Genomic DNA, 95,074 nt, shown 5'->3' with positions numbered 1-95,074 from the left:
GGCGCCTTGCAGCTGACCGCACCAGGTCACCTCGCTACCGGGCAAACACCGGCTGACGCGGCACTAGAGGACGCCAAAGGCAGTTCAAGACCACCCCAAGGCCGATGCAAACACTTCCATAACAGTCAAACCGCTGGCCGTCAGCTCATCGGTGCAGGTGGTAGCTCGTATGTGTGACGGGCAGCACATGAGGTAGGTAAAGACCTCATCAAATAGTTTGTGATACCGTTCACGAGTCCGGGTGAACGGCCGAAGGACCGTAGTGCGACGGTCGTTTGGTGCGTGAGGTCTTGCCTCGACCGGGCCCTACGCTCGTCCATGACGACACTCGTGCCCCCATCCCCGAGCGGAGTTGCCGCCATGCAGTCGAATGACGCCCGAATGCTCCTTCATACCGCCGTGCCCGCTGCTGCCGTCGGCGTGCTCGCCGCCGTTGTCAGTGCCGTGGCCGCGGGTGGCGAGGGGGCGCTCGGTGCGGTGGTCGGCACAGTGGTGGTGATCCTCTTCATGGGGACCGGCCTGGTCGTGCTGCAGCGCACGGCGCGGTCCTTTCCGCACTTGTTCCAGGCGATGGGCCTGATGCTCTACACCACGCAGCTGCTGCTGCTCGCGGTTTTCCTCGCTGTGTTCAAGCACACGACTCTGTTCGACGTGAAGGCCTTCGCCTTCACGCTTCCCGCGGTGACCCTCGTGTGGATCGCCGCGCAGGCGCGTGCGCACATGAAGTCCAAGATTCTGTACGTCGAGCCGGAATCCGGCGAGCAGTCGAAGGCCGCGTTCGCGGGGCCGAAGCCGTGAGGGGTAGGGCCGCGATAAAGGCCTCAGTGCTCACCTGCTATCGTCCGATGCCATCTGAGGCGCAGCGGGCTCAGGCAGCGGAGTCCCGGACTTTCACGGGACTGGAGCGGCGGCCCACACAGCTGATGCCCGTCAGGTCGCCCGGCTCGACTAGCCGCCCCCACATTCGTAAGACCAGTCCAGTGCCGACTCGCGGCTCTTTGCCGCGCCGACACATCGAGGTTGCCGTACCCATGCGCCACGCTGAAGGAGCTCTCGGTGAGTGCTGACCAGATGACGCTCGCCTTCGAGACCAACTGCCACATCTTCGACGGGTGCGGCTTCGATGAAGTGGCCCCTGGGCTGCACTCCTTCGTCTTCCAGCCGATCTTCGAGGTCGGCGGCTTCCACTTCAACAAGCCGATGCTGCTTGCCCTCCTGGGCTCGATCATCATCGTCGGCTTCTTCTGGGCGGCGTTCCACAAGCCGCAGATCGTGCCGGGGAAGCTCCAGATGGTTGCCGAGTCCGGGTACGACTTCGTCCGGCGCGGGATCGTCTATGAGACGCTCGGCAAGCGCGAGGGCGACAAGTACGTCCCGCTCATCGTCTCGCTGTTCTTCTTCGTCTGGATGATGAACCTCTGGTCGATCATCCCGATCGCCCAGTTCCCGGTGACCTCGATCATCGCCTTCCCCGTGGGCCTGGCCGCGATCGTGTACGTGCTCTGGGTCTCCCTGACCTTCAAGAAGCACGGGTTCGTCGGCGCCTTCAAGAACTTCACCGGCTACGACAAGACGCTCGGCCCGGTGCTGCCGCTTTCGATGACCATCGAGTTCTTCTCGAACCTTCTGGTGCGGCCGTTCACCCACGCGGTCCGGCTCTTCGCCAACATGTTCGCCGGTCACACGCTGCTGCTGCTGTTCACCATCGCCAGCTGGTACCTGCTGAACGGGATCGGCATCGCGTATGCCGGTGTCTCGTTCGTCATGGTCGTCGTGATGACCGCCTTCGAGCTCTTCATCCAGGCAGTCCAGGCGTACGTGTTCGTGCTGCTGTCCGCCAACTACATCCAGGGCGCTCTGGCCGAGCACCACTGAGCACCCGCCCACAGTCCACTAGTCGTCCGGTGGCCAACCCCCACCGGTCCGTGAAACAGAAGGAAGAACCGGCATGTCCGCTCTCCAGACCCTCGCCGCCGTTGACATCAGTGGCTCCCTCAGCTCCGTCGGTTACGGCCTCGCCGCGATCGGCCCGGGCGTCGGCGTCGGCATCATCTTCGGTAACGGCACCCAGGCCCTCGCCCGTCAGCCCGAGGCTGCCGGCCTGATCCGCGCCAACCAGATTCTGGGCTTCGCCTTCTGTGAGGCGCTCGCCCTGATCGGTCTGGTCATGCCGTTCGTCTACTAAGACGGACAGTGACGACCAGCCTCATTCGACGAAAGGCACTGATGTGAACGCCCTGGTACAGCTGGCGGCAGAGGCGGGCGAGAACCCCCTCATCCCGCCGATCCCAGAGCTCGTCATCGGCCTGGTGGCTTTCGCTATCGTCTTCTTCTTCCTCGCCAAGAAGCTCCTCCCGAACATCAACAAGGTTCTGGAGCAGCGCCGTGAGGCCATCGAGGGCGGGATCGAGAAGGCCGAGGCCGCCCAGGCCGAGGCCCAGGACGTGCTCGAGCAGTACAAGGCTCAGCTCGCCGAGGCCCGGCACGAGGCCGCCCGCCTGCGCCAGGAGGCGCAGGAGCAGGGCGCGGCGCTCATCGCCGAGATGCGCGCGGAAGGCCAGCGGCAGCGCGAGGAGATCCTCGCCGCCGCTCACGCCCAGATCGAGGCCGACCGCAAGCAGGCCGCGGCACAGCTGCGCCAGGACGTGGGCAAGCTCGCCACGGAACTGGCCAGCAAGATCGTCGGCGAATCTCTTGAGGACGTCGCCCGGCAGAGCCGCGTCATCGACCGCTTCCTCGACGAGCTCGAGGAGAAGGCCGAGGCTGCCCGATGAATGGAGCGAGCCGCGAGGCACTGGCCGCCGCGCGCGAGCGTTTCAACGCGCTGGCGGACAACCCGTCCGTCGACGCCGTGAAGCTCGCCGATGAGCTGGCCGCCGTCACGAGGCTGCTCGACCGCGAGGTGTCGCTGCGTCGGGTCCTCACCGACCCGGCGCAGCCCGGTGAGGCCAAGGCCGAGCTGGTCCGGCGCCTGCTGGGCGGCCAGGTCGGTGGCGAGACCGTCGATCTGGTCTCCGGCATGGTCCGCTCCCGCTGGTCGCGGTCCCGCGACTTGGTGGACGCCATCGAGGAGCTGGCCGACAGCGCCGACCTCGTCGCGGCGGAGCGAGCCGACGCGCTCGACGACGTGGAGGACGAGCTGTTCCGGTTCGGCCGGATCGTCGCCTCCGCGCCGGAGCTGCGCGCGGCGCTGACCGACCGGGTCGCCCCCGCCTCGGCCAAGGCCGACCTGGTGCACCGGCTGCTGGACGGCCGGGCCCACCCGGTCACCGAGCGGCTGGTGGTGCGTCTTGTGACTCAGCCGCGTGGCCGTAGCCTGGAGGCAGGGCTGGAGGCCCTCTCCAAGCTGGCCGCGGAGCGCCGCAACCGTTCGGTGGCGGTCGTCACCTCGGCAGTGCCGCTCAGTGACCAGCAGAAGCGGCGTCTCGGCGCGGCACTGGCCACGCTGTACGGCCGCCCGGTGCATCTGCACCTCGATGTGGACCCGGACGTCCTCGGCGGGGTCCAGGTGCGCATCGGCGACGAGGTGATCGACGGGACCATCGCCGGTCGCATCGAAGAGGTGTCGCGACGGATGGCCGGCTGACCAGCCAACCAACTCAAGAAGCATGACGACGGCCCGAGTTGGGCCGACCGCAATCACTGGGGGGATCACCCCCAGGCCCCCCAGAAGACTTCGGGCCCAACAAGGAGAGCAGGGAACCCAGATGGCGGAGCTCACGATCCGGCCGGAGGAGATCCGGGACGCACTGGAGAACTTTGTCCAGGCGTACAAGCCGGACGCGGCCTCGCGCGAGGAGGTCGGTACGGTCACGAGTGCCGGCGACGGCATCGCGAAGGTCGAGGGTCTTCCCTCGGTCATGGCGAACGAGCTGCTGAAGTTCGAGGACGGCACCCTCGGCCTCGCCCTCAACCTCGAAGAGCGCGAGATCGGTGCGATCGTCCTCGGCGAGTTCAGCGGCATCGAGGAGGGCCAGCCGGTGCAGCGCACCGGTGAGGTCCTGTCCGTCGCTGTCGGCGAGGGCTACCTGGGTCGCGTGGTCGACCCGCTCGGCAACCCGATCGACGGCCTCGGCGAGATCGAGACCGAGGGCCGGCGCGCGCTGGAGCTGCAGGCCCCCGGCGTCATGATGCGTAAGTCGGTGCACGAGCCGATGGAGACCGGCTACAAGGCCGTCGACGCCATGACGCCGATCGGCCGCGGCCAGCGCCAGCTGATCATCGGTGACCGTCAGACCGGTAAGACCGCCCTGGCCGTCGACACGATCATCAACCAGCGCGACAACTGGCGTTCCGGCGACCCGAAGAAGCAGGTCCGCTGCATCTACGTCGCTGTCGGCCAGAAGGGCTCCACCATCGCGTCCGTGCGCGGCGCGCTGGAGGAGGCCGGCGCCCTGGAGTACACGACGATCGTCGCCGCCCCGGCGTCCGACCCGGCCGGCTTCAAGTACCTCGCCCCGTACACCGGCTCGGCCATCGGCCAGCACTGGATGTACCAGGGCAAGCACGTGCTGATCGTCTTCGACGACCTGTCCAAGCAGGCCGACGCCTACCGCGCCGTGTCCCTGCTGCTGCGCCGCCCGCCGGGCCGTGAGGCCTACCCGGGTGACGTCTTCTACCTGCACTCCCGCCTCCTGGAGCGCTGCGCGAAGCTCAACGACGACCTGGGCGCGGGCTCGATGACCGGTCTGCCGATCGTCGAGACCAAGGCGAACGACGTCTCGGCGTTCATCCCGACCAACGTCATCTCCATCACCGACGGCCAGTGCTTCCTGGAGTCCGACCTGTTCAACGCGGGCCAGCGCCCGGCGCTGAACGTCGGTATCTCGGTCTCCCGTGTCGGTGGTGCCGCGCAGCACAAGGCCATGAAGCAGGTCTCCGGCCGGCTCCGTGTGGACCTCGCCCAGTACCGGGAGCTGGAGGCGTTCGCCGCCTTCGGTTCCGACCTGGACGCGGCGTCCAAGGCGGCGCTGGAGCGCGGTAAGCGCATGGTCGAGCTGCTGAAGCAGCCGCAGTACAGCCCGTACCCGGTCGAGGACCAGGTCATCTCCATCTGGGCCGGCACCAACGGCAAGATGGACGACGTGCCGGTCGAGGACATCCGCCGCTTCGAGCGGGAGCTCCTGGACTACCTGCACCGCGAGCACAAGGGTCTGATGACGTCCATCCGCGAGGGCGGCAAGATGTCCGACGACACGCTGCAGGCCATCGCCGACGCCATCGCCTCCTTCAAGCGGCAGTTCGAGACCTCGGACGGCAAGCTGCTGGGTGAGGGCTGAGCATGGGCGCGCAGCTTCGGGTCTACAAGCGGCGCATCAAGTCCGTAAAGGCCACCAAGAAGATCACCAAGGCGATGGAGATGATCGCCGCCTCGCGCATCGTCAAGGCGCAGCGCCAGGTGGCGGCCTCCACGCCGTACGCGACTGAGCTCACGCGTGCGGTGAAGGCTGTGGCGACCGGCTCCAACACCCAGCACCCGCTGACCACCGAGGTGGACAACCCCGTGCGCGCCGCGGTCCTGCTTCTCACGAGCGACCGTGGTCTCGCCGGCGGCTACTCCTCCAACGCCATCAAGGCCGCCGAGAAGCTCACCGAGCGTCTCAAGGCCGAGGGCAAGGAGGTCGTCCCGTACATCGTCGGTCGTAAGGGTCTGGCGTACTACAGCTTCCGTGGCCGTAAGGTCGCGAAGTCGTGGACCGGCTTCACCGACAAGCCGACGTACGCTGATGCCAAGGCGGTCGCCGGTCCGCTGATCGAGACCGTTCTCACCGACACGGCCGAGGGCGGGGTCGACGAGCTGCACATCGTCTTCACCGAGTTCGTGTCGATGCTGACGCAGGCACCGGTCGAGAACCGGCTGCTGCCGCTCAGTCTCGGCAAGGAGGAGGCGGAGGAGCCCGCCAAGGGCGAGCCGCTGCCGCTGTACGAGTTCGAGCCGTCTGCGGAGGACGTCCTCGACGCGCTGCTGCCGCGGTACGTCGAGAGCCGCATCTACAACGCGCTGCTGCAGGCCGCCGCCTCCGAGCACGCCGCCCGCCGGCGCGCGATGAAGTCGGCGACCGACAACGCGGAAGAGCTCATCAAGTCGCTCACGCGGCTTGCCAACCAGGCCCGCCAGGCCGATATCACCCAGGAAATCAGCGAGATCGTCGGTGGCGCCAGCGCGCTCGCCGAGGCGACCGCGGGGAGTGACTGAGAACTATGACCACCACTGTTGAGACGGCCACGGCGACGGGCCGCGTCGCGCGGGTCATCGGGCCGGTCGTCGACGTGGAGTTCCCCGTCGACGCGATGCCGGAGATCTACAACGCGCTGACCGTCGAGGTCGCCGACCCGGCACAGCCGGGCAAGACCACGACGCTGACCCTCGAGGTCGCGCAGCACCTCGGCGAGGGCCTGGTGCGCGCCATCTCGATGAAGCCGACCGACGGCCTGGTCCGCCAGGCCCCGGTGACCGACACCGGCAAGGGCATCACCGTGCCGGTCGGTGACTTCACCAAGGGCAAGGTGTTCAACACCCTCGGTGAGGTGCTGAACGAGCCCGAGGCCAACGGCCAGGAGACCGACCGCTGGGAGATCCACCGCAAGGCCCCGGCCTTCGAGGACCTCGAGTCCAAGACCGAGATGTTCGAGACCGGCCTGAAGGTCGTCGACCTGCTGACCCCGTACGTCAAGGGCGGCAAGATCGGTCTGTTCGGTGGCGCGGGTGTGGGCAAGACCGTCCTCATCCAGGAAATGATCATGCGTGTGGCGAAGCTGCACGAGGGTGTTTCCGTGTTCGCCGGTGTCGGTGAGCGCACCCGTGAGGGCAACGACCTCATCCACGAGATGGCGGAATCCGGCGTTCTGGACAAGACCGCGCTGGTCTTCGGTCAGATGGACGAGCCCCCGGGCACCCGTCTGCGTGTCGCGCTCGCCGGTCTGACCATGGCGGAGTACTTCCGCGATGTGCAGAAGCAGGACGTGCTGTTCTTCATCGACAACATCTTCCGCTTCACCCAGGCCGGTTCCGAGGTGTCCACCCTGCTCGGCCGTATGCCGTCCGCGGTGGGTTACCAGCCGAACCTCGCGGACGAGATGGGCCTCCTGCAGGAGCGCATCACCTCGACCCGCGGCCACTCGATCACCTCGATGCAGGCGATCTACGTGCCGGCGGACGACCTGACCGACCCGGCCCCGGCGACGACCTTCGCGCACCTCGACGCGACGACGGTTCTCTCCCGGCCGATCTCGGAGAAGGGCATCTACCCGGCGGTGGACCCCCTGGACTCCACCTCCCGGATCCTGGACCCGCGGTACATCTCGCAGGAGCACTACGACTGCGCCTCCGCCGTCAAGGGGATTCTGCAGAAGTACAAGGACCTGCAGGACATCATCGCGATCCTCGGTATCGACGAGCTGGGCGAGGAGGACAAGCTGGTTGTCCACCGCGCCCGTCGCGTCGAGCGCTTCCTGTCGCAGAACACCCACGCGGCGAAGCAGTTCACCGGTGTCGACGGCTCGGACGTCCCGCTGGACGAGTCCATCGCGGCGTTCAACGCGATCCTCGCCGGTGAGTTCGACCACTTCCCGGAGCAGGCCTTCTTCATGTGCGGTGGTCTGGAAGACCTGAAGAAGAACGCCAAGGAGCTGGGCGTCTCCTGAGCCACGTGCTCGACGGTGTCAGGGGCGGGCCCGTCCCGCCCCTGACATCTGCGCCCGTTATCCTTTAGACCCCCAGTACTTATCTGGACGCCTGCCACGGCAGGTGGAGACCCGAGGAGCCACGTTGGCTGCTGAGCTGCACGTCGAGCTGGTCGCCGCGGACCGCAGTGTCTGGTCCGGCGAGGCCACCCTGGTCGTCGCACGCACCACATCGGGTGACATCGGCGTCATGCCCGGCCACCAGCCGCTGCTCGGTGTGCTGGAGTCCGGCCCGGTGACCATCCGGACCAGCGACGGCGGGACCGTCGTAGCCGCGGTGCACGGTGGATTCATCTCGTTTTCCGAGAACAAGCTCTCGCTGCTCGCCGAGATCGCGGAGCTGGCGGACGAGATCGATGTGGCCCGTGCAGAGCGGGCCCTGGAGAGAGCGAAGGCCGAGGCCGACGCCGCCGCCGAGCGGCGCGCGGAGGTCCGGCTGGCCGCCACGGCCGTGGGCGCCCGCTGAGCCAGGCGACACACGTGATACTCAGCCGCGGAATGCACTGGAACTCGCCAGTGCAGTCCGCGGCTGAGCCCGTGCGAGAGGTCATACTGGTCCGGTACCTGAGGCGAGGAGGTCGGTGAAGATGTTCCTCGCACTGCTCGTGAGCGGCGCGGTCGTCGTACTGGTGCTGCTGGGACTGTTCGTCTTCGGGCTGCGCCGGCGGCTGATCCAGCGGTCGGGCGGCACCTTCGACTGCAGTCTGCGCTGGAACGTGCCCGCGGCCGCGGACCAGGATGACCCCACCGCCGAGCCCAGCGGCAAGGGCTGGGTGTACGGCGTCGCCCGCTACAACGGTGACCGCGTCGAGTGGTTCCGGGTGTTCTCGTACGCTCCACGTCCGCGCCGGGTCCTGGAGCGCTCATCGATCGAGGTGCTTTCGCGCCGCGCCCCTCGGGGCGAGGAGGAGCTGGCTCTCCTCTCCGATTCCATCGTCCTGTGCTGTGTACACGGCGACACCCGTCTTGAGCTCGCGATGAGCGAGGACGCGCTGACCGGCTTTCTCGCCTGGCTGGAGGCCGCCCCGCCCGGCCAACGAGTCAACGTGGCCTGACGCCGCGGCCCGATCCAGCCGGCGCGGCTCAGCGGTTTTCGCCCGGTACCCAGAGGATGTCGCCCTGCTCCTTGTTCGCCGTCCGGGCAAGGATGAACAGCAGGTCGGACAGCCGGTTGAGATACGTCGCGGTGAGCGGATTCATGATGTCCGCGTGCTTCTCCAGCGCCGCCCAGGTGGACCGCTCGGCCCGCCGGACGACCGTGCACGCCTGATGCAGCAGCGCCGCGCCGGGCGTGCCTCCCGGCAGGATGAAGCTGCGCAGCTTCTCCAGATCCGCAAGGAAGCGATCGCAGTCCGCCTCCAGCTTGTCGATATAGGACTGCTCGACGCGCAGCGGGGGGTACTCCGGCTCCTCGACCACCGGCGTTGCCAGGTCGGCGCCCACGTCGAACAGGTCGTTCTGCACCCGGACGAGGACCTTGACGACCTCCTCGGGGAGCTGTCCCAGGGCGATGGCCACACCGATCGCGGCGTTCGCCTCGTTCGCGTCGGCGTACGCCGCGATGCGCGAGTCCGTCTTGACGGTACGGCTCATGTCGCCGAGGGCGGTCGTGCCGTCGTCGCCGGTGCGTGTGTAGATGCGGGTGAGATTGACCATGTCCCGAGCCTAGCCACGCATTGGCCCCGGGGCGCCTCCATGTGACGTCCGTCATTTGAGACGTGACGCGCGTCTCTTCCCCGCCTGCGGAGCCCTCGCGGGCGCTAAGGTCCGCCGAGAGACATACGAGGTGCACAGGGTGTAAGGGGAGAGCAGTGGCAGGGAAGCTCGCCGTCATCGGCGCCGGACTCATGGGGTCCGGCATCGCTCAGGTCTCGGCGCAGGCGGGGTGGGACGTTGTGCTGCGTGACGTCACCGACGAGGCTCTGACCCGCGGGACGGACGGCATCAAGGTCTCGTACGACAAGTTCGTCGCCAAGGGCAAGCTGGACGCCGCCGATGCCGAGGCCGCCCTCGCCCGGATCACCGCCACGACCGACCTCGACGCCGTCGCCGACGCTGACATCGTCGTGGAGGCCGTGTTCGAGAAGATCGAGGTCAAGCAGGAGATCTTCCGCGCCCTCGACGGCCTGGTGAAGCAGGACGCGGTCCTCGCCTCCAACACCTCCGCCATTCCGATCACCAAGATCGCGGCGGTGACGAGCCGCCCGGAGAAGGTCGTCGGCACGCACTTCTTCTCGCCGGTCCCGATGATGCAGCTGTGTGAGCTCGTCCGGGGTTACAAGACCAGCGACGAAACCCTCGCCACCGCCCGCGCCTTCGCCGAGAGCGTCGGCAAGACCTGCATCGTCGTCAACCGCGACGTTGCGGGCTTCGTCACCACTCGCCTGATCTCCGCGCTCGTCGTCGAGGCGGCCAAGCTGCAGGAGTCCGGCGTGGCCACCGCCGAGGACATCGACATCGCCTGCAAGCTGGGCTTCGGTCACGCCATGGGCCCGCTGGCCACCGCCGACCTGACGGGCGTCGACATCCTGCTGCACGCCACCAGCAACATCTACACCGAGACGCAGGACGAGAAGTTCGCGCCGCCGGAGGGCATGCGCCGGATGGTCGACGCCGGTGACATCGGCCGCAAGAGTGGGCAGGGGTACTACACCTACTGACGCCGGGTCACTCCAAGTGTCACCCGCAGGGATGAATTCGGTATCGGTTCGCTCACAGGCGGCAACCTTGTCGCGTGAGAGGCAGTCAGTTCTGTAGAGGTTGACGAGACCACGAACCACGGGGAGCGAATATGCACATCAAGGGCGACCATGCCGAGCTGGTCGTCGGGGGCCGCCTCGACGTCCGCAGCGCGGCGGACGCCCGTACGGTCCTGCACACCGCTGTCGATGCGGGCCGGGGTGACCTTGTGCTCGACCTGACCGAGCTCGACTCCTGGGATGCCACCGGCCTCGGGGTCATCATGGGGGCGCACCGCCGGGCGGGCCGGGCCAACCGGCGGCTCGTGCTGCGCGGGGTGCCGCCCCAGATGCAGCGCCTGCTGGTCGCCACCCGACTGCACCGCATCCTCGCCATCGAGGGCGGTATCGAAGCCGAGTTGCTGCCCCGGGTCTGACACCCCCGGCCTCCTCGCGGAGCGATGGCTGGGGGTGCCCCCGAGGGGCCGGAGCCGGGCGGGGCGGCGAGGTCCGATTCCGGGGCAGCAGCAGCGATTCTCACGAAGCCGTCACAGTCGCGAACGAGCAGCGCCTCTCCCATGCGGGGACACCGCGCAAAGGTCTAAGGTTCGGATCGCCGCCGTACATCCGCAGCCCACGGCGGGCGACTGAACCGGCGGCGCCGACTGGGACATTCACTGGGCCGTAACCGGGGAAGTGCGGACAAGTCGGGAGGGCAGACGGCACGCGACGCAGCTTGGGGGGCTTGACGCATGGACCCGAAGAGCCGGGGATCCGAAGAGCACGGCCATGACAGCCACCAGTACCGCGTGCAGGAACAATCGGGCATACAACAGGTGCGGGGGTCACACGACTCCCGCGCAGCGGCCCTCGCCCATGGCAGCGGCATGGGCAAGGGTTTGGGGGCCAGGGGCGGGGAGGGCGGCCCAGGCGGCCAGCGAGTAGCCCGCACGGTCAAGCTCGTCTCGGGCGAATATCTGCTGACCGTCAATCCCGTCGATGGCAGCGAGGTCGAGCCCTGTCCGCCCGGAGAGGCTCCGGACCGCCCCCGGCGGCGCACCCGCGAGGAGCGCGACGACGCGCACCGTATATCCGCCCTCCCGCGGCCCGGGACAGCCGTGCCCGAACTCCCCCTGCTGGAGCGCCAGGAGGAGCGTGAGCGGCTGGTACGGCTGCTCTCGCGCGGGCGGTCGGTCCGGCTCACCGGACCTTCCGGTTCCGGCCGTACGGCGCTCCTGAACGCCGTCGCCGCGGACTGCGCCGACCTCGCCCCGGACGGCGTCATACGGCTGTCCGGCCATCAGCGCACGCCGACCGACCTGCTGTACGAGCTCTTCGCCGCCGTGCACCACGCACCGCTGCACCGGCCGGACCGGGCACAACTGCTGGACATGGTCAGCGAGATCGGTGCGGTGGTCGTCCTCGACGACATGGAGTTCGGCGGCAGCGTGCTTGACGAGCTGCTCGACGCCACCCCCGAGTGCGCCTTCCTGATCTCCGCCTTGCCCGATGTCGCAGCGCCGTCCCCCGACTCGCACCTGGAGGAGGTCTTCCTCCCCGGGCTCGGCCGCGAGGCGTGCGTAAAACTGCTGAAGGAGGTCGCCCAGCGGCCGCTCACCGAGGACGAGGCCGCTTGGGCGGCGGACCTGTGGTTCGAGTCCGAAGGTCTGCCGCGGCGCTTCGTCCAGGCCGGCGCTCTGCTTCGGCAGCGTGATGCCGCCCGGGAGCCGGACGCCGAGGAATCCGACGCGTACGACGGCCCCGAGCTGTACCGGAGCCCCGACGCCACCGGCGACGACGACCAACCCGGCGACGCTCACGACGAGTCCGTACTCCCGCTGCCGACCGTGGCAGAGGCGGCCGCACCGGCCGTCATGATGGCCGGCAGGCTGAGCGAGGCGGCCCAGGCCGCCCTGCGCTTCGCCGTCGCCCTGGACGGCGCCTGCCCGCACCAGTCGCATCTGCCGGCGCTCATCGGCGACACCCACGCTGACGCCGCCGTCGGCGAGCTGCTGGGCTGCGGGCTGCTGACGCCCGTTGGTTCCCAGTACCGGCTCACGGCGGGCGTCGCGACCCAGCTGGAAGCCGCCGGGTACACCGATGGTGCGGCGGCGCGCGCCCACACCGCCGCCCAGCACTACGCCTGGTGGGCCGGACACCCGTCGGTCGGCCCGGAGCGGGTCGCCACGGAAGCGGACGCGATTTTGGCCGCGCTGAACGCTCTGGTCGGCAGCCGTGAGGCCGGGCACGCGAGCGCGGCCGTCCTGCTGGCCCGGACGGCCGCGCCCGCGTTCGCCGCCGGGGGGCAGTGGAGTGCCTGGGAGCGGGCGCTGCGGCACGGCCAGGAGGCCGCCCGGCTGGCCGGCGAAGTCGCCGAAGAGGCGTACTTCCACCATGAGTTGGGTGTGCTCGCGCTCTGTACGGGCAACCTTGAGCGGGCCCGCGCGGAACTGGAGGCGTCCATCGGGCTGCGCGGTGCCCTCGCCGACCGGCGCGGCGCTGTCGCCGGACGCCGTGCGCTGGCGCTGGTCGCGGACAAGTCCGCGGGCTTCGACCACACCACCGGGCGTACGACCGCGGGCGAGGAGATAGCGGACACGCGTGTCGAGGGGCCCCTTTCGCCGCCCCGCGGAATACGCGCCGCGCTCGCCTCAGCGGATCTGGACGAGACCGCCACGATCCTCACTCCCCGGTTGTCCGGGGCCCGGGGCGGCGGCCTGGGCAAGCGGCCCGGTATACGGGCCACACTGCTCAGCGGCGCACGGCGGAACATGGCCGCGGTGGGCGCGGGGACGCTGCTGGTGGCCGTACTCGGCACCGTGGTGACCATAGGCGCCATCTCGGGCGGCGACGACGGAGCGCCGGACCGGGTGACCACCGAACAGACGGCGGACGACGACGGCGGCCTCGGTGACTACACCGGCGAAAACCCGCCGACGCAAGGTGGTACGAAACAACCGCAGCCGGAGGAGAGCGCCGGGCCCGGGGCGTCGGATGTGCCGGTCGTAGGGGACAGCGGCGAACCGTCCGTGCAGCCGTCTGGCAGCGGCGAGCCGAGCTCGACGCGGACTGGAGGCACCCAGGGCCCGAAGGATCCGGCGACGACCCCGACCCCGACCGAGTCGCCGACTCCGACCAGGTCGCCTACCCGCTCGCCGTCGCCCTCGCATTCGCAGACCTCGAAGCCGCCGACCTCGCCGGCTCCGTCGCCCAGCAATTCGGTCTCCACCACGGCCAGCGGGCCCGCCCCAACGCCCAGCAGCGGGGCGCCGATCGCCTGACCGCACGCCGTGTATACGCCTGGAGGGCCTGCCCGCGTCTACGGGCAGGCCCTCCAGACGTATGAGGGGCGTACGTACCTCAGAAGAGCCGGAGCTTGTCGTCCTCGATGCCGCGCAGGGCGTCGTAGTCCAGGACGACACAGTCGATGCCGCGGTCAGTGGCCAGCACCCGCGCCTGCGGCTTGATCTCCTGGGCGGCGAAGATGCCCTTGACCGGGGCGAGATGCGGGTCCCGGTTGAGGAGTTCGAGGTAGCGGGTCAGCTGCTCCACACCGTCGATCTCGCCGCGCCGCTTGATCTCCACCGCGACGGTTGTGCCGTCGGCGTCGCGGCACAGGATGTCCACCGGCCCGATGGCAGTGGGGTATTCACGCCGAATCAGTGAGTGGCCATCGCCCAGTGTCTCGATCCGGTCGGCGAGCAGCTCCTGGAGGTGCGCTTCCACGCCGTCCTTGATCAGACCGGGGTCCACGCCCAGCTCGTGCGAGGAGTCGTGCAGGACCTCCTCCATCGTGATCAAAAGCTTCTCGCCCGCTTTGTTCTCCACGGTCCACACATCGCCGTCGCCCTCCTTGAGGGTGCACGGCGGGGACATCCAGTTGAGGGGTTTGTAGGCCCGGTCGTCCGCATGAATGGAGACACTGCCGTCGGCCTTGATCAGGATCAGGCGGGGGGCCGAGGGGAGGTGGGCGGTGAGCCGGCCTGCGTAGTCCACGGAGCAGCGGGCAATGACGAGACGCATGGTCGGTCACGCTACTGGACAGAGTGCGGGTCACGCGATTCGCCCTGGATCGAACCTGTTCGGCAGTGGCCGGTTGTGTGCCCATTCTCCTGGTGCGTGCGCAGTGCCCGGCATAACGTTGAAGCGGGACGTTGCGGAACGAGCACGCTGAGTCGCGACAACCCGTCCCTGTCCGTAGGACCCCTTCGGGGTCGCGAGAGGAGAACCCATGTCGCTCGACGTCTCACCGGCCCTTCTCGAGAAGGCCGAGCGAGGCGAGGTCGACGAAGCCGAATTCGTCGACTGCGTCCGGACTTCCCTGCCTTACGCATGGGAGCTGATCAGCTCTCTGGTGGCCCAGCTCAAGGTGGACGGCGGCGAGTTCGCCGACAACCAGGTGCCGCCGCCGGACGAGCAGGCGCGCGGCCAGCTGCTTCGTGCGCTGGCGAGTGACGCGATACGTGGTGCGTTGCAACGGCACTTCGGGGTGCGGCTGGCATTCCAGAACTGCCACCGGGTGGCGGTGTTCCCGCTCGACCCGGCGGTGGACGAGCGACTGGCGCGGTTCACCTCCGTCAGGGGGCAGCTGCTCAACCAGTCTCCCGAGCTCCGGGACTGCTGAGGTCTCCGCTGCCGCTCCACACAGCACATGCCCACGGGCGGTGCGTGAGGTGTGGAGCGGCAGCACCCGGTCGCGGCCTTGCGGCCGGGCAGTTCACGCGTCGGTTCAGCCGAGCAGGGGCAGCACTTCGCTGCCCAGGCGCCGTACGTTCTCCTCCGTGGCCGCCAGGTCGCCGGAGCCCTCGACCAGCAGGGCGAACCGGCTGATGCCCGTGCGCTCCGCCGTGGCCGCGAGCCGGTCGGCGCACAGCTTCGGCGGCCCCACCGGATGCAGGTCGCACAACAGCTCCGTGTAGGCGTACGGATCGCGCATGCACCGGTCTCTGCCGTCGATCGTGACATGGGCGTCCAGGCCCTGCCGTAGCCAGCCGGGCATCGCCTTGGTCAGTGCCTCACGCGCGTCCGCCCGGGCGTCGGCGATCTGCACCACGCCGGCCGAGACGTGCCCGGCGCCCGCGACCTCTTCCGGTGAACGGCCCGCCGCCAGCGCGGTCTTGCGCCACAGGGCCACCATATCGGCCTTGACGTCGTCGCCGCAGTGCATGCCCAGCAGCATCGGCAGCCCGCGCTCGGCGGCGAGGCGCACGCTGCTGGGGGAGGTGCACGCCACGATCACCGGCGGGCCGTCCGGAGCTTCCAGCAGCTCGTCCGGCCGCGGCACGACCGGTACCTCCCGGAAGGAATACCGCTCGCCGTCCGCGCCCACCCGGGGCTCGCGCAGCCAGCGCAGCAGCAGATCCAGCGCCTCGGGGAAGCCGCGCTCGTACGCCGCCTTCCCGGAGCCGAAGACCTCGAGGTCCACCCAGGGCCCGCCGCGGCCGACCCCGAGGGTGAACCGCCCGCCCGAGGTGAGATGCAGCAGGGCCGCCTGCTCGCCGAGCGCCACCGGATGCGCCGTGGACAGTACGCTGACTGCCGTGCCGACGCCGATCCGGCGCGTACGGCCGAGCAGCAGCGCCGCCAGTGTCGCTGCCGACGGACAGACTCCGTACGGTACAAAATGGTGTTCGGCGAGCCAGACCGCATCGAGCCCGGCCTTCTCGGCGATTTCGGCGGACCGCACCGCCCGGTGTAGTGCCTCCCCCTGCCCCTGGCCTGGGAATTGAGCGGCCAGTACAAAACTTCCAACGCGCATCGCCTTCTGCCTCCTTGCGGCCGACGCGGCACTCCCCCCAATGGCAATAACGGATGACACGTGCCAAGGGCACGCCTGGCAAGAAGTTTTGCGGATAATCAGGGAGATCACGGGGTTTTTGTGGTATGCGCTGTGGGTGGCTCGACGCGCGTACGCTGGACACGGCAAGCATGACCCCGGACATGTCGAGGTGCCCCGTGTCTCCGCGTCGAAACCGCCCGCGAGGCGGTGCCAGGCCCGCATCCGCGAGCGACGCCGACGGCCGCTACGGGCTGGAGAGTACGGAGACCTGGCGAGGGGAGGAGTGGGTGGTGCGGCCGATCGGCGGCGCCGCTGCCGCGAAGCACTACCGCTGCCCCGGCTGCGACCAGGAGATCCCGCCGGGTGTCCCGCACGTCGTCGCGTGGGCGCAGTACGGCAGTGTCGACGACCGGCGGCACTGGCACCGGGCGTGCTGGAACGCGAGGGACCGCCGCACCGCGGGCGTGCAGCGGTCCCGTAACGCGCCGCGTTACTGAGCCCGGTCGGGGCGGGCTTACACGTCGCGCTTGTGTAGCAGGGCGTACGCGGCGCCGAGCGCCACGGCGGTGACGCCGGCCAGCACCCCGATCATGTCCCAGCCGGTGCCGTGGCCACCGTTGAACGGGATGCGGTAGAGCGAGGCCAGCCCGTTGAGCGGCGAGTACTCGACCAGCTTCTCCTGCACGGTCCGCAGGCTCTCCGTCTGCATGAACAGCGCGAGCAGCAGCGGCAGCAGGACGACGCCGAGCATGGTGGTGATGGCGCCGGCCGAGTGCCGCAGCATGGCACCCACGGCGAGCGACAGCAGACCGAGCAGTGCGACGTACAGCGCGGCACCGACGGTGGCGCCCAGCCACTCGCTGCTCGTCGCGATCAGGACACCGCCCTTGATCGACTCCTTGGGGAGGACGGCGTACGGAGCCGGGTGCTTGCCGCCGAGCATCGAGGACTGGATCAGCGCGGTGAGGGCGGTGGCGACTGCCGTCATGACGAAGGACAGCAGGAAGAAGACGATCGCCTTGGCGGTGAGCACCCGGCGGCGGGAGGGGCAGGCGGTCAGCGTCGTACGGATCATGCCGGTGCCGTACTCGGAGCTGATCACCAGCACGCCGAGCGTGATGATGCAGATCTGCCCGAGCATCAGCCCGAACAGGCCGCCGGAGAGCAGCGGCAGCTGGGCGTCATCGGCGCTGTCGAGGCCGAGGGCGGTGAGGAAGCCGATGCCGATGACAAGCACGAACATGACGCCGAGGGTCCACATCGTGGAGCGCACGGTCCGGATCTTGGTCCATTCCGAGGCCAGCGCGTCCCCGAGGTGTGTGCGGCGGACGGGGATCGGGGAGCTGTAGGCCGGGCCGGGCGGGGTCGTCTGCGGGTTCGCCTGCGGCGGGCTGGTGGGGAGTGGCTCGGCACCGGGCGCGGCGGCTGCCTGCGGGTGCGCCTGAGGCGGCATGGGGGCCGGGCCCTGCGGCTGGTACGGGGCGGTCATCGGGCGTCCTCGCTGTCACGCTGCGTCGGGTTGGCGGGGGCTGCGGGCTGTCCTGCCGCGGGGGCGCCACCGGGCGGCGAGGCGTACGCGTTCGGTGCGTTGTGTGGCGTGCGGTACGGGTTCGGTCCACCCGCCGGTGCGCCTTGGGTGCCGCGTACGGGTTGGGTCCACCCGCCGGTGCGCCTTGGGGTGCCGCGTACGGGTTGGGGACGGGCGCGGGGCCTGCCTGGCCGGGGGCCGGGTAACCACCTTGCTGCGGCGGCGGGAAGGCGCCCGGCGGTACCGGCCCGCCGACTCCGTACCCGTGCGGCGCGAACCCGCCGGCCGCCGGCGGAGCCTGCAAGCCGGTCCGCTGGTCGACGGTGGAGCGGTAGTCCACCGCCCCCTGCGTCATGCGCATGTACGCCTCTTCGAGCGACGCCTGATGCGGCGACAGCTCCCACAGCCGTACGTCCGCCGCGTGCGCCAGGTCGCTGATCCGTGGCAGTGGCAGGCCCGTCACCCGCAGCGCACCGTCCGGCTCCGGCTGGACGCGCCCGCCCGCCTCGGCGATCGCCGTCGTCAGCTTTTCCTGCTGCACCGGTTCGCCCTCGGGCGTACGTACCCGGGCGAAATCAGCTGAATTGCGCGATATGAAGTCCTTGACGCTCATATCGGCCAGCAACTGCCCGCGCCCGATCACGATCAAATGGTCGGCCGTGAGCGCCATTTCGCTCATGAGGTGGCTGGAGACGAAGACGGTGCGGCCCTCGGACGCCAGCCGCTTCATCAGGTTGCGGACCCACAGGATGCCTTCGGGGTCCAGGCCGTTGACCGGCTCGTCGAAGAGCAGCACCTGCGGATCCCCGAGCAGCGCCGCCGCGATGCCGAGCCGCTGCCCCATGCCGAGTGAGAAACCCTTGGAGCGCTTGTTCGCCACATCCCGCAGGCCGACGACGCCCAGCACCTCGTCCACCCGGCGGGCGGGGATGCCGGACAGCTGCGCCAGGCACAGCAGGTGCTGACGTGCGGTGCGGCCGCCGTGCACCGCCTTGGCGTCGAGCAGCGCGCCGACTTGGCGCGGCGCGTTGGGCAGCCGCCTGAACGGGTGCCCCCCGATGGTCACGCTCCCGCTCGACGGCTCGTCCAGCCCCAGGATCATGCGCATCGTGGTGGACTTGCCGGAGCCGTTGGGCCCCAGGAAGCCGGTCACGGCGCCTGGTCGCACCTGGAACGACAGGTTGTACACGGCCGTTTTGGCGCCGTAGCGCTTGGTCAGGCCGACTGCCTCGATCATTCTCCGCCCCTCGCCGCAATGGTTCGGGGCGCACGATCCCCCGTCGGCCCCCCGTAGGGGTTAGAGGCTATCGCCGCGCTGACGGTTCCCTGCAGCCGCGAAACCCGGCCGGGTCACCGCGCCGACGGCGGCAGCGAGCCACCGACCGGAACCCGCCCGCAGCCGCGAAAACGCGTCACACAGCGTGCTGAGCAACCCCGGACCAGTCCGGGCGCATCAGGCGTCGCGCCTGTTGATGAGCAGCCAGCTGCCGGTCAGGGCGGCGGCTACCCAGGCCGTCATGATGGCGAGGCCGCCCCATGGGCCGTACGGGACGTCGTCGTTCAGCGGGTTGATCACCTGCATGATGCGTCCGCCCGCCTGGTCCGGGAGGAAGCGTCCGAACTCCGCGGTGGCGGGGACGTTGCCGAGGATGTTGGAGATCAGGAAGAAGAACGGCATCAGGATGCCCAGCGACAGCGTGGGGCTGCGCAGCATCGAGGCCACTCCCATGGAGAACACCGTGATGAGCGCCAGGTAGAGCCCGCCGCCGATCACGGCGCGCAGGACGCCTGGCGAGCCGAGGCCGGTCCGGTGCGCGCCGAGCAGCGCCTGGCTGAGCAGGAACGTGGTGAAGCTGGTCACCAGGCCCACGGCGAGGGCGAGTGCAGTGGCTACGGAGACCTTGGCGAACAGGAAGGTGCTGCGCTGCGGCACGGCGGTGAGCGAGGTGCGGATCGTGCCGGTGCTGTACTCGCTCGAGACGACCAGCACCCCGAAGACGATCATCGACAGCTGGCCGAGCCCCATGCCGGAGAAGCTGATGACCGTCGGGTCGAAGAACTGCTGGTCCCGCCGTGACAGGTCGTTGAAGCCGCTCCGGGACAGCACGCTGACGAGCGCGCCGAGCGAGATCGTCACCACCGCGGCCACCCCCAGGGTCCACACTGTCGACCGCACCGACCGGATCTTGGTCCACTCCGACCACAGAACCTGCGACATGGCCATGAGTCAGGCCTCCTTCCGGATGCTGCCGCCCCGGTCGTCCTGCCAATCGACGTCCCACGGGAGCCGCGGGCCCCGGGAGTCCTGCGCGTGGTACTCCACCACCCCTGCCGTGAGCCGCATGAATGCCTCCTCCAGGGAGGCCTGCTGGAGGCTCAGCTCATGCAGGACCACCCGGTGCCGGGCAGCCAGCTCGCCGAGGTGTGCCGGGTCCGCGCCGTCGACCTCCAGTAAGCCGTTGGAGGCGGTCACCGCGGTGATGCCCGCGGCGTGCAGCACATCGCGCAGCCGCTCCGGCTCGGGCGAGCGGAGCCGTACGTACGACCGGGAGTTCCGCGCGACGAAGTCGGCCATCGAGGTGTCGGCCAGCAGCCGGCCCTGCCCGATGACCACCAGGTGTTCGGCGGTCAGCGCCATCTCGCTCATCAGATGGCTGGAGACGAAGACCGTGCGGCCCTGTGTCGCCAGGTTCTTCATCAGGTGCCGAGCCCAGTGGATGCCTTCGGGATCGAGCCCGTTGACCGGCTCGTCGAAGAGCAGCACATGCGGGTCCCCGAGCAGCGCCACCGCGATGCCGAGCCGTTGCCCTATGCCGTACGAGAAGCCCTTGGCGCGCTTGTGGGCGACCGTACTGAGGCCGACGGTCTCCAGCACTTCCTGGACCCGTCGGTGCGGGATGCCGTTGCTCTGCGCCAGGCACAGCAGATGGTGGTACGCGCTGCGGCCGCTGTGCACGGCGTTCGCGTCGAGGAGCGCGCCGACGGACCGCAGCGGGTCGCGCAGCTCGGCATAGCGCCGGCCCTCGATCCGGACGTCACCGGCGGTGGGGTGGTCCAGGCCCAGCACCATCCGCATGGTGGTGGACTTGCCGGCGCCGTTCGGCCCGAGGAACCCCGTCACGGTGCCCGGGCGCACGGTGAAGGTCAGGCCGTCGACGGCGAGTTTGTCTCCGTACCGCTTGGTCAGCCCCTCGAGCTCGATCATGAAAAACACGCTAAGGGGGCATACCGGGCTTCGCCACCGGGTGGCCTCCGGCCCGCGCACGCCGCCCTGCGGCGCTTGGCGCCAGAACACTTCCGCCCGTCCGCCCCAGGATTGGGGCCGACGGGCGGTAAGGCGCCTCAGGCCTGTGCAGGCGGGCCTGAGGCGGCAGGCGGACCGTCAGCGGGTCTGCTGAGCGGGGACGCTGCGCGAGACCGTCTCGTCCTCCGGCGCACCGGTAGCGGCCACCGCCGCACCGGTCAGCGTCGCCAGCATCTCGCGGACGTTGGTCAGCTGGGCGTTGATGCTGTCGCGGCGGTTGGTGAGCGCCGCCAGCTCGCGCTCGGATTCGCTGCGGATCCGGTCGGCCTTGGCGTTGGCGTCGGCCACGATGTCCTCCGCCTGGCGCTGCGCGGTCTCCACCGTCTGGCGGGCCCGGCGCTCCGCGTCCGTACGCAGCTTCTCGGCCTCCAGGCGCAGCTGCTCCGCGCGGTGCTCGATTTCGGCGAGGCGCTTCTCCGCCTTCGCCTGACGCGAGGCCAGGTCGCGCTCGGACTGCTCGCGGCGCTTGGCCAGGTTCGTCTCGAAGTCGGCGGCGGCCTGGGCGGCCTTGGCGCGGGTCTCCTCGAAGAGGGCGTCCGCCTCCTCACGCTTGGACTGCGCGTCCTTCTGCGCGTCGGCACGCAGCGCCTGCGCCTCGCCCTTCGCCTTCTCGACGATCCGGGCGCCCTCGTCCTCGGCCTTGGCCTTGCGGTCGGCGGCGAACGCCTCGGCGTCGTTGCGCACCTGCTGCGCGGCGGACTCGGCCAGATCGCGGTGCTGCTCGGCAGCCCGGCGGGCCTCCTCGCGCAGGTCCTTGGCCTCCTCCTCGGCCAGCCGCAGAATCTTCTCGACACGGGCGCCGAGGCCGGCGTAGGACGGCTCCGCGTCATTGACTTGCGCCTGGGCGTTCTGCGTTTCGAGATGCAGCTCCTCGATGCGCTTTTCCAGTGATGCGATACGGGCCAGGGCGCTGTCACGGTCGGCGACGAGCTTCGTGATGCGGTCGTCCACCTGCCCGCGGTCGTATCCGCGCCGCACGAGCTCGAAGCCGAAGGGGGAGGAAGTGTCGCTCATGGGGTTCCTGTCGAGTCAGACCGGTTGAGGTGATAGAGGGAATCCTAGGGGCGAGACCGGCGTGTCTTCGAGTCAATCCCCGTTTCGTGTGGAGAATGACCCCGCTTTTGGGTGGCTAGCCATCGGATTGCTTGCCACTCGAACGGGTGGATCCTGCCGCCGCGCCCGCCTTGACGCCGTTGTCCTTGCCCGCGGCGGGTGCCTGGAATGACTCCAACGCCTCCAGTACGTCCTGGACACGGGCGATTTCCGCATTGATGTCCTCCTGGCGGCGCGTCAGTTTCTCCAGCTCGCGCTTGCCCGCCTCGACGGTCCGCTTGGCCTCCTCGTCGGCCTCGGTCCGCATCCGCTCCGCCTCCCGGGCCGCCTCGGCCTTCTTCTGCTCGGCCTCCTTGAGCAGCCCCTCCGCCTTCTTCACCGCGGCGATACGGACCTTGCTCGCCTCGCTCGTCGCCTCCGACACCAGCGTCTTGGCCTTCTCCTCGGCCTGCTCGAGCTGCTCGTTCGCGGCCTTGACCAGCTTGTCCACGCGCTCGCCCGTGGCCTTCATCGTCTCCGCCGTCTCCCGGCGGGCCCGCTCGTGCAGCTCCTCGATCTCCTTCTCGGCGCGCGCACGCAGCTCCTCGGCGCGCTCCCGGATGGCCGTGGCATCCCGACGGGCCTCGCTCAGCAGCGTGTTGGCGTCCGTACGGGCCTGCTCCACCTGGGCATTGCCCTGGTTCGTCGCCTCCGTGACGATCCGTTCGGCCTCCTTGCGGGCGGCGCCGACCATCGTATCGGCCTGCTCCTCGGCCGCCGTCGCCGCGCGCAGCGCCTCTTCCTGGGCCTTGGCGACCAGCTGGTCCGCCTGCTCGGCGGCTGCGTTGAGGCGCTTCGACGCGGCTTCCCGGGCCTTGTCGAGCGTACGGTCGGACTCCTCCTGCGCCTCCTGCCGCATCCGCTCGGCCGCCGTCTCGGCATCGACCTTGATCTTGTCGGCCTCGGCACGCGTACGGGCGGCGTGCTCCTGCGCGGAGGAGAGGGCCACAGCGGCCTCGTTGCGCAGCCGGTCCGCCTCCGCGCTTGCCTCGGAGATGAGCCGGTCGGCCTCCTCGGTGGCGCCCGTAACCAGCCGGTCGGCCTGCTCGGCGGCCTCCGCACGGCGCCGGCTCGTCTCCTCGCGGGCCTCCTCACGCAGCCGCTCGGCCTCCGCCATCGCTTCCGCGACCGTGTACTCGGCCAGCGACTTGGCGGCGTCCGCAGCCTCCTGTGCGTCCCGGCGGATCCGGTTCGCGTCCTCAGAGGCCCGCTCCCGCTCGGCGTAGGCGTCCGCCCGGACCCGGTCGGCCTCCGCCTGCGCCTCGGTACGGGTGCGCTCCGCCGCGTGCTCGGCGGCCGAACGCAGCCCCGCGATCTCCTCCTCGGCCTGCTCGTGCAGGCCCACGACCGAGTCCCGTACCTGCTGCGCCGTCTGCTCGGCAGCCGCGACCATCTCTGTCGCGCGCCGCTCCGCCTCCTCGACCAGCCGGTGCGCCTCGGCCTGCGCCTCCTCGACCCGCTGGCGGGCCGAGGCCAGCAGCTCCTCGCTCTGCTCGCGCGCCGCCGCCCGCTCCCGGTGCGCCTCCTCGCGGGCGTCGCCGAGCAGCTCTTCGGCCTCGCGGCGACGGCGAGAGGCCTCCTCCTGCGCGGCGGCCAGCGCCTCCGCGGCCTCGGCGCCCGTGCGCTCGGCGGCCGCTGCCGCCTCCGCCCGTACCCGGTCGGCCATCTCCTGCGCCTGTGCGCGCAGCTCCTCGGCCTCCGCGGCCGCCTCGCTGCGCAGCCGTACGGCCACGGCCTCGCCCTCGGCGCGCGCGTTCGACGCGTCCGCCGCGGCCTCGTTGCGCAGCCGCTCCGCCTCGGCCTCCGCCTGCTGCTGCAGCGTACGCAGCCGCTCCGCGGATTCCGTACGCAGCCGCTCGGTCTCTTCCGCGGCCTCGCGGCGCAGCCGTTCGGCCTCCGTACGGGCCTCGCGCAGCGCCTCCTCCGACGCGGCCAGGCGCGTCTCCGCCTCCGAGTGCAGCCGGGTCAGCTCCTCGGCGGCCTCCTCGCGGCGGGCCTCGGCGGCCTGCTCGGCCTCCTCGCGCAGCTGCCGCGCCTCCTCGGTGGCCTCCGTACGGGTCTGCTCCGCCTGCGTCTCGGCCTCGGTGCGCAGCTCCTCCGCCTCGCGCCGGGCCCGTTCCAGCGCCTCCTCGGCCTGCCGGCGCAGCGTCGAGGCGCGCTCGATGGCCTCGGTGCGGATCCGCTCGCTCTCGGTGGTGGCCGTACCCCGCATCTCCTCGGCGTCGGCGCGCGACTTGGACAGCAGCTCCTCGGCGGTGTTCGCCGCCTCCTCGATCTGCGCCACGGCCTCGCGCCGCGCCTCGCTGCGGATCCGCTCGCCCTCCGCGACCGCCTCCGCGCGCAGCTGCTCGGCCTCGCCCCGCAGCCGGCGCGCCTCCTCCTGCAGCTCGACGGTCTTGGCGCGGTACTCCTTGGTGTCGTCCTTGGCCGCGCCCTTGAGCTGCTCGGCGTTTTCATGTGCCTCGGCGCGCAGCCGGGCGGCCTCCGCCTCAGCCTCGCGCCGGATCCGCTCGGCCTCCTCGGTGGCCGCCTTGGTGGTGGCCTTGGCCTCCTCCGACGCCTTGGACAGCACCTCCTCGGCGCTGCGGGCGGCCTTCGCCAGCTGGGCGGCCGAGTCCTCGGACGCCCTGGCGCGGGCGGATTCCTGGGCCTCGGAGACCAGCCGCTCCGCCTCGGCACGGGCGTCGGCCCGTGCCTGCTCGGCCTCCTCCTTGAGGGCCTCGGCCTCCTTGGTGGCCTCCGCGACCATCCGGGCGATTTCGGCCTTGGCGGTACGGGTGCGCTGCTCGTTCTCCGACTCGGCGGTCGACAGCCGCTTGGCCGCCTGGGTGGCCGCCTCCTCGCGCAGCCGCTCGGCCTCGGCGCGCGCCTCGCGCAGCGCGTCCTCGGCCTCCTTCATCCGCTGTTCGGCGGCGCGGGTGAGCTCCGCCGCGGTCTGCCGGGCCTGGTCGGACTCGGCGGTGCTGGAGCTGCGCAGCCGCTCGGCGTGGGTGGTGGCCTCCTGGGCCTGGGTGGAGGCGGCGTTGAGCAGCCGTTCGGCGTCCGTACGGGCCCGCCGCAGGATCGCTTCCGCTTCGTTGCGGGCGGACTCGGTCTCCGAGACCAGGCGCTGACGGGCCTGCTCGACCAGGCGCTGCGCCTCGGCGCGGGCGGCTGCCAGCGACTGCTCGGCCTCGGCCCGGGACTCGTCCAGCAGGCGGCGGGCCTGTGCCTCGGTGCGGGCGCGCAGCTGCTCGGCCCAGGCGACGTTCTCGTTGACGTGCGATTCGACGGTCTGCCGGCGCTCGGCGAGCTCCTGGTCCAGTCGCTGCCGGCGGGCCACCGCCTCGGCGTGCAGCTCGGCCTCCAGCCGGGCCTGCCGCTCGGCCTGCTCCTGCAGCACCCGCTGGGTCTGAGCACGGGCCTCGCGCAGCTCGCGCTCGGCGTCGGCGCGCAGCTGGTCGGCCTGGAGCTGGGCATTGCGCAGCAGCTGCTCGGCCTGGTGACTGAGGTTGTCGTAGGCGGGCCGGGACATGATGGTGCGGCGCGCCTCGTGCAGCTTGGCGCGCAGCACCTCGACCTGGTAGCCGAGGTCCTCTGCGTGCTGGACGGCCTTCTCCCGCTCGGTCTTCAGCCGCTCCATCTCGGCCTCGAACTTCGAGAGGTGGTCGTCAGCCTCGTAGCGGTCGTAGCCCCGCACTGCGCGGTCCCATCCGTCCCCTGGTTGCGTCGACACCGGCGCCCGCCCTGCCCGTCCAAGCGCCGGCCCGGTCTCCTACCAGCACTGCCCTCCTGTAGAACCGTGCCTTCCGGAGAATGGTGTCAGATCATCGGCAGGACATGGGTCACAGCACAGAACCGGTCCGTACCAAACCGCACGGCACCGCGCACCCGCACCCCGGCCGAGCAGCCACTCTACCGGCCGGGGGAGTTGAAGGTCAGTGTGCGTCTGTGGACTGGGACGACGTGACGAGTTCGGTGAGGACGCCATGGCAGTCCTTCGGATGGAGGAAGGTGATCCGGGAGCCCATCGAGCCGCGGCGGGGCTCCTCGTACAGGACCCGTACGCCCTTGTCGCGGATCTCCTGCGCATCAGCATCCACGTCGGGGGTACCAAACGCGATGTGGTGTACGCCCTCACCGTTCTTCGCCAGCCACTTGGCGACGGTCGAGTCCTCGCGCGTCGGCTCCAGCAGCTGCAGGTAGGAGGCGCCGCCGTCGGACGTCTCATTGATCTTGAGCATGGCTTCTCGGACGCCCTGCTCCTCGTTGACCTCGGTGTGGAACACCTCGAAGCCGTACGTGGCACGGTAGAACTCGACGGTCTTGTCGAGGTCGAAACAGGCGATCCCGATGTGGTCGATTCGCGTCAGCATGGAACCAGTGCACCGCTCACACAGGCCGTTACGCAACGTGCGCGCGATCACACCTGCAGGCCGGTGACCGCGCCCGTACCGCTCAGTACATTGACGTAAACCCTCGTTCACTCCTCCTTGAAGGGGTCGCACCATGACAGGTTCCACCGGCACCACGTCGTCGGTCATCGTCGCAGGCGCCCGCACGCCCATGGGTCGTCTGCTGGGCAGCCTCCGGAGCTTCTCCGGTGCCGACCTGGGCGGCGTGGCCATCAAGGCCGCGCTGGACCGGGCGGGCATCGGCGGCGACCAGGTCCAGTACGTGATCATGGGGCAGGTGCTGCAGGCGGGCACCGGGCAGATCCCCGCCCGTCAGGCGGCCGTGAAGGCCGGCATCCCGATGAACGTGCCCGCGCTGACGATCAACAAGGTCTGTCTGTCCGGGCTCGACGCGATCGCGCTTGCCGACCAGCTGATCCGTGCGGGTGAATTCGACGTGATCGTCGCGGGTGGCCAGGAGTCGATGACCAACGCTCCGCACCTGCTGCCGAAGTCCCGCGAGGGCTACAAGTACGGCTCCGTCGAGGTGCTGGACGCCATGGCGTACGACGGGCTGACCGACTCCTTCGAGGGCGTCGCCATGGGCGAGTCGACGGAGAAGCACAACACCCGGCTCGGTATCGGCCGTCCGGAGCAGGACGAGATCGCGGCGCTGTCGCACCAGCGGGCCGCCGCCGCCCAGAAGAACGGCATCTTCGAGGCCGAGATCACCCCGGTGGAGATTCCGCAGCGCAAGGGCGACCCGGTCCTGTTCAGCAAGGACGAGGGCATCCGCGCCGAGACGACCGCCGAGTCGCTCGGCAAGCTGCGGCCCGCCTTCGCCAAGGACGGGACCATCACGGCCGGTTCGTCTTCGCAGATCTCGGACGGCGCCGCCGCCGTGGTGGTGATGAGCAAGACCAAGGCCGAGGAGCTCGGTCTGGAGTGGATCGCGGAGATCGGGGCGCACGGCAATGTGGCCGGCCCGGACAACTCGCTTCAGTCGCAGCCCTCGAACGCCATCAGGCACGCGCTGAAGAAGGAGGGCCTGGAGGTCGAGGACCTCGATCTGATCGAGATCAACGAGGCCTTCGCCGCGGTCGCGGTGCAGTCCATGAAGGACCTCGGGGTGTCCCCTGAAAAGGTGAACGTCAACGGTGGAGCGATCGCCCTGGGTCACCCGATCGGGATGTCGGGCGCGCGGATCGCGCTGCACCTGGCGCTCGAGCTGAAGCGTCGGGGCGGCGGCGTCGGCGCGGCCGCGCTGTGCGGTGGCGGCGGTCAGGGCGATGCGCTGATCATCCGTGTCCCGCAGAACGGCCGGCAGAGCGCATAGTCGCAGTCCGCAACTGAACCGAGGAGCACAGCACTCATGGCGGTAGACGTCCCCGACCTGGTGGCACAAGCGCGGCAGGGCCGGCCGCGGGCCGTGGCCCGGCTGATCTCACTGGTGGAGGGGGCGTCTCCGCAGCTGCGCGAGGTGATGGCGGCGCTCGCACCCCTGACGGGCGGTGCGTATGTGGTGGGGCTGACCGGATCCCCCGGCGTCGGCAAGTCGACGTCCACCTCCGCGCTGGTCACCGCGTACCGGAAGATCGGGAAGCGGGTCGGCGTGCTGGCGGTCGACCCGTCCTCACCGTTCTCCGGAGGCGCGCTGCTCGGTGACCGGGTCCGGATGAGCGAGCACGCCTCGGATCCGGGCGTCTACATCCGGTCGATGGCCACGCGCGGGCACCTGGGCGGGCTCGCGTGGGCCGCGCCGCAGGCCATCCGGGTGCTGGATGCGGCCGGGTGCGATGTGATCCTCGTCGAGACGGTGGGCGTCGGGCAGTCGGAGATCGAAATCGCCTCCCAGGCCGACACCAGCGTGGTGCTGCTGGCCCCCGGGATGGGCGACGGCATCCAGGCCGCGAAGGCGGGGATCCTCGAGATCGGCGATGTGTACGTGGTGAACAAGGCCGACCGGGATGGCGCCGACGCCACGGCCCGGGAGCTCAACCACATGCTCGGCCTGGGCGAGGCGCGGGCTCCGGGGGCCTGGCGTCCGCCGATCGTGAAGACCGTCGCGGCGCGGAGCGAGGGCATCGACGAGGTCGTCGAGGCGCTGGAGAAGCACCGCGCGTGGATGGAGGAGCACGGTGTCCTCGCCGAGCGGCGGCTGGCGCGGGCGGCCGGTGAGGTCGAGACGATAGCCGTGACCGCGCTGCGCGAGCGGATCGGGGACCTGCACGGGGACCGGCGGCTGGAAGCGCTGGCGGAGCGGATCATGGCCGGCCGGCTGGATCCGTACGCGGCCGCGGACGAGCTGGTCGCGGGCCTGACGAACGGCCCTGCGGGCGGCTGAGGAATTCCGCCCACCCGCCCCGTCACGAGGCGGGTGGGCGGTTCGCGGCGATAGCCGCTGGGATCACCCCCCGGTTACTGCGTGGGAGTGTGGCCAGGCGCAAAGCGCCGGAACACTAGACCCGCCCACGCCGGTGGCGCAGATGGTCTGCGATCGGGGCGAGGGATTCGCGCAGCGCCTCGAGCTCCTCCGGCGGCAGCAGATCGATGAAGTGCTCCCGTACGGACGCGACATGGTGCGGTGCGACTTTCCGCATCGTCTCCATGCCCTGCTCGGTGAGGACCGCGTACAGGCCACGCCGGTCGGATTCACAGTTCTCGCGGCGGACCAGGCCGGCGTTCTCCATCCGGGTGATCTGGTGGGAGAGCCGGCTCTTTGACTGAAGGGTTGCGGTGGCGAGGTCGCTCATCCGCATCCGGTGGTCGGTGGACTCGGAGAGGTTGACGAGGATCTCGTAGTCGTTGTTGGTCAGTCCGAACGGCTGGAGGTCCTTTTCGAGCTGGTGCATCAGCAGCTTGTTGACGTCCAGATGGGTACGCCAGGCGCGCTGTTCATCGTCGCTGAGCCAGCGGGTGGCCGTCTCGGTCTCCATAAATTGATTCTACCCATAATGTTGAAATGCGGACCAATGGCGATGGAGTGAACGTCGCCCGTTTCCCCCAGACGCACCCGTGCTTCCCCCGCCGCACCAGTGCGCATGCGTTCGACGTTACCCTCCGCAGGGTACCGCTCACAGCCCGAAGCGACGCTGGAGGCCCCCCAGACCACCCGGGACCTGCGGAAATGTCGGTTGTGTGGCCGGTACGCCGGATTGGTGCGGAACCGCGCCGGTGTCTTGTTCCACCATCAGCCGCTCCGTGGACTGCAGCAGCACCTGACCCGCCCCCACAAACTCGAACTGATGCTCCTCGCCCGAAGCTCCGCCCACACCGGTAAGCGCCCGCAGGCCGCCCATGACCCCCCGCAGGTACTGGTGGTCGTAGTGGTGGCAGGGCGAGGGGCAGTCGGCCCACCCGACGAGCGCCTGCGGATCGACGCGGATCGGCGGCTCGGCGAAGACCACCGGGCCGTTGGAGGCCGCGACGAACGTGCCGGTGCCGATCAGGGTCAGAAAGCCCGGGATGATCGACTGCTTGAGCGACAGACCGGGCTGGAAGGCCAGCAGATTGCCCGAGCGGATGGTGAGGTTGCCGTCCTCGAGGTCGTAGGAGTTGACGTCGTACGCCCGGTCGGCGAGCAGCATCTTGCCCTGGCCCTCGGCCACCACCCAGTCCCCGGCATGCAGCGGTGAGTGGAAGCTGCCGGCGACGAGGCGGTCGAGCGGGCCGTGGCCGATGCCGTGGAAGTCGATGTGCCCGTAGTAGGCGATCATCTTGCCCTTCTGCAGGAACCACCGGCCGTGCAGTTCCACGCAGAAGGTGTACGCGTTGACGTTGTCGTCGACCGGCAGGGTGTGCGGGTCGAACACCACCGGACCAGTCACAGCTTCTCCTCCGAGGCCTGTACGAACACCGCGCCGTTTCCTGACAGTTCGAGCTGGAACGCCTCGCCCGAGCCCCGGCCGACCATGTCCCGCCAACCCAGCGCCGTGGACAGCTTGTTGCGTACGTCGCCGTGGTGCGCGACGTACGCCTGCGGGTCGACGTGCACGGGGCGGTCGGGGGTGATGGGGAGTTCGATCACACCGCCGTGGGCCATCACGGCGACGGACCCATGGCCGCGGAGGGTGGTGGTGAACAGACCCTGGCCGGTGACCTGGCCGCGCACCATGCCCATCACCCCGCCCTGCGCGCCCATGAACATCGTCCCCTGCTCGAGCGTTCCGTCGAAGGCGAGGAGGCGGTCGGCCTCAACGTAGAGGGTCTCGCCGGTGAGGGTGATCACCTGGATGTGGTGGCCGCCGTGGCCGAACCAGACGGTGCCACCCGGGGTCTCCCCAGGACCGCCAGGCCCGAGGGGCACCTCGACGGTCATCAGCGGGGCGGCCTCGCCCGCGACCCGTCGGCCGATCATGGACATCAAGCCGCCCTGCCCGCCCTGGATGTTGGGCGTGAAGGTGACGTTCCCGGTGTAGGCGAGCATCGCGCCGCGCTGGCTGAAGAGCCGTCCGCCAGGCTCGACGCGTGCCTCGATCATCTTGGAGTTGATCTCGCGGAAGGGCACTTAGATGTCACCGCCGATCGTGTTCCGCTCGCTGGGCTGGACGTAGACCAGGCCGTCGCCCTCGAAGCGGATCTGGAAGCCCTCGCCCGAGCCCTCGCCTATGAACGTCGAGAAGTTCACCCCGGACTGGAAGTGCTGGCGCAGATTGCCGGTGTGCGCGACATACGCGCCCGGGTCGACCTGGAGCGGATACTGCGGTGTGACGCGCAGCACAACCGCGGGGCCGTCCGACATCACGGCCGCCTGGCCGGTGCCTTCGACGGTCGTGGTGAACAGGCCGTTGCCCTGTGCCCCGCCGTGCAGGCCGGTGAAGGTGGTCCCGGTGCGCAGGGCGGCATCGGTGCAGAGCAGATTGCTCGCCTCGACGTAGAGCTTCTCGCCGTTCAGCGAGACGAGGTTGATCTCGCTCGCCCGGTCGGCGAAGTAGCAGGTGCCGTGCCCCTTCACCTCCATGACTTCCATCTGTTCGCCGGTGAGCCGGCGCGTCACCATGCCGCGGAGTCCCTCGCCGCCGCCGGACATCTTCTTGAATGACATCTGGCCGTCGTAGGCGACCATCGAGCCGTTCTTGGCCTTGACGGCGTCGCCGGTCATATCGACGGCGAGCACCTTGCTGCCGTGCAGTCGAAACTGAGCCACGGGCCGAACTTACCGTCCCCAAAGGCTGGGCGGGGGTGAGTCCTGCTGCCAGAACCTGTGCTCAGCCGAACGCCCGGAATGGTCTTGGGCGTTCCGGTTCCCCGTGTTCTCGCCGCATCAGGTCCCATCGGATCGTGTCCGTCCTGGAGGTGGACGGTTGAGCACCCTCCGGCGTTGATCCACACGGCGGCTGCCACAATGGAGCAGCTTGTGCGTGTTTTCGCAAAACCGGAGGAGAGCCCACCCGTGGATATCAAGACCGCCTCGGCCATCCGCCGCCTGCGCCTGGTCTCCGCCCCCGAGGCGGTGTCCTTCCTGCTGCTGCTCGTCTGCTCCGTGCTCAAGCGGACGACCGAGTTCAACGCGGTACCGGTGATGGGTGCGATTCACGGCATCCTGTTCATCCTCTACGTGCTCTTCCTGCTGGATGCCTGGAACAAGGCCAAGTGGTCGCCTGGGAAGGCAGCCGTCTACTTCGTGCTGGCCGTCCTCCCGACCGGTGGCTTCTTCGCCGAGCGCAAGCTGCAGCGCGAGGTCGAGAACAGTGTGATCGCAGCCCGCGCGCGTAAGGAGGGCGTGGTCAACGCATGATCGTCGCCTTCTCGGTCACACCGCTGGGCGTGGGGGAGGACGTCGGCGAGTACGTCGCCGACGCCGTGCGCGTGGTCCGCGAGTCGGGCCTGCCCAATCGTACGGACGCGATGTTCACCTCCATCGAGGGCGAGTGGGACGAGGTCATGGACGTCATCAAGCGGGCCGTCGCCGCCGTCGAGGAGCGCTCCCCGCGGGTCTCGCTCGTCCTCAAGGCCGACATCCGGCCCGGTGTCACGGACGGTCTCACCTCCAAGGTGGAGACGGTCGAGCGGCACCTCGCCGAGGGCTGACGCCGCAGCCTCCGCTTGAGCGACTGCTCACATCGCCGCGCTGGGGGGAGCCGGGGCCCCGCCCAGCGGACGGTACGGGCCCACCTGCGGCCCAGCACCGGTCGCCGGCCCGCCAGGGGCCGGTCATCAGCGGGCTCAGGCGGCGGTCGCCAGCGCGATGCCCAGCGGCGTGCGCTCGTAGATGACCTGGTGACCGTCGCGGTGCGAGACCAGCAGCCCGGCGTCGCGCAGCGCCGAGAGATGGGCGGAGACCGAGGACGGGGCGAAGCCGAGGCGCTGGGCGAGCGCCGAGGTCGTCGCGGGCTCGGCGAGCGCGGTCAGCACCGTGGCACGGCCCCGGCCCAGCAGCCGCGCCAGCGCCTCGGAGGCACGGCCCTCCGGCTGGTTCCACAGGCCGTTGATGCCGCGCGCCGGATAGACCACGGCCGGCGGCCCGGCGAAGCCGCTCAGCACCTCCGGCCACACGAACACGCTCGGCACCAGCGTCAGCTGTTGGCCGGGTGCCGCCTGTACGGTGACCAGTCCGGTGCCGGAGGCCACGGTCAGCGCGCCGCTCTGCCAGCGCAGCCGGGGGTGCAGCTCGGCGAACAGCCGCGGCGGACCGCCGTTTGCCAGCCGCCGGGAGTGGAAGGCGACGTCGGCCTCCAGCAGAGCCCGTAGCCACGGCCAGTGCCGGACCAGCAGTGCCCGCCAGGCCAGTTGCAGCAGATCTGCCAACTCCCGTACGGCGCGGGCGGGGTCCGCGAGCATCGCGCGCCCGCGCGGGGTCTCGGCGGCGCCCGGGGTGCCGGACAGCGAGCGGGCCAGGGCGTCCCGGGCCCGGTCGGGATCGGTGGCCCGCACCTGCGCCAGCTCCTCCTGGATCGAGCCGGCCAGACCCTCGGGCGGCGGCCGCAGGAAGTCCGGGCTGTGGCCGCGCTCGGGCATCAGCAGCCACAGCGGAGCAAGGTCGAGCCCAGCGGCGGCACTGCGCATACCGCGCAGCCACGGCAGATGCCGGCCGTGCCGCGCCGGGGTCCTGAGCGTGCGCACGGCCTCCTGGAGCTCCCACAACGGCGAGATCGCGAAGCGGCAGCGCAGCGGGTCGTGGGCCTGTGACCGCGGATCGAGGTGCACGCGACGGCCTCCCTCCCGAGGCCGACTTTCGGCCCCGCGCGAAAGACGTAGACCGGGCGTAACTACCCAACGTGTCGCGGAACATGCATGCGGTCAGTGTTCAATTCACTACAAAGCGGCGCTGAGCATCCGGGAAGTGAGACAAGGTGGCCCACCATATGACCGGCGGCCGGTAAGGTCGAAGGCGTGCCGAAGCCGCTCAGTCTGCCGTTCGATCCGATCGCCCGAGCCGATGAGCTCTGGAAGCAGCGATGGGGATCCGTGCCGTCCATGGCCGCGATCACCTCGATCATGCGGGCCCACCAGATCCTGCTCGGCCAGGTCGACGCGGTCGTCAAGCCGTACGGGCTCACCTTCGCCCGCTATGAGGCGCTGGTGCTGCTCACCTTCAGCAAGGCCGGTGAGCTGCCGATGTCGAAGATCGGCGAGCGCCTGATGGTGCACCCCACCTCGGTCACCAACACCGTCGACCGCCTGGTGAAGTCCGGCCTGGTCGACAAGCGGCCGAACCCCAACGACGGCCGCGGCACCCTGGCCTCGATCACCGACAAGGGCCGCGAGGTGGTGGAGGCCGCCACCCGGGACCTGATGGCGATGGACTTCGGCCTCGGTGTGTACGACGCCGAGGAGTGCGGCGAGATTTTCGCGATGCTGCGGCCGCTGCGGATCGCCGCGGAGGACTTCCAGGGGGAGTAGTGCTCCCCTCGCGCGCCCAAGGGCGCGCCGGTGCCGAAATCCCCCTGGGGGCACCTCCTGGGCCGTCAGGCCCAGGGGGACTGCCGCTGGGGCATTCTGGGGGTGCCCCCAGAGACCAAGCGTCGGAGCGAGGAACGAGCGGAGCGCAGCTGTCGTGGGGGCACTTCCCCAGCTAGCGCTGGGGCGCCCCCACCCGGCCGAAGGCCGGGGGAGAGTGCCGGCACCGGGTTCAAGCGCCCGGAGGCAAGCAAGCGAGGAGCAACCGCCCAGGGGGTGGAGAAGATCGCCCCGGAACGGGTGGTTACGCTCTTCGGCATGAAGAAGAGCGTGCTCACCCGCTACCGGGTGATGGCCTACGTGACGGGTGTGCTGCTGGTCCTGCTGACGATCGGCATGATCGCGGAGTATCTGCTGAAGATCGACGGTGCGGAGCTCTTCGTGAGCATCGTCGGCACCGCCCACGGCTGGCTGTACGTGCTGTACCTGATCTTCGCCTTCGATCTGGGCTCCAAGGCGAAGTGGCCGTTCGGCAAGCTGCTGTGGGTGCTGCTCGCCGGCACCATCCCGACCGCCGCCTTCTTTGTCGAGCGCCGGGTCGTCCGGGAGGTCGCGCCGCAGGTCAGCGACGCCGCGCCCGAGCCCGTCAAGGCCTAGTGCCGCTTCAGCCAGGGTTTGCCCCGCTCGCGGCCCTGGCACGGCCGTCTGCTGCGTTGCCCGATCGACCGAGTAGGCCCACTACGAGGCCGATCGGGCGCCTTGCAGCTGACCGCACCAGGTCACCTCGCTACCGGGCAAACCCTGGCTGACGCGGCACTAGCCAAGGCCGTCCCAGAGCGCCCGCACCCCCGTGTGGGCGCTCTCCCGTCGACAATTACTAGGACGTCCTAGTATTTTCGAAGGTATGGACGCCCACGCCATCGAAGAGGGCCGCCGTCGCTGGCAGGCCCGGTACGACGCAGCCCTCAAGCGCGATGCCGACTACTCCACGCTCTCCGGCGATCCCGTCGAGCCGGTGTACGGGCCGCGGCCCGGAGACTCGGTCGAGGGGTTCGACCGGATCGGCTGGCCCGGTGAGTATCCCTTCACCCGCGGGCTGTACCCCACCGGCTACCGCGGCCGGACCTGGACCATCCGCCAGTTCGCCGGCTTCGGCAACGCCGAGCAGACGAATGAGCGCTACAAGATGATCCTGGGCAACGGCGGCGGCGGGCTCTCGGTCGCGTTCGACATGCCGACCCTGATGGGGCGCGACTCCGACGATCCGCGCTCGCTCGGCGAAGTCGGCCACTGCGGTGTCGCCATCGACTCCGCCGCCGACATGGAGATCCTGTTCAAGGACATCCCGCTCGGCGATGTCACCACCTCGATGACGATCTCCGGCCCCGCCGTCCCCGTCTTCTGTATGTACCTGGTCGCCGCCGAGCGGCAGGGCATCGATCCGGGCGTTCTCAACGGCACGCTCCAGACCGACATCTTCAAGGAGTACATCGCGCAGAAGGAGTGGCTCTTCCAGCCCGAGCCGCATCTGCGCCTGATCGGCGACCTCATGGAGCACTGCGCGCGCTCCATCCCCGCGTACAAGCCGCTGTCCGTCTCCGGCTACCACATCCGCGAGGCCGGGGCGACGGCCGCGCAGGAGCTCGCCTACACCCTCGCCGACGGCTTCGGCTATGTGGAGCTGGGCCTCTCGCGCGGCCTGGACCTCAACGCCTTCGCGCCCGGACTGTCCTTCTTCTTCGACGCGCACGTCGACTTCTTCGAGGAGATCGCCAAGTTCCGTGCGGCCCGCCGGATCTGGGCCCGCTGGATGCGGGACGTCTACGGCGCCACGTCCGAGAAGGCGCAGTCGCTGCGCTTCCACACCCAGACCGCTGGTGTCTCGCTGACCGCCCAGCAGCCGTACAACAACGTCGTACGGACCGCCGTCGAGGCCCTGGCGGCCGTTCTGGGCGGCACCAACTCGCTGCACACCAACGCGCTGGACGAGACCCTGGCCCTGCCCAGCGAGCAGGCCGCCGAGATCGCGCTGCGCACCCAGCAGGTGCTGATGGAGGAGACCGGCGTGGCCAACGTCGCCGACCCGCTGGGCGGTTCGTGGTACGTCGAGGCGCTCACCGACCGGATCGAGGCCGACGCCGAGAAGATCTTCGACCGGATCAAGGAGCTCGGCCGCCGGGCGGTGCCGGACGGGCAGCACCCGATCGGGCCGATGACCTCCGGCATTCTGCGCGGCATCGAGGAGGGCTGGTTCACCGGCGAGATCGCCGAATCCGCCTTCCGCTACCAGCAGGCGCTGGAGAAGGGCGAGAAGAAGGTCGTCGGCGTCAACTGTCACACCGGCTCGGTCACCGGCGAGCTGGAGATCCTGCGGGTCAGCCATGAGGTCGAGCACGAGCAGGTGCGCGTGCTGGCCGACCGTAAGTCGCGCAGGGACGACGCGGCGGTCCGTACGGCCCTGGACGGGATGCTGGCGGCGGCCCGCGAGGGCTCGAACATGATCGAGCCGATGCTGGAGGCGGTGCGGGCGGAGGCGACGCTCGGCGAGATCTGCGGGGCGCTTCGCGAGGAGTGGGGCGTCTACACGGAGCCGGCGGGGTTCTGACCGAACCCGCCGGGAGCGGCCAAGTCCGCGCCTGCGGCGCGTTTTCGCCCGCCCAGCCGCCCCTTTTAACAGGGCTGACCTACTCGCTGTTCCGCGCCGCCGACCGCCGTGAGAGCGGCGGGCTGGCCCGCACCTCGGCGTACGCCCGGCTCGCCGACACGATCTCCGGGCGCTGAGGCGCGCATCTTCTCCCCGCACACCCGCCCCAGAGAATGGGGCGGGTGTGCGGCTCACGGCTCTACAGGGCCGCCCGCCGTCACATGGTCGATCAGGTGCTCCACCGCGCCCAGCAGCGCCGGCTGCAGGTCCTTGGGCTGGGCGGGCGAAACCCGCAGGGGGCTTCGCGGTCGTGTTGGTGGCTCGCCGCGCGCAGCGCGTCAGGTGGGCCGGCCGGCGGCCGTGGCCGCGGCGAGACCGCCGAGCAGCAGCGTCGTGAAGTTGTGGGCCCAGTCCGCGTCCACCGGCTCGGCGCTGACCAGCGCGCGGTGTACGACAGCGCCCGCGATCACGTCGAAGATCAGGTCGATGCTGCGGGCCGCCGCCGCGTCCCCGACCGCGCCCGGCGCGTCCGGCGGCAGCTCCCCGCGGGCCTGCGCCCGCTTCCGCCCGGCCACCACCAGCCGCTTCTGACGGTCGACGATCTCGTTCCGGATCCGCGCGCGCAGCGCGTCGTCCCGCGTGGACTCCGAGACCACCGCCATCAGCGCCGTCTTGGTCTCCGGCAGGTCCAGCAGGGTCGCGAACTGCAGCACCACGCCCTCGATGTCGGCCTGCAGACCGCCGCGGTCGGGCAGCTCCAGATGCTCGTCGAAGAGGGCCGCGACCGCGTCCACCACCAGCTCGCTCTTGTTCGCCCAGCGCCGGTAAAGGGTGGTCTTGGCGACTCCCGCGCGGGCCGCCACATCGGCCATCGACAGCTTGCTCCACCCCATCTCGACCAGCGCTGCTCGCGTCGCGTCGAGGATCGCGCGGTCGGCGTCGGCGTTGCGTGGCCGGCCGGTGCGGCCGGTACTGCTGCCCGTGCGTGGGGCGGTATTGCTGCCCGTGCTGGGGGCGGTCGTGCGGCTCCTCATGCGGGCGACCATACCCGCCGGTAGGACCTCCGGGGCGGTGCCCAGTGAGGGACATCACCGGCACTTTGCCGAGGCGGTCTTGCAGGGCCGGGGGCCGGACGAGTTACGCTACGAGCCGTAGCGAAAGCTCCCAGCGCAACAGCGGCGACCACTGGGGCCGTGGTGGGGACCACGGCACAAGAGCGACAACCACAGGCGCCATGGTGGGGACCATGGCGCCCATCAGATCGGCGCGCTTTTCCGATCGGCGACCGAAGGGGGGAGGATAGACGCATGCAGCCACGGAACATGTCCATGAGCGGAGTCGTCGACCTCGCCGCGGTGAAGGCCGCCGGGGAAGCGAAGCAGAAGGCGGAGCAGGCGCGGGCCGAAGCTGCCCGCGGCGGTGGGCCGGCCACCCCTAAGCGCCTGGTGTTCGACGTTGACGAGGCGGGGTTCGAGCGGGAGGTCCTGCAGCGCTCCACCGAGGTCCCGGTTGTCATCGACTTCTGGGCCGAGTGGTGCCAGCCGTGCAAGCAGCTCGGGCCGGTGCTCGAGCGGCTGGCGGCAGAGTACGCCGGGAAGTTCGTTCTGGCCAAGATCGATGTCGATGCCAATCAGATGCTGTTCCAGCAGTTCGGCGTGCAGGGCATCCCAGCGGTCTTCGCGGTGATCGCCGGGCAGGCGCTGCCCCTGTTCCAGGGCGCGGCTCCGGAAGCCCAGATCCGGCAGGTGCTGGACCAGTTGATCCAGGCGGCCGAGGAGCGCTTCGGCATCGTCGGCACTCCGGTGGAGCCGGGTGAGGCCGGCGCCGAGCCGGAGGAGTCGAAACCGGCCGGTCCGTACGACACCGCGCTGTCCGCGGCGCACGAGGCGCTCGACGCGGGTGACCTGGGCGGGGCGATCCAGGCGTACAAGAACGTGCTCTCCGATGACCCGGCCAACGCCGAGGCGAAGCTGGGGCTGGCACAGGCCGAACTCCTGCAGCGGGTCCAGGGGAAGGATCCGCAGGCGGTGCGCAAGGCCGCGGCGGACCGGCCCGACGATGTCGCGGCGCAGATCGTGGCCGCCGATCTCGACTTGGTCGGTGGGCATGTGGAGGACGCCTTCGGGCGGCTGGTGGACACGGTCAAACGGACGGCCGGCGAGGACCGGGAAGCGGCGCGGGTCCATCTGCTGGAACTCTTCGATGTGGTTGGCGCGGACGATCCGCGGGTAACCAGGGCGCGTACGGCCCTCGCACGCGTGCTCTTCTGATCCTCGGTCACCCGTCCCATCTGCTCGTCGCTCATGGTGAACGGATGGCCACAGCGGCCGCGCTTTACCAAAACTTGGTAATCGCGGCCGCTGTTACTGCGAGTAAGAGATCAGGGGCTTCTTGTCCGTCTATGTGCGGCTTCCTCGGCCTCTTCCGGGTGTGACTCCGGCGACCCTGCGTGCCTGGTCGAGATCCATCGGCCATGTATCGGTTATGCGTCCGTTACTCGCAAGTAATGAACCCCTTGCGCCCCCACCCGGGTATGCACCACGATCGGCCAAGCTCGGTCCATTCCCCACTGCCCGACGACAACTTGGGACCAGCGGGGGGCGGGTCCCCACCGAGTAGGCCGGCGATCAGGAGGGTCGGCCTTGGACAGGGGGGTCTCTGTCGTTTGGCAGGGCCTGTCCAGCAGGTTGCGCGCGAGCGTGGCCAGTGGTTGTCGCTCGGGGGTGATCGCCGGTGTTTGAGATGCATGATGCTCCTCCGACCACGGCGCTCTTCTTCCCGAGGACGTAGCACTTCTCCCATCCCAGGTCAGGGCTGTCCCCACCAGCTCCGCCCGGAGATGTACGTCCGAGAAGGAGGAAAGTCATGGAGTCCACGACTCGTGGCGGTACCAGATGGAAGCGGTTCGCCGTGGTCATGGTGCCGAGCGTCGCTGCGACTGCCGCGATCGGTGTCGCCCTCTCGCAGGGTGCCCTGGCAGCGTCGTTCAGCGTCTCCGGCCAGCAGTTCAAGGTCGCGGCTGAGCGCCTCGAGGGCAAGGGCTTTGTCCAGTACGGGGCCTACGACGCTCAGGTCGGCGGGAAGAACGTCCCGGTCGCTGTCTCCGCGTTCAAGAGCGCGAAGATCAACGGCATGTGCCAGTCCGTCGTCACGCCGGACATCCCGCTCGTCGGCACGGTGACGCTGCAGCTGAACGCCGGCCAGAAGGACCCGGTCGAGGCCGAGAACCTGTACATCGACGTTGCGCAGCTTGACGCCAACGCCACGTTCCACAACATCAACATCGGTGTCGCCGCCGGTGCCAGCACCAAGGGCCCGGGTATCAACAAGGGCGACCACGCAAGCCCTGCCGGCTTCGCTCAGGAGGCCGACAGCGCCACCCTGACCGACGTCAAGCAGACCGCGTGGGCGACCAGCGCCGGAACTTTCAAGCTGAGCGGGCTCAGCATGAGGCTCCACAAGGGCGTCCAGGAGTGCTACTAGGCACTCGTCGGGCGGGTGGGGAGCGCTGTGTTCCCGCCCGCCCTTCCCCCCCCACACTGTTGTACAACGCCGGTCCCAGGGAGCTGTTTTCCATGAGCGCCGAGTCACCAGGGCTGCGTTCCCACCGAATCGAATACTGGCGGCTTCGCTTCCGCGACTGGCGCGGCAGCAGGCCGTTCTGGGCGGGCCTGCTGACGATGCTCGGCGGAGTGCCGATCGCCTACCTGCCGTACGCCAACCTCAAGGTCGGCCAGCTCACTGTGCGCATGGCCACCACCGCCGGTGCAGGATCGCTGATCATCGGTGTACTGCTGGTGACACTCGGGTTGACGATGTGGTTCCACCACATCGTCCGGGTGTTCGCCGGTGTCGCCTCGATCCTGCTGGCCCTGGTCTCCATCCCGGTGTCCAACTTGGGTGGATTCCTCTTCGGTTTCCTGCTGTGCCTGATCGGTGGCGCCCTGTCCATCGCATGGGCGCCGGGCGAGCCCGCGGAAGGGTCGGCCGAGAAGCAGGACACCCCGCCGAGCCCCGCGCCGGCCGACGACTGGTACCCGGGTCAGCCGGAGCAGACCGCTGACACCCTCGGCGGGAGGCACCGTGCGCGATGACGAGGAGACCCTGCTCGGGGCTCCCCACGGCGGGGACTTCCGGGTGCGAACGGGGCCGCGCCACGCGGCCCCCCGAAAGTCACTGCTGACCAAGCTGCAGATACCCGCGAGCAAGGCGATAGCCCTGGCCGCGATGCCCACGGCGGTGTTCGTGGGCATGGGCCTCACCCCCAAGCTCGCTCAGGCCGACGAACTGCCGAGCAACCCCTTCGCTCCAGGACCATGCGTCACGCGGTCCGACGAGCCGGAGGATCCGCAGAAGTCGCCGTCGGCGTCGGAGTCGGCCAAGCCCGATCCCACGCCTACGGCGGAGCCGTCCGCGTCCGCGAGCCCGTCCCCCGGGGCGACGAAGGCTCCGCAGCCCTCGTCCGGCAGTGGCGGCACATCGGACACGGCCCCCGCGGACTCGGCCTCGCCGAGCCCGACGCCGACGCAGTCCAGGAACCCGCTCGATCCGCTGGGGGTCGGGGACGCGCTCGGGGGCCTCCTGGGCGGCGGGTCGGACAGCGCGTCCACGGAGAGTTCCGCCAGCCCGTCCCCGACGAGTTCGGCCACCGCCAGCCCGGAGCCGAAGCCGAGTTCCAGCACGGCTTCCGCGGGCTCGACCGTGGAGAAGACCGCGAGCGACGCCCAGGCCACGACCAAGGACGCCATCGAGAAGGCGGCGGACCAGGTCGGCGCCAAGGTCGAGGCTGTCAAGGACACCGCGACGTCTGCTGCGTCGAAGTCCGCCACGTCCTCCTCGACGACGGCCACTGCGGACGGCAAGCAGCCGTTCCCTTGCCCGACGTCCGACCCCGAGGCGCTGGCGAACGCCAAACTGGAACAGGGTATTCCGCTGTTGCCTGACAAGCCGTGGCAGCTGGAGAGCTCGCGGCTCACCCTGCGCGGCCTGGACTTCGAGGGCATCGTCGAGGTCCGGACGTACAGCGGCAAGGTCAAGAAGGTCCTGAAGTTCACCGCCAAGGAAACGGACATCAAGGACCTGCACCAGCTGGTGGACGGCCCGCAGGGCACCGTCTCCCATGTGAAGGCCCGCGAAGGCAGCACCTCCACGATCCGCGACGGCACAGTGACGATGTACACCGAGGAGCTGAAGGGCAATCTGTTCGGGCTCATCCCCGTCACCTTCAGCCCCGAGACGCCGCCCCCGCTGAATGTGCCGGTCGCGGTCTTCACCGATGTGCACGTGGTGCAGGCCGGCCAGTTCGGCGGCACGCTCACCGTGCCGGGCATGCACCTGTTCAACAGCGCCGGCTGATCGCTTCGGTACTGCGGAAAACGGCTGTGGGCCGTCCCGACCGGGACGGCCCACAGCCGTTTTCCGTGCTACGGCAGCCGGTCAGCCGGCGCCGCCGCCCAGGTGGTGGACCCGCACCATGTTGGTGGTGCCGGGGACGCCGGGCGGGGAGCCCGCCGTAATGACCAGGATGTCGTCCTCGTCGTAGCGGTTGAGCTTCAGCAGCTCGGCGTCGACCAGGTCGACCATCGCGTCGGTGCTCTCCACATACGGCACGACGAAGGACTCCACACCCCAGCTCAGTGTCAGCACGTTGCGTGTCGAGAGGTCGGTGGTGAAGGCCAGAATCGGCTGCTGGGCCCGGTAGCGGCACAGCCGGCGCGCGGTGTCCCCGGACTTGGTGAAGGCGATCAGCGCCTTGCCGCCCAGGAAGTCCGCGATCTCGCAGGCCGCACGCGCCACCGAACCGCCCTGGGTGCGCGGCTTCTTGCCCGGCACCAGCGGCTGCAGTCCGCGCGAGAGCAGCTCATGCTCCGCGGCCTCGACGATGCGCGACATCGTCTTCACCGTCTCGATCGGATACTTGCCGACCGAGGACTCGGCGGACAGCATCACCGCGTCCGTGCCGTCCAGGATCGCGTTCGCCACGTCGGAGGCCTCCGCGCGGGTCGGCCGCGAGGAGTTGATCATCGACTCCATCATCTGGGTCGCGACGATGACCGGCTTGGCGTTCCGGCGGCACAGCTCGATCAGCCGCTTCTGAACCATCGGCACCTTCTCGAGCGGGTACTCCACCGCCAGATCGCCGCGGGCGACCATCACGCCGTCGAAGGCCAGCACGACTTCCTGCATGTTCGCGACGGCCTGCGGTTTCTCCACCTTGGCGATGACCGGCACCCGGCGGCCGACCTCGTCCATGACCCGGTGTACATCGCGGACATCGGCCGCGTCCCGGACGAAGGACAGCGCCACCATGTCGATGCCCATCGCCAGCGCGAAGCGCAAGTCCTCGACGTCCTTCTCCGACAGTGCGGGGACATTCACCGGCACACCGGGCAGGTTGATGCCCTTGTGGTCGGAGATCACGCCGCCCTCGATGACGATGGTGCGCACCCGGGGCCCGTCGACCTCGATGACCTGCAGCGCGACCGCGCCGTCGTTGATCAGGATGGTGTCGCCCTTGGAGACATCGCCCGGCAGGCCCTTGTAGGTGGTGCTACAGATGCTCTTGTCGCCGGGGACATCCTCGGTGGTGAGGGTGAACTCATCCCCGCGCACCAGCTCGACGGGGCCCTCCGAGAAGGTACCCAGGCGGATCTTCGGCCCCTGGAGGTCGGCCAGCGTGCCGACAGCGCGGCCGGTCTCCTCCGCGGCTTTGCGGAGGCGGTGGTAACGCTCCTCGTGCTCCGGGTGGGTCCCGTGGCTCATGTTGAAACGGGCCACGTTCATGCCGGCCTCGATCAGCGACTTGAGCTGTTCGTAGGAGTCGACGGCGGGGCCCAGCGTGCAGACGATTTTGGAACGGCGCATGAGGACGATCCTATCGATGTTTGTTTACAAGCGGAATATTCCGGCTGTGCGAATGCCCTAGGACTGCCCGCTGACCAGGGCATATGCCTGAGTTGCGATTTCCAGTTCCTCGTTGGTGGGGACCACGGCCACCGCGACCCGGCTGCGCTTCGTCGAGATCAGCCGCGCCGCCGAGGCCCGTACGGCGTTGCGCACCGTGTCCACCTCGATGCCCAGGCCCTCAAGCCCGTGCATTGCCGCCCCTCGTACGGCCGGCGAGTTCTCGCCCACGCCCGCGGTGAACGCGATCGCGTCCACTCGTCCCAGTACCGCGGTATACGCACCCACATACTTGCGCAGCCGGTGAACATAGACATCGAAGGCGACCTGGGCCGCCTCGTCGCCCTCGCCCATCCGGCGGCCGATCTCCCGCATGTCGTTGTCGCCGCACAGGCCCAGCAGCCCGCTGCGCTTGTTCAGCAGGGTGTCGACCTCTTCCGGCGACATCCCGCCGACCCGGGTGAGGTGGAAGACGATCGCCGGGTCGATGTCACCGCTGCGGGTCCCCATGACCAGGCCCTCCAGCGGGGTCAGGCCCATGGAGGTCTCCACGCACTCCCCGCCCCGTACGGCGGAGGCGCTGCAGCCGTTGCCCAGGTGCAGCACGATCACATTGATCTCGGAGGGGTCCTTGCCGAGCAGCTTGGCCGTCGCCCGGGAGACATACGCGTGCGAGGTGCCGTGGAAGCCGTAGCGCCGTACCCCGTACGCGTCCGCGACCGCGGTGTCGATCGCGTAGCGCGCCGCGTCCTCCGGGATCGTGGCGTGGAACGCGGTGTCGAAGACCGCGATCTGCGGCAGGTCCGGGCGCAGCGCGCGGGCCACCTTGATGCCGGTGACGTTCGCCGGGTTGTGCAGCGGCGCCAGCGGGATCAGCTTCTCGATCTCCGCGATCACCTCGTCCGTGATGAGCGTCGGCTCGGTGAACCGGGTCCCGCCGTGCACCACCCGGTGGCCGACCGCCGCCAGCTGCGCGGAGTCCAGGCCCAGTCCCTGCGCGGCCAGCTCGTCCGAGACCTGCTTGAGGGCGGCGGAGTGGTCCGCGACCGGGCCCTCGCCGATCCGCTCGACGATGCCGGACGCCAGCCGGTGTCCGTCGGTCATGTCGAGCAGCTGGTACTTGACCGACGAGGAGCCGGAGTTGAGGACCAGGACGCGGGCGCCCGTGCTGTCCCTGTGCGGCTTGGAGTTCACGCGGTGTGTGCTTCCTGTGTCGGGCCTGCCGGCCCTGGGCCTGGATGGCGGTGATGTAAAGATCCGCGATGGACCCGCCCGCGTCTTGACAATACCTGTCACGCTGGATATAGCGCTCGCTCATGGGCGGGCCGTCGGCGGCGCGGAGGCCGTGAAAGAATCGACATTGCACATCCCCGGGCCTGCCGGCATGGGGAACCCCAGAGCAGGAGAGACAGCGCGATGCGTATCGGAGTTCTCACCGCAGGGGGCGACTGTCCCGGCCTGAACGCCGTGATCCGGTCGGTTGTGCACCGCGCCCTGACCGGCCATGGCGACGAGGTGATCGGCTTCGAGGACGGCTTCAAGGGTCTTATCGAGCGCCGGTATCGCAAGCTTGACCTCGACGCGGTCAGCGGCATCCTGGTCCGCGGCGGCACCATCCTCGGCTCGTCCCGGCTGGAGCGCGCCCGGCTCAGCGAGGCCACCGAGAACGCCGAGGAGCTGCGCCGGGAGCTGAGCCTCGACGCGCTCATCCCGATCGGCGGCGAGGGCACCCTCACGGCGGCCCGGATGCTCTCCGAGGCCGGCATACCGGTGGTCGGCGTGCCCAAGACGATCGACAACGACATCTCCGGCACGGACCGCACCTTCGGTTTCGACACCGCGGTCGGCGTCGCCACCGAGGCCATCGACCGGCTCAAGACCACCGCCGAATCGCACCAGCGCGTCATGGTCGTCGAGGTCATGGGGCGCCATGCGGGCTGGATCGCGCTCACCGCCGGCATGGCCGGCGGTGCCCACGGCATCTGCCTGCCGGAGCGGAAGTTCGAGGTCGACGACCTGTGCCGGATGGTGGAGGAGCGCTTCGCGCGGGGCAAGAAGTTCGCCGTGATCTGCGTCGCCGAGGGCGCCCACCCGGCCGAGGGCTCGATGCCGTACGAGGTCGGTGAGATCGATCAGTACGGGCACGAGCGCTTCGCCGGGATCGGCAACCGCCTGGCGGCCGAGCTGGAGAAGCGGCTGGGGAAGGAGGCCAGGCCGGTCATCCTGGGCCATGTCCAGCGCGGCGGCACCCCGACCGCGTACGACCGCGTCCTGGCCACCCGATTCGGCTGGCACGCCGTCGAGGCAGTGCACCGTGGCGAGTTCGGGATGATGACAGCGCTGCGCGGCACCGACATCATCATGGTCCCGCTGGCCGAGGCCGTCACCACACTGAAGACGGTGCCTGCGAACCGGATGGACGAGGCCGAGTCCGTCTTCTGACCGCTGCCCGGCTGATCGTACGAAGGCTGTGACCGGTCAGAGGGCGAGCTGCTCCCAGAACAGCGTCAGGATCCCGTCGAGGAAGGCGCGCCCCGCCTCGCCCGATGACGCCTCCTGGCCGGCGCCCACGCCACCCCAGTTGAGCGTGGAGATCGTGCGCGACTGATAGTCGCCGTGCAGCTGTTGCATGACCTTCTCGACCTGGCGCCGGGGGAGCGAGACCAGCTTGCTGACCGGCTTGACGTACCCCTGCCAGCGGGTTGTCACGGCACTGCGCAGCAGCTCCGCCAGCGCTTCGGCCCGGCCGGTGATCTCGATGAACTCCGGCACGGGCAGCTTCAGCACCTCGGCCAGGGCCGCGGCCTGCCGGTCGTTTCCCGTCCAGCGGCCGGTCCGCTCGATCCGCCCGTAATCGTGCGGATCCATCCCGATCCGCATCGCCAGGTCGGCCGCTGCCAGGCCCTGGGCCATCCGGTGTTCGCGCAGCGTGCCCGGCCTGCCCAGCAGCTCGCTGGGGGCACACCACAGGGCCCCGGCCAGGGCGGTCAGCTCGGCGTCGGTCGGCGACTCCTCGCCCAGCTCCCAGGCGGCGATGGTCGCGGGGGCGACGTGGATGCCGTACGCGGCCCAGATGCCGTAGGCGACATGGCTGTGCGCCATCCCCAGGGCCTCGCGCAGCCGCCGTGCGGCGGTGCCGTCGAAGGGCGGCCGACGGGACTGGAATGGCTGGATCTCGTGCACGATCACACGCTATGGACCTACTCGCGAGTATGACCACGGTGCCTTCACCCAAGGTCACAACTCGTAGAAACGCACGGAGATGTCAGCCCTTGACAGGTCCGGGGAGTGCAAATCCGCCTCCGGCGCGGCGGGCCGTCAGAACGCCGATGGCCAGGCCGCCCCCGCCCGTCGCAGGCCAGGTGGATCTTGCTGATCAGCCGTCGCGGGTCCGGCGGAGTGGCTGGACCGCGCCAATTCGAGGGGAATGCGTGCGGATTGTGAAGTCGTGGAGCGAACGTTGCCAGGGTGGAACTGAAGTGGCTGGAGGGGGCCGCTAGTGTGCTGTGTTCCATGGTCATGCGAGCTCCGGACAGGGCTGGAAGCATGACGAGTTGAGTGTCACGACCAAGTGCAACGGCCAAGGCGGCGCAGACTCTCGGCCGTATTCTCCAGATGGTCGCGAACACCTTCAAGGCAATCCGTACTTCCGCAGCGTTCACACGCCTGGGCCCCCTGGGGCGGATTGGCGTAAAGGTCGCCGGACAGTATGCGGGCGAAGTGGGCACCGGTATGGCGACCAGCGCGTTGAGCGGCAAGGGGCTTGAGGCCCGGGACAACGCAGTCAACGGCGCTTGGGGCATGGTCGGAGGCGCCGCCGCGGGCAAGCTGTTCTCGCGTGCCGGTGGTGGCGCCGGAGCGCAGATGCTCGAAGGCATGACCGGAGGTGCGCTCGGCAGCGTTGCCGGGGACACCACCAACAATCTCCTCGATGGTAAGAAATTCGATGGGTCCCAGATGGCCATTGGAGCGGTCGGGGGCGCCGCCGGCGGTGCTGCGGGTGGCGCTGCAACGAAGAATGTCACGGACGGCGTGGGTCTGGATGCGCAGGCTGGCGGTGCAACCGCAGGGGAAGTGGATGCTGCCGGCGACCTCCTGGTCAACAAGCCGATCAATCTTGTGGCGGGTACCGCAGGAAACCAGGTGAAAGACGCCGACGCCTGGCTCAACGGGGACCCCAACGCCGAGGAGCAAGAAAAGGAAAGAAGGCAGCCGGTGAATCAATTGCACCAGGAACAGGCTGAACGCATCCGCAGGGACGCCCAGAACACGTCACTCTCTGAGGTCTTCGGATGACACATACGAGAGGCGATACGACGTGTTCGACCGGCGACAACAACACCGGGGTTGAGCGATTCCATACGCCTGCCGTGATCATCGGGCGTACGGCGTCCGTCACGTTGCCGGTGACCGTCCTGGCGATTGTCACCAGCTGGACATTTCTTGGTGAAGGACCGCTGCGTGATGGGGTCATCTGGGGGGCGTTCGCCCTCCTCGTGGCATCTGTCGCTGCAGTGGGCCTGGTGAGTGCCCTGGCTGGGGCGCCAAGCCGGGTGCGTGCCTATCGCGCCACCCTGTCCCGGACACGGTCCAAGAGCCAGTACGGAAGTGCATCGGCTCCTGCCCGACTTCAAGGGATTGGATGGAGCGGGGTGTGGTCGGCGAGCTCTCTCATTGCGGGGATCTTCGCCGTGGTGCTCTGGGTGGCCGTGGGTATCGCCACCCCGGGCCAGTCGGAGCGGGCGCGCGAACTCAGCACCGCGGGGGCAGAGGTCACCGAGGCCAAGGTGGTGATGGCGGCCGATGTCGAGCATGGACAGAGCAACAAAGACGATGTAAAGGCTGACTACACAGTCCGACTGCCTGTAGTAGGGAATACCGCAGGAGCTACAGTCACCTTCCGTGCGCAGACGGGGCACCTGTTGGAGCCCGGTGAAGCCATATTCGTCGCCTATTCGCCCTCTGAGCCGGAACTGGGAGCAATTGGCGACGATTGGAGAAGTGAGGTGGAGCGTCAGCTCCACGGACGCACGCTGAGCATGCCATTCGCTGCTGTATTTACGTACGTGGCACTGGCGGTGGGGCTTCTGATAGGAGCCTCCGTAGTATGGGGTCTGCTTCGTGCATCGAAACCTGTCAGAGACCGGACCGTCGCCTCCGCTCTCAGCGCTGTACGCATTGCGGGAGTTCAGGAGGTGCCCGGGGCCCGGGTAACGGCGCAGGGCGCCGCTGCCGCGAGGAAGACCGCTTCCATGGGCTCCGGGGACGATGACACTGCCGCTTCGCGGCTGAGGCTCTTCCTCTGGCCGGCGGGCGGAAGTCGTGCCATCCCGTTTGATCAGTTCGCCTGCCCGGACGAAGCGGCCGAGGTACTCCGGGATGCCGGGGGCTGGCTGGTCTGGGAGCCCATTGACGGCTCGGACGCGAGCGGTGCCAGGAAGCAGCCGCTGCGTGCGGCCTTCATCAGCGACGAAGGATGGGAGATCCCCGGCGAACTGCGATCGGATGTGGTGAAGCGGCTTCCCAGGGGCGAGGTACGCAGCCTGCCGGTGGATCCGCAGCGCAGGATGCAGCTGCTCGACCTGGGCGCCTCCTGGCCCGTCTCGGTTCCGCCGCTGACCGTGGTGTGTCTCCTGGCTGCGTCAGCCTGCCTGGCCGCCTTGCTGATGCCGGTCAATGCCGTATGGAGGCCGTGGGTCGCCGTCGTGGGTGCACTTCTGTGCGCCATTCCCATGGCAGTTCAGCTCGGTAAGTTCCGTACGGGCGCGGCCTCTTGAAAACGATCCTGAGAGCACAACAGCCATGTCCTGCTCAGCAGCGTGCAGGTCCGGGTTGTTCACCGATGGGGCACGGGCCATTGCCGGGGCGCCGGAAGAAGGTGAGTTCAGTGCCGGGTGAGCCAGCGGTAACACAGCTCCGGGCGGCCGATCTGCCCGTACTGCGGGCGCCGTTCGGCCCGCCCCGCGTCCACCAGATGCTCCAGATAGCGGCGCGCTGTGATCCGCGAGATGCCGACCTGAGCACCGGCCGCGCTCGCCGTGATGCCGTCGTCGCCGGCCTCGCGCAGCGCCCGTGTCACCGCTTTGAGGGTCGGCCCGCTCAACCCCTTGGGCAGGGAGGCCGGTTGGGGCGCACGCAGGGCTGCGAGCGCCCGGTCCACCTCGTCCTGGCCGCTGGCCTCGCCTGCGGTCGCGCGGAACTCGGCGTACCGGACGAGCCGGTCCCGCAGGGTGGCGAAGGTGAACGGCTTCAGCACGTACTGCACGACGCCGAGCGAGACGCCCTCGCGTACGACGGCCAGATCGCGCGCGGAGGTCACGGCGATCACATCCGCCGTGTGCCCCGCGGCCCGCAGCGACCGTACGAGCTGCAGCCCGTGCCCGTCCGGAAGGTAGAGGTCGAGCAACAGCAGGTCGACGGGCTCCCGTTCCAGATGCCGGCGCGCCTCCCCACCGGAGTGCGCGGTCCCGGCGACGGTGAAGCCGGGCACCCGCTCGACATAGAGCCGGTGTGCGTCCGCGGCGACAGGGTCGTCCTCGACGACGAGCACCCGGATGGGTCCACGGTCCGCCTGCGGCGCGCTCATACCAGGGCCTCCCTCGGGCCGGTGGCCGAGACGGCCGACGAGGCTCTTCGGGCGGGGCAGACCGGTCTCCGGCTCATGCGGGCACCTCCACGGTCAGCGGAAGCCGTACGGTGAACCGGGCGCCGCCCTCCGGTGCCCGGTCCAGCGCGATCGTGCCGCCATTGCGACGTACGGCCTGCCGCACCAGAGTCAGCCCCAGGCCACGGCCGATGCCCGGTCCGGCCGGGCCCGCGGCCTTCGTGCTCCAGCCGCGCCGGAAGACTTCCTCCACCGAGTCCGCGTCCACTCCGGGGCCCGTATCCGCGACCCGGAGCTCCAGCACACCATCAGCGACCCGTGCCGTGACGGTGACCCGGGCCCGGCGCTGTGTCCGGGCGGTCGCGTGGCCGGCCGGGGTTCCGCCGGGCGCCGGCGCGTCCGGGGCCAATCCCTCGGCGGCGGCGTCGATCGCATTGTCGACGAGATTGCCGAGCACCGTCACCAAGTCGCGGGCGGGCAGCGAGTCCGGGAGCACACCGTCGTCGATCCGGCTGTCCGGGGCCAGAAGCAGCTCCACACCGCGCTCGTTGGCCTGCGCCGCCTTACCGAGCAGCAGAGCCGCCAGGACCGGCTCCGCGACCGCCGCCACCACCTGGTCGGTGAGCGCCTGCGCCAGCTCCAGCTCGGCCGTGGCGAACTCCACCGCGTCGTCCACGCGCCCCAGTTCGATCAGCGAGACGACGGTGTGCAGCCGGTTCGCGGCCTCATGCGCCTGGGAGCGCAGGGCCTCGGCGAAGCCGCGTACGGAGTCCAGCTCGCCGGAGAGCGCCTGCAGCTCGGTGTGATCGCGCAGCGTGACCACCGTGCCGCGCTGCTCGCCGCTGGAGACCGGCGAGGTGTTGACGACCAGGATCCGGTCGGCGGTCAGATGCACCTGGTCGACCCGCGGCTCCGCGGCCAGCAGCGCGCCGGTCAGCGGGGCGGGCAGTCCGAGTTCGGCGACATTGCGCCCCACGGCGTCCTCGCCGACCCCCAGCAGCTCCCGGCCGCCGTCATTGATCAAAGCGATCCGGCGCTGCCCGTCGAGCATCAGCAGCCCCTCGCGCACCGCGTGCAGCGCGGCCTGGTGGTAGTCGTGCATCCGGCTCAGCTCGGTGGCGTTCATGCCGTGCGTATGGCGGCGCAGCCGGGCGTTGATCACATACGTGCCGATGCCGCCCAGCGCCAGCGCGCCCAGCGCCACGCCGGCGAGCGGGATCATCTGGCGCCGCACCTGGGCGCTGATCCGCTCCACCGTGATGCCGGCGCTGACCAGCCCGACGATCCGCCCGCCGTCCCGGATGGGGGTCACCGCGCGTACGGACGGGCCGAGGGTGCCGGTGTAGGTCTCGGTGAACGTCCCGCCCCGCAACGCGATGCCGGTGTGCCCGAGGAACTGCCCGCCGATCTGCTCGGGGTCCGGGTGGGTCCAGCGGATGCCGTCCGGATTCATGATCGTGACGAAGGCCACCCCCGTGTCCCGCCGGACCCGCTCGGCATACGGCTGGAGCGCGGCCGACGGATCGGTAGAGCGGATGGCGCGCCGGACCGACGGGGAGTCGGCCACGGCCCGGGCGGCGGCCGTCGTATGGCGGCGTGCCGCGTCCTCGGCCTGGTGCCGCGCGGTGACATAGGCGAACACCGCGCATCCGGCCACCACGAGCGCGACCAGCACGACCTGCATGGCGAAGAGCTGGCCGGCCAGGCTGCGGGGACGGGGTATGCGCATGCCGCCCAGTCTGCCTGGCGGTTCCGTACGGCGGAAAAACCGTCCCGCGAAAGCCCGTGCGTGAACGAAATGAACGTAAGGGTGACGGGCGTCACAAGGCGGATGCATAGTCACCGGGACGTCGAGCCAAGGGGCGCGCCCCTGCCGGAAGCGACGAGGCCAAGCGTCGGAGCGAGGAACGAGCGACAGAGCGCAGCTGTCGTGGGGCACTCCCCCAGCTACCGCTGGGGGTACCCCCACCCGGCCGAAGGCTGGGGGAGAGCGTCGGCAGGGGGCCTGAGCCCCGGAGGCGAGCCGAGCGCTGGACCAGGACGTGAGCCGCACGTACTGCACGTAACCCAGGACAGGAACGAGGAGGCAGCCGTGGCTGCGAACACCATCCCGCCACAGGGCCGTACTGGGGGCACCTCCCAGGCGAAGCGCTGGGGGAGGGACCGGACCCACTACCTCTACCTCGCCGTGATCGGCGCGGTGCTCGTGGGCATCGCGGTGGGGTTCGCCGCGCCCGACGTGGCCGTGGAGCTCAAGCCGCTGGGCACCGGCTTTGTGAACCTGATCAAGATGATGATCTCGCCGATCATCTTCTGCACGATCGTGCTCGGTGTGGGGTCGGTCCGCAAGGCCGCGAAGGTCGGTGCGGTGGGCGGGCTCGCGCTCGGCTACTTCATGGTGATGTCCACCATCGCGCTCGGGATCGGCCTGGTGGTCGGCAACATCCTCGAGCCCGGGTCCGGGCTGCATCTGACGGAGGCCGCGCGCCACGCCGGTGAGGCCCAGGCCGAAGGGGCCGGCGGGTCCACCGCCGACTTCCTGCTCGGCATCATCCCGACCACGCTGTTCTCCGCGTTCACCGGCGGTGAGGTGCTGCAGACGCTGCTGGTCGCCCTGCTCGTCGGCTTCGCACTGCAGGCCATGGGGCCGGCCGGTGAGCCGGTACTGCGGGGCATCGGGCACCTGCAGCGGCTGGTCTTCCGAGTCCTGTCCATGATCATGTGGGTGGCGCCGGTCGGTGCGTTCGGCGCGATCGCGGCGGTCGTCGGGGAGACGGGCCTGGACGCCCTGAAGTCCCTCGCCGTCATCATGATCGGCTTCTACGTCACCTGCCTGCTCTTCGTGGTCGTCGTCCTCGGCGCGCTGCTGCGGCTGGTGGCCGGAATCAACCTCTTCGCGCTGCTGAAGTACCTCGCGCGGGAGTTCCTGCTGATCCTGTCCACCTCCTCTTCGGAGTCGGCACTGCCGCGGCTCATCGCGAAGATGGAGCACCTGGGCGTCAGCAGGCCCGTCGCCGGCATCACCGTTCCGACCGGCTACTCCTTCAACCTCGACGGCACCGCGATCTACCTGACCATGGCGTCGCTGTTCGTCGCCGAGGCGATGGGCAAGCCGCTGGCGCTCGGTGAGCAGATCTCGCTCCTGCTCTTCATGGTCATCGCCTCCAAGGGCGCGGCGGGTGTCACGGGCGCCGGCTTGGCCACCCTCGCCGGCGGCCTGCAGTCGCACCGGCCCGAACTGCTCGACGGTGTGGGTCTGATCGTGGGCATCGACCGCTTCATGAGCGAGGCGCGGGCGCTGACGAACTTCGCGGGCAACGCGGTGGCGACCGTCCTGATCGGGACCTGGACCAAGGAGATCGACAAGGACCGGGCGGCTGATGTGCTCGCCGGGAAGCTGCCGTTCGACGAGACGACGCTGGTCGACGACGGGCACGGCGAGCCGGCCGGAGTGCCGGACCAGCGCGAGGGCGGAGCCAAGGAGCCCGCGGCTGTCTGAGCGGACTGCCCGGAGGGGGCGGGAAGGCCCGGCCCCTTCGCCGTTCACAGGCACACGGTCACCCCGGCAGCCCGTGGGGCCCGGTCCGATCGCTGTGGTCGGACCGGGTCCCGTACGGATGTCAGGCAGGCCGCAGCCAGGTCGTCGCCAGGGGTGGCAGGACGAGACTGATGCTCGCCGGGCGGCCGTGCCAGGGCGTCGGCTCGGACTTCACCGGGCCCGGGTTGTGGACATCACTGCCGCCGAAGCGCCCGCTGTCCGTGTTGAGCACCTCCTGCCAGACGGGGATGTGCTCCGGCACCCCGAACCGGTAGTCGTGCCGGACCACCGGCGAGAAGTTGCTGACGGACAACAGCGGTGCGCCATCCGTGTCGTACCGCAGGAACGCGAAGACGTTGTCCTCCCACGCATCCCCCTCGACCCACTCGAAGCCACCCGGGTCGGTGTCCCGCTGCCACAGCGAGGGCGTAGGAGCGTAGATCCGGTTGAGCTCCCGGACCAGGTTCTGAACGCCGCGGTGGTCGCCCGCCGAGTGGTAGGAGTCGTCCAGCAGCCACCACTCCGGGCCGTGCGCCTCCGACCACTCGGCGCCCTGCGCGAACTCCTGCCCCATGAAGAGCAGTTGCTTGCCCGGGTGCGCCCACATGAAGCCCAGATACGCGCGGAGGTTGGCCCGCCGCTGCCACCAGTCGCCCGGCATCTTCGACACCAGCGCCTGTTTGCCGTGCACCACCTCGTCGTGGGAGATCGGCAGGACGTAGTTCTCGCTGTATGCGTACACCATCGAGAACGTCATCTCGTTGTGGTGGTACTTGCGGTGGACGGGGTCCTTTGACATGTAGACGAGGGAGTCGTGCATCCAGCCCATGTTCCACTTCAGACCGAAGCCGAGGCCGCCGTGGCCGTGCGGCCCGATGTGGTGGGTGGGGCGCGTGACCCCGTCCCAGGCCGTGGACTCCTCGGCGATGGTCACCACACCCGGGCAGCGCCGGTAGACGGTGGCGTTCATCTCCTGCAGGAAGGCGACGGCGTCCAGGTTCTCCCGCCCGCCGAACTCGTTCGGGCTCCACTGGCCGCTCTCGCGCGAGTAGTCGAGATAGAGCATCGAGGCGACGGCATCGACGCGCAGACCGTCGATATGGAACTCCTCGCACCAGTAGACGGCGTTCGCGACGAGGAAGTTACGGACCTCCGTCCGCCCGTAGTCGAACTCCAGCGTGCCCCAGTCCGGGTGCTCGGCGCGCTGCGGGTCCGGATGTTCGTACAGCGCGGTCCCGTCGAAGCCGGCCAGCGCCCAGTCGTCCTTGGGGAAGTGGGCCGGCACCCAGTCGACGATGACACCGATGCCGGCCTGGTGCAGCGCGTCGACCAGGTACTTGAAGTCGTCGGGGCTGCCGAGGCGGGCGGTGGGCGCGTAGTACGAGGTGACCTGGTAGCCCCAGGATGGGCTGTACGGGTGCTCGGCGACCGGCATCAGCTCCACATGCGTGAAGCCCAGGTCCTTGACGTACGCGGGAAGCTGCTCGGCCAGCTCCCGGTAGTTCAGGCCGGGCCGCCAGGACGGCAGGTGCACCTCGTAGACGGAGAACGGCGCCCGGTGGGTGGGCACATCGCCGCGGTGGGCCAGCCACTCCTGGTCCCGCCACTGGTGGTGGGAGACGGTGACGACCGAGGCGGTGTCGGGCGGGCATTCGGTGCGGCGCGCCATCGGGTCGGCCCGCAGGGAGTGGCTGCCGTCGGGCCGGATGATCTCGAACTTGTAGCGCAGGCCCTCGCCGAAGCCGGGGACGAACAGCTCCCACACCCCGCTGCCGCCGAGCGAACGCATGGGCAGGCCCGTACCGTCCCAGCAGTTGAAGTCACCGGCGAGCCGGACGCCGCGGGCGTTGGGGGCCCAGACGGTGAAGCGGGTGCCGGTCACGCCCTGGTGCGTCATCACCTGTGCGCCGAGGGCCTGCCACAGCTGCTCATGGCGGCCCTCGCCGATGAGGTGCAGATCCAACTCGCCGAGCGCGGGCAGAAAGCGGTACGGGTCGCCGAACTCCTGCTCGGCACCCTCGTAGGCGACGAGGAAGTGGTAGTCGGGGATCTCGGTCAGCGGCAGTACGGCGGCGAAGAAGCCGTCGCCTTCGGAGAACAGATCCGCCCGTACGCCGTCCTGCGTGACGAGGGTGACGGAGCGCGCGAACGGGCGCAGGACGCGGAAGCAGATCCCGCCGCTGTCGGGGAGCGGGTGTGCCCCGAGGAGCGAGTGCGGATCGTGGTGCGGGCCGCTGAGCAGCCGGTGCCGCTCACCGCCGTCCAGCTCGGGGGCGGGCCGAGCGCCCCGGTCCGCGGTTTCGGCGGACGCGGGCTTGACGGCGTGCTTGGCCGCCGGCGTTCGACGGGTGGTGGCCCTCGGGGCCGCCCCCTGGCGGCGCGGCAGCGTCGGCGCGTTCTGCTGGGACTTCGTCCGGGGTGCGGCTCGTTCCGCTGCCGGTTCGGCAGCCCGGCTCTCGCCCCCCGGTGCCGGGAGACCTTCATCGGACGGACGGTGATGGGACGGCGGGCGGGCGGTCACGAGTGAGTCCTCCTCGGAGGGCGGGTAATGGGGGTGCCGGGGTCGCGGAGCGGCGGGCCCGGCGCGGGCACACGGGGCGGCCCGGGGCCGGGCCGCCAGCCCCGCTGGGGGACGAGCAGCCCGGCCACCGGGGGCAGAACCACCCGCGAGCGAGCCGAAGCGCTCGCCAGGGCGCGAGCGAGCCAAAGGGCGCGCCGGTGTCGAAAGCTGGGGGCACCTCCCAGCGGTAGTCCCCCTGGGCCCGACGGCCCGGGTGGGGGTACCCCCAGCGGTAGCTGCGGGAGTACCCCCAGGGGGAGCCCGGAGGCGAGCCGAGCAGAGTGCCGCGGGAAGGTCATGCGGGCGGAAGTCCCGCGACGGCCCCGGCGGCACCGTCGCCCGGCAGCCCCGCGAGCCGCCGGATCGCCGCCATCGGGACCGGAAGCCAGTCGGGCCGGTGCCTGGCCTCGTAGAGCACCTCGTACACGGCCTTGTCGGTCTCGTACGCGCGCAGCAGCTCCGGCTCGTCGCGCGGATCGCCGCCCGCCGCCTCCGCGTACCCGTCGCAGTAGGCGGACCGCCCCTGGTGAGCCCACCTCTGGGACCAGGCGGAGGCTCCCCCTGCCGGACGGTGGGTACGGGCCGCGTAGTCGAAGGAGCGCAGCATTCCGGCGATGTCGCGGGCCACGGGCTGTAGCCGGCGGCGCTCGGCGATCGGCCGGGCCGGCTCCCCCTCGAAGTCGATCAGCGTCCAGCGTCCGTCGGGCGGGGTGCGCAGCGTCTGGCCCAGGTGCAGATCACCGTGTATCCGCTGGGCCGGCCAGGTCCGGCCGCGCCGGCCGAGGGCGGCGAGGTCGTCGAAGGCGGTGCGCAGCGGTGCGCGGTACGGGCGCAGCGCCGGCACAGCGGCGGCGACGGCGTCCAGACGTTCCGCCATCCCGGCCGCGAGCAGTTCGATCTGCTGCCTGCGCAGTACGGCGGTGGGCATCGCGGCGGCGAGTGCGGTGTGCACCTCGGCGGTGGCCCGCCCGAGCGCCCGCGCCGCGGCGGTGAAATCCGCCCGCGCGGAAAGGGATTTCAGGGCGAGCTGCCAGCCGTCGGCGGAGCCGGCCAGGAAGGGCTGAAGGATGCCGAGGGTCATCGGCTCGGCCCCTGGGGCCACCTCGTGCGAAGTCTCGAACCAGGCCGTGGGGTGGGGCACCCGCTCGCATCCGGCGCGGGCGAGCGCGAGCGGCAGCTCCAGGTCGGGGTTGGTGCCCACGCCGACCCGCCGGAACACCTTGAGGATGTACGCTTCGCCGTACACCACCGAGGAGTTGGACTGCTCGGCCATGATCGGGCGGGGGGTGAGCCCGGAGGGGATGGCCGTGGAGGGGGCGCGGGTGAAGCGGAGCGCGCCGAGCAGGCCGGGCACCCGCAGCCGTTCCAGCAGCAGCCCGGCCAGCCGCGGGTCCTGCAGCGCCTCGTAGACCGTACGCCCGTACAGCGGCCCGCCGGCGGGGCGCCCGATGAGCGCGTGGGCGAGGTGTGGGGGGAGGGCGGAGCGGATGCCCAGCAGCAGCTGGTAGCAGTCCGCGCCTTCGCGGTGGGTCTGCGGTGGTCCGGACTGCTGGGCCCGGACCAGCAGATGGAGCAGGCCTGGGGTTGCCCCGCCCGCTCCGCAGGGCAGCAACTCCGTCGCCGCGAGGAGGGAGAAGCCGGTGATGGGGCGGCCCTTGCCGGCGAACCACCGCTGCCGGGGCAGCCATTCGCGCAACAGCGGTACCAGCGAGGGGAGCAGCGAGCGACTGGGACCGACCAGGGCGGGGAGGGGGGCGGGGCCGACCAATCGGGTCGGGTCGGCGCGGGTCGAGCCTTCCGACATGACGTCGCATCCTTTCCCCGGGCGCACCACCGATTTTGGCAGAGTGTCCCGGATTGCGGCATTGGCTGTCCGGCGGTGCGGGACGTGTCGGGTGAGTCTCGTCCGTACAGGTAAGGCGATTGGCCTATTCGCTGCGCGGTCGGGGGAGTAGGGAGAGCCTGCCCATGGCGGGGCGGCGGAAACCGGTTCGGCCGCCCCGCCATGACTGATCGTCAGCCTCCGCCGCGCCCAGTGGCAGCACCCGCGCCGCCGACGGCACCGGTGATGACCGCGGCTGCCGGGGCGCCGTCGGCCAGACCGGGCTCACTCCCGGAAACCGCCGCCACCGGCATGGCCGCCGACGTGGTCCCGTGCGTGGTACCGGGCCGCCGCAGCCGGAACCAGTAGAAGCCGTGCCCGGCGAGCGTCAGCAGATACGGCAGCTCCCCGATGGCCGGGAACCGCACCCCACCGATCAGCTCGACCGGATGCCGCCCGTTGAACGCCTGCAGATCGAGCTCGGTCGGCTGCGCGAACCGGGAGAAGTTGTTCACGCACAGCACGAGGTCGTCGCCGTACTCACGCAGGAAGGCCAGCACCGCCGGGTTGCTGGAGGGCAGCTCGGTGAACGAGCCCAGGCCGAAGGCCGGATTCTGCTTGCGGATCTCGATCATCCGGCGCGTCCAGTGCAGCGGCGAGCTCGGCGAACTCATCGCCGCTTCCACATTGGTGACCTGGTAGCCGTAGACCGGGTCCATGATGGTCGGCAGGAACAGCCGCCCTGGATCGCAGGAGGAGAAGCCCGCGTTGCGGTCCGGCGTCCACTGCATCGGGGTGCGCACCGCGTCCCGGTCGCCGAGCCAGATGTTGTCGCCCATCCCGATCTCGTCGCCGTAGTAGAGGATCGGCGAGCCGGGCAGGGACAGCAGCAGGGCGGTGAACAGCTCGATCTGGTTGCGGTCGTTGTCCAGCAGCGGTGCGAGCCGGCGCCGGATGCCGATGTTGGCGCGCATCCGAGGGTCCTTGGCGTACTCCGCGTACATGTAGTCGCGCTCTTCGTCCGTGACCATCTCGAGCGTGAGCTCATCGTGGTTGCGCAGGAAGATGCCCCACTGGCAGCCGGACGGAATGGCCGGGGTCTTGGCGAGGATCTCGGAGACCGGGTAGCGGGACTCGCGCCGTACGGCCATGAAGATCCGCGGCATGACCGGGAAGTGGAAGGCCATATGGCACTCGTTGCCGCCCTCTTCGAAGTCGCCGAAGTAGTCGACGACGTCCTCGGGCCACTGATTGGCCTCGGCGAGCAGCACGGTGTCGGGGTAGTGGGCGTCGATCTCGGCGCGCACCCGCTTGAGCAGATCGTGAGTACGGGGCAGGTTCTCGCAGTTGGTGCCCTCCTCGGCGTAGAGGTAGGGCACGGCGTCCAGCCGGAAGCCGTCGATGCCGAGGTCCAGCCAGAAGCGCAGGGCCGAGATGATCTCCTCCTGCACCGCCGGGTTCTCGAAGTTGAGGTCCGGCTGGTGGGAGAAGAAGCGATGCCAGTAGTACTGCTTGCGCACCGGGTCGAAGGTCCAGTTGGACGCCTCGGTGTCGACGAAGATGATCCGGGCGTCCTGGTACTGCTTGTCGTCGTCGGCCCAGACGTAGTAGTCGCCGTACGGCCCGTTGGGGTCTTTGCGCGACTCCTGGAACCACGGGTGCTGGTCGCTCGTGTGGTTCATGACAAAATCGATGATCACGCGCATGCCCCGCTGGTGCGCGGCATCCACGAACTCCACGAAATCGGCCAGGTCGCCGAACTCGGGCAGTACGGCGGTGTAGTCGGAGACGTCGTAGCCGCCGTCCCGCAGCGGGGACTTGAAGAAGGGCGGCAGCCAGAGGCAGTCGACACCCAGCCACTGCAGGTAGTCGAGCTTGGCGGTCAGGCCCTTGAGGTCGCCGACGCCGTCGCCGTTGCTGTCCTGGAAGGAGCGGACCAGTACCTCGTAGAAGACGGCACGCTTGAACCAGTCGGGATCACGGTCCCCCTCGGGAGTGTCCTCGAAGGTGTCCTGGACGGGCTCATTGACGATCATGGTGTGGGTGACCCTCCGATCGGTGAGGACGGTCGCAGGGCGAAGATGTGCGCTGGCTTGACGCCCGGCTCGAGGCGCACATAGTTGGCCCTGCCCCAGTGATAGGTCTCGCCGGTGAGCTCATCGCGCACCGGGACGGACTCGTGCCAGTCGAGGCCGAGTTCCGGCATGTTCAACGAGACCGTCGCCTCCTGGGTGTGGTGGGGGTCGAGGTTGACGACGGTGAGGACGCAGTCCGGTCCCGAGCGCTTGGAGTAGGCGATCAGCGCATCGTTGTCGACGTGGTGGAAGCGCAGATTGCGCAGCTGCTGCAGGGCCGGATGGCGGCGGCGGAGCCGGTTCAGCGCGGTGATCAGCGGGGTGATCGTACGGCCCTCGCGCTCGGCCGCCTCCCAGTCGCGCGGGCGCAGCTGGTATTTCTCGGAGTCCAGGTACTCCTCGCTGCCGGGCCGCAGGGCCGTGTTCTCACACAGCTCGTATCCGGCGTAGACGCCCCAGGTGGGGGAGAGGGTCGCGGCGAGGACGGCGCGCGTCTCGAAGGCGGGCCTGCCGCCGTCCTGGAGGTAGGCGTGCAGAATGTCCGGGGTGTTCACAAAGAAATTCGGACGCATGCAGGAGGCGGCGTCGCCGGACAGCTCGGTGAGGTAGTCCGTCAGCTCCTGCTTGGTGTTCCGCCAGGTGAAGTACGTGTACGACTGCTGGAATCCGATCGCGGCAAGGGTGTGCATCATCGCGGGCCGGGTGAAGGCCTCGGCGAGGAAGATGACGTCCGGGTCGCTCCGGTTGATGTCGGCGATGACCTTCTCCCAGAAGGACACCGGCTTGGTGTGCGGGTTGTCGACACGGAAGATGCGCACCCCGTGGGCCATCCAGAAGCGCAGCACGCGCAGCGTCTCGCGGACGATGCCGCCGAAATCGGCGTCGAAGGCGATGGGGTAGATGTCCTGGTACTTCTTCGGCGGGTTCTCGGCATAGGCGATCGTGCCGTCGGCGCGGTGGTGGAACCACTCGGGGTGCTTCTGCACCCACGGGTGGTCCGGTGAGCACTGCAGCGCGAAGTCCAGCGCGACCTCCATCCGCAGGTCGCGGGCTTTGCGTACGAAGCAGTCGAAGTCCTCGATGGTGCCGAGATCGGGGTGGATGGCGTCATGGCCGCCGTCGGGAGAGCCGATCGCCCAGGGCGAGCCGACGTCCTCGGGGCCCGCGCTGAGGGTGTTGTTGGGGCCCTTGCGGAAGGCCGTGCCGACGGGGTGGATCGGCGGGAGGTAGAGGACGTCGAAGCCCATCGCGGCGATGGCCGGGAGCCGTTCGGCGGCTGTACGGAAGGTACCGCTGACGGGGGGCCGGCCCTCGTCGGCCACCGCCCCCTCCGAGCGGATGAAGAGCTCGTACCAGGACCCGTACAGCGCGCGCTGCCGCTCGACCTGGAGCGGCATGGGACGGGAGGTGGTGACCAGCTCGCGCAGCGGATGGTGGTCGAGGGTGGTGACGACCTCCGGGGCCAGCGCGGCGGCCAGCCGGTGGGCCGCCGGCCGCTGTTCATCGCGCAGGGCGTCGACCGCGCACAGCACGCGCTCGCGGCCCTCCTTCTTCGGCACGCCGTTCGCCGCCCGCTCGTGCAGCGCGGCGCCTTCGGCCAGGACGAGTTCGGTGTCGATCCCCGCCGGGATCTTGATCTTGGCGTGGTGCCGCCAGGTGTTGATCGGATCGCTCCAGGCTTCCACCGTGTACGTCCAGCGGCCCTCGGCATTCGGCGTGACCTCGGCGCCCCAGCGGTCGGTGCCGGGGGCGAGTTCACGCATCGGGGTCCACGGGCCGGCGCGGCCGGCCGGGTCACGCAGGACCACGTTCGCGGCGACCGCGTCGTGCCCTTCGCGGAAGACGGTGGCGCTGACCTGAAAACTCTCGCCGACCACCGCCTTCGCCGGGCGGCGCCCGCAGTCGACGAGCGGGCGGATGTCCAGAACGGGAATGCGTCCGATCACGGGATCACCTGGAAGCGTTGCGGGCTGTTCAGCCAAATTTTTGGCTTTTGTACTTTGTATCCTCTTTGTTGACGAATGGCTGGTTGCGGGCATGGCCGCTCCTGTCCGCGTTCACTCAGGTGGGCGATGCTCTTGAGAGGTACTCACCGTTCCGGAGGAGCCTGCCCACGGGTGGTGGGAGGGCAATCCGGCTTGGGGTTGGCTACCGGGGCGTAACGGTAAAAACATGTACTGGCGCGTCCCCGGGGGCTGTTGGGCCAACCGGGTGAGGCGGTATCACCTGGGGCAGTTGGCCCAGACGGGTGGATGGGTCTGTGCGACCGTTCGGGCGCATGGAAGCGCGTGCCGTGGTGACGGCCCCATGTCGCGGCTACCGTCGAAGCGTGAAGGCCATTCGTCGATTCAGCGTGCGCCCCGTCCTTCCGGAAAACCTACGACCGCTCAGCGAACTGGCGCGCAATCTGCGCTGGTCCTGGCACCCAGAGACCCGCGAGCTGTTCCAGGCCGTCGACCCCGACGGCTGGCAGGCCGCAGCAGGTGACCCCGTACGGCTCCTCGGCGCCGTGTCCGCAGCCCGCCTTGCCGAGCTGGCGCGGGACGAGGAATTCCTGCGCCGCCTCAGCTCCGCGGCAGAGGACCTGAATCATTACCTGTTGGCGCCGCGCTGGTACCAGCAGGCGGGCACTGACCTCCCCGCCGCCATCGCCTATTTCTCACCCGAATTCGGCATCACCGCCGCCCTGCCGCAGTACTCCGGCGGCCTCGGCATCCTCGCCGGTGACCATCTCAAGGCCGCCAGTGACCTCGGCGTCCCGCTCATCGGGGTCGGCCTGCTCTACCGGCACGGCTACTTCCGCCAGTCGCTGTCCCGCGACGGCTGGCAGCAGGAGCACTACCCCGTCCTGGACCCCAACGAGCTGCCGTTGTCGATGCTGTGCGAGCTCGACGGCACTCCCAGCCAGGTCTCGCTCGCGCTCCCCGGCGGCCGGTCCCTGCGCGCCTACATCTGGCAGGCCCGCGTCGGCCGGGTACCGCTGCTGCTCCTCGACTCGGATGTGGAGGAGAACAACACCAGCGAGCGGGACGTCACCGACCGGCTCTACGGCGGCGGCAGTGAGCACCGGCTGCTGCAGGAGATGCTGCTCGGCATCGGCGGCGTTCGCGCGGTGCGTACATACTGCCGCCTCACCGGCCACCCGGATCCCGAGGTGTTCCACACCAACGAGGGCCATGCCGGATTCCTGGGCCTGGAGCGGATCCGTGAACTCGACCGGGAAGGACTGGACTTCGATGCCGCGCTGGAGACCGTCCGCGCCGGCACCGTGTTCACCACCCACACCCCCGTACCCGCCGGCATCGACCGCTTCGACCGGGAGCTGGTCGCCCGTCACTTCGGCGAGCAGGGCGAGCTCCCCGGCGTGGACGTGGGCCGGATCCTGCAACTCGGGGTGGAGACCTACCCGGGCGGCGAGCCCGATCTGTTCAACATGGCGGTGATGGGCCTGCGCCTGGCCCAGCGCGCCAACGGCGTCTCCCTGCTGCACGGCAAGGTCAGCCGGGAGATGTTCGCCGGGCTGTGGCCGGGCTTCGACCCCGAGGAGGTGCCGATCACCTCCGTGACCAACGGCGTACACGCCCCCACCTGGATGGCGCCCGAGGTGTTCCGGCTCGTTACCCGCCAGATCGGCCCGGACCGTGCCGAGGACGCGCTGACCACCGGCTCCCGGCAGCGCTGGGAGGCCGTCACCGACATCCCCGGCGAGGAGATCTGGCAGCTGCGGCGGTCCCTGCGCGGCCAGCTGGTCGAGGAGGTGCGCCGACGGCTGTACGCGTCCTGGCGGCAACGCGGCGCCGCGGCCGCCGAACTGGGCTGGATCGACGGCGTACTGGACCCGGAGGTGCTCACCATCGGCTTCGCCCGCCGCGTCCCCTCCTACAAGCGCCTCACCCTGATGCTGCGCGACAAGGACCGGCTGCTGCGGCTGCTGCTGGACCCCGAGCGCCCGGTCCAGATCGTCGTCGCGGGCAAGGCCCACCCGGCGGACGACAGCGGCAAGCGGTTGGTGCAGGAGCTCGTGCGGTTCGCCGACGACCCGCGGGTGCGGCACCGCATCGTCTTCCTGCCCGACTACGGCATGGGCATGGCCCAGAAGCTCTACCCCGGCTGTGACGTCTGGCTCAACAATCCGCTGCGGCCGCTGGAGGCCTGCGGCACCTCGGGGATGAAGGCGGCCCTCAACGGCTGTCTCAACCTCTCGGTGCTCGACGGCTGGTGGGACGAGTGGTTCGAGCCCGACTTCGGCTGGGCCATCCCCACGGCCGACGGCGCGGCCACCGACGACGCACGGCGGGACGACCTGGAGGCCCACGCCCTGTACCGGCTGCTGGAGGAGCGGATCGCCCCGCTCTTCTACTGCCGGGGCCAGGGCGACCGCCCCGAGCGCTGGATCGAGATGGTCCGGCAGACCCTGCTGGGCCTTGGGCCGAAGGTGCTGGCGGGCCGGATGGTCCGCGAGTACGTGGAGCGGTTGTACGCGCCCGCTGCCCGCGCCCACCGCGACCTGGATGCGCCGACGGCGCGTGAACTGGCCGCCTGGAAGGGGCGGGTCCGGGCCGCCTGGCCGCGGGTGGCCGTCGACCACGTGGAGGCGGGTACGACCACGGGGGTGAGTGGCAGCGCGGAGCTGGGATCCACCCTCTCGCTGCGGGTCCGGGTCGCGCTCGACACACTGCGGCCCGAGGACGTCGAGGTGCAGGCCGTCGCGGGCCGGGTCGACTCCGGCGACCGGATCACCGACGCGGAGGCGGTTCCGCTCAAACCGGCCGGCGGGGCGGACACCGAGGGCCGCTGGCTGTACGAGGGTCCGCTCACCCTGGACCGTACGGGCCCGTTCGGCTACACCGTACGGATCCTGCCCGCACACCAACTGCTGGCGAGCGGCTCCGAACTGGGGCTGGTCGCGGTACCGGCCGAGGGCACGGGCGAGGCGGCAGGGGTTCTGCTGCGCTGAGCCCCCGGCGCTTGCGCTTCCCGCCCACTCACCCCTGGACCATGGGTGAGTGGGCGGGAGCCGTGCTGCCCTGGGTGGGGAAGGACTCCCGGGCAGGGCTGGGAGGTGACGTCAGCTCTTCTTCACATTGACGCCCGCCCAGGCGGCGTCGACGCCCTTGGCCTCGGCGCTGTCGGCGCCGTAGAGGTCCGTGGCCGCCTTGAGAGTCGCCTCGCGCGCCGCGTGGTAGTCGGTGTTCGAGGTCATGTACGTGGTGAGGGCCTTGAACCAGATCTTCTCGGCCTTGTCGCGCCCGATGCCCTCGACCTTGGAGCCGTCAGCGGTCGGGCTGTCGTACTTGACGCCGTTGATCTCCTTCGGCCCGCTCCCCTCGGACAGCAGATAGAAGAAGTGGTTGGCGACGCCCGAGGAGTGGTGCACATCCTCGTTGCCGACGCCGTCGTACCAGTCGTCCTTGGACGAGCCGTCCTTGCTGGGCTTGTCCATGTAGCGCAGCGGCTTGCCGTCGCCGCGGATGTCGATCTTCTCGCCGACCAGGTAGTCGCCCGGGTCCTCGGAGTTGCCCGCGCCGAACTCGACCGCCGCGGCGAAGATGTCGGAGGTCGCCTCGTTGAGACCGCCGGACTCGCCGCTGTACTCCAGGCCCGCGGTGGCCGAGGTGACGCCGTGGGTCATCTCGTGGGCCGCGACGTCAATCGAGGTCAGCGGCTTGGAGTTGCCCTCGCCATCGCCGTAGGTCATGCAGAAGCAGGAGTCGTCCCAGAAGGCGTTGACGTAGCTGTTGCCGTAGTGGACCCGGCTGGTGGCGCCCTTGCCGTCGCCGCGGATGCCGTTGCGGCCGTGCACCTTCTTGTAGTAGTCCCAGGTCAGGGCCGCACCGTAGTGCGCGTCGACGGCCGCCGTCTGGGGGTCGTCGGCCTTGCCGGTGCCCCAGTTGTCGTCCTCGTCGGTGAACAGCTTGGCCTCGCCGTTCTCGCTGTGGGCGAGGTCCCCGGTGGTGTGGCCGCCACGGTCGGCGTCGGTGAGCGAGAACCCGTTGTCCGCCTTGGAGGTGCCCAGCTCCACCTTGCCGCTGTACTGGCTCTGGCCGCTGCCCTCGTGGATGGCCTGGTACGAGTAGAGCTTCTTGCCGGTCTTGGCGTCGGTGATGACGTGCAGCTTGCTCGGCGTGCCGTCCTCCTGGACACCGCCCACGACCGTCTCCCAGGCGAGCACGGGCTTGCCGGAGGCGGCCCAGATCACCTTGCGAGGCGCCTGGGCGGCGGCGGACTTGGTGACCTCGGCGCTCTTGGCCGACGCCACCGCCGTCTTCTGGGCGGCGGCCGCGGTGACGGCCGGCGCGGTGTCCGACACCGCGATCTGCGCCCGGGCCGACTTGGTGACGGACTTGACCTTGCCGCCCCTGGCCTGGTGGACGATCAGGTCGCCGCCGAGGACGGGCAGGCCGTCGTAGGTGCGGTCATAGCGGGTGTGGACGGTGCCGTCGGCGTCCTTGATGACATCGCGGACGACCAGCTTTTCCTTACCGCCGAGCCCGAGCACCTTGGCGGTGACGGCCTTGGTGGCGCCTGCGTGGCGCAGCAGCTCGGCACGCTGCGATGCCGAGAGGGGGGTGATGGCCGCGCCGGCGGCGGCGCGGGCGGGGGAAGCGTCGGCCGAACCAGCAGCGATGCCGGCGGCCAGCAGGCCGCCTGCCGTGAGCACGGCAGCGGTGGACGCCCGGAATTTCCGGGATGCGTGGGGGGTGGCAGAACTCACGCGTAATCCTCCTGAGTTGTGGGGGGTTGAGGAGGTGAGTCGTGCAGTGCACTGCCTGGGAAGAGTGCCACTATCGTCAAGTGCATGTCATCCACCGAGGGCCAACATGGCTGAAAAACGTCCGGCTTTCGTGGAATTGACTCCGTTATACGAACGCGCTGGCGCCCGGAGACCGCAGGGTCTCCGGGCGCCGTTGTACTCATCAGGATGTCAGCAGACCTGTCTCAGAAGGTCAGCTTCCAGCCGTTGATGTAGCCGGTGTCTTGGGCGTAGACATCCTGGACGCGGAGCTTCCAGGTGCCGTTGGCCGTCTCGGAGGAGGCGTTGACGGTGTACGTCGCCCTGACGTTGTCCGCCGAGTCGAAGGGGCTGGAGTTCTTCAGCCGGTAGGTCGAGCCGTCGGGGGCGACCAGGTTGATCTCCAGGTCACCGCGGTAGGTGTGGACGATGTCCACATCGACCTTGAGGGTGGACGGCGCGTTCCCGGTGCGGTCGTTGACGGTGATCGGCGAGGTCACCGCGGCGCCGGCGTCCGGGATGCTGACGTCGGTGCTGTTCTCGTACACACCGCCGGGCTGCGGGCCCGGGCCCGGGTCACCGGAGCGGCTGCCGACGTTGACCGCCGCCCAGGAGTCCATCACCGCGTTGTACTGGGCGCTGCCCTGGCCGAACAGGTCGGTGGCGGCCTTCAGCGTGGCGTCGCGCGCGGCCGCGTAGTTGGTGGTGGACGTCATGTACGTCGTCAGCGCCTTGAACCACACCTTCTCGGCGTTCGCCCGGCCGATGCCGGTGACCGGCTTGCCGTCGGAGGTCGGGCTGTCGTAGTGGACGCCGCCTATGTCCTTCGGTCCGCTGCCCTCGGACAGCAGATAGAAGAGGTGGTTGGCGACGCCCGAGGAGTAGTGGACGTCGATGTTGCCGATGCCGGAGTACCACGAGTCCTCGGACGAGCCGTCCTTGCTGGGCTTGTCCATGTAGCGCAGCGGGGTGCCGTCGCCGTTGATGTCGATCTTCTCGCCGACCAGGTAGTCGCCCGGGTCCTTCGGGTTGTCCGCGTAGAACTCGACCGCCGCGGCGAAGATGTCGGAGGTCGCCTCGTTGAGACCGCCGGATTCACCGCTGTACCGCAGGCCCGCGGTGTTGGAGGTGACGCCGTGGGTCATCTCGTGGGCCGCGACGTCAATCGAGGTCAGCGGCTTGGCGTTGCCCTCGCCATCGCCGTAGGTCATGCAGAAGCAGGAGTCGTCCCAGAAGGCGTTGACGTAGCTGTTGCCGTAGTGGACGCGGGAGTACGCGCCCTTGCCGTCCCCGCGGATGCCGCTGCGGCCGTGCACGGTCTTGTAGTAGTCCCAGGTCAGCGCCGCGCCGTAGTGCGCGTCGACGCCCGCGGTCTGGGTGTTGCTCGCGGTCCCGTTGCCCCATGTGTCATCGGGGTCGCTGAAGAGCGTGCCGGTGCCCGAACTGCCGTGGTTCAGGTTGTAGGTCTTGTGGCTGCCGCGCCCGGTGTCCGTCATCGTGTACGAGCTGCCGGACTGGGCGGTGCCGATCGCGACCTGGCCGCTGTACTGGCTGTTGCCGGTGCCGGTCTCGATGGCCTGGTACGCGTAGAGCTGCTTGCCGGTCTGTGCGTCGGTGATGACGTGCAGCTGGTTGGGGGTGCCGTCCTCCTGCAGTCCGCCGACGACGGTTTCCCAGGCGAGAACGGGCTTGCCGGAGGCGGCCCAGATCACCTTGCGAGGCGCCCGGTCGGCCTTCGTCCGCTTCGATCCCTCGGCCTTCGCCGCCTTGAGGGCCGTAGCCTCCGCGGCACCGGCGGTCATCTCGGCCGTGGCGTCCGCGACCGCGATCCGCGACCTGACGGCCTTGGTCACGCCGTCGACCGCACCGCCCTTGGCCTCGTGGACGACCAGGTCGCCGCCGAGGACGGGCAGGCCGTCGTAGGTGCGCTCATAGCGGGTGTGGACGGTGCCGTCGGCGTCCTTGACGACGTCCCGGACGACGAGCTTCTCCTTCGCTCCCAGGCCCAGCGACTTGGCGGTCTGGGCGCGGGTCGCGGTGGCCGCCCGGATCAGCTCGGCCCGCTGGGAGGGGGAGAGCTTGACAGGCAGGGCGCCGGGGCGGGGCCCCGCGGCGGCCTCGCCGCCCTGGGCCTGGCCGTCGGTGCGGGCGGTGGCGGTACCGGTCTGGACACCGACGGCGAGCATCGCCGTCACGGCTACCAGCGCGCCGGTCGTTACGGCGCGTCGGTGGGGGGTGCGTCTCACGCGGACTCCTTCTGCCGGGGCCGCGATGGGTATCGCGGCCAGGTGGGGTTACTGGACGGCAAGGGTGTGCCGTCCGGGCAGAGCAGACTGTGCGCAGAACACATGGGGGGAGTGCGTACGAAACCGAGGCGCAGCGGGCTTGAGACTGTGGGGGGTTGCTGTAGGGCCACGGTTGAAGGGAAGAGTGCCACCGGCGGCCGTGCGTGTCAGGAGCGCGTCAATAAATTGGCCGGAAGACGTCCGTTGTCCAAACAGCGCCGCCCGCATTGCGAACAGGCTCCGGAGCGGGCGAGGTTCAGCCGAGACTGTCCCGCCACGCTCGGTGCAGCTCCGCGAAGCGCCCGCTTCCGGCGATCAGATCCTTGGGGCTGCCATCCTCGACGATCCGCCCGCGGTCCATCACCAGCACCCGGTCCGCGATCTCCACCGTGGACAGCCGGTGCGCGATGACCACCGCCGTGCGGCCCTGCAGCACGGTGTGCATGGCCTGCTGAACGGCGCGTTCACCGGGGATGTCCAGCGAGGAGGTGGCCTCGTCGAGGATCAGTACGGAAGGGTCGGCGAGCAGCGCGCGGGCGAAGGCGACCAGTTGGCGCTGCCCGGCGGAGATACGGCCGCCGCGCTTGCGGACGTCCGTGTCGTAGCCGTCGGGCAGGGCGGCGATGAAGTCGTGCGCGCCGATGGCTTTGGCGGCCCGCTCGATCTCCTCCATCCCCGCGTCGGGGCGGCCGATCGCGATGTTCTCCGCCACCGTGCCGGAGAAGAGGAAGGCCTCCTGCGTCACCATCACCACCCCGCGGCGCAGCTCCGGCGCGGCCAGGTCGCGCAGATCCACACCGTCGAGCAGGACGCGGCCGCTGGTCGGGTCGTAGAAGCGGGCGAGGAGCTTGGCGAGGGTGGACTTGCCGGCGCCCGTGGTGCCGACGACGGCCACGGTCTGACCGGCGGGCAGCACCAGGCCGAAGCTCGGCAGCACCTCCCCGCCCGTACGGTAGGCGAATCGCACGTCCTCGAAGACGACCTCGCGACCGGGGCGGTCCGCCGGCCGGCCGGGCAGCCGCCGTGGAGCGGCGGGCTCGGGCACGGAGGGCCGCTGGGCGAGCAGGCCGGCGATCTTCTCCAGTGACGCGGCCGCCGACTGGTAGGAGTTCAGGAACATGCCGAGCCGGTCGATCGGGTCGTACAGCCGCCGCAGATAGAGCACGGCCGCGGCGAGCACGCCCAGCTCCAGGCCACCGGACGCCACTCGGTACGCGCCCCACAGCACGATCGCGGCCACGGCGACGTTCGCCACCAGCCGGGAGGAGACCACGTAGCGGGCCATCTCCAGGATCGCGTCGCCGTTGACGCGCTCGTGCCGGTGGTTGAGCGTACGGAACTCGGCGTTGTTGGGCCGCTCACGCCGGAACGCCTGGACGGGCCGGATGCCGTTCATCGTCTCCGCGAACTTCACGATGACGGCGGCGATGGCGGTGGACCGCTTGCGGTAGACCCGCATGGAGCGGCGCTGGAAGGACCGTACGAGCAGATGGAGCGGCACGAAGGAGAGCAGCGCCGCCGCGCCCAGGCCCCAGTCGAGATACAGCAGCAGCACCCCGATGTAGACCACGGACAGCCCGACGCCGAGCAGTTCCTCCAGGCCTTCGTTGAGGAGCTCGCGCAGCGACTCCACGTCGGTGGTGGCGCGCGAGATGAGCCGGCCCGAGGTGTAGCGCTCGTGGAAGTCCAGGCTCAGGGCCTGCGCATGACGGAAGATCCGGCCGCGCAGATCGAGCAGCACGTCCTGGCTGACCCGGGCCGAGGCCTGGATGAAGGCGTACTGGAGCGCGCCGGAGGCCAGCGAGCAGAGGAGATACCCGGCGGCGACGGCGGCCAGGGGTCCGTAGGCGCCGTGGCGCAGCGCCGGTACGGCCTGGTCGATGGCGAACGCGACCAGCAGCGGGCCCGCGTTCACAGCGGCCTGCTGCACGAGCAGAAGCACGGCGGCCAGCCAGACCCGCAGGCGGTACGGCCGCAGCAGGGAACCCAGCAGCGCGCGGGACGCCCCCTTGGGAGCGGGCAGCACATCGCGGTCGAAGGGGTCTTCCTTCCCGGAGGGAGGGTCCGACGGCCGGGCGTCGGCGGGGGCCTGGTCCTCGTGCGCTGTCGCCCCCGGCCCGGCGTGCTCGTCCTCCCGGTTGGCGCCGGAGGCCTCGTCACTGCTTCCGTCGTCAGCTGAACGGCCGGATTCCATCGTGGTCATCGGTCGAAGCCCCCTTCCGCTGCGGGCCGGTCACCGTCAGCCGGGGCGTCGGCGGCGGTGCGCTCGGCCGGGCCGCCGGACAGCAGCAGCCGGTACTCGGCGTTGCTGTGCAGCAGTTCCTGGTGCGTGCCGACCGCGGCGATACGGCCGCCGGACAGCAGGGCCACCCGGTCGGCCAGCAGCACGGTGGAGGGGCGGTGGGCGACCACCAGTGCGGTCGTCGTCGCCAGCACCTGCCGCAGGGCGGTCTCCACCAGAGCTTCCGTATGCACATCGAGCGCCGACAGCGGGTCGTCCAGAACCAGGAAGCGGGGGCTGCCCACCACCGCCCGCGCCAGCGCGAGCCGCTGCCGCTGCCCACCGGACAGGCTCAGGCCCTGCTCGCCGACCGGCGTACGTGCTCCCTGGGGGAGGGCGTGCACGAACTCCGCCTGGGCGATCTCCAGAGCCCGTACGAGCTCGTCCTCACCAGCGCCGTCCGCGCCCATCAGTACGTTCTCCGCGGCGGTGGCGGAGAACAGGGTGGGCTCCTCGAAGGCGACGGCGACCAGTTCGCGCAGCCGGGCACGCGGCATGAGCGCGATGTCCTCGCCGTCCAGGGTGATCCGGCCGCCGGTCACCTCGTGCAGCCGCGGGACGAGAGCGGTGAGGGTGGTCTTGCCGCAGCCGGTGGCGCCGACCAGGGCCATGGTCTCGCCGGCCTGGATATGGAGGTCGATGCCGTGCAGGATCGGGGTGGAGTCCGGTGCCGCGTCGGGGTAGCGGAACTCCACCCCTTCGAAGCTCATCCCGCCGTCAGCCGGTGCACCGCCGGCCTCCGGGGACCCCGGGAGGGCCGCCCGTAAACCCTGGGTTTTCGCGCCGGACTCCGGGGAGCCGCCTGCCACGAAGGCCGAGCCGCGAGCGTCCACCGTCTCCGGGTGATCCATGACCTCGAAGAAGCGCTGTGTGGCCGTCGCCGACTCCTGGCTCATCGCCAGCAGAAAGCCGATCGACTCCACCGGCCAGCGCAGCGCCAGCGCCGTGGACAGGAACGCCACCAGCGTGCCCGCGGACAGGCCCCCGTCGGCGACCTGGACCGTGCCCAGCACCAGCGCCGCCCCGATGGCGATCTCCGGCAGTGTCATGATGAACGCCCAAATCGCCGCCAGCAGCCGCGCCTTGTGCAGTTCCGTACCGCGCAGTCGCCGCGACAGCGCGCGGAAAGCCCGCGCCTGGCTGCGGTGCCGGCCGAAGCCCTTGATGATGCGGATGCCGAGCACACTCTCCTCGACGACCGTCGCCAGGTCGCCGACCTGGTCCTGCGCCCTACGGGCCGCGAGCGAGTACCGCGACTCAAACAGCGAGCACAGGATCACCAGCGGTACGACCGGACCGAGCAGCACCACCCCGAGCGCCCAGTCCTGGCTGAGCAGCAGGACGAACCCCACGACGATCGTGGTGCCGTTGACGAGCAGAAACGTCATCGGAAAGGCCAGAAACATCCGCAGCAGCTGCAGATCCGTGGTGGCCCGCGACAGCAGCTGCCCCGACGGCCAGCGGTCGTGGAAGGAGACCGGGAGCCGCTGCAGATGGCGGTAGACATCCGCCCGCATGGCGGCCTCCACCGATGCGAGCGGCCGTGCCACAAGCAAGCGCCGCAGCCCGAACAGCCCGGCCTCCGCCATCCCCAGCAACAGCAGATACGCGCCGCCCAGCCACACCCCGCCCGGATCGCGGTCGGCCACCGGCCCGTCCACCATCCACTTCAGCACCAGTGGGATGACCAGACTCAGGCACGACGCCACGACCGCCACGACCGCCGCCGTGAACAGCCGCGCGCGCACCGGGCGGACATACGGCCACAGCCGCAGCAGGGACCGCACGGCGGAGCGTGGCGCCTGGTCCGGCTCGGACTCCGGCTGCGACTCGGATTCCGGCTCTGGGCGCGTGGCAGACAGCAGCATCAGCAGTGAGACTACGGTTCACCACTGACAGCGCTCACCTGATTTCTGCGCCAATGAGGTGACGGCCGCTCGGCGCTGCGCTACTCCTGAACCGCCCGCAACAGCAGCACCGACCGTGCGGGCACGGCCAGTTCGTGCCCCGCCTCGTACACGGTCCCCGGCGGCTCCGACTGGTCCTCCCGCGAGGTGTCCACGACCAGCTCGTACGCCGTGGCCCACGGCTGGGCCGGAAGGGTGAAGGCGACCGGCTCATGGCCCGCGTGCAGCACGACGAGGAAGCTCTCGTCGGTGATCTGCACGCCCTGGGCATCGCGCTGCGGAATGTCGCGGCCCGAGAGGTACATGCCGAGTACGGACCGGGGCGCGTACCAGTCCGCCTCGGTCATCTCCCGGCCCTCCGCAGTGAACCAGGCCAGGTCCTGCAGCCCGTCCGGGCTCTGCGGCCGGCCGGAGAAGAAGGCGCGGCGGCGCAGCACCGGATGCGCGTGGCGCAGCGCGGTGATCCGGGACGTGAGCTCATGCAGCGCCCGCCAGCCGGGATCCTCCGGCAGCGACCAGTCCACCCAGCTCGTCTCGTTGTCCTGGCAGTACGCGTTGTTGTTGCCGCCCTGCGTACGGCCCATCTCGTCGCCCGCGACGAGCATCGGTACGCCGGTGGACAGCAGCAGCGTGGTCAGCAGGTTGCGCAGCTGGCGGCGGCGCAGGGCGAGGATGTCCGGGTCGTCGGTCTCGCCCTCCGCACCGCAGTTCCACGACCGGTTGTCGTTCGTGCCGTCGCGGTTGCCCTCCCCGTTGGCCTCGTTGTGCTTGCCTTCGTAACTGACCAGGTCGCGCAAAGTGAAGCCGTCGTGGGCGGTGATGAAGTTGACGGAGGCGTACGGGCGGCGGCCGCCCCACGCGTACAGATCGCTGGAGCCGGACAGCCGGTAGCCGAGATCCCGTACGTCCGGCAGGGCGCCGCGCCAGAAGTCGCGTACGGCGTCGCGGTAGCGGTCGTTCCACTCCGTCCACAGGGGTGGGAAGGCGCCGACCTGGTAGCCACCGGAGCCCACATCCCACGGCTCGGCGATCAGCTTCACCCGCCGCAGGACCGGGTCCTGGGCGATGACGGCGAGGAAGGGCGAGAGCATGTCCACGTCGTGGAAGGAGCGGGCGAGAGCGGCCGCCAGGTCGAAGCGGAAGCCGTCGACGCCCATCTCGGTCACCCAGTAGCGCAGCGAGTCGGTGATCAGGCGCAGGACGCTCGGCTGCACGACGTGGAGGGTGTTGCCGCAGCCGGTGTAGTCGGCGTAACGGCGCGGGTCCTGCTGGAGGCGGTAGTAGCCGCGGTTGTCGATGCCGCGCAGGGAGAGGGTGGGGCCCAGCTCGCCCGCCTCAGCTGTGTGGTTGTAGACCACGTCGAGGATGACCTCGATACCGGCGGCGTGCAGGGCGCGCACCATCCGCCGGAACTCGCCCACCTGCTGGCCGCGGGTGCCGGAGGCTGCGTAGGAGGCGTGCGGGGCGAAGTAGCCGATGGAGTTGTAGCCCCAGTAGTTGCGCAGGCCCCGGCGCAGCAGATGGTCCTCGTGGGCGAACTGGTGTACGGGCAGCAGCTCCACGGCCGTCACCCCGAGCCGGGTGAGGTGCTCGATCGCGGCCGGGTGCGCGAGCCCCGCGTACGTGCCGCGCAGATGCTCGGGTACGCCCGGGTGGCGCATGGTGAAGCCGCGGACGTGCAGCTCGTAGATGACGGAGTCCGCCCACGGCGTCTTGGGGCGGACGTCGTCGGCCCACTCGTCGGGGCCGTCGTCGTGTACGACCACGCCCTTGGGGACGTACGGCGCGGAGTCGCGGCCGTCGCGCACGGTGTCGGCGATGTGCTGCTCCGGCCAGTCCCGTACGTGTCCGTAGACCTCGGGGGGAAGCGTGAAGTCCCCGTCGACGGCGCGGGCGTAGGGATCGAGGAGCAGCTTGGCGGGATTCCAGCGGGCGCCGGTCCAGGGGTCCCAGCGGCCGTGCACGCGGAAGCCGTACCGCTGCCCGGGGTGGACGCCGGGGACGAAGCCGTGCCAGATCTCATGCGTCAGCTCGGTCAGCGCCCAGCGGGCCTCCCTGCCGTCGTCGTCGAACAGGCACACCTCGACGGCCTCCGCACCGCCTGCCCACAGCGCGAAGTTCGTCCCGGCCACCCGGTCGGTCCCAACGCGGAACCGCGCCCCCAGCGGCTGCGGACTCCCCGGCCAACTGCTCCCCTCTTGCCTGGCTCGGCTCGCCTCCGGGCGCTTGGACCCGGCGCCGACGCTCTCCTCCAGCCTTCGGCCGGGTGGGGGCTGGGGGGGTGCCCCCACGACAGCTGCGCTCTGTCGCTCGTTCCTCGCTCCGACGCCTGGTCTCTGGGGGCACCCCCAGCGGTAGTCCTCCTGGGCCTGACGGCCCGGGAGGTGCTCCCAGGAGGATTGCGGCACCGGCGCGCCCTTTGGCTCGCTCGCCGTGAGGTCGTCCTCGGAGGCGGTGGGGGCAGCGTCAGCGGCCGCCGCCTGGGCCGACCCGTGGCCGTTGGATCCGGCCGCGTCCGTGCTGGGACCGTCCGCCGGGGGTCCGTGAACTGCCTTCTGCTCGGCTGCGCTCGACACGTGTTCGCCTCCGGCGGCTCGCGGATGGGCTCCTCCGCGCCGAGGGGCGGGAGGGACGGTCCGGACCACGCCCCGGCCGCTCGGCTGGGGAGGGCACCCGGCGTCCCGGCCGTGCGCCCCGATTCGTGGTCCTCCACCTGTTCTGCCCGGAACCGGCCGGGCGCTCACGTTTCCCCCGCGGGGTCTGATCGTTGGGTCCGGCGTGGGACAGGTAGTGATGCGCGCTGCGCGCGTAGGACGGCTGCTCGCCGTCCTGCCGGCCCTGGCCGCGGTGGCCGGCTGCGGTTTGTCGGGTCTTGTGCTGGGCGGCCCGCCGCGGTTGCCGGATCAGGCCATCAGGGTGAGTCCGGCGGACGGGGCCAAGGGCGTACGGGCCACCGCGCCCGTTGAGGTGTCGGTGCCGGAGGGCCGGCTGGAGTGGGTCCGCGTGGTCGAGCTCGGCGTCGGGGTCGGGGACGCGCGCGACCCGCGTTCCGTTCGGGGGCGTATCAGCGGGGACGGAATGCGCTGGCGGTCGGCGGCCGGCCGGCTCGCGCTCGGTGGCAGGTATGTCGTGGACGCGGTCGCGGTGGACGGGCAGGGCCGCCGCGTCGCCCGCCACACCGCCTTCACCACCTTCGTCCCCGAGCACCTCTTCATCGGCTCCTTCCGCCCCGAACACCGCTCCACCGTCGGCACCGGCATGATCGTCTCGTTCGACTTCAACCGGCCCGCCGCGAACCGCGCCGCCGTCGAGCGCGCCATCCGGGTCCGCGCCAGGCCGCCGGTGGAGATCGCGGCCCACTGGTTCGGCGACACCCGGCTGGACTTCCGGCCCCGCAGGTACTGGCAGCCCGGCACCGAGGTGACCGTACGGCTGCGGCTGCGCGATGTGAAGGCGGCGCCGGGCGCATACGGCATCCAGCACAAGACGGTGCGCTTCACCGTCGGCCGTAGTCGGACCAGCACAGTCGATGTGGCCGCGCACACCATGACCGTGCATCGGGAGGGCAGAAGGCCGGTCGTCCTGCCCATCACCGCGGGCGAGCCCGGCAATGCCACCTACAACGGGAAGATGGTGGTGATGGAGCGGCACCAGGTGACCAGGATGGACGGGGATACGGTCGGCTTCCATGGGGAGTACGACATCCCGAATGTGCCGCACGCGCTGCGGCTGACGACCTCGGGGACATTTCTGCACGGCAACTACTGGGCCGCGCCGAGCACGTTCGGCTCGGCCAACACCAGCCACGGCTGCATCGGCCTGCGTGATGCGGTGGGCGGCGATGCCATGACCCCGGCGGGCTGGTTCTACGCCAACTCCCTGGTGGGGGACGTCGTCGAGGTCGTAGGCAGTGACGAACGCGTCGTGGCGCCCGACAATGGACTCGGTGGCTGGAACATGCCGTGGGAGCAGTGGCGGGCGGGCTCGGCCCTCCACTGACCGCGCCGGCTGATCCCGCGTCGGGAACCGTACCCATCGGGATTCACGCCGCAGTTGGGACTGACCCGTGACAATCCGGGGGATCTCTCAGTGACGGCGGTGTGGTTGTCTATCGACGTGTGCGCACGTTATCGCACATGGGGGAGCGGGCCGGACCGCGGGAGCGGCCGGTGCGAGGGGAGTGCACTGTGAACGTTCAGGCGATACCGGGCGTGCCGGGCGGACGGAGGCGGCCGTGGAGCCGCCGGGGGGGCCGGGGCAAGGGCCTGCTGCCCCTGCTGCTCGGCGCGTTGCTGGTGACGGTCACCGCGTGCGGCGAGGCGGAGGACTCCGGTTCGCGCCACCGCGACGGGACCGTCGACACCAAGAACCCGCAGGCTGTCGTGAGGATCACGCCGAAGGACCGGGCGGACGGCGTGGAGACCACCGGCGCGCTCAAGGTCACTGCCGAGAAGGGCAGGTTGACCTCCGTCCAGGTCAAGGACGCCAAGGGCAACAAAGTCCCCGGGAAGATCACCGAGCGCGGCACGCTCTGGAAGCCAGCGGGCCATCTGGCCGCCGCCACCAAGTACACGGTCGACGCCGTCGCCAAGGACTCCGCGGGCCGGGAATCGGCCGAACACGCCACCTTCACCACCCTCGTTCCGAAGAACACCTTCATTGGCTACTTCACGCCGGAGGACGGCCAGAAGGTCGGCGTGGGCATGCCGGTGTCGATCAGGTTCAGCCGGGGGATCACCGCCCCCGAGGCCGTCGAGAAGGCGATCAAGGTCACGGCCAAGCCGTCCGTACCGATCGAGGGCCACTGGTTCGGCAACGACCGGCTGGACTTCCGGCCGGAGAAGTACTGGGCGCCCGGCACCAAGGTGACGCTCAGCCTGAACCTCGACGGGGTCGAGGGCAGGCCCGGCGTGTACGGCAAGCAGGCCAAGGACGTCACGTTCACCATCGGTCGCAGCCAGGTGAGCACCGTCGACGCCAAGAAGAAGGAGATGACCGTCGTGCGTGACGGAAAGGTGATCAAGACCATCCCGATAACCTCGGGTGCCCCGGCCCACACCACGTACAACGGTCAGATGGTGATCAGCGAGAAGTACCGGGTGACGCGGATGAACGGCGACACCGTGGGCTTCGGGGACGAGTACGACATCAAGGACGTGCCGCATGCGATGCGGCTGAGCACCTCCGGCACCTTCATCCACGGCAACTACTGGGCGGGCCGGGCCACCTTCGGGAATGCCAACGTCAGCCACGGCTGCGTCGGGCTCTTCGACGTACGCGGCGCCGGCGACAGCTCCACCCCGGCCGCGTGGTTCTTCCGCCACTCCATCATCGGTGACGTGGTGATCGTGAAGCACTCGAAGGACAAGCAGATCCAGCCCGACAACGGCCTCAACGGCTGGAACATGGACTGGGACGAGTGGAAGGCGCCGCAGTAGTCGGCGCCAGGCGGGGGAAGAGCCCGATGTTGTGATCAACCGCACCGGGCTCTTTCCCGTGAACGACCGCTAACCTGCGGGCATGACTGTGCATCTCGAGGTCGCCGACGGCGTCGGCACCATCCGCCTGGACCGCCCGCCGATGAACGCGCTGGACATCGCCACCCAGGACCGGCTGCGCGAACTCGCCGTGGAGGTGACCCGCCGCGAGGACGTACGCGCCGTGGTCCTGTGGGGTGGCGAGAAGGTGTTCGCGGCCGGCGCGGACATCAAGGAGATGCAGGCCATGGACCATGCGGCCATGGTGGCCCGCTCCCGTGACCTGCAGGAGTCCTTCACCGCCGTCGCCCGTATCCCCAAGCCTGTCGTCGCCGCGGTCACCGGCTACGCCCTGGGCGGCGGCTGCGAGCTGGCGCTGTGCGCCGACTTCCGGATCGCCGCGGACAACGCCAAGCTCGGCCAGCCGGAGATCCTGCTCGGCCTGATCCCGGGCGCGGGCGGAACCCAGCGCCTGGCCCGGCTGGTCGGCCCGTCCAAGGCCAAGGACCTGATCTTCACCGGCCGGCATGTCAAGGCCGACGAGGCGCTGGCCATCGGGCTGGTGGACCGGGTCGTTCCGGCGGCGGAGGTGTACGAGCAGGCGCACGCGTGGGCCGCGAAGCTCGCACTGGGCCCGGCCATGGCGCTGCGGGCCGCGAAGGAGTCCGTGGACGCCGGGCTCGAGACGGACATCGACACCGGGCTGGCCATCGAACGCACCTGGTTTGCCGGGCTGTTCGCCACGGAGGACCGCGAGATCGGTATGCGCAGTTTTGTCGAGGAGGGTCCCGGCAAGGCCAAATTCCGCTGACCGGCCGGTACTTCCTCGCGTGCCGACGGCCTGTCCCTGGCCGCGCTGCCCCATGCGGGCGAATGGACGGGCCGTAATCGAACCGTAAGGAAGAACCTTTCGGCACACTCGGCGATCATCTGTGTGCACTGCGTCAGTGCAGCTCAGCCGACGGTACTGGTGAGTCAGTTGCAGCTGGTATATGACGCAGGCTGGGTGGGAACCGGGGATTCCGTCGAGCGTAATCCCTTGGTTCCATCCCGTGACGCCTTCTGGGCAGCCATGATGGGGGCATGCCGGGCCTGGAGGGTATGGAGCAGCCTCAGCGGCGCGCCAGTATGGCCGCTACGCGGTGGGTGCCATCGGTCGATGATGAACGTGCGCGCAGAGCACTCGAACTCTTCGGCAATCCGACAGTTGACGAAGTGCGGCTCCCCTCGCGTCCTGAATCCGCCGGTGCCGCCCGCCGGTTGACGCAGTCGGTCGTCCTCCGTCAGTGGGGGCTGGATCCCGAGCTCGCCGAGCGTGCGGTGCTGCTGGTCTCGGAGCTGGTCGGCAACGCCGTACGGCACACCGGGGCCCGTACGTTCGGGCTGAAGATGCTCAAACGCCGCGGGTGGATCCGTATCGAGGTGCGGGATCCGTCCCGCGGTCTGCCGTGTCTGATGCCGGTGCAGGAGATGGACACCAGCGGCCGCGGGCTGTTCCTGGTCGACACGCTCTCCGCCCGGTGGGGCGTGGATCTGCTTCCGCGCGGCAAGACCACATGGTTCGAGATGCGGATCAGCGACCGCTGAAGGCTCCCGGGACCCGGATAGACGTGTAAATAGTGAGACCACTTCCTGTCTGTCCTTGAATGGCCGTGTGACCTCACTGACCGTCCGTGCACTCATATTCCTCGCCGTGCTCCTCGCCGCCGCGGGCGCCGGCTGCTCGTCCGCCGCGACCAAGGGCCGTACGCCGGCCCCCGCCGCCAGGCCGAGCGGCTCTCCGACGCCGGTGGCGGACCTGGGGCTGCCGGGCATGCCGCCGCTGCTCGACCCCCGTGACGTGTACGCCGCCGACCGGCCGAACCAGCTCTCCCCGGTGGTCAAGGACTTCCCCTCCCGGGTGTATGTCCCGAATACCAACTCCGACACGGTCTCGGTCGTCGACCCGAAGACGTACAAGGTCATTGAGACGATCAAGGTCGGAATCCAGCCGCAGCACGTCGTCCCGTCCTGGGACCTGAAGACGTTGTGGGTCAACAACAATCGCGGCCACACCCTCACCCCGATCAACCCCGCGACGGGCAAGGCGGGCAAGCCGGTCGACGTGCACGACCCGTACAACCTCTACTTCACGCCCAACGGCAAGTACGCCGTCGTGATGGCCTCTCTCGACCGGGAGCTGGTCTTCCGCGACCCTCACTCCATGGCGGTCAGAAAGACCGTCCCCGTCCCCTGCTGGGGCGTCAACCACGCCGACTTCTCCCCGGACGGGCGCTACTTCATCGTCTCCTGTGAGTTCTCCGCTGAACTGCTGAAGGTCGACACCGCGAAGATGAGGGTCCTCAGCAAGCAGCGGCTGCCCTTCCCGGGGGCCATGCCGCAGGACGTGAAGATCTCGCCGGACGGGAAGACCTGGTACATCGCCGACATGGTGGCGGACGGCGTCTGGGTGCTCGACGGCGACAAGTTCACCACTCCGAAACTGCTGCCCACCGGTAAGGGCGCGCACGGCCTCTACGTCAGCCGCGACTCCCGCTCGATGTACATCTCCAACCGCGGCGAGGGGACCGTCTCGGTCTTCGACTTCGCCCAGAACAAGCTGACCAAGAAGTGGCGCCTGCCGAACGGCGGCAGCCCCGATATGGGCGGAGTCTCCGCGGACGGCAAGGTCCTGTGGCTGTCGGGCCGTTACAACTCGGAGGTGTACGCCATTGACACGCACACCGGGAAGCAGCTCGCCCGTATCCCGGTCGGCAGCGGTCCGCACGGCCTCGCCGTCTATCCCCAGCCCGGCCGCTACTCCCTGGGGCACACCGGCATCTTCCGCTGAAGCGCGGGCACCAGCGGCAACCACGCATCACCTTGCCGATAATCTGTTCGCGTCAAGCAGGTCATGGGCAAAGGGGTGGACCAGTGGCGGACATCGAGGCGGCGCGGCGGGCGTTCGAGCGGTACGACCTCAACGGGGACGGGCTGATCTCGGCTCGCGAGTACAAGAGCGTCATGGCTCAGCTGGGTGACCCGTTCGTCACCGAGACCGTCGCCCAGGCCATCATCAACAACGCCGACAGCGATGGCGACGGCCTGCTCTCCTTCGACGAGTTCTGGGCGATCCAGCAGAAGCAGGACTGAGCGGCAGCAGAACCCCTGCGCCCGGCGCCGGGCCGCGTCAGCGGCGGCTGTGGCGCTGCGTACTCGCCCGCCGTCTGCGGTCGTTGCACAGCAGGCACTTGCCGTAGCCGGGCGGCAGCGGGTCCTCCGGATCCCCGTACAACGGATCGACGGCGCCACGCGGATGCTCACGGCACCCGGTGGCGCCGTGCTCCTCGGACAGCGCCTGGGCGTAGCCCAACGCGCGCCGCAGGACGTCCACGAGCTGGTCCGCCTGGTGGGCCGACGGCGAGGCGTCGAGAGTGAAGGCGATGTCGGAGGCGGTGCTGAGCGCGGTCCGCAGTTCGCGCAGGTCTGCGTAACTCATGCTGCGAGCGTAGGCGTCGCCACTGACAACGACCGGTGGGCTCATTCCCCGTCCGCCAGCCGGCGGGACAGCGGAGTCAGAGCGAGGTTGAGGGCCGCCGCCGACGTGATCGCGCTCAGCGCGATGCCCCACGCGATGGGCCCCAGCGGGGTGCAGCCGAAGAACTGGCTGACGCCCGGGGTCTGGATGATGGCCGCCAGGACCGCCGCGGAACCCAGGCCCGCGGTAAGGACATTGCGGTCCAGGCCGCCCGCGGTGAGGGTCTGCGCGAGCTGGGTGCCGACCACGGCCGCCAGCGCGACCGTACTGGCACGGCGCTGCCTGCCGGTCAGCCGCGCGGCGCCCCATGCCAGCCCGGCGCCGAGGGTGGTGGTGCTGCCGCGCACCAGCATGTCGTACGTCAGCTGGGCGCCCAGCGACTGCTGCGGTCCCTCGCGCAGCAGCCGTTCGCCGATGTCCTCCGTCGGCTCGCGCACGGCGATGGCCAGCGCCGGAGCGAGGTCGGTCAGCAGGTTGACCAGCATGATCTGACGGGCATTCAGCGGCGCGCTGCCGGTCAGCGCCGAGGCCAGCACGCTGAACGTCACCTCGCCCAGATTGCCGCCGATGAGGATCGCCAGGGCCGCCCGTACCGACGCCCACATGGCGCGGCCCTCGGTCAGGGCCGCGATGATCGTCTCCAGGCGGTCGTCGCTGACCACCAGATCGGCGGCCGCCGTGGCGGCCGGTGTGCCGCGCCGCCCCAAAGCGATGCCGACGTCTGCGAGGCGGATGGCGGGAGCATCGTTGGCGCCGTCGCCCGTCATCGCCACCACCCGGCCGAGCCGCTGGTACGCCTGGACGATACGGACCTTGTGGTGCGGGCTGCAGCGGGCGATCACATCCACGGTCGGCAGCCGCGCGTCCAACTCCGCGTCGTCGAGCCCGTCCAGCTCGGGGCCGGTGGTGACCGTCAGCTCCTTGTCCTCGAAGACGGTGGCCGCGATGGCGTCGGCGGTGGCGGGATGGTCGCCGGTCAGCATGACGATGTGCACCCCGGCCCTGCGCAGCCGGGCGGTCGCGGGGGCCGCACTGGTACGGACCGGGTCGGCCAGGGCGATGAACCCCAGGAAGACCAGGCCGTTCACGGTGTCGTCGTCGAGCTCCTCGTCCTGGCGCATGGTGCGTTCGGCGACGGCGAGGATGCGACGCCCGGCACCGGCGAGCGTCTCGGCCATGGCGGAGAGGTCCTTGCGGGCGGCGTCGTCGAGGGGGACGGTCCTGCCGTGCACATGCCGGTATCCGCAGCGGGCCACCACGTTCTCCGGTGCTCCCTTGACGCTGAGCAGTATGCCGCGCGACGTACGCCCGGCCGTGGCGTGGTACGCGCGGGACGGCTCGAAGGGCAGGGAGTCGGTGCGCTGCCAGTGGGGCGCCCCGTGGCGTACGGACACATGCGCGCGCCGGGCTCCGGCAGCCACCGCCCGGTCGGTCTGGTGGGCCATGGGCTCGGCCTGCCGCGCGGGCGGAGTGGCCCGCAGGGCCGCGGCCAGCACATCCTTCTGCGACTTGCCGAGCCGGTCCACGGGGAGGGCTTCCTCGCCGTCGCTGACGGCCGCCAGCTCCAGGTGTCCCTCGGTGAGGGTGCCGGTCTTGTCGAAGCACAGCACATCCGCCCGGCCCAGCGCCTCGATGGTGCGCGGATTGCGGACCAGCGCGCCGCGGTCGGCCAGCCGCCGGGCGGCCGCCAGTTGGGCCGCGTTGACCAGGAACGGCAGTCCTTCGGGGACGGAGGCGACAGCCAGGTTGACGGCGGAGGCGAGGGTGTCGGTCAGGCGGTGCCGGTGCAGCAGCCCGGCCGCGGTCACCGCGGCCGCGGAGCCCAGCGCCAGCGGCAGTCCGGCCCGCGTCAGCGAGGTGAGGCGGGCCTCCACGCCGGTGACCGGAGCCGCCCGGCGGGCGGTGGCCATGCTGCGCCCGACCTCGGTCGTCGCCCCAGTGGCCACCACCACGGCCACAGCCCGGCCGGCGGAGATCGTGCTGCCCTCGTAGAGCATGGAGTGCCGGTCCGCGAGGTGCGTGGCGATCACCGGCACCGGATCCTTGCGCACCGGCAGGGACTCGCCGGTCACCGAGGACTCGTCGACTTCCAGGCCTTCTGCCTCCAGCAGCCGGCAGTCGGCGGGCACCACGTCCTCGGGCCGCAGCACGATGATGTCGCCCGGCACCAGATCCCCGGCGGTGACCAGCCGTTCAACGCCGCCGCGGCGCACCCGCGCGCCGATCGCCGAGCGGGCGAACAGGCCCGCCAGGGCGCGCTCGGTCCGGACCCGCTGAAAGCCGCCGACGAGTGCGGAGGTGCTGGTGATCGCGGCCACCAGCGCGGCGTCCGTACGCGACCCCACGGCGGCGGCCAGCGCGGCCCCGGCCGCCAGCACAGGCGTCAGCGGGTTGGCCAGCTCATCGACGAACGCGTGCGGAAGCGTCGTACGCGCCGGCTCGCCCGCCCGGGGCCCGATCCCGGCGCGTTCCGCGGCCTCCTTCGGGGTCAGGCCCTCGGGCCTGGTGCCCAGCCGCTCCAGCACCCTGGATGCGGGCATCAGATGCCAGGGCGTGGTCCCGGCGGCCGGGGCGACCGGGCGGGCCAGCAGCTGCCGGGCACGCCACACACCCAGACAGAACGCGATGGACGCGGCCGCGTTGCCGGCCGCCGCGCCCCGCGCGGTCGCCCGCTCCGGAGCGGCCTGCACGGCGGCGACCGCGCCGATTCCGCTGCCGCTCGCGGCCAGTACGAAGCTGTCGTGGTCCGCCCGGGCGGCCACGCCGACGGCGTCGACGATCAGTGCGGCACTGTCCAGATGCGCGCCGACCAGCAGATGCGCGCCCCATGCCGGAGGCTGGCCGGCGTGGTGCACACCGATCCCGCAGTCCGAGGCCCCGAGTGCCCGGCGGTTGCCGGACACCAGCAGCACCACGGCGCCGTCCGCCTGCAGCGACCGCACCGACGCCACCAGCCGGCGTCCGGCGGGGACCACCACGTCAGCGAAGGCGAAGGCCGGGACGGGCCGGTCGCTGGCGAGCACCACCCGCACCCCGGACCGGCGGGCGGCCGCCGCCACCGCCTCCGCTGCGGGGGCCGTCTGTACGGACAGGCCCACCACGGCCTGCAGCTGCCGCCCCTTGGCCAGGCCGAGCACCCGCTCGCTGCCCTGCCGCCGCAGCTGTGCCGCCGCCTGCCGCCCGGTGCGTCCCGTCAGATCCAGCTTCTCCAACGGCCCGAGCATCCAGCCGTCGTCGTGGAGGTCCTTGTCGGTCGCTTCGGGATCGAACAGTGCGAAGAGCCGCTCTGCCGTCTCCTCGGGCTCAGCGCCGTTCAGCAGTTCCAGGTCGGTCAGCTCGTAGCGCTCGCCGCCCAGCGCCGCCTCGTCCAGCACCACGGTGTCGACCTGCCCGAGCCGCCGCAGCGCGGAGCGGTCCATGGCGATCACGCCGCGCAGTGACAGGTACCGGCCGAGCGTGGTCGCGAAGCCCTCCCGCCCGGTCCCCGGTGCCTTCGGCACCGACGCCAGGGCGACGGCGAGCCCGCGCCGTGGACCGGCGAACGGTACGGCCAGTGCGCCGGCGGCCGCACCGGCGGCCATGGCCCGCTCGGCATAGCGCGCGACCGCGTCGTGGTGGACCGGTCCGGGCCGCTCCACCACGATCGGCTCAGCCGCCGCGTCATCCGGTCCGCGCACCAGCCGCGGCTCGGCCGCCGCCCAGATGTCGCGCTCCGCGGTTGCCTCCCGCCACTGGGCCAGCCTCAGGACCACATCGACCACCAGGCCGACGCCACGCGTGGCCACGCCCTGAGCCAGCGCGCTGACGACCGGCAGGACCGATTCGGCCGGCTCCTCTCCCGGCAGGCTCTTGGAGACCAGGCCACGCAGCCGCGGATGGTGCTGGAGTGCTCCGGCCAGCGCCGCGACTTCTGCGGGGAGCGGCGCCCAGGGCGCCAGGCGTGTCAGGACGGTGATGCCCAAACCCACGGCGTCCGCGGCGAGAACGGAGACCGACTGCCGGGTCCGCGGCCCCTCGCTCGGGTGGTGCGGCTCCGGGAGCCACTCGTCGTGCTCGTGCACCGTCAGCGCATGAGCACGGGTCTCCGCCTGCGCGACCAGCGAAATCAACTCACGCTGCGGGGGTGGCGGGGTCGCCAGTGCCACCACGACGCGCTCGGACGGCGCGTTCACGCGGGCCCACAGCACTCCCGGATGCTGCTCGAGGGTCTGCTCCACGGGGCGCGCCACCCGTTCCCCACCGGGGCCCCGCACGCCGCGGACCTCGATGTAGCAGCGGCCCGGGCGCGCCCACACCGCGCGCTGCGGCCATCCGACAACCTGGCCGACGACACGTCCGGCCAGGTCCACCGCTTCGCGCGCCCCCGCTGTCAGACCGCCCCCGAGGGGGCCCAGCAGGGGCAGTGTGGGCATACGTATCCCTGTCATCGGTGACATCGACGGTCCCCTCGGACATTCCTGAAAGCCCCGCGTTCCCTGACCGGCCCGATGTACACCAGAAGCCACAGAACTAGAATTGTCGGTGTGAAGTGGTTCTCGACGAGCCATGGGCGGATGTGAGATTCGTGACCACTCCCACGACTCGAAAAACGAAGCGCCCCGGGACCGCGCAGGCCTCGCGTACGTCCTCCGCCGCGGCGAAGGCCGCAACCACCAGGTCGCGGGCAGCGGCGAAGACGACTCCCGCGAGGACAAGTGCCACCAAGACGACCCGGAAGACGGCTGCCGCGAAGGCGGCTCCGGCGCGTACGGCCAAGGCCCCGGACAGCGGTGGCGGCCGCACCATCACCTTCAGGCTCCCATCGCGGCCGTCGCTCCCGTCGCTCGGCCGTGTCGCGAACGGTGCGGCGAACGCGGCGCTGCTGCCGGTCGCGGTGGCCCGCAAGGTGCTGCCCGCCAAGGGCGGTCTGCCGGTCTACCTCGGGCTCGGCGCCCTGGGTGTCGCGGACGTGCTCGAGTGGCCGGTAGCGATCGGGATCGGCCTCGGGTACGCGGTGCTGCGCCGCAGTGGCCAGCTGGCCCCGGCGGCCCCGGCAAAGGCGTAGCGGCAGGCAGACTGCCGGCCAGGGCGCCGTACGAGGCGTGCCCGGGGTCCGGAACGGAGGCGATCCTCAGGCGGCCGTCTCGGCCGCACGGGCGGTGACCCGGATCTTCGACTGGCCGTGCGGGCGCTGCTCCCAGTCCTCCATGAGCCGGGCGGCAAGGCCATGCCGCTCGGCCAGGCGCACGAGTGTCTCGGTGCGGTAGTAGAAGTCCTCGCGGAGCACATGGTGCTCGGTGGCCTCGGTGCGGTCGAAGGTGAAGTCGAAGAAGCCGCCGGGCGCGAGCACCCGGCCGACATGGGCGAGGCATTCGTCGATGACGCGCAACGGCGAGTGGGAGAACACGCTGTGCGCGTGCACCACCGTGAACCAGCCGCTGGGCAGGAAATCCAGGGTCAGATCGTCGGCGATGGTCAGATACGGCAGCTTGTGCTGCAGGCCGTAGCGGACCAGAGTCTTCTTCGCCTCGATGAGGATGTCCGGGGAGATGTCGATCCCGTAGTAGTGGCCGGGCTCGAGATAGTCGATGAAGCGCCACCCCGCCCGCAGATTGCCGCAGCCGATCTCGAGCATCCGGTCGTGGGGCCCCAGTCCGTGCTCGACGAGATAGTCGAACTGCATCTGCCCGAGCGCCAGCCACCGCTGCTTCGACCTGCTGCCGACCGCCGCGTCCGCGCTGCGGGCGGCATCCGAGGCCATCACGGCCCGGTAGTACGACACATGGTCACGGTGCTTGGCGCGCAGCCACGCGTCGCGCGCGGCGCGCCGCAGATGCTGCGGAATACGGTGCGGATTCCGCAGGGCGTAACTCACCTTGTGCCCGAGGCCGGTCCGGTTCCTCAGCAGACGGCCCGAAGCAGGCGTCTTAGGCATGGCGGCTCTTCCTGTCCCGAGTGACGAACCCTTCCAGAGAGTATTCGAGACGCATACCCGCATAGAGTCCTTCCGGCATCTGATCTGACCCCGATGGCTCTTGGACGTCGCTCGCCGCCTTTCCCGGCGGAGGGGCTATACGTGCGGCCGAGGTGTATCGGCCCTTTCCCAGCCGGCCTTGACCTTTTTCGGTGGGGCTGCGTAAACGCCGTTGCGCCGTTCGTGAGGGTATTGAGCCGGCTGGGTGACGCTCGAATGCAAGAGCCGTCCGAGTGTGAATTCTCAAGACGCAGGCGTCGCGCTCCGATGAAATTCGAGGAAGTTGACATGGCTTCCACATCATCACTCGATCGGATCCTAAGGAGTGTTGAATGCGTCCTGATGTCAGGACCCAACCCACGCCGCGCTCCAAGAGGCATGCGTGGCGGGCCGGTGGCCTCATCCTGCCGCTGGCTGTCTCACTGGCGGGGTTCGCGGGTCCCGCGTTCGCCGCGCCGCACAGCAGGCCCGCGCCGGCGGCCTCCGCCCCGGACCCGGACTGGGACGGTAAGACGTGGTCATCCGGGTTGCCAGGCTCGCACGAGAAGGGCGGCGCGTCGGACCAAGGGGCCCACCCGGGCGGTGGAGGCGACCCGCGGCCGAACCACGGCAAGCACGGTAAGGGCAGCGGGAGCGGCAGCAAGACCGGCAGCAAGACCGGCAGCGGCAGTAAGACCGGGAGCGGCAGTAAGACCGGGAGCGGCAGCAAGACCAGCAGCGGCAGCAAGACCGGGAACGGCAGCAAGACCAGCAGCGGCAGCAAGACCGGGAGCGGCAGCCAGACCGGAAACGGCAGCGGCAGCAAGACCAGCAGCGGCAGCAAGACCAGCAGCGGCAGCAAGACCAGCAACGGCAGCAAGACCGGGAGCGGCAGCGGCAGCAAGACCAGCAGCGGCAGCAAGACCAGCAGCGGCAGCAAGACCAGCAGCGGCAGCAAGACCAGCAACGGCAGCAAGACCAGCCAGGGCAGCAAGACCAGTAAGACCAACAAGGAGCAGACCGCTTCTTCGAGTTCTCCCACCGCGTCGTGCAACGCCGACGACGCCTACGCTCCCGCGGACGCGTTCGGCAACCACCCCGAGGATGTCTGCGGCGCCACGATTTCCGCCGAGGGCAATGACGCGTGGGTGAAGGCCACTACCACCGACGGGGTGGTCTGGCGGCTGCACTGCGATGCCACGGACAACACTCTGACCTGTCCCGACCCGGATGACAGCGAGGATGACCAGGTGTGGCGGCAGCAGCCCTCGCAGGAGGGGCAAGGGACCCAGGGGAACGCCCAGGACACGGCCGAGCAGCAGAACACGGCCGGCAGGAAAGAAGCGGGCCAGCACAAGCCCTCGTTCAAGCAAGTGCACAACAACTCGGCCATGAAGCGACTCCAGAACACGGGCCGCTAGAACCGAGGACCCGAACGGCATTCCCGGACCCAGTCGGGAAGCCGACGACGCGTGCCGTGCCCGGCAGCCGGCCGGGCACGGCACGCGTCGTTCCGCAGCTCGCCCAGTGGAGCGGTACACAGCCGAGATGCCAGTCCGTAACGGACATGCCAGGGTGGAGTTCGGGGTCGCTGATTCGGCCATCCGGGTCAGCGGCGAACCTTCACACCCGTAGGAGCCCGACATGGCCAGTCACGTTGGCGGAATGCGAGCTGGGACACACGAACGGACCGCCGAGAGTGCATGGGCGGCCGGAGGGACTGCGGTGGCCGCCGTCCTGATGATCTTCGGTGGCATCATGGCGATCTTCGCGGGCATCTCCGCGATCGCCCAGGACGACGTCTTCGTCACCACCCACAACTACACATTCCAGTGGAGCCTGACGAGTTGGGGCTGGACGCACCTCATCCTGGGCATCGCCATCGCGCTGGCCGGCTTCGCGCTCTTCAGCGGCGCTATGTGGGCCCGCGTTGCGGGTGTCGTCCTGGCCGGACTCGGCATGATCGCCAACTTTGCCTGGCTGCCCTACACGCCGGTGTGGTCCATCGTGCTGCTAATCGTGGACGGCTTCATCATCTGGGCCCTGTGCGCCCCGCGCCGCCCAGCCCAGGCGGCCTAGCCCCCTCGCCTCTGCGGGCGGTCCGGTCCACCGGGTCTGCGTCAGCCCCGGCCGCGTCCGGGGCTGACTCCGACTCCAGCAGCACCTCCGGAATCACAGGCCTGGGGAATGGCTCGGTCAGAGACGCCGCACATGGTCGGCCTTAGCCAGTGGCACGCAGCTCCTGGACGGTGTAGTGACCGGTTGCGACCCCAATCGCAGTCGCGTTCGCCGCGTGGGCTGCCTCGATGTCGCGGGGAGTGTCGCCGACGACGTATACCTCGGTTCGGGTCAAGTCCCGTGCGTGCAGCCGAGCGGCCTTGGCGATCGCCAGCCGAGTGACCTCCACCCTGTCCGGAGAGTCCGAGCCATAACCCGGCCGACCTGCGGGTCGGTCTCTCCGGCTGAGGTGTGCTCACCGATGTCGGCGGTACGGCACGCGGCCCGAGCGCCGACGATGAAGGGCGTGAGCGAGGTGTCGCGGTGGTTCGGCTCTCTGGATGACCCCGGGCATAGGAGCCCCACGCAGGTGCGGATCTTCCGGCGGCTCCGTAGGCGCGACCCGGAGCTTTCCGCGCTACGACGAGCGGGCCGAGCCGGGGTCGTCGTGCCCGCGGCCGTCGCTACGGCCCTCGAGCTGATCGGCGACCCTACCGTTGCCCTCTTCGCGGCTTTCGGCGCCTTTGCGACCTTGGTGTTCGTCGACTTCTCCGGACCCCTGCGCGAACGGCTGTCGGCGCAGTTCAGCCTGGTGCTGGCCGGAGCGGTACTGGTCTGCCTGGGAACCCTGGCGTCCCAAGCGGTCTGGGCCGCAGTGGCTGCCACCTTCCTCATCGCGTTTCTCGTGCTGTTCCTCGGTGTCGTCAGCTCGGTGCTGGCCAGTGCGACGACCGCACTCCTGGTCAGCTTCATCCTGCCGGTCACGCTGCCCGGCTCGGTGAGTTCACTCCCGGACCGGCTCGGCGGCTGGTTCCTGGCCGGCGCGGCATCACTGATTGCCATCGCCGTCCTGTGGCCTGCACCGGTCCGCGAGCCGCTGCGGTTGTCGGCCGCTCAGGCATGCGCGTTGCTGGCTCGGCGGCTGCGCGCGGAGGCCGACTGCGTTCACGGAGGCTTTGAGCCGAAGCGCAGAGCGGCCGTCAAGGGACCGCAACAGCGGTCAAGATGATCTGGACCGCGGACCTCATCGACGCCGTCCGACGCCTCCAAGCGGTGCTTCTGGCGCCCGCGCGAGCAGCGTCTGCGCAGTGCCTGCCCCGGTCATGGCTCGCCGGACACCGGATCTCTCCCACTCCGATGTGGACTCAGCACGGATAGAGCCGGCGTCTCCGTCAGCACTCGGTGACGTTCACCGCGAGGCCGCCGCGGGCCGTCTCCTGAGCTGAGTGCTCAAACCTTGGTGACCTCGACGGCGGGCCCGCACAGCAGGGCGACATCCTCGGGGTCGGAAGTGAGGACGGTGACGGGGCCTGGCGCGGCGCGTGCGACGACGGCGAGGACAGCGTCGATCGCGTGCTTGTGGCCGTGGAGGTGGTGGCTGCGGAGCAGCGCGGCGGCCTGGTCCGCCACGCTCTTCGTGACGTCGTGGACGTCGATGCGGGAGAGAACCCACCGGATGCGGGCGGGATGAACGTGCTTGTAGTCGGCCTCGAGGGTGGTCATTGCGGTCGTAGCCACCCGCATCCCCTCCTCCAGAGCAGCCTGTACGAGGGTCACGACGACGCGATCTTTGAGGTAGAGCTTCGACAGGCCCTCGCTGTCCAGCAGCAGCGTGCCGGGCATCAGGCGGCGGCTCCGCCCGAGCTGCGGTGGTCATGCCGCAGCAGGGCGCGGGCCGCTTCGACCTCGTCTCGGGAGAGCGGGTCGTTGTCGGTCTCGAAGTCGGCGACAATCTCGCGGAGCTTGTCCATGGCCACCCGGTGCTCCAAGGCTTCAGCCACGTAGGCGGAGAAGCCGCCGGGGCCGACATGGGCACGTACGGTTTCGGCGAGGTCTTCGGGAAGGCTGATCGAGTACTTTTTGCTACCGGCCATGAACCGCATCCTACCACTGGTAGTAAGACCTTTGGTGTCGTGTTCGGTGGCCGGTTTCCGGTTCACGACCTCGCTGTCGGACCGGTCTGAGAACCCGGGATGCGAGTCCCCACTTCCTCAGCACTCGATGACGTTCACCGCGAGGCCGCCGCGGGCGGTCTCCTTGTACTTGACCTTCATGTCGGCGCCCGTCTCCTTCATGGTCTTGATGACCTTGTCGAGAGAGACGTGGTGCCGGCCATCGCCCCGCAGGGCCATACGGGCCGCGGTGACAGCCTTCACCGACGCCATGCCGTTGCGCTCGATGCAGGGGATCTGAACCAGGCCGCCGACCGGATCGCAGGTCAGGCCAAGGTTGTGCTCCATGCCGATCTCGGCGGCGTTCTCGACCTGCTCCGGCGAGCCGCCCAGCACCTCCGCGAGGCCGCCGGCCGCCATCGAGCACGCGGAGCCGACCTCGCCCTGGCAGCCGACCTCGGCGCCGGAGATGGAGGCGTTCTCCTTGAAGAGCATGCCGATGGCTCCGGCCGCCAGCAGGAAGCGGACGATGCCTTCCTCATCGGCGCCGGGAACGAAGTTCAGGTAGTAGTGCAGCACGGCCGGGATGATGCCCGCGGCGCCGTTCGTCGGGGCGGTGACGACACGGCCGCCCGCCGCGTTCTCCTCGTTGACCGCCATGGCGTAGAGGGTGACCCACTCCATGGCGTGCGCCGCCGGATCGCCTTCGGCCCGCAGCTGCCGCGCCGATGTCGCGGCCCGTCGGCGGACCTTCAGCCCGCCGGGGAGGATGCCCTCGCGGGACAGGCCGCGGGCGACGCACGCCTGCATCACATGCCAGATCTCCAGCAGGCCGTCGCGGATCTCCTCCTCGGTGCGCCACGCCTTCTCGTTCTCCAGCATCATGGCCGAGATCGACAGGCCCGTCTCGCGAGCCAGGCGCATCAGCTCGTCGCCCGTACGGAAGGGGTATTTCAGCACCGTGTCGTCGAGCTTGATGCGGTCCTCGCCGACCGCGTCCTCGTCGACCACGAAGCCGCCGCCGACCGAGTAGTAGGTCTTCTCCAGCAGCGGCAGCCCCTCGGCGTCGTACGCGAAGATCGTCATGCCGTTGGCGTGGTACGGCAGCGAGCGGCGGCGGTGCAAGATCAGGTGCGTCGACTCATCGAAGTCGATCTCGTGGACCGGGCCGATCTCCGCGCCCAGCAGGCGGATGCGCTTGGAGCCGCGGATGCGCTCGACCTCGTCGTCGGCCGTCTCCACGTCGACCGTGCGGGGGGAGTGGCCCTCCAGACCGAGCAGGACGGCCTTCGGGGTGCCGTGGCCGTGGCCGGTGGCGCCGAGGGAGCCGAAGAGCTCCGCCCGCACCGAGGCCGTCTGTACGAGCAGACCGTCCCTCTTCAGACGGCCGACGAACATGCGGGCGGCCCGCATGGGACCGACGGTGTGCGAGCTGGACGGTCCTATGCCGATGGAGAAGAGGTCGAAGACGGAGATGGCCACGGGCGGGCTCCCTTGTCTGCTCGTGGTGGTGTGCGGGGCTGGTACGGCGGGGGTGGTTGTACCGGGCGGGCGTACGCGTGGGGCTGTACGCCTACGGGGCGGCGGTGCGGCGAGGGGCACCGGCTCCGACCAGGGTGCACGGTCGTACGCCGGTGCCCCCTTGTGCGCTGCCCGGCTTACTTGCTCAGGCCGGGGTACAGCGGGTGCTTCTCGGCCAGCGCCGTCACGCGGGCCTTCAGCGCCTTCACGTCGTACGACGTCTTGAGCGCCTCGGCGATGATGTCCGCGACCTCGCGGAAGTCCTCCGCCTGGAAGCCGCGGGTGGCCAGCGCCGGGGTGCCGATCCGCAGACCCGAGGTCACCATCGGCGGCCGCGGGTCGTTCGGGATGGCGTTGCGGTTGACCGTGATGCCGACCTCGTGGAGGCGGTCCTCGGCCTGCCGGCCGTCCAGCTCGGAGTTGCGCAGGTCCACCAGGACCAGGTGTACGTCCGTACCGCCGGACAGTACGGAGACGCCCGCCTCGGCGACGTCCGGCTGCCCCAGCCGCTCGGCGAGGATCCTCGCGCCCTCGAGCGTGCGCTGCTGGCGCTCCTTGAACTCCTCACTCGCCGCGACCTTGAAGGCCACCGCCTTCGCCGCGATGACGTGCTCCAGCGGGCCGCCCTGCTGACCGGGGAAGACCGCCGAGTTGATCTTCTTCGCCAGCTCGGCCGTGGAGAGGATGACACCGCCGCGCGGGCCGCCCAGTGTCTTGTGCGTCGTGGTGGTCACCACGTGCGCGTGCGGTACGGGGTTCGGATGCAGGCCCGCGGCCACCAGGCCGGCGAAGTGCGCCATGTCGACCATGAGGTACGCGCCGACCTCGTCCGCGATCCGGCGGAACTCGGCGAAGTCCAGCCGGCGGGGGTACGCCGACCAGCCCGCGAT

The 95,074-nt window shown here is 70.0% G+C and carries 79 protein-coding genes and 1 pseudogene; 41 read left to right on the top strand and 39 right to left on the bottom strand.

The features are described 5' to 3' along the window. The first annotated feature begins 360 nt into the window (after positions 1–360). The 10 genes from ACY34J_RS16585 (at position 361) to ACY34J_RS16540 (ending at position 8,738) form a co-directional block, all read left to right on the top strand. Positions 361–798: a hypothetical protein gene (locus ACY34J_RS16585; RefSeq protein WP_462727263.1), complete on the top strand. Its 438-nt coding sequence runs from the start codon at positions 361–363 to the stop codon at positions 796–798. A gap of 258 nt (positions 799–1,056) precedes the next feature. Then, entirely contained in the window at positions 1,057–1,875 is an 819-nt protein-coding gene (gene atpB, locus ACY34J_RS16580; protein WP_462727262.1) for a F0F1 ATP synthase subunit A, read from the top strand. Positions 1,876–1,948: 73 nt separating this feature from the next. Continuing rightward, complete coding sequence (locus ACY34J_RS16575; protein ID WP_462727261.1) at positions 1,949–2,185, top strand: ATP synthase subunit c family protein; 237 nt, start codon at positions 1,949–1,951, stop codon at positions 2,183–2,185. Positions 2,186–2,228: 43 nt separating this feature from the next. Further along, positions 2,229–2,774, top strand: a complete 546-nt coding sequence (locus ACY34J_RS16570; RefSeq protein ID WP_462727260.1) for a F0F1 ATP synthase subunit B — start codon at positions 2,229–2,231, stop codon at positions 2,772–2,774. Beyond that, positions 2,771–3,586: a F0F1 ATP synthase subunit delta gene (locus ACY34J_RS16565; RefSeq protein ID WP_462727259.1), complete on the top strand. Its 816-nt coding sequence runs from the start codon at positions 2,771–2,773 to the stop codon at positions 3,584–3,586. Before ACY34J_RS16570 ends, ACY34J_RS16565 begins: the two co-directional genes overlap by 4 nt. A gap of 121 nt (positions 3,587–3,707) precedes the next feature. After that, positions 3,708–5,279 carry a F0F1 ATP synthase subunit alpha gene (gene atpA, locus ACY34J_RS16560; protein WP_462727258.1) on the top strand — a complete coding sequence of 524 codons (1,572 nt, stop codon included), beginning with the start codon at positions 3,708–3,710 and terminating at the stop codon, positions 5,277–5,279. Between the two features lie 2 nt (positions 5,280–5,281). After that, entirely contained in the window at positions 5,282–6,196 is a 915-nt protein-coding gene (locus ACY34J_RS16555) for a F0F1 ATP synthase subunit gamma (protein ID WP_462727257.1), read from the top strand. Between the two features lie 5 nt (positions 6,197–6,201). Continuing rightward, positions 6,202–7,644, top strand: coding sequence for a F0F1 ATP synthase subunit beta (atpD, locus tag ACY34J_RS16550; RefSeq protein ID WP_462727256.1), 1,443 nt, complete (start codon positions 6,202–6,204; stop codon positions 7,642–7,644). Positions 7,645–7,768: 124 nt separating this feature from the next. Further along, the gene (locus tag ACY34J_RS16545; protein ID WP_462727255.1) at positions 7,769–8,149 is read left to right on the top strand and encodes a F0F1 ATP synthase subunit epsilon; all 381 of its coding nucleotides are present in this window, start codon (positions 7,769–7,771) and stop codon (positions 8,147–8,149) included. 121 nt (positions 8,150–8,270) lie between these two features. Then, a complete protein-coding gene (locus ACY34J_RS16540) occupies positions 8,271–8,738 on the top strand; it encodes a DUF2550 domain-containing protein (RefSeq protein WP_462727254.1) in 468 nt (155 codons plus the stop codon). 28 nt (positions 8,739–8,766) lie between these two features. Here the strand turns inward: ACY34J_RS16540 and ACY34J_RS16535 are convergent, their stop codons facing one another. Then, the gene (locus tag ACY34J_RS16535) at positions 8,767–9,339 is read right to left on the bottom strand and encodes a cob(I)yrinic acid a,c-diamide adenosyltransferase (protein ID WP_462727253.1); all 573 of its coding nucleotides are present in this window, start codon (positions 9,337–9,339) and stop codon (positions 8,767–8,769) included. Positions 9,340–9,494: 155 nt separating this feature from the next. On the opposite strand from ACY34J_RS16535, the gene ACY34J_RS16530 reads away from it, so the two are divergent. The 3 genes from ACY34J_RS16530 to ACY34J_RS16520 all read left to right on the top strand — a co-directional run bounded on the left by ACY34J_RS16530 (position 9,495) and on the right by ACY34J_RS16520 (position 13,642). After that, complete coding sequence (locus ACY34J_RS16530) at positions 9,495–10,343, top strand: 3-hydroxyacyl-CoA dehydrogenase family protein (RefSeq protein WP_462727252.1); 849 nt, start codon at positions 9,495–9,497, stop codon at positions 10,341–10,343. A 131-nt stretch (positions 10,344–10,474) separates the two neighbouring features. Further along, positions 10,475–10,798 (top strand): STAS domain-containing protein, encoded by a 324-nt coding sequence (locus tag ACY34J_RS16525; protein ID WP_462727251.1) that lies wholly within the window; start codon positions 10,475–10,477, stop codon positions 10,796–10,798. 315 nt (positions 10,799–11,113) lie between these two features. After that, entirely contained in the window at positions 11,114–13,642 is a 2,529-nt protein-coding gene (locus ACY34J_RS16520) for an ATP-binding protein (protein WP_462727250.1), read from the top strand. 79 nt (positions 13,643–13,721) lie between these two features. On the opposite strand, the gene nucS is transcribed toward ACY34J_RS16520, so the two are convergent. After that, a complete protein-coding gene (nucS, locus tag ACY34J_RS16515; protein WP_462727249.1) occupies positions 13,722–14,384 on the bottom strand; it encodes an endonuclease NucS in 663 nt (220 codons plus the stop codon). A 208-nt stretch (positions 14,385–14,592) separates the two neighbouring features. Between nucS and ACY34J_RS16510 the strand changes: the two genes are divergently transcribed. Further along, positions 14,593–14,985, top strand: coding sequence for an SCO5389 family protein (locus ACY34J_RS16510; protein ID WP_462727248.1), 393 nt, complete (start codon positions 14,593–14,595; stop codon positions 14,983–14,985). A gap of 105 nt (positions 14,986–15,090) precedes the next feature. Here the strand turns inward: ACY34J_RS16510 and ACY34J_RS16505 are convergent, their stop codons facing one another. Continuing rightward, the gene (locus ACY34J_RS16505; protein ID WP_462727247.1) at positions 15,091–16,119 is read right to left on the bottom strand and encodes an LLM class flavin-dependent oxidoreductase; all 1,029 of its coding nucleotides are present in this window, start codon (positions 16,117–16,119) and stop codon (positions 15,091–15,093) included. A gap of 197 nt (positions 16,120–16,316) precedes the next feature. Here ACY34J_RS16505 and ACY34J_RS16500 point away from each other — a divergent pair, with 197 nt between their 5' ends. Further along, positions 16,317–16,637, top strand: a complete 321-nt coding sequence (locus tag ACY34J_RS16500) for an ATP/GTP-binding protein (RefSeq protein WP_462727246.1) — start codon at positions 16,317–16,319, stop codon at positions 16,635–16,637. A 17-nt stretch (positions 16,638–16,654) separates the two neighbouring features. Here the strand turns inward: ACY34J_RS16500 and ACY34J_RS16495 are convergent, their stop codons facing one another. From ACY34J_RS16495 to mce, 7 genes and pseudogenes are all read right to left on the bottom strand, one after another. Then, positions 16,655–17,383, bottom strand: a complete 729-nt coding sequence (locus tag ACY34J_RS16495; RefSeq protein ID WP_462727269.1) for an ABC transporter permease subunit — start codon at positions 17,381–17,383, stop codon at positions 16,655–16,657. Between the two features lie 242 nt (positions 17,384–17,625). Beyond that, positions 17,626–18,905, bottom strand: a pseudogene (locus tag ACY34J_RS16490) (ABC transporter ATP-binding protein). 216 nt (positions 18,906–19,121) lie between these two features. Beyond that, positions 19,122–19,892: an ABC transporter permease gene (locus ACY34J_RS16485; protein WP_462727245.1), complete on the bottom strand. Its 771-nt coding sequence runs from the start codon at positions 19,890–19,892 to the stop codon at positions 19,122–19,124. Positions 19,893–19,895: 3 nt separating this feature from the next. Beyond that, positions 19,896–20,873, bottom strand: a complete 978-nt coding sequence (locus ACY34J_RS16480) for an ATP-binding cassette domain-containing protein (protein ID WP_462727244.1) — start codon at positions 20,871–20,873, stop codon at positions 19,896–19,898. Positions 20,874–21,050: 177 nt separating this feature from the next. Beyond that, the gene (locus ACY34J_RS16475; protein WP_462727243.1) at positions 21,051–21,986 is read right to left on the bottom strand and encodes a cellulose-binding protein; all 936 of its coding nucleotides are present in this window, start codon (positions 21,984–21,986) and stop codon (positions 21,051–21,053) included. Positions 21,987–22,101: 115 nt separating this feature from the next. After that, the gene (gene scy, locus ACY34J_RS16470) at positions 22,102–25,743 is read right to left on the bottom strand and encodes a polarized growth protein Scy (protein WP_462727268.1); all 3,642 of its coding nucleotides are present in this window, start codon (positions 25,741–25,743) and stop codon (positions 22,102–22,104) included. Positions 25,744–25,981: 238 nt separating this feature from the next. Further along, a complete protein-coding gene (gene mce, locus ACY34J_RS16465) occupies positions 25,982–26,419 on the bottom strand; it encodes a methylmalonyl-CoA epimerase (protein ID WP_462727242.1) in 438 nt (145 codons plus the stop codon). Between the two features lie 133 nt (positions 26,420–26,552). Between mce and ACY34J_RS16460 the strand changes: the two genes are divergently transcribed. Together ACY34J_RS16460 and meaB are read left to right on the top strand one after the other, a co-directional pair. Beyond that, positions 26,553–27,773 (top strand): acetyl-CoA C-acetyltransferase, encoded by a 1,221-nt coding sequence (locus ACY34J_RS16460; RefSeq protein WP_462727241.1) that lies wholly within the window; start codon positions 26,553–26,555, stop codon positions 27,771–27,773. 36 nt (positions 27,774–27,809) lie between these two features. Then, positions 27,810–28,781, top strand: coding sequence for a methylmalonyl Co-A mutase-associated GTPase MeaB (gene meaB / locus ACY34J_RS16455; RefSeq protein WP_462727240.1), 972 nt, complete (start codon positions 27,810–27,812; stop codon positions 28,779–28,781). Positions 28,782–28,896: 115 nt separating this feature from the next. Here meaB and ACY34J_RS16450 read toward each other — a convergent pair whose 3' ends face one another. From ACY34J_RS16450 to ACY34J_RS16435, 4 genes are all read right to left on the bottom strand, one after another. After that, positions 28,897–29,373, bottom strand: a complete 477-nt coding sequence (locus ACY34J_RS16450) for a MarR family winged helix-turn-helix transcriptional regulator (RefSeq protein WP_462727239.1) — start codon at positions 29,371–29,373, stop codon at positions 28,897–28,899. A 138-nt stretch (positions 29,374–29,511) separates the two neighbouring features. Further along, entirely contained in the window at positions 29,512–30,264 is a 753-nt protein-coding gene (locus tag ACY34J_RS16445; protein WP_462727238.1) for an AIM24 family protein, read from the bottom strand. Then, positions 30,261–30,944, bottom strand: coding sequence for an AIM24 family protein (locus ACY34J_RS16440; protein ID WP_462727237.1), 684 nt, complete (start codon positions 30,942–30,944; stop codon positions 30,261–30,263). The genes ACY34J_RS16445 and ACY34J_RS16440 overlap by 4 nt, the downstream gene beginning before the upstream one ends. After that, a complete protein-coding gene (locus ACY34J_RS16435) occupies positions 30,945–31,583 on the bottom strand; it encodes an AIM24 family protein (RefSeq protein ID WP_462727236.1) in 639 nt (212 codons plus the stop codon). Between the two features lie 246 nt (positions 31,584–31,829). Between ACY34J_RS16435 and ACY34J_RS16430 the strand changes: the two genes are divergently transcribed. Further along, positions 31,830–32,174, top strand: a complete 345-nt coding sequence (locus ACY34J_RS16430) for a DUF3817 domain-containing protein (protein WP_462727235.1) — start codon at positions 31,830–31,832, stop codon at positions 32,172–32,174. Continuing rightward, a complete protein-coding gene (locus ACY34J_RS16425) occupies positions 32,171–32,467 on the top strand; it encodes an MTH1187 family thiamine-binding protein (protein ID WP_462727234.1) in 297 nt (98 codons plus the stop codon). Before ACY34J_RS16430 ends, ACY34J_RS16425 begins: the two co-directional genes overlap by 4 nt. 135 nt (positions 32,468–32,602) lie before the next feature. Here ACY34J_RS16425 and ACY34J_RS16420 read toward each other — a convergent pair whose 3' ends face one another. Further along, the gene (locus ACY34J_RS16420; RefSeq protein WP_462727233.1) at positions 32,603–33,583 is read right to left on the bottom strand and encodes an ArsR/SmtB family transcription factor; all 981 of its coding nucleotides are present in this window, start codon (positions 33,581–33,583) and stop codon (positions 32,603–32,605) included. 186 nt (positions 33,584–33,769) lie between these two features. Between ACY34J_RS16420 and ACY34J_RS16415 the strand changes: the two genes are divergently transcribed. From ACY34J_RS16415 to ACY34J_RS16405, 3 genes are all read left to right on the top strand, one after another. Next, the gene (locus tag ACY34J_RS16415; RefSeq protein ID WP_462727232.1) at positions 33,770–34,279 is read left to right on the top strand and encodes a MarR family winged helix-turn-helix transcriptional regulator; all 510 of its coding nucleotides are present in this window, start codon (positions 33,770–33,772) and stop codon (positions 34,277–34,279) included. Between the two features lie 315 nt (positions 34,280–34,594). Further along, positions 34,595–34,933: a DUF3817 domain-containing protein gene (locus tag ACY34J_RS16410; RefSeq protein ID WP_462727231.1), complete on the top strand. Its 339-nt coding sequence runs from the start codon at positions 34,595–34,597 to the stop codon at positions 34,931–34,933. 247 nt (positions 34,934–35,180) lie between these two features. Continuing rightward, entirely contained in the window at positions 35,181–36,881 is a 1,701-nt protein-coding gene (locus ACY34J_RS16405; protein ID WP_462727230.1) for an acyl-CoA mutase large subunit family protein, read from the top strand. A gap of 377 nt (positions 36,882–37,258) precedes the next feature. On the opposite strand, the gene ACY34J_RS16400 is transcribed toward ACY34J_RS16405, so the two are convergent. Further along, on the bottom strand, positions 37,259–37,954 hold the full coding sequence (locus tag ACY34J_RS16400; protein WP_462727229.1) for a TetR/AcrR family transcriptional regulator: 696 nt from the start codon (positions 37,952–37,954) through the stop codon (positions 37,259–37,261). Between the two features lie 273 nt (positions 37,955–38,227). Here ACY34J_RS16400 and ACY34J_RS16395 point away from each other — a divergent pair, with 273 nt between their 5' ends. From ACY34J_RS16395 to ACY34J_RS16385, 3 genes are all read left to right on the top strand, one after another. Then, positions 38,228–39,190: a tetratricopeptide repeat protein gene (locus tag ACY34J_RS16395; RefSeq protein ID WP_462727228.1), complete on the top strand. Its 963-nt coding sequence runs from the start codon at positions 38,228–38,230 to the stop codon at positions 39,188–39,190. A gap of 595 nt (positions 39,191–39,785) precedes the next feature. Next, complete coding sequence (locus ACY34J_RS16390; protein ID WP_462727227.1) at positions 39,786–40,403, top strand: DUF6230 family protein; 618 nt, start codon at positions 39,786–39,788, stop codon at positions 40,401–40,403. 92 nt (positions 40,404–40,495) lie between these two features. Beyond that, a complete protein-coding gene (locus ACY34J_RS16385) occupies positions 40,496–41,014 on the top strand; it encodes a DUF6114 domain-containing protein (RefSeq protein WP_462727226.1) in 519 nt (172 codons plus the stop codon). Positions 41,015–41,194: 180 nt separating this feature from the next. On the opposite strand, the gene ACY34J_RS16380 is transcribed toward ACY34J_RS16385, so the two are convergent. Further along, a complete protein-coding gene (locus tag ACY34J_RS16380) occupies positions 41,195–41,653 on the bottom strand; it encodes a hypothetical protein (protein WP_462727225.1) in 459 nt (152 codons plus the stop codon). Between ACY34J_RS16380 and ACY34J_RS16375 the strand changes: the two genes are divergently transcribed. Further along, positions 41,622–42,275: a hypothetical protein gene (locus tag ACY34J_RS16375; protein ID WP_462727224.1), complete on the top strand. Its 654-nt coding sequence runs from the start codon at positions 41,622–41,624 to the stop codon at positions 42,273–42,275. The two genes, ACY34J_RS16380 and ACY34J_RS16375, sit on opposite strands and share 32 nt — an antisense overlap. A gap of 81 nt (positions 42,276–42,356) precedes the next feature. Here ACY34J_RS16375 and pyk read toward each other — a convergent pair whose 3' ends face one another. Together pyk and ACY34J_RS16365 are read right to left on the bottom strand one after the other, a co-directional pair. After that, a complete protein-coding gene (pyk, locus tag ACY34J_RS16370; RefSeq protein ID WP_462727223.1) occupies positions 42,357–43,784 on the bottom strand; it encodes a pyruvate kinase in 1,428 nt (475 codons plus the stop codon). A 57-nt stretch (positions 43,785–43,841) separates the two neighbouring features. Then, positions 43,842–45,017, bottom strand: coding sequence for an acetate kinase (locus ACY34J_RS16365; protein ID WP_462727222.1), 1,176 nt, complete (start codon positions 45,015–45,017; stop codon positions 43,842–43,844). A gap of 222 nt (positions 45,018–45,239) precedes the next feature. Between ACY34J_RS16365 and ACY34J_RS16360 the strand changes: the two genes are divergently transcribed. Next, the gene (locus tag ACY34J_RS16360; RefSeq protein WP_462727221.1) at positions 45,240–46,265 is read left to right on the top strand and encodes an ATP-dependent 6-phosphofructokinase; all 1,026 of its coding nucleotides are present in this window, start codon (positions 45,240–45,242) and stop codon (positions 46,263–46,265) included. A gap of 36 nt (positions 46,266–46,301) precedes the next feature. On the opposite strand, the gene ACY34J_RS16355 is transcribed toward ACY34J_RS16360, so the two are convergent. Continuing rightward, on the bottom strand, positions 46,302–47,012 hold the full coding sequence (locus tag ACY34J_RS16355) for a helix-turn-helix domain-containing protein (protein WP_462727220.1): 711 nt from the start codon (positions 47,010–47,012) through the stop codon (positions 46,302–46,304). A 426-nt stretch (positions 47,013–47,438) separates the two neighbouring features. On the opposite strand from ACY34J_RS16355, the gene ACY34J_RS16350 reads away from it, so the two are divergent. Both ACY34J_RS16350 and ACY34J_RS16345 read left to right on the top strand, forming a co-directional pair. Beyond that, entirely contained in the window at positions 47,439–48,119 is a 681-nt protein-coding gene (locus tag ACY34J_RS16350) for a hypothetical protein (RefSeq protein WP_462727219.1), read from the top strand. Continuing rightward, the gene (locus tag ACY34J_RS16345) at positions 48,116–49,600 is read left to right on the top strand and encodes a hypothetical protein (RefSeq protein WP_462727218.1); all 1,485 of its coding nucleotides are present in this window, start codon (positions 48,116–48,118) and stop codon (positions 49,598–49,600) included. Before ACY34J_RS16350 ends, ACY34J_RS16345 begins: the two co-directional genes overlap by 4 nt. A gap of 107 nt (positions 49,601–49,707) precedes the next feature. Here the strand turns inward: ACY34J_RS16345 and ACY34J_RS16340 are convergent, their stop codons facing one another. Together ACY34J_RS16340 and ACY34J_RS16335 are read right to left on the bottom strand one after the other, a co-directional pair. Next, a complete protein-coding gene (locus ACY34J_RS16340; protein WP_462727217.1) occupies positions 49,708–50,409 on the bottom strand; it encodes a response regulator in 702 nt (233 codons plus the stop codon). 73 nt (positions 50,410–50,482) lie between these two features. Beyond that, positions 50,483–52,156 carry a sensor histidine kinase gene (locus tag ACY34J_RS16335; RefSeq protein WP_462727216.1) on the bottom strand — a complete coding sequence of 558 codons (1,674 nt, stop codon included), beginning with the start codon at positions 52,154–52,156 and terminating at the stop codon, positions 50,483–50,485. Positions 52,157–52,534: 378 nt separating this feature from the next. Between ACY34J_RS16335 and ACY34J_RS16330 the strand changes: the two genes are divergently transcribed. Further along, the gene (locus tag ACY34J_RS16330; protein WP_462727267.1) at positions 52,535–53,926 is read left to right on the top strand and encodes a cation:dicarboxylate symporter family transporter; all 1,392 of its coding nucleotides are present in this window, start codon (positions 52,535–52,537) and stop codon (positions 53,924–53,926) included. A gap of 121 nt (positions 53,927–54,047) precedes the next feature. Here the strand turns inward: ACY34J_RS16330 and glgB are convergent, their stop codons facing one another. The 4 genes from glgB to ACY34J_RS16310 form a co-directional block, all read right to left on the bottom strand. Next, positions 54,048–56,486 (bottom strand): 1,4-alpha-glucan branching enzyme, encoded by a 2,439-nt coding sequence (glgB, locus tag ACY34J_RS16325; RefSeq protein WP_462727215.1) that lies wholly within the window; start codon positions 56,484–56,486, stop codon positions 54,048–54,050. Between the two features lie 334 nt (positions 56,487–56,820). Then, entirely contained in the window at positions 56,821–58,329 is a 1,509-nt protein-coding gene (locus tag ACY34J_RS16320) for a maltokinase N-terminal cap-like domain-containing protein (RefSeq protein WP_462727214.1), read from the bottom strand. A 212-nt stretch (positions 58,330–58,541) separates the two neighbouring features. Continuing rightward, positions 58,542–60,383, bottom strand: coding sequence for a maltose alpha-D-glucosyltransferase (gene treS / locus ACY34J_RS16315; RefSeq protein WP_462727213.1), 1,842 nt, complete (start codon positions 60,381–60,383; stop codon positions 58,542–58,544). Then, positions 60,380–62,368 carry an alpha-1,4-glucan--maltose-1-phosphate maltosyltransferase gene (locus tag ACY34J_RS16310; protein WP_462727212.1) on the bottom strand — a complete coding sequence of 663 codons (1,989 nt, stop codon included), beginning with the start codon at positions 62,366–62,368 and terminating at the stop codon, positions 60,380–60,382. The genes treS and ACY34J_RS16310 overlap by 4 nt, the downstream gene beginning before the upstream one ends. Positions 62,369–62,751: 383 nt before the next feature. On the opposite strand from ACY34J_RS16310, the gene glgP reads away from it, so the two are divergent. Then, complete coding sequence (gene glgP, locus ACY34J_RS16305) at positions 62,752–65,379, top strand: alpha-glucan family phosphorylase (RefSeq protein ID WP_462727211.1); 2,628 nt, start codon at positions 62,752–62,754, stop codon at positions 65,377–65,379. Positions 65,380–65,490: 111 nt separating this feature from the next. On the opposite strand, the gene ACY34J_RS16300 is transcribed toward glgP, so the two are convergent. The 5 genes from ACY34J_RS16300 to glgX form a co-directional block, all read right to left on the bottom strand. After that, the gene (locus ACY34J_RS16300) at positions 65,491–67,137 is read right to left on the bottom strand and encodes a M4 family metallopeptidase (RefSeq protein WP_462727210.1); all 1,647 of its coding nucleotides are present in this window, start codon (positions 67,135–67,137) and stop codon (positions 65,491–65,493) included. 224 nt (positions 67,138–67,361) lie between these two features. Further along, positions 67,362–69,401 carry a M4 family metallopeptidase gene (locus tag ACY34J_RS16295; protein WP_462727209.1) on the bottom strand — a complete coding sequence of 680 codons (2,040 nt, stop codon included), beginning with the start codon at positions 69,399–69,401 and terminating at the stop codon, positions 67,362–67,364. A 295-nt stretch (positions 69,402–69,696) separates the two neighbouring features. Beyond that, on the bottom strand, positions 69,697–71,643 hold the full coding sequence (locus tag ACY34J_RS16290; RefSeq protein ID WP_462727208.1) for an ABC transporter ATP-binding protein: 1,947 nt from the start codon (positions 71,641–71,643) through the stop codon (positions 69,697–69,699). Next, the gene (locus ACY34J_RS16285; protein ID WP_462727207.1) at positions 71,640–73,589 is read right to left on the bottom strand and encodes an ABC transporter ATP-binding protein; all 1,950 of its coding nucleotides are present in this window, start codon (positions 73,587–73,589) and stop codon (positions 71,640–71,642) included. Before ACY34J_RS16285 ends, ACY34J_RS16290 begins: the two co-directional genes overlap by 4 nt. An 80-nt stretch (positions 73,590–73,669) precedes the next feature. Next, entirely contained in the window at positions 73,670–75,883 is a 2,214-nt protein-coding gene (gene glgX / locus ACY34J_RS16280; RefSeq protein ID WP_462727266.1) for a glycogen debranching protein GlgX, read from the bottom strand. A 538-nt stretch (positions 75,884–76,421) separates the two neighbouring features. Between glgX and ACY34J_RS16275 the strand changes: the two genes are divergently transcribed. The 6 genes from ACY34J_RS16275 to ACY34J_RS16250 all read left to right on the top strand — a co-directional run bounded on the left by ACY34J_RS16275 (position 76,422) and on the right by ACY34J_RS16250 (position 82,237). Then, positions 76,422–77,627, top strand: coding sequence for a L,D-transpeptidase (locus tag ACY34J_RS16275; RefSeq protein ID WP_462727265.1), 1,206 nt, complete (start codon positions 76,422–76,424; stop codon positions 77,625–77,627). A gap of 188 nt (positions 77,628–77,815) precedes the next feature. Then, a complete protein-coding gene (locus tag ACY34J_RS16270) occupies positions 77,816–79,066 on the top strand; it encodes a L,D-transpeptidase (protein ID WP_462727206.1) in 1,251 nt (416 codons plus the stop codon). Between the two features lie 82 nt (positions 79,067–79,148). Beyond that, a complete protein-coding gene (locus tag ACY34J_RS16265; protein WP_462727205.1) occupies positions 79,149–79,916 on the top strand; it encodes an enoyl-CoA hydratase/isomerase family protein in 768 nt (255 codons plus the stop codon). Positions 79,917–80,188: 272 nt separating this feature from the next. Further along, positions 80,189–80,692 carry an ATP-binding protein gene (locus ACY34J_RS16260; RefSeq protein WP_462727204.1) on the top strand — a complete coding sequence of 168 codons (504 nt, stop codon included), beginning with the start codon at positions 80,189–80,191 and terminating at the stop codon, positions 80,690–80,692. Positions 80,693–80,759: 67 nt separating this feature from the next. Next, positions 80,760–81,935: a YncE family protein gene (locus ACY34J_RS16255; protein WP_462727203.1), complete on the top strand. Its 1,176-nt coding sequence runs from the start codon at positions 80,760–80,762 to the stop codon at positions 81,933–81,935. Between the two features lie 83 nt (positions 81,936–82,018). Then, positions 82,019–82,237, top strand: a complete 219-nt coding sequence (locus ACY34J_RS16250; protein ID WP_462727202.1) for an EF-hand domain-containing protein — start codon at positions 82,019–82,021, stop codon at positions 82,235–82,237. Between the two features lie 37 nt (positions 82,238–82,274). Here ACY34J_RS16250 and ACY34J_RS16245 read toward each other — a convergent pair whose 3' ends face one another. Then, positions 82,275–82,583 (bottom strand): hypothetical protein, encoded by a 309-nt coding sequence (locus tag ACY34J_RS16245; RefSeq protein ID WP_462727201.1) that lies wholly within the window; start codon positions 82,581–82,583, stop codon positions 82,275–82,277. 41 nt (positions 82,584–82,624) lie between these two features. Beyond that, on the bottom strand, positions 82,625–87,034 hold the full coding sequence (locus ACY34J_RS16240) for a cation-translocating P-type ATPase (RefSeq protein WP_462727200.1): 4,410 nt from the start codon (positions 87,032–87,034) through the stop codon (positions 82,625–82,627). A 152-nt stretch (positions 87,035–87,186) separates the two neighbouring features. Between ACY34J_RS16240 and ACY34J_RS16235 the strand changes: the two genes are divergently transcribed. Next, complete coding sequence (locus ACY34J_RS16235; protein ID WP_462727199.1) at positions 87,187–87,666, top strand: hypothetical protein; 480 nt, start codon at positions 87,187–87,189, stop codon at positions 87,664–87,666. 66 nt (positions 87,667–87,732) lie between these two features. Here ACY34J_RS16235 and ACY34J_RS16230 read toward each other — a convergent pair whose 3' ends face one another. Further along, positions 87,733–88,536, bottom strand: a complete 804-nt coding sequence (locus tag ACY34J_RS16230) for a class I SAM-dependent methyltransferase (protein WP_462727198.1) — start codon at positions 88,534–88,536, stop codon at positions 87,733–87,735. A gap of 371 nt (positions 88,537–88,907) precedes the next feature. Between ACY34J_RS16230 and ACY34J_RS16225 the strand changes: the two genes are divergently transcribed. Together ACY34J_RS16225 and ACY34J_RS16220 are read left to right on the top strand one after the other, a co-directional pair. After that, positions 88,908–89,975: a hypothetical protein gene (locus ACY34J_RS16225; protein ID WP_462727197.1), complete on the top strand. Its 1,068-nt coding sequence runs from the start codon at positions 88,908–88,910 to the stop codon at positions 89,973–89,975. 244 nt (positions 89,976–90,219) lie between these two features. Continuing rightward, positions 90,220–90,633, top strand: a complete 414-nt coding sequence (locus ACY34J_RS16220; protein ID WP_462727264.1) for a DUF7144 family membrane protein — start codon at positions 90,220–90,222, stop codon at positions 90,631–90,633. 142 nt (positions 90,634–90,775) lie between these two features. Here ACY34J_RS16220 and ACY34J_RS16215 read toward each other — a convergent pair whose 3' ends face one another. Further along, positions 90,776–90,961 carry an HAD hydrolase-like protein gene (locus ACY34J_RS16215; RefSeq protein ID WP_462727196.1) on the bottom strand — a complete coding sequence of 62 codons (186 nt, stop codon included), beginning with the start codon at positions 90,959–90,961 and terminating at the stop codon, positions 90,776–90,778. Between the two features lie 258 nt (positions 90,962–91,219). Here ACY34J_RS16215 and ACY34J_RS16210 point away from each other — a divergent pair, with 258 nt between their 5' ends. Continuing rightward, a complete protein-coding gene (locus ACY34J_RS16210; protein WP_462727195.1) occupies positions 91,220–91,780 on the top strand; it encodes a hypothetical protein in 561 nt (186 codons plus the stop codon). A gap of 221 nt (positions 91,781–92,001) precedes the next feature. Here ACY34J_RS16210 and ACY34J_RS16205 read toward each other — a convergent pair whose 3' ends face one another. From ACY34J_RS16205 to ACY34J_RS16190, 4 genes are all read right to left on the bottom strand, one after another. Further along, on the bottom strand, positions 92,002–92,394 hold the full coding sequence (locus tag ACY34J_RS16205) for a DNA-binding protein (protein ID WP_462727194.1): 393 nt from the start codon (positions 92,392–92,394) through the stop codon (positions 92,002–92,004). Continuing rightward, positions 92,394–92,645: a hypothetical protein gene (locus tag ACY34J_RS16200; protein WP_462727193.1), complete on the bottom strand. Its 252-nt coding sequence runs from the start codon at positions 92,643–92,645 to the stop codon at positions 92,394–92,396. Before ACY34J_RS16200 ends, ACY34J_RS16205 begins: the two co-directional genes overlap by 1 nt. A 117-nt stretch (positions 92,646–92,762) precedes the next feature. Continuing rightward, positions 92,763–94,145: an L-serine ammonia-lyase gene (locus tag ACY34J_RS16195; protein WP_462727192.1), complete on the bottom strand. Its 1,383-nt coding sequence runs from the start codon at positions 94,143–94,145 to the stop codon at positions 92,763–92,765. A 176-nt stretch (positions 94,146–94,321) separates the two neighbouring features. Further along, on the bottom strand, positions 94,322–95,074 hold a 753-nt coding region (locus tag ACY34J_RS16190), incomplete at its 5' end, for a serine hydroxymethyltransferase (protein ID WP_462727191.1).

The sequence above is a fragment of the Streptomyces sp. HSS9-12 genome (assembly GCF_054963655.1).
The sequence above is the reverse complement of the archived record's forward strand: the minus strand, read 5'-3'. Positions and strand labels throughout refer to the sequence as shown.

Bases quoted from the DNA above. Each gene is read 5' to 3' on its own strand.
- ACY34J_RS16225 (WP_462727197.1), top strand. From the start codon at position 88,908: ATGCGTCCTGATGTCAGGACCCAACCCACGCCGCGCTCCAAGAGGCAT.
- ACY34J_RS16230 (WP_462727198.1), bottom strand. From the start codon at position 88,536: ATGCCTAAGACGCCTGCTTCGGGCCGTCTGCTGAGGAACCGGACCGGC.
- mce (WP_462727242.1), bottom strand. From the start codon at position 26,419: ATGCTGACGCGAATCGACCACATCGGGATCGCCTGTTTCGACCTCGAC.
- ACY34J_RS16520 (WP_462727250.1), top strand. From the start codon at position 11,114: ATGGACCCGAAGAGCCGGGGATCCGAAGAGCACGGCCATGACAGCCAC.
- ACY34J_RS16285 (WP_462727207.1), bottom strand. From the start codon at position 73,589: ATGCTGCTGTCTGCCACGCGCCCAGAGCCGGAATCCGAGTCGCAGCCG.
- ACY34J_RS16245 (WP_462727201.1), bottom strand. From the start codon at position 82,583: ATGAGTTACGCAGACCTGCGCGAACTGCGGACCGCGCTCAGCACCGCC.
- ACY34J_RS16555 (WP_462727257.1), top strand. From the start codon at position 5,282: ATGGGCGCGCAGCTTCGGGTCTACAAGCGGCGCATCAAGTCCGTAAAG.
- ACY34J_RS16565 (WP_462727259.1), top strand. From the start codon at position 2,771: ATGAATGGAGCGAGCCGCGAGGCACTGGCCGCCGCGCGCGAGCGTTTC.
- ACY34J_RS16575 (WP_462727261.1), top strand. From the start codon at position 1,949: ATGTCCGCTCTCCAGACCCTCGCCGCCGTTGACATCAGTGGCTCCCTC.
- atpA (WP_462727258.1), top strand. From the start codon at position 3,708: ATGGCGGAGCTCACGATCCGGCCGGAGGAGATCCGGGACGCACTGGAG.
- pyk (WP_462727223.1), bottom strand. From the start codon at position 43,784: ATGCGCCGTTCCAAAATCGTCTGCACGCTGGGCCCCGCCGTCGACTCC.
- ACY34J_RS16585 (WP_462727263.1), top strand. From the start codon at position 361: ATGCAGTCGAATGACGCCCGAATGCTCCTTCATACCGCCGTGCCCGCT.
- ACY34J_RS16475 (WP_462727243.1), bottom strand. From the start codon at position 21,986: ATGAGCGACACTTCCTCCCCCTTCGGCTTCGAGCTCGTGCGGCGCGGA.
- ACY34J_RS16205 (WP_462727194.1), bottom strand. From the start codon at position 92,394: ATGCCCGGCACGCTGCTGCTGGACAGCGAGGGCCTGTCGAAGCTCTAC.
- ACY34J_RS16510 (WP_462727248.1), top strand. From the start codon at position 14,593: ATGTCGCTCGACGTCTCACCGGCCCTTCTCGAGAAGGCCGAGCGAGGC.
- ACY34J_RS16425 (WP_462727234.1), top strand. From the start codon at position 32,171: ATGATCGTCGCCTTCTCGGTCACACCGCTGGGCGTGGGGGAGGACGTC.
- ACY34J_RS16240 (WP_462727200.1), bottom strand. From the start codon at position 87,034: ATGCCCACACTGCCCCTGCTGGGCCCCCTCGGGGGCGGTCTGACAGCG.
- treS (WP_462727213.1), bottom strand. From the start codon at position 60,383: ATGATCGTCAATGAGCCCGTCCAGGACACCTTCGAGGACACTCCCGAG.
- ACY34J_RS16480 (WP_462727244.1), bottom strand. From the start codon at position 20,873: ATGATCGAGCTCGAGGGGCTGACCAAGCGGTACGGAGACAAACTCGCC.
- ACY34J_RS16275 (WP_462727265.1), top strand. From the start codon at position 76,422: ATGCGCGCTGCGCGCGTAGGACGGCTGCTCGCCGTCCTGCCGGCCCTG.
- ACY34J_RS16450 (WP_462727239.1), bottom strand. From the start codon at position 29,373: ATGGAGACCGAGACGGCCACCCGCTGGCTCAGCGACGATGAACAGCGC.
- ACY34J_RS16200 (WP_462727193.1), bottom strand. From the start codon at position 92,645: ATGGCCGGTAGCAAAAAGTACTCGATCAGCCTTCCCGAAGACCTCGCC.
- atpD (WP_462727256.1), top strand. From the start codon at position 6,202: ATGACCACCACTGTTGAGACGGCCACGGCGACGGGCCGCGTCGCGCGG.
- meaB (WP_462727240.1), top strand. From the start codon at position 27,810: ATGGCGGTAGACGTCCCCGACCTGGTGGCACAAGCGCGGCAGGGCCGG.
- ACY34J_RS16400 (WP_462727229.1), bottom strand. From the start codon at position 37,954: ATGAGGAGCCGCACGACCGCCCCCAGCACGGGCAGCAATACCGCCCCA.
- ACY34J_RS16535 (WP_462727253.1), bottom strand. From the start codon at position 9,339: ATGGTCAATCTCACCCGCATCTACACACGCACCGGCGACGACGGCACG.
- ACY34J_RS16390 (WP_462727227.1), top strand. From the start codon at position 39,786: ATGGAGTCCACGACTCGTGGCGGTACCAGATGGAAGCGGTTCGCCGTG.
- nucS (WP_462727249.1), bottom strand. From the start codon at position 14,384: ATGCGTCTCGTCATTGCCCGCTGCTCCGTGGACTACGCAGGCCGGCTC.
- ACY34J_RS16320 (WP_462727214.1), bottom strand. From the start codon at position 58,329: ATGTCGGAAGGCTCGACCCGCGCCGACCCGACCCGATTGGTCGGCCCC.
- ACY34J_RS16395 (WP_462727228.1), top strand. From the start codon at position 38,228: ATGCAGCCACGGAACATGTCCATGAGCGGAGTCGTCGACCTCGCCGCG.
- ACY34J_RS16290 (WP_462727208.1), bottom strand. From the start codon at position 71,643: ATGACCACGATGGAATCCGGCCGTTCAGCTGACGACGGAAGCAGTGAC.
- ACY34J_RS16405 (WP_462727230.1), top strand. From the start codon at position 35,181: ATGGACGCCCACGCCATCGAAGAGGGCCGCCGTCGCTGGCAGGCCCGG.
- ACY34J_RS16340 (WP_462727217.1), bottom strand. From the start codon at position 50,409: ATGAGCGCGCCGCAGGCGGACCGTGGACCCATCCGGGTGCTCGTCGTC.
- ACY34J_RS16495 (WP_462727269.1), bottom strand. From the start codon at position 17,383: ATGTTCGTGCTTGTCATCGGCATCGGCTTCCTCACCGCCCTCGGCCTC.
- ACY34J_RS16410 (WP_462727231.1), top strand. From the start codon at position 34,595: ATGAAGAAGAGCGTGCTCACCCGCTACCGGGTGATGGCCTACGTGACG.
- ACY34J_RS16360 (WP_462727221.1), top strand. From the start codon at position 45,240: ATGCGTATCGGAGTTCTCACCGCAGGGGGCGACTGTCCCGGCCTGAAC.
- ACY34J_RS16260 (WP_462727204.1), top strand. From the start codon at position 80,189: ATGCCGGGCCTGGAGGGTATGGAGCAGCCTCAGCGGCGCGCCAGTATG.
- ACY34J_RS16385 (WP_462727226.1), top strand. From the start codon at position 40,496: ATGAGCGCCGAGTCACCAGGGCTGCGTTCCCACCGAATCGAATACTGG.
- ACY34J_RS16505 (WP_462727247.1), bottom strand. From the start codon at position 16,119: ATGCGCGTTGGAAGTTTTGTACTGGCCGCTCAATTCCCAGGCCAGGGG.
- ACY34J_RS16345 (WP_462727218.1), top strand. From the start codon at position 48,116: ATGACACATACGAGAGGCGATACGACGTGTTCGACCGGCGACAACAAC.
- ACY34J_RS16460 (WP_462727241.1), top strand. From the start codon at position 26,553: ATGACAGGTTCCACCGGCACCACGTCGTCGGTCATCGTCGCAGGCGCC.
- ACY34J_RS16265 (WP_462727205.1), top strand. From the start codon at position 79,149: ATGACTGTGCATCTCGAGGTCGCCGACGGCGTCGGCACCATCCGCCTG.
- ACY34J_RS16525 (WP_462727251.1), top strand. From the start codon at position 10,475: ATGCACATCAAGGGCGACCATGCCGAGCTGGTCGTCGGGGGCCGCCTC.
- ACY34J_RS16335 (WP_462727216.1), bottom strand. From the start codon at position 52,156: ATGCGCATACCCCGTCCCCGCAGCCTGGCCGGCCAGCTCTTCGCCATG.
- ACY34J_RS16220 (WP_462727264.1), top strand. From the start codon at position 90,220: ATGCGAGCTGGGACACACGAACGGACCGCCGAGAGTGCATGGGCGGCC.
- ACY34J_RS16485 (WP_462727245.1), bottom strand. From the start codon at position 19,892: ATGGCCATGTCGCAGGTTCTGTGGTCGGAGTGGACCAAGATCCGGTCG.
- ACY34J_RS16350 (WP_462727219.1), top strand. From the start codon at position 47,439: ATGGTCGCGAACACCTTCAAGGCAATCCGTACTTCCGCAGCGTTCACA.
- ACY34J_RS16540 (WP_462727254.1), top strand. From the start codon at position 8,271: ATGTTCCTCGCACTGCTCGTGAGCGGCGCGGTCGTCGTACTGGTGCTG.